Here is a 94,588-nt window from a genome sequence, read left to right on the forward strand (position 1 = left end):
TAAAAGCTCCTGTTAAAAGCAGGGGCTTTTTTTTTATGCTTAAAATAAAAATTACAACTTCATTTAGCTTAAATCTTGCTAATAAATGCCGAAAATTTCATATAAATCAAGCGAGTATATATTTTAATCAAAATTACTATCTTTATATAATATGTTTTTTATTTTCAATATCTTAGCAATAAGAGGCCTATATATCAGAATCGAACAAGTTATTTGTAGAATATTCATTTATTGATATATGATGAGGCCATATTTAGAAACTGTTTCAAAACATAATTCTATTGTTCAGCGTGCAAATTCACGGAAGGAATGATGCTGAAATCAGGCTTCTAAACCCTATATCTGGAAATTATATCCAGCCAAATATTGCATTTCGACCCAATGGTTGGAAATGTCTCGCTCTGATTTAGAGTAGGCGTTTCCTATTTTAGGATATATTTATGAAAAAATTATTTAGCGTACTGTTCAGTGCCTCTGTACTGACACTGACTGCATGTAATAAACAGCCTGCACAAACTGAAAATACAGCAGCAGCCAAAGATAAAACTGAGTCGGTTCGTACAATTAAATTGGTTTCAACAGGTTCTGATACGGATGTATGGAAATACGTGGCAACACTTCCTGAAACTGCTCAAGCGGGTATTAAACTCGAAGTAACCAATTTGACTGACTATGTTGTGCTCAATACGTCTGTAGCAAGTGGCGAACAAGATGTAAATGCGTTCCAGTCATTCAACTATTTGGCAGCTTATAATGCTTCAAATAAAGCTAAAGTTGCTGCTGTTGCGACAACTTACTTGGAACCAATGGGTATTTATGCAAATAAAGTTAAAACCGTTGATGAGTTCCCGCAAGGCGCTACCATTGCAATTCCAAACGATACTGCTAACGAAGCTCGTGCATTAACATTATTGCAGTCTGCTAAATTAATTAAACTTAAACCAGGTTTTGACCCTGTAAAAGGGACAGTGAATGATATTGCTGAAAACCCTAAAAACTTACAATTAAAACCTATTCAAATGACAACCGCGGTTCGTGTTAAAAACGATGTAGATGCGATTGTACTGGGTAATACATTGGCACTTGAGGGTGGCCTCAATGTAATGAAAGACGCAATCTTCCGTGAGCCAATCGATCAGTCTACTAAGCTTTATGTCAATTTATTGGGTGTAGCTGAAGCAAACAAAAATGACCCGATCTATACGAAACTTGGTGAACTTTACCACTTACCTAAAGTACAAAAATTTGTGAGTGAAAAATTTGGTGGCACAAAAGTTGAAGTGAACAAACCTGTTTCTGAATTTGCAGACATTAAATAAATAATTTTTTAATTAGAATTATTTTTCAAAGCTAAGCTTCGGTAATCGGAGCTTAGCTTTTTATTTATAATGTTGTTCTTAAGCTCTCTTATAATAAAATATTTATTAATTTCATTAGAAAATTAAGTAGGGAAGATATTTAAAGTTAGTTGTTGCGTTAGTATTCATAGTCTGAGAAATTAAATTACTCATAGAGTGGTTTTTTTTAAATATATAACTTTTGGAATTGGAAATTGATAATAAGGTAAAAATATGGTGCAAAGCGATATTTTTGATGCAATTAAAAATATTGATGAAGTTCGAAAAATAGATGATCTTTATTTAGTTGTAGATGGAGAGTCCAATTCTGAAGACCCAGTCGAAAGTTTAATATTTGAAATTAATAAAAAGTTTTGGGTTATTACAGTTAATCATAATTTTGATGAAATTGAATTAAAGGTCTTCTCTTCCTTACTAAATAAGGCAATACAACAACGATATTCAGATAATTTATCAAGTCTAAAAGGATTAGAAATTGGAACAATGTTCGCTATCGTCAATGAAAGAGGATATACAGATGGGATTAAGCTCATGCTTTACGACCATTCATTGAAAGAATCTAAGAGGAATCCATTTTTTGCTGTATTAACGATTGTTGCTTTGGCTTCTGGGTTGCAATATGAATTAAGAAAAACAGGAGTTGATACATATCTGATTTAGTTCATACATGTATCTATAAAAATTATTCAATATTAGATATATATGATAAGATATTTAATAAATATATCTGAGAATTAGGACAATCGAAAATTGTTTGAACTAAACTTATGTAAGTACATTTATGAAGAAGAAAAAAAAGAAATTATTGATGAAATTTATTTTGAAAAAATATGCGTTGATAATAATAAAGTTGTAGTAAGTAATTTTAATAATTTGCAACAGGTTGAAAAGTCTTTGGAGATTTTTAATAGTTATCTCGGAAAAAATAATTATTGCTATTGTTATATAATGATTGAATCTCGGCATAAGCTCACTACAGAATTAAAAGAAAATAATATAGCAAATTGTTTAATTCTTTCTGAAAACTTTACTTTTAATGGTGAAGAACTCTCTATTGAATTTGATCCAGATTTTGATCTTATAACAAAAAACAACTTAGAAGATTTTGAAAAATTTAAAAAGAAAGAAGAGCTATTGATTCGTCTTTCAAATGAAACTATAGGTAAAAAGAGATGGCTAAATTTTACAAAGCTAGAAAAAAATTGCTGGTTAGATTTTGCTTATTTTAGAATGAACGAAAGAGGGGAACCTTTATCATTAAATATAACAGTTGATGGTAAATACCTACTGTGTGAAGAAGATGTGTATTGTTATTTTGGAGAGGAGGTTTATGGGGTATTAGGATACTTAGGTTATAACTTTAATGCATTTGCTGATGTACTGCGGGATTTGCCTTTAAAAGTTAAATGGATAAATTTTCAGTACTCTAAAGATAATTTCGAGTCGAAAGAAGATTTTTATCATTTAGATGATTTTATTGAAGTGTTAAAAAAATACTCGTCATTAGAAATTTCATATTAGTAACCCATCAAAATTTAAAAATAAAGCAGAGATAGAGGAAAATATTATATGAGTTCTGAACTTACAGAAGAGTATATTTTTTATATTGAAATAAGTGAATTTAGTGAGTTTGATGATGATGTAACTATTTGGAGCGGATATCTTTCAGAAAATTGTGTAATCACTGATACTCAAGTTGTTTTTCATGGTTTTTTTGGTGAGGGTGAAATAAATAAAGATAAAAAAAGTAAAAAGTATAAGTATGATATCTATGGCATTAATTTATTCTTCTTAAAAGAAAATAACGAATATTTCGGGGTTTTAGGTTCTAGTATTGAATCTTTTGAAGTGAAAGATAATAAATTGATATTAAATTTATGCGAAGAGGAGACTTATTTTGATGAGTTTAAATTTGATTTAATTAAGAAATATCGAAAAAATCAGCTTAGATTACAAGATTGGTGTAATTTAAACGAAGAAGAGAAAAAGAAGTGGATAGAAGTTTCGCATTGGGTTCAACAGTACAAGCCTCTAGACCTAGTAAGTTCAATAGTTATAGATGGTAGAAATATTAAGTCATTTAATGATTTCTTATGCTGTATAGGTGAGGAAGTGAATGGATTGATGGGCTACTTTGGTTCTAGTTTTGGTGGTTTGTCGGATAGTCTCACTGGTGGGATTGGTTGTATAACTGTACCTTTAAACATTACTTGGAAGTACTTTGAAGAAACAAAGTATTCTTTTAATAACTATGATAACCCTGATGATTTTGAATACTTAATTGAACTTTTAAACGAAAAATCTACTTTAAATATTACGTAATGTTAAATAGAGGGTATTGTATATAATATGCATGCTAAAACATTAGTTAATAGTTATTTTAATATTGAAAATATTTCAATAGAAAAGTTAAAAAAGCTTCTTAATGAAAATAACGCTCATGATTTAGATATATTTGAAGATGTTAATTCTCTAGTTTTTAAATTAGATAGTATTAGTCTAGAAACTGATCTATATGAAGTATTGGTCTATGTTTGTAAGATAGATATTTTATCAATGCATAATTTGAAAATAGCCTATTACAAGAATATTTTTGATATGGACTATAATATTATTGACGATTTTTTCGTTACTCTAATGGATTGATCTATAACTATATTCATCAAAATGACATCGATTAGTCATCTAAATGAAACTCTGTTGATTAAAAATAATCCAATTTATTGGGGTAGTTTCCAGGCATGCAGAAAAAATCTTATAAAGTTCTAAGTTTAGTATTTCTTGTTGCGAGCATGATGGCTATTACTGCCTGCAATGATAGCCAAGATCAGCAATCTACAGTAGTTTCCCCAACCCCTACAGTTACCCGTGACCAGCGTTTTCTAACAGCAAAAACAAATGATGTAATTCAAGTTACGATTGCTGATTTGATCCCAACGCAGGGTGCAATTGGTTATGATCAAATTTATTATAAATTAGGGCGTTGGCAAGGTGATTTACAGCGCCCAACTTGGCAAGCAGATCCAGTCAATCAATTAGTTTATTTAAATAAAACCATTGGTAAGAAGTTTAGCGATTATTGTGAAGCGATTGGTGCAAAAGGTCGTGATGATTTTACAAGTCTGCAAGACCTACAAAAGGCCAATTTAAAACAATTGGAGACATTTAACTGTCAAGAACAGCCGGGCACTGAAACGGCTGATTTGAAAACAGTTGTTGTTGGTTATGATGGGCGCCTTTATTTGACCGATGGTCATCATACAATGACCGAATTCCGTGAGCTGCCTGATGGCGGTGGTCAACTTAAAGTATGGGTGAAAGTTGTTGGGAATTATAGCGATAGTAAAACTGCGGATGAGTTTTGGGCGAAAATGCTTGCCAATGGCCAAGCATGGTTAAGAGATGGAAAAAACCAACCGATTTCATATCAACAATTACCTAAAAACTTAGGCCTGAAATCTGCAACTAACCCTGACGGTATGCAAAATAATCCATATCGTTCACTGGTCTATTTCACACGTGATATTGGTTATAGCAAAGTTGCTAATGCAACGGACTATACTGAGTTTTTATGGGAAGATTGGTTTAACAAGCAAATCGCTAATAATCTGGTTCATCCTTTAAGTTTTTATCATACCGATGCGAGTGTGTATGGTGCTGCAGATGTATTGGCAACTACTGAAATAAAAAGTGACTTAACTGTATCGGGCAGTGCAACAGGCTATCAGGCAGCGGTTGCTGATTATTCCTTACTGATGGGAAGTACCAAACCAACTGATATTATTTATGGTACTTCAACTGCCGCAGATTTGGGCGCATTACAGCTTGTGAAAAATGCTGCTAAAGGTTCTGTTACTGCGACTTCAATTTCTAATCTTGCAGATTTGACCCGTGACGAAATTAAGAAAGATAAAACACCTCGTACAGGTGGAAGTATTTGGTATGCGGTAAATTATAAGTTATGTGGAAAACCTGCTACAGGAACGTGTTGGGGTTGGTAATTCACGAATATTTAATAAGAAAGGAGTGAGTAAATTCACTCCTTTTTTGTATGGGTAAATTCTTAGTATTTAGTCACAATAGAATTGTTAATTTAAAAATGAAGAAGCCATATCTTGCTCTTAATTAAGCCCTAAATATTTCGTCTTACAGATGCTATTAAGATTTTCACTATTTTTATAAACCTCAAATTAACAATAACTTGTTGATTATTTAGCCTTACTTTTTTAATGATCTAATTTAAATCAAATGTCATTTTGTGTGCTTGACTACAAGAGGGTGGAATACTATTCTTCGCATGCTGGCCACATTGCCAGTCGGTTTTAGCAGACCGTTCCGAAAAGCATTAAAAGAGCAATCTTTTAGTGACGAACCCTCGTGCCCCCTCTACGGCGGAACGGGAGGGGGACACCTTCGGGTGTGCTGGGTTTTTTCGGCCAGTCTGCTAACCCCCTTTCGTTCTGCCACCATAATTTAAATATTTTGGCAGAACTCCCAATAAAAAGGAGTTGGCTTTGCACATCCACTATTTTTTGGCAGCCTTTGCCAAAAGCTATAACGACACAACTTAACAATTTAAAGCAGCTTGATAGCCTGTAGGGTTTTCATGCTTTAAGTCATTACGGCTCAAAAAACTTGCATTAACTATAAAACTTGAGATGTGCCAAGCACAGTCTTTATGGCTTTGCTGTGCCTTTTTTTTCTCCCAAAAAAGTATCTCATTTAGAAACAACAAGAATTTATAACGGTAAAACTATGCCAAATTTAGAAACCTCTTCCAAAAAATTACACGTTATTCGTACGGCTATAAACTTATTTACCACCTATGGATTTCACACCACGGGTGTAGATCTGATTGTTAAAAAATCTGAAATTCCGAAAGCTACGCTCTATAACTACTTTCACTCAAAAGAAGGTTTAATTGAAATGTGCATCGCCTTTCAAAAAAGCCTGCTGAAAGAAGAAGTGCTCGCGATTATTTACTCAAACCGTTACTGCATGCCAACCGATAAGCTCAAGGAAATTGTGGTTTTACATGTCAACTTGAATAGTCAGTACCACTTATTACTTAAAGCCTTTTTTGAAATTAAAGGGACATATCCTCAGGCTTACCGTATGGCAATCGAGTATAGAAAATGGCTAATTCGAGAACTTTTTGACCTAATTTTTAGTTTGGAAACTCGTGCCTTAAAACCTGATGCCGATATGGTTTTAAATCTAATAGATGGTTTGATGTTTGGGTTTTTAAGTACCAATAGTTTGAGTGAGAGGGACGCGGTGGTGGAGCGGTTTTTTTAAATAACTTGATGAATAGTGCTTTGGAACAAGATGCTTTTAAAAAGGTAGTTCTAAAGCATCTTGCTCACTTAGTTTATATGGATCTGATATTTTAAGATAAACAGGATTATTGGCTCTTATTTTCAGAGTTTAATTTTGACTTATTGAGACTCATCTAAATCACGTTCGCGGCATGATAATTCATAATAATTACCTTTTGGCAGAGAACTAATTTTAAACCCATAGTAAGTGCTATCGGTTTCTATCGGAGCGATATTACATTGATTCTTTTTTGCAAATTTTTCAATTAATTTTAAATTGGTGGTTTGCTTAAATACAGCTCCCCAACCTTCACTCACACAACAGCCCACATATTCAGACATATATTCATCTGAAATAAGTACAACGTTTTGTCCCATAAATTCATAAGGTTTTTTGAGTTTGTATATATCGTTATAGTCTGCTCTTGAAATATTAGGTTTTTTGGCTAGGAAACCTTTTTGTTTAAGAATTTGAAACTTTAAAAAATCTTCAGGACCAGTACCAAGTCCCCGATAAATCGAGCTATTGTCCTCTGCAAAACTATATGAGCTGAAAATGCTAACTAAGCTTAAAAGTAATAATTTTTTCATTTGTAATTTCAGAAGTTGTATTAGGGCATAATTGTTTCATATCTTCTTTAAAGCGTAAAGTAAGTAGCTGATTTTTATATTATAGATAGATTTTTCTATACCACGGAAAACCATAATTAATTTACTAATAATAGGTTTCATATAATTAACTATCTATAGAATAAATTTTTTGCTTCTTTAAAAATTATTTAAACGAATTAAGTAAATTTTTTATTAGAGTCCTAATTTATTCGCTTATTGGATAGTCTTTTTGTATATAATATGTATTCTTTGTATTTATTTATCTTTATAGAGTAAACATGAAAAAAATATTAATCATTACTATGGCGTGTTCTTTCAGTTTAATTGCTTGTTCAACTACTGAAACTTCAAGAACGATACAAAGTCCACAAGTCACTGCTGCTACTGCTACAACAAAATATACCGGAGTAAAAACTCCTATTTCTATTGGTAAGTTTGATAATCGCTCTAGTTATATGAGAGGTGTTTTCTCTGATAATGTCGATCGTTTAGGTGGGCAGGCGAAAACTATTCTTGAAACACATTTACAGCAAACTGGCTATTTTTCAGTTTTAAATCGTGACAATCTATCAGAAATTAAACAAGAAGTAGGTTATAGCAATACTGCTCAATCTATTAAAGGTGCTCGCTACGTTATTACTGGTGATGTCTCTGAATTTGGTCGTAAAGAAGTAGGCGATCAACAGTTATTTGGTATTTTAGGACGCGGTAAACAACAAGTTGCTTATGCCAAAGTTAATTTAAATATTGTTGATGTAAAAACATCAGAAGTTGTGCATTCGGTACAAGGTGCTGGTGAATATGCATTAGGCGCACGTGAAGTTTTAGGCTTTGGTACTACAGCTTCTTACGATTCTACGTTAAATGGTAAAGTACTCGACTTAGCTGTTCGTGAAGCAGTAAATAATCTTGTGACAGATATTCAAAATAACCGTTGGTCAATTCAATAATTTTGGATATGTGTTAGATGAAAAAAATTCTTTTTAGCAGTTTTCTTGCGATGAGTTTGGTGGGTTGTGCCGCTGGCCCTCAACCTTTATACAATTGGGGAACTTATACTCATCAAACCTATTTGATGTATAACGCACCTGAAAAAGCAACGCCAAATACGCAGATCACAAAATTAGAAGCAGAGATTGAAAAAACCAAAGGTAAGGGCCTAGCTGTACCACCGGGGTTATATGCTCATTTAGGATTATTGTATTTACAAGAAAATAATTCTCAAAAAGCAATCGAGTATTTCCAACTTGAACGTCAAGTATATCCAGAATCTACCGTTTTAATGGATCGCTTATTGCAAAAAATGAATGCGAATGGTGGGAATGCAAAATCATGATTAAGAAACTTCTCATTGCCAGCTTGGTCATTTCTAGCCTTGCATTTACAGGATGTGCAGTTACTGCACCACCTAATAAAGATATTACGGCCTATAAAGCCCATATGCCAAAGTCAATTTTGGTATTGCCACCAGTCAATGATTCACCTGATGTAAAAGCGACCTATAGTTATTGGCCTACCGTGGTGGCACCTGTAGCAGAAGCTGGCTATTATGTTTTTCCAATCTCTGTTGTAGACAACATGTTTAAAGAGAATGGCGTTACTAATGGCAACGATGCTCAGTCTATTTCACCTCAGAAATTACAAGAAATTTTTGGCGCAGATGCTGCTCTCTATATTCGAATTAAAGAATATGGCTCTAAATATCAAGTCATTCAAAGTGTTGCTACAGTAAGTGCAGATGCAAAACTTGTTGATTTGAAAACGGGAGATGTGATTTGGACAGGTGAGAAAAAACTTGTTCAAGCGAGTAGTGATGGTAATGCGGGTTTAATAGGGATGGTCGTTGGGGCTTTAGTTGAACAGATTGCTGGCAGCTTTAATGATAGAGCTTATCCATTAGCAAGTATGGTCAATACTCAACTGTTTACCCCGACTAATTATAATCCAGGTATGGGGTTATTATACGGACCACGTTCACCTAAATTTCAACAAGATGGCGTAGCTAAGTAAATTAAACTCAAGCTAGTTTCTTAATTTCTTAAATAAGTTGCTTCATATATTTGCTATGTGGAGCACTTCTATAAAAACTTTGAACTAAGCAGAATAGACAGTTAAGAAACTGATTTTATCTGCTTAATTCAATTGAAATCATATTATTTCTTCTGTTTAAAACGGTATTTACATTTCAAGCAGCGATAGTCCTGAAATATATTTTTATCAATCATTACGCCTGCTTTTTTACCAAAAATATTACCTACCACACCGCCAGTAATGCCTGCACTGATTGCACCGACAAATGTTCCTACAGTTCCACCAACAATTACACCTAATGGTCCGGCAACAGTACCAATCGCTGCCCCTACAGTAGCACCAGTTGCGGCGCCGCCTACAGTACCTGCCGTAGTACCTGCAGCTGTTAATAAAACACCGCCAGTGGTTTTAAGTAATTTGTCATGATCACGTGTTTCAATTTCTGTAGAACCACATTTCGGACATTGCAGTGTTTTTTCCATAAAATTTTCCTGTCTTTCATCATTGAGCGACGCAGTAAATAGAGCGAAATCTATAAGTGGGTAAAGCACTGGGTTAGATGAAGTGTCTTTTTCCTAGAAGGGCATCGCAACAATATACTTTGTCAGCCTCGATTTTAGCTGAACATAAGCACAAATAATTATAGATCATGTAAACACTTGTATTTTAATCATGATCTGTTGAGTACGACCTAATTGCTTGTTTTAGAATGAATAAAGAATACATAAAATATCTCAGAATTAATTATTGTGAATTAAATTAGAAATAGGCATATGGCATGATTGGTTTGTTCTGAAGGCAAATCGTTTGTAAAGGCTAAAATAACAAAGGCTTATTCTGTTTAAATAAGCCTTGTTTGAAGATTAGAGTGATTTTTTCCAACTCAAAATTGTATATAGGCCAAACATAAAAGCAATCCAGATTGGAATGAGAATTACCGACTTTTCAAAGCCTTGAGTCCACATGATATATAAAATCATGCCAATAAAAGTCAAAACGACATAGTTACTCAGAGGTGAAAATAGTGCAGGAAATTTAGCAATTTTATTTTCAAGCTTCATCGAACGTTTAAATTTTAAATGGGTAAAACTAATAATTGCCCAGTTTAAAACCAAAGCTGCTACAGCCATGTACATAAGATAGCTTAAAGCTTCTTCTGGTATGAAATAGTTAAGTAATACACACCCAAAAATCAAAATAGAAGAAAAGATAACCGCGGATGTAGGTACACCTTGTTTGCTTACTTTTGCAAAAACTTTAGGTGCGTTGCCTTGAACTGCTAGCCCGTACAACATACGGCTATTGGCATACATCCCACTGTTATAAACAGAAAGGGCAGCAGTTAAAATAATAAAGTTAAGTAAATGTGCCGCCCAACCAATGCCCAGTTGGCTAAAAATCATGACAAATGGACTCTTATCTAAACCGCCGAGGTCCAGTTGATTCCATGGAATAAGCGACATAATAATTGCCAGCGAAGCCACGTAAAAAATTAAGATTCGAAAAATAACTTGGTTAATGGCTTGTGGAATACTTTTTTCAGGGTTTTCAGCTTCAGCTGCCGTCATTCCAATGAGTTCAATACCACCAAAGGCAAACATTAAAAAAGCGAGCATATAAAATAGGCCCGAGAACTCATGAGGGAAAAATCCGCCATGCTGCCATAGGTTTGAAAAGCTAGCTATAGAGTCATTACCTGCGGTAAGCAGTAAATATAAGCCAAACACAATCATTGAAATGACCGCAGCCACCTTAATAATAGCTAACCAAAATTCAGATTCGCCATAAAATTTAACATTGCCTAAGTTCAAGCAGGTGACCAGCACAAAGAAAAATAAAACTGAAACCCAAGCAGGGATATGAGGCCACCAATAATGTACATATTTAGCCACGGCGGTAAGCTCGGTCATGGCAACCAAAATGTACACTACCCAATAATTCCAGCCCGATAAAAAACCGGGAAATCTTCCCCAGTATTTTTGTGCAAAGTAACTAAAAGAACCGACTACAGGTTCTTCGACAATCATTTCACCCATTTGGCGCATGATTAAAAATGCAACCAAACCGACAATGGCATAACCCAAAATGATTGAAGGACCAGCAGACTGAATGACTTGTGCCGAGCCTAAAAATAGTCCTGTGCCCACAGCACCACCCATAGCGATTAACTGGATGTGACGATTTTTAAGTCCACGTTTTAGTTGGGAAGATGAGTTACTCAAAATACTATGCGCTGAATAAAGAAGCCGGCGTTATTGTAATGGATTGGATAGGGATAACCTAGTTTGAAAAGTAATATTGCGCTTATATAAAAAGATTCGCACAAACCTGTACGAATCCTTTTTTAGAAAAATGACGTTTTTATAAATTAGAAAGATACCATTTTGCCTGGGTTAATCATTGCGCCGATGCCATACATACTTTTAGCCAGTGGAATAACGACAGGGGCAAGGGTACGGCCAAAAATAATATTTTGATGGTCAATTCTAGATAACATTTCAAAGTCATTCGATTGACCAACAAAGTCATTTGCGATGGCTTTACCAATACGTACTGTCTGTGCTACGCCATGACCGCTCCAGCCGTGAACAGCATAAATAGGGAGCTTGTTGCCAAACTTACGGCTATCGACTGCACCATTTACCGTTAAATCAGTAGTTCCACTCCAGACGAAATCCATCTCTAGATTTTTAATTTGCGGGAATACGGTATGAATTCGATGCTCTAGATAATTTAGAGTTTTCTCTGGTCCCCAACATGTTCCAGTACCTTGTCCACCAAACAGTAAACGGTTATTAAAGACAGGGCGGTAGTAATCAATCTGGAACTGAGTGTCATAAACAGGATGTCCAAATGGCAGAAGCTCTTTGGTATCAAGCTCTAAAGGAGCGGTGGTCGCAACATAGGTGTAAAACGGAATAGTGGTATTGTTCTGTTCAGATAAAAGTTTAAATGAAGCATGGTGTACTGCTAAAACCACAGACTTTTTAGCTTTTACGACTGCATTTGCTGTGTGAACATAAATACCATCTGCTTTTTCTTCTATTGAAATAACTTCTGTTTGCTCATACACAGAGCCGCCGTTTTGGCAAAAGCCATAAATTAAGCCACGGTTTAAAGCCAACGGATGGATTTGTCCACCTAACTCATCAATTAAACCACCTGTATAGTAGTCAGACTTAATATAGTCCATGAGTTCGTGTTTACCCACAATACGGGTGTGGTCTTCACCTAAGTATTTTCGGGCATCGGCACCTTGTGTTAAGCCAACCAAATGACCTTCATGAACGGCGGCAGTAATATGGCCGTATTTTCGGTCAAAGTTGAGTTGGTATTTTTCCGAGATATCATCAATTAGTTGCATCGCTTCAGTAGAAGTAAAATGCCATAGCTTTTTGGCATCTTCGTAGCTGAGTCGATCGGCCATTTCTTGAGCTTCCCAACGTGCTAAACCTGGGGTGAGTTGTCCACCATTTCGACCTGAAGCTGCACTACCAATACGATTTTTTTCTAATAAAACCGTATCTACACCTTGTTCAGCTAAATGTAAGGCAGTTGATGAACCTAATAAGCCACCACCAATAACCACTACATCACACTCGATGTCAGCATTTAAACTGTCAAATGTATGCCAATTCGAGAGGGAACTTTCATAGTAGTTTGCTGGGTTATCTACCGAAGTGCCATTAACCGTGGTTGCGTCAAATTTTGTATGTTTTGGATTTAACCAGCTCCATTCTTTACCCACTTGTAAAGACTGACTTGGTTTGTATTCCACATCTTTTAAAAGTTGAGGTTTAGAAATAATTTTCATGACGAAGTTCCTTAAAAAATTAATAAGCATTACTAATTGCAATACTTTGTTTTTTAATCGTTTTATAAATGAATAGGAGAATGCCTAAAGCCAACCAGAAACATCCAAAAGTCAGTGAAGACGAGTCGAGATTGAGCCATAAACAAATAATGCTGATGACCGATAACAGCGGTAAAAATAGGTTTAGAAATTTATTTTTAAAACCTGAACGTTGCTTATCTTTAATATAAAATTTCATAAAAACTGAGAAGTTTACGGCTGTAAACGCAACGAGCGCACCAAAACTGATCAGACTGACAACTTGAGCTAAATCTAAGAAAATAGCCGACATTGAAATAAGCCCGACAAATAAAACCGAGAAAAAGGGTGTGCCTAAAGAGCTATGGATGGTTCCAAAATACTTTTTAGGGAAAATATTGTCGGTACCCATTATATACAGTAAACGCGAAGCACTGGCATGTGAGGCAAGGCCAGAGGCGACAGTGTTCATAATTTGTCCGCATAAGAAGATGGACTGAAACAAAGCACCACCGACATAAAGCACAATTTCTGGTAACGCTTCTGAAGGATGGTGAAAACGGACATTGTTTGGAAAATAAAGCTGAATAAACCAAGCGGCTGTGAAGAAAATAGCTCCGCCAGCAAGTGTGGTTAACATGACTGCACGGGGAATATTTTTGGTGGGTTGTTTGGTTTCATTTGAAAGGGTGGTGACCGCATCAAAACCTAAGAATGAAAAGCATAGAACTGAGGCCCCAGCAACAAGTGGTAACAGTGATTGTTGACCATGCCATAGCGGAGCCAAGGTAAGTACATGTTCGTAACCTTGAGTAGAGCCAATACCCCGGACCACTAAATATACAAAAATAACCATGAGGATAATGGGTGCGAACACAAACACGAGACTTAAGTTGGCAAGTAACCGAATACGGAAACAGTTGACTAAAGTCACAAGGCCCGCCGATACCAGCACCCAAAACCAATAAGGCAAACTTGGAATTAGTGCGGTGAGATAAATTGCTGCCAGTAATACATTGATGAGCGGTAATAACAGATAGTCGAGTAGAGAGCACCAACCGACAAAAAAGCCACTTTTGGGTCCTAAGCTTTCGGCAGTATAACTATAGGCTGAGCCTGATTTTTCCGAATTTTGACTAAACCTTGCGTAGCTCCAAGCGGTAAGCAACATAGCACCTAAAGCAAGTAAATATGCGAGAGGGACATGCCCGTTGGTAATTCCGGAAACAATACCGAAAGTATCAAAAACCGTCATGGGGGTCATATAGGCAATACCAATAATTGTCACTTGCCATAGCGATAATTTTTTTAAGGAAGACGCTTTATTTTCCATGTCTTTTCAACCTCAAATTTCGTTGTTTTTGCTTTTCATCCAGAAAGGCGATGCTATTTTTAGGCCAAAACTTCCCCTAGACCTGAATAAACAAGTCTGTTTGAAGAAAGTTTGAACAACAGCTAGGGCTTAAAGTGCTATATCACCTTGGTGGTACACTAAAGCGGGAATAAAAGGCCAATATTCTTTGCTTTTTAGATGACAACCAACTGGAAAGACTGACAGGGTTGCGAGAAAAACTGTTGATCAGTCTTATCTTTAAATAATGTCCCGGTTCTGATGCTAATGTCATTTGAAGTAATGACTCGAGATGAATCATTCATAATGACCGCCTTTTGCTTAATGTTTTTGAGTTTTGGCATAAGTAGTTTTTCAAGGGCCGAAACTAAAATATCGGTCGCAATGACACCGATAAAATGGTCATGAATCATGACAGGGTGAGCAATGGTAATGGTATAGGCTCCATTGCAAATATAATCCACATAAGGACCATGTATGCATGGACTTTTATTTTTTGCAGGTTTATGGAACCACTCAAATGAGCGGAAATCTAAAAAGCGCTGCGCATTTTGGTAGTTTTCAAGTTTCGCTTGTTGTAATTGATCTTCTTTTTTATACCACCATTCTAGCGTCCAATAGTCTTGCTCATCTTGAGTTGCCGGACTATAACTTGCAAAACCCGTACCTTGACTATAATGGCTCTGAGAGAGTGCTTTTTTAATTTCTTTCTGCAAAGCAGCGCGTTCTGAAGTTGAAAGCTTAATATCTGCATTTTTTTCAGAAGCGTGTTTTGACAGAATTTTACTTGCTTTACTTGCGAGTGTTTCCGTGATAGAGGTTGTTTCGTCAACCACCGTCTTTAACAAATTTTGAAGCTCTTCTACATCTAAATGTTGGGTCATTCCTATAACTCCTAAAATTCCATATTCCTAACTTGTGTATTGATAAGCCATCTTATTTCTTATTTTTATTCACTCGATAACTTATATCGAAGCATTTGGTCAGTGAGCATTGAAACTATTTTTCTGGCTTGAATAACAGCTTCATTTTCATTGTTGTCAATAAAAGACGACAAAAGATGGTGATATTGCTTTACAACTTCACGGTGAAAATCATCATCTTGATAAAGCACGGCAATGAGCGGAGCCCATTCAGCCTGAATCGTGAGTTCCTGATTTGCCAGTCTTGAAGATTGGGCAAATGAGGTGAGTGTGAGTAAACAACGTAAATCAAGCTGTGCACGTGTATCTGCTTCAACGGCTCGTTCAAATTGATCAATTAACTCTTTGATTTTATTAAGTTCATATTCAGTTGTTCTTTGAGCGGCCAGATAGGCACTATGACTTAAAATTGCACTGTGAAACTCGCCTAAATCGGCAAGATACTCATTTGAAGCTTGGCGCAAAGGATGTTGATTTAAAAGTAAATCCGAAGGTAGCTCACAAACAAAACTTCCACCATTTCTTCCGCGACGTGTATCAATTAAACCCTTTACGCGTAAAGTATTTAATGCTTCACGAACAGTAATTGGTGAAACTCCCATTAAGCGTGCTAAGTCTGCTTCATTAGGAAGTTGTTCATTGCTTTTGAGCAAACCAGAGATAATTGCATTTTCCAAGCGTTCTACAACTTGTTCCGAACGAGTTGCTTGAGCAATAGGTGCAAAAATTATCGTATATGCTGACATGGCGAATTCTCTAAAAGCTAAGTCAAAAGACTTAGCTTAATGAAGCGGATAAATAATTATTAAAACACGCCATAACCATGGACAGCCTGTTCATCTTCAGGCACAGCAGGTATTGCATCCCAAAGTTCAACAATTTTGCCATTATCTACACGCCATAGTTCAAAATAGGCATGTCGATTTCCGGCAATACTGCCTTCGGAATGTGTCAATACAAATTGACCATCAGCAATGGAGCGATGCGTTTTTGAGTATACCAAACCTTGTCCTTCATTACGGATATTGTTCAAAAAATCAATCACAGCTTTAACGCCATCACCAATATCTGGACTATGTTGAATGAACTGATCGCCGTCGGTATATTCTTTAAAGGCTTCATAATTTCCATCGATTAATGACTTCTTGAAGAAAGACGTCACAATCTCGCGGTTTTTCTCTGGGTCATGGTGAGTTACGATTTCAGTCGGACCATCTAGTTGAGTTCTACCGCTTACATTCGGTGCAGCTTCTGCCACAAGGCCGTCCCAATGCTCGACAATTTTGCCGTCTTTTACTCGGTAGATATCAAACCCAACCAATGGGTTTTCATCTAAGCCTTGAAAGCGGCCATGAATTGCAACCAAGTCACCATCTGCTAGTACACGTACAGCTTCGTGTTGCATATCGGGACAATCTTCTACCAATTGACGAAGACCTGAAATACCATTTGCAACGAGTGGTGAGTGCTCTATAAAGTCTTCAGAAAAATAACGGTCTAGAGCAGTGGTGTCATGCAAATTAAAGAGTTCGTGATGGGCTTTAGTCACCAAGTCTTTCATTTCTTGCTTATTCATTTTGATCTCCTTTCAAAACGCATTGTTATTATTCGTTTGAACTCATCACATGTTTAACACGGGTATATTCTTCAAAACCGTAACCAGATAAATCTTTACCATATCCTGACTTTTTGAAGCCGCCATGTGGCATTTCCGCGGTTAAAGGAATATGGGTATTAATCCAAACTGTACCGAAATCAAGTTCACGTGATAGGCGTGTTGCACGAGCATGGTCTTTGGTCCAAACACTTGAAGCTAGGCCATATTCAACATCGTTGGCTTTTTCAATGGCATCATTTTCATCGGTAAATTTCTGAACGGTAATCACTGGTCCAAAAATTTCATTTTGAATAGCTTCATCATGTTGTTTTAGGCCACTAATAACAGTCGGTTCAAAATAGAAGCCTGGGCGGTCTGCCTGTTTTCCGCCTGTTTCAACTTTGGCGTGAGCAGGTAAGTTGTCGATAAACGCTTTAACATTCTTTAATTGATTGGCATTGTTAAGTGGACCATAAAGCGCGTCTTGATCATCTGGATCGCCAAAACGGGTATTTTTTGCAGCTTCAATTAACTTGCTTAAAAATTCATCATGAACAGATTCAGCCACAATCACACGCGTTGCCGCAGTACAGTCTTGCCCTGCGTTGAAATAGCCCGTTAAAGCAATCATTTCAACTGCTTTGTCGAGGTCGGCATCTTCAAAAACCAGTACAGGTGCTTTACCGCCAAGTTCAAGATGGGCTTTTGCTAAATTTGCCGCAGCAGAAGCAGCAACTTGTAATCCGGCACGAACTGAACCGGTAATTGAAACAAGAGCAGGGGTTTTGTGTGATACAACTTTTGAACCGACTTGCGCTTGGCCTAACACTACGTTAAATGCACCTTTCGGAAAAAATGGTGCAGCAATTTCTGCAAGTAAAAGGGTACTTTCAGGAGTTGTGTCACTTGGTTTTAATACGACAGTATTACCTGCGGCTAAAGCTGGAGCAATTTTCCAAACCGCCATCATGAGTGGATAGTTCCAAGGCGTAACCTGACCAACCACACCGACTGGTTCACGACGAATAGAAGAAGTTAAACCTTCTAAATATTCGCCAGTTGCTGTGCCATCGAGTAAGCGGGCAGCGCCTGCAAAGAAACGAACTTGATCTGCCGATGCACCTACTTCTTCAGATGCAATTAAATGTTTTAACTGACCTGTATTGCGGCTTTGCGCTTCAATCAAACGGTCGGCATTTGCTTCAATGGCATCTGCCAAGTTAAGTAATGCTTTTTGACGAGTCGAAGGTGTACTACGTCCCCAAATTTTAAATGCTTCTTTTGCAGCAGCATAAGCTGCATCAACTTCTGCCTCGGTCGCATTTGGCGATTGTGCATAGACTTCACCAGTGACTGGGCTTACCAAATCGAAGAAATCATTTCCTTTGCTAGCAACATATTCGCCGTTAATGAAGTGTTGTAGTTGAGTTTTAGCCATTTTTTATACCTTGTCCTTAGGTTTTAACATATAACATATAATACTATATGTATTATGTTTTAAATTTTCTGTCAAATGCTTTGATGAGGGGAGTGAGTGAAAAAGTGGGAATTTAAATCAAATTAGATTTTAAGTTTTTGATTTTGATTATTTAAAAAAATTAAAAATTTATTGAGGATTGTTAGAATAGGTTCATCATGAGGATGGCACTTTTAGATTTAACGAGCGGCCATAGAGAAATTTTTGAATGAAAGGGAATGGATGAGCTCAGCCGTAAGTTGGCTCACCCCATGTTTAATTTAAGTTTGAACGCAGTGATTAGGTCTTATGGCTAGCAAGTAAAATACTAGTTTCACTGTTATAAATACCTGAAATATTTCTAATTCTCTCTAATACTTTATCGAAGTTTTCTAAAGTGTCGGAACGTAGCTCAACCAGAATATCCCATTTACCGTTAGTTTTATGCAGACATTCAACCGCACTTTCTAGGCGTAGTTCTTTAATCACAGACTGCGCTTTGGTGCCTTCGACCATAATGCTCATCCATGCACGAATGACATTTCGTTCCGCATTTGGTTTAAAACGAACCGTATATCCGGTAATAATGCCCGAAGATTCAAGATACTCCATTCTCTTTTTAATCGTTGCTCTTGAGACGTGAACTTTTTCGGCTAATTCGGTTACAGACATCCGTGCGTTATCTTTAAGTAAACCTAAAATAATTTGATCAATATTGTCCATAATGTAATTGTCAATTATCAGATTGGTAAAAAATAATTCATTTTTTACTGAATTACAAATTTTGTGAATCAATTTGATTTTGAATAATAAGGTCATCAGTTAACCCGAATAATTCAATTTAATGGACTAGATAAGATGAATAATTTTGCAGTTTCTCGTGGTGACTTTAACGAGTGGATGGTTCCAGTATTTGCACCGGCAAATTTCATTCCGGTACGTGGTGAAGGTTCACGTATTTGGGATCAAGAAAATAAAGAATATATCGATTTTGCAGGCGGGATTGCAGTAAATGCATTAGGTCATACGCATCCAGTGGCAGTCAATGCGTTAACAGAACAAGCAAAAAAACTTTGGCACGTCGGTAATGGTTATACCAATGAACCAGTACTACGCCTTGCTAAACAACTCACTGAAAATACATTTGCCGATAAAGTATTCTTCTGTAACTCAGGTGCTGAAGCGAATGAAGCAGCATTAAAACTTGCGCGTAAAGTTGGACTCGACAGCGGTGTTGCAGGTAAAAGTGGCATTGTGGCATTTAACAATGCTTTCCACGGCCGTACCTTATTTACCGTTTCAGCAGGTGGCCAACCAAAATATTCACAAGACTTTGCACCACTTCCAAACGGTATTAGCCATGTTGCTTATAATGATTTAGAAGCGGCTAAAGCAGTCATAAATGAACAAACTTGTGCAGTAATTGTAGAGCCTGTACAAGGTGAGGGCGGGGTTATTCCAGCTGATATCGAATTTTTAAAAGGTTTACGTGAACTGTGTGATCAGTTTGGTGCCTTACTTATTTTTGATGAAGTACAAACGGGTGTTGGCCGTACCGGTGCACTTTATGCCTACATGAATTACGGTGTGATTCCGGATGTACTGACTACTGCAAAAGCCTTGGGCGGTGGTTTCCCGGTCGGTGCAATGTTAACAACTGATAAGTTTGCTCCGCATTTTTCTGTAGGTACACATGGTACGACTTATGGTGGTAATCCGTTAGCAAGTGCGGTTGCAGGGGCAGTCTTTGAGTTTATTAATACGCCTGAAGTGCTGAATGGCGTTAAAGAGCGTCACGACTACTATAAAAAAGCTTTAAATCAATTAAATGAAAAATATGAAGTCTTTAAAGCAATTCGTGGCAGTGGTTTATTGCTCGGATGTGTTTTAAAAGACGAGTTTGCTGGTAAAGCAAAAGATATTAATAACCTTGCGGGTGAAGAAGGTTTACTGAGTCTTATAGCTGGTCCAAATGTAGTCCGTTTTACACCTTCTTTAATCGTTCCATTTGCTGATATTGATGAGGGCTTAAAACGCTTTGAACGTGCGCTTGCTCGCTTTGTGGAAATTCAAAAGGATGAACAAGCAGCATGATGATTATTCGCTACATTGAACCTAGGGATGTTAATGACCTTTACCTGTTGGCGCAAAAAGCAGGTTTTGGTTTGACATCTTTGCAGCCAAATATGGAAAAGTTGGCTGCACGTATTGAACGGGCGTGTAAGACAGTCGCAGGCGAACTCCCAAAGGCAGATCAGGTTTACTTATTTGTTTTAGAAGATACTGAACTCAACAAAGTTGTTGGCGTTTGCGGTATTGAAGTCGCTCTTGGTTTAAAAGAGCCTTGGTACAATTTCCATGTAGGAACCCAAGTTCACGCTTCAGAACCCTTAAGTGTTTATAACGCTTTACCTACTTTGTATTTGAGTAATGATCATACTAACTGTAGTGAGCTTTGTACTTTATTTTTAGATCCTGACTATCGCTTAAATAAAAATGGCAAATTTTTATCTAAAGTCCGTTTCTTGTTTCTCTCTGCCTTTCGCCAATATTTTGAAGAAACGATTGTTGCCGAAATGCGTGGATACTCTGATGCAAATGGGCAGTCACCATTTTGGAATGCGGTAGGCCATAAGTTTTTTAATATTGAATTTACCAAAGCCGATTATTTGAGTGGGGTGGGACAAAAGGCTTTTATTGCTGAGTTGATGCCGAGACATCCACTCTATGTTGATATGCTGCCTGATGATGCTAAAGCCGCGATTGGTATTGTTCATCCCAATACTCGACCAGCCTACAATCTCTTGCTTGAAGAAGGACTGCGCTACAAAGGCTATATAGATATTTTTGATGGTGGTGCAACGCTGCAAGCAGATATTGAAAATTTACGAGCAATTAAAGAAAGCCAGATTTTAACTGTACAAGTTGTAGAGTCTATTCCTCTTAGTTCAGGTGATGAACCCTATATTGTGGCCAACGATAACTATGAAAATTATCGAGCAATTCTTGTATTCGGCACACCTTATCAGGAGTCATTGCAAATAACAAAAGCACAAGCAAAACAATTAAATGTTGAAAATGGTGGTTTAGTCCGTGTGTTAAGCGTCCATGTTAAACAGGACTCGAACCCACAGATAGTGAACAAACTTAAAGAAACAGAACATTTGCGAATGGCTGTTAATTAAACAGAAATACTATACATTTCACCAAATTTAAGAAGGAATACTATATTATCGCTAGCGCAAGATGGGTATATGGATAAATACAATCTTGCTCGCTGAGCTGGGATTAATTAGCCTGTTTTATTATATAAAAGATAATTCAATAAAATGTGTAATTAATTTATATATTTTAAGAATTTTTCAAAATTATATTTTTAAATGCAGGCTAATATAATAATGAAGGAAAGGAATGATGAATAATTTTTATTGTTATAGGTGATAGCTTTTAAAAAGGAATTTATAAGGTCTTAAGTGATTTAATAATATTTTTAGAATGGTTTAATGGACTAAATTAATAATCATATAATTTATTTATTATTAAAGCATTTACGACGGTTGCTATAAATTGGAGTAAATATTACATGAGTAAGAATAACGGAAAGCAATTCCTGGAAGGAGATCTTCTTGGTAGTCAACATATGACTGAGCAAGAAGAAGAGAAATTGCAGCGCTCATTGACAAATCGTCATATTCAAATGATCGCAATCGGTGGTGCAATTGGTACTGGATTATTTATGGGTTCCGGGAAAACATTAAGTGTTTCGGGTACTTCAATTGTTTTAACCTATTTAATTATTGGTTTTTTCTTTTTCTTCGTAATGCGGGCAATGGGTGAATTGTTGCTTGCCAACACGAATTTTAAAACCTTCGCCGATTTTGCAACGGCTTATCTCGGTCCGTGGGCGGGGTTCTTCCTTGGTTGGTCCTACTGGTGTAACTGGATTATTACAGCCATTGCCGATGTAATCGTGATCGGGGGGTACATGCAGTTTTGGTATCCAGATTTACCCGTCTGGATTCCGGCATTTACTTCATTGGCGATCTTAACCATACTCAACTTTGTGGCCGTTCGGCTTTTTGGTGAACTTGAGTTTTGGTTCTCACTCATCAAAATTACTGCAATTATTCTGTTTATTCTGGCTGGTATTTATTTAATTGGGATTGGATTTACTTCACCAAATGGTGTTAAGGCCTCAATGAGTCATTTGTTTGAAACAGAATCAATGTTTCCTTATGGTGTAACAGGTTTCTTGGCAGGCTTTCAAATTGCCATCTTTGCATTTGTGGGTATTGAGCTTGTCGGTACGACTGCTGCTGAAACCAAAGACCCGCATACTTCACTTCCGAAAGCAATTAACTCTATTCCTTTACGCATTTTATTATTCTATGTAGGCGCATTGGTTTGTATTATTGCAGTCACATCTTGGGCAAAAGTTTCACCAGAAAAGAGCCCATTTGTAGAAATGTTTACCTTGGTTGGATTACCAATTGCGGCGGGTTTAATCAACTTTGTTGTTGCGACTTCGGCTTTATCTTCTGCAAATAGTGGAATCTTTGCAACCAGTCGTATGCTATATGGTTTGGCTTTAGACAACGATGCACCTAAAAGCTTTAGTAAGCTGTCAAAAAGAAAAGTTCCAATTCGCGGACTCGTATTTTCAATGGCATGCGTAACGGTTGGTACTTCTATTTTATTTATTGTTCCAAACGTTATGACTGCATTTACGATTATTTCAGCGCTCACTTCAATTTTATGTATTTTTACGTTTATGTTGATTGTGCTTTCATATATTTATTATCGTAAGAAAAGCCCTGAACTACACATCCAATCAAAATATAAAATGCCAGGTGGGTTATTTATGGCATGGATGACCATGTTATTTTTAGTGTTTACTATCGTAATTCTGGCTTTAGACCATGATACTTTAATTGCACTTGAGTGTTCACCAATCTGGTTTATAGGTTTATTTATTGCTTATAAATATAAAAAGAAAAAGATGTTGCAGCTTGATATCTTAAAAGCTCAAAAGGTTGATTATATTTAATCGAATATAGTTTTTTTATATTAAAGCTAGGTAAGTGCCTAGCTTTTTTTATTTTTATAAAATATTGAGATATATATTGACGTTGTGTAAAATAGTGTGATTATACGTACAATTCTGTCTACAAAATGTTAACTAGAAATTTTATAACCTCTTCTATTATTCTTTTTGCGGGTTTTCACCAATATGTTTATGCGATTAAAGATGTCTCTTTACCCAGTCAGGTATTGCAAGATCAGCGTTTAAAAGAGCTTAACCAGCAATTACAAGACCAGCTTGCTCAGCAAACTCCTTATCTAAACACCAAGCCATTACAGGACTTTAAGCATCTGGTTGTTGAAGAAAGCCCATGCGTAACGGTTAAAGAAATTAGTCTTATCCCTTTAATTGGTCAGTCGGAATCTGACTTACAGCAATTTAACTTTGTGATTAAGGCCATAAAAAAACACCCACAGAATATTTTGGGTAAATGTATTGGTACCCAAAGTTTGCATAACATTGTGAACTATGCTCAAAACGAACTTTTAAAAAAAGGTTTTATTACCAGTCAGATTGTCGTGAGTCCGCAAGATTTAAATCAGGGGAATTTAAACCTGAGTATACAAATCGGACGCTTAAATAAGATTGTTATACAAGAAGGAAAAATTTCCTCATTACAGCTTAAGACTGGGTTGCCATTTAAAGCTGGCGACATTGTGAACCTAAAAAGGCTCGATCAGGGGCTGGAAAACCTAAAACGTGTCTATGCGGTAGATATGCAAATTACTCCCGCAACTGCTCAAGATAAAGAATTAACGGGCTATAGCGATTTAATACTCAAACTTCAAGCACTACAAAAAGTTAATTTCAATTTAAGTGTAGATGACTCGGGTAATCAGGACACCGGCACCTACATGGGAAATATCGGCTTAGGCATAAATAATCCATTTCATTTAAATGATATTTTATCGTTAAACGTGAGTCACTCATTAGATAACTTTCATGAAGATTTAAACCGAAGTTATTTCATTAGTTATCAGTTGCCTGTTGGTTATTATGATTTAGGTTTTAGCTACAATGACTATCAATATAAGCAAACAGTCTTAGGAGGGAATGGTCCACTGCTTTACCATGGCAACAGTCAGCAAGCCAACCTAAATTTATCTCGTGTGATTAGCCGTAGTGGGCAACATAAAACCAGCGTGTATGGAAAGCTTTATCATAAAGAAAGCCAAAGTTTTATTGACGATATTGAAATTAATGTTTTACACCGAAGAACCTCAGGCTGGAATTTAGGCGTTCAACACCGTCAATATTTAGGAAATGCGGTATTAGACGGCAGCATCGATTACCGTCGTGGGATGGGGGTGGGTGCCCGAACTGCACCAGAAGAAAATATTACCGATGTTTACGGAAACCATCTTCCTGTTGAAGGTTACTCCCGTGCTCCACTGTGGAGTGCAGATCTGCGTTTTACTACACCGTTCCTTTTGCTCGATAAGCCAGCTCAATATCGCTTTAACTGGCGTGGACAATATGCACCGAAAATTTTAGTACCCAATGACCGCTTCTATATTGGTGGACGCTATAGCGTGCGTGGCTTTGATGGTGAACTCATGCTCTCTGGCGATAACGGACAGTATCTACAGCAAGAAATCAGCTTGAATGCACCAATTCCTAATACCCAGTTTTATATGGCAGTCGATCAGGGCTGGGTCAATGGCCGCAATAGCATACCGGGTCAGCGTTATTTACTCGGAAGTGTTTTAGGGCTACGCACTTATCAAAATAGTTTTTATCTGGATGCCTTTACAGGTCGGGGGCTGATTGCACCTGACAGCATAAAAAAAGACTGGGTTACCGGTTTTAGTATCAACCTTTCTTATTAATTTACTTTAGAAAAGACTTTATTCATGAACAAGAATAGTTATCGCATTATTTATAGCAAAGCACGTCAAATGTTTGTGGCTGTGGCTGAAAATGTACGAAGCCAAACCAAGACTTCTGGTCAAAGTGAAGCAAGTACTCGGAACAATATTGATAACAATGAATCTCAGGCATTTCATCAACTTTGGCAAGTGAAAGCACTGGTTGCAAGTATAAGTTTATGGATGCCTTTAGCACCTGTCTATGCGGGTATTGTGGCGGACAGTGCCGCAAATGCTGCGAATAGAGCAGTCATCGGTGCTGGTAAGAACTCGGCAGGTACAGTTGTTCCGGTAGTTAATATTCAAACTCCAAAAAATGGTATATCCCATAATATTTATAAACAGTTTGATGTGTTGGCTGAAGGTACTGTTTTAAATAACAGCCGAACAGGAGCTACCACTAAAACGGTAGGAGCCGTGGGGGCAAACCCGTTTTTAGCGACTGGTGAAGCCCGTGTCATCCTCAACGAAGTAAATTCCAGCGCTGCCTCACGTTTTGAAGGGAACTTGGAAGTTGCCGGGCAAATGGCAGATGTGATTATTGCCAACCCATCCGGTATTAATATTAAAGGTGGTGGTTTTATTAATGCCAATAAGGCAATTTTTACCACAGGTAAACCTCAGTTAAATGCCGATGGCAGCATCAAACAGTTTACGGTTGACCAAGGAAAAATTACGGTTTCAGCAAACCCTAATTCTAAATTTGGACTAGGCGGAAATAATAACGATGCAAATTATGTAGACCTCTATGCGCGTGCATTAGAACTTAGTGCTGAACTACGTGCCAAAAATGATATTCAGGTCATTGCCGGGGCGAATAATGTCAGTGCAGACCTACAGGATGTTACTGCTAAAACTGGTACTGGAACCGCACCGACATTGGCGGTAGATGTTAAAGCGCTGGGTGGGATGTATGCCAATAATATTTACTTGATGGGAACTGAAAAAGGTTTGGGCGTGACTAACGCCGGGACTATTCAAGCAGTAAACAATCTGGTGATTACCAGTGCCGGAAAAATTGAACACAGCGGCACAATCAGTTCGACCAATAAAACCCAAGGTTTAGTGAACATACAAACAACGGGTACTGGTGCAGCGGGTGATATTAATAATAGTGGAACAATCTCTGGTAAGGGGATAGTTAATTTAGATTCAGCTAATGATTTAAACATTACTGCAAAAGAAGTTAAAATTGATGAGGGTAATAATACGGCATTAATTTTAGCTGCAAATGGAAATATTAACTTAAAAAATGAAATACAATTAAAAAATTCAGCGGTAGATGGTGGAATTTACTTAAATGCTAATAATATTAATTTAGAAGGTAATGCAACAGTTGATGGGAAAGCTGATGTTAATATTGTAGGTAAGGAAAGTATTTTAATTAAAAAAACAACAAGATTAAATCAGGGAAGAGTATAAGTATATTAGGTGGTGGTTTAAGTTTAGAAGGAAGTGAATTGACCTCTGGGCAAAATGTTAATCTTCAAAATAGTAGTGTAAATAAGAAGTTGTTAATCAATGATTCTGTAATTAAAGCGGAAGAAGATTATAATTTTTATAGTAATGGAGATCTATCTATTAATAAAATTGATTTTTCACAAAGCAAAGATAACTTGAAAAAACAAAATATTAAAGTAGGATCAGGTGGAATTCTAGACTTAGGTGATAATTTTACTTTTAATTCAAAGGGGGGTGGTGCTTTTGAATCAAGAGGTAATATCAATCTTGGGGAAGGTCTTAAGTTAAATTTGGATGGTGATATTAGTTTTATTTCAACTGGTAGTGATATTAAAGCAAATACGTTAAATTTAACATCAAATGTTGGTGGGGTTTATTTTAAATCTAATGGAGATATTAATATTAATTCAAAAATAACTGAAAAAAAGTTTTAAACTCTAAAGGTGTGGAGACAGGTCAGTTTAATCAGGAGGTTAGTGAAAATTATATTAATGCTTTTAATGATATAAGTATTGATTCGAATATTGGTGTTTATTTAAATGGCGCCAATTTTAAAACAAATTTTGGTGATTTTGTAGTTAAAGGTAAGGATTTAAATATTGATGTTAGTAAATATGGTTATCATACAAGATTTGACTATATGGGTCAGGAGTTATACTCGTATAAAAACTCAAATAATAAAAATAATTTTGAGGCTAATAATATTTTGTTTTTGGTGGATAATTCTTTAAGGGCAGTTTCAGGTAAATATATTGCAAAGAAAAATATAAATTTATTTTCTAATGGTAGTTTTGATTTTTATGTAAATGATCTAAATTCTAATGGCCATACTAATATTCAAGCTAAAAATAAGTTGAATATTAGAGATGGTTTTAATGGTAAGAATTTTTTTGATAACCAATATATATCTGGATCTAATAACTTTAAATCTGATGGATTGATTTCTATTTTAGGTAGTAGAGTTGAAGTTGATGGTTTTCTTAATGCTAAAGGAGGTGCTATTTTAATAAATTCATTAGAAAATTATAGTAATTCTGATAATGGCCTACATTTGTTTTTGACTTCAACTAAAAATGATTTTTTAGAAAATAATTCATTATTAAAAAATCATAATGGGTCTATTGATATTAGATCTACAGGGGGTGTTGATTTTAAGACGAATAAAATTGAAGCATATGGTGATATAAATTTATATTCAAAGGGTGGTGTGACTTTGAATAAGATAATTGATTTTAGTAAAGATGATGTGAAAAATAATAAAGAAATTTCTTCTGAAAATGGTTCTATTAATATTTCTGCAGATTATGTGGATCTTAATGCGGCAAGATTAAAGTCAAAAAATGGAATTTCTATTGTGGCTAATAAAGGAGATATTAGTCTTAATTCTAAAAAAGAAACTTTAAATAGCATAAATGTTATGGGGAAATTTACTGAGAGTTATGGTGATCCCTATAGTGAATTTGAATTGTTTAAAAAAAATAATCCTGAATATAAAAAGAAACTTGATGATTTAAACTATCATATTTATTTGACTAGATATGGGGTTTCAGGTAAGGGAGCTGGGCAAAAGCGTATTGATTATGCCAATAACGAAATAAATAATGCAGAAAAAGAAATTGTTAATCTTAATAATACATATGGTGTGACAAATCTTTACAATAGATATAAACTTTTATTTTCTGAATATGCAGTTATTTTAGGTAAAAAAAGATTTAATTATTATTTTGAAGATTTTAAACAAGTTAATGAGAATATAGATTATTCTGATTTAAATTTTTCAGGATACCTACATAGAGGGGTTGATTTACTATCGGATGGAAATATTAATTTAATTTCAAATAATGGTATAATTTTAAACTCTGCTAATGTAAACACGTTAGGGGATTTTACTGTATATGCTAAAGGTAAATTGGATAAGAAAAAAACAGCTGAGTTAGTGGAAAACCAACTAGATTCTTCAATTGTGTTTGCAAATGTAAAAGATCAGTATGAACTTGGACGAGATAATGAAAATTATTATCAAAAAATAGATATTACCAAGCCAAATAATATTAATGCAAAAAATGTGAATTTAATTGCTAATGATCAAAGTGGGTTAAATTTAATTCTACAAGGGACTGACATTAAAGCAGCTGATACAGTTAATATTGTTGGAAGTGGAAATATAGATTTCCGCCATAATGTGGATAATATCTATACAAAAACACAACAAACTACGACAAAAGAATCTTTATTTGGGTTGAAAAAATCTAGTACAACAGAAACCAGAATATTAGAGGGGGTTATTGGTAAAAGTGATGTACTTAAAGCAAATAAAATAAATATTGAGTCTCTGGGTGGGAGTATATCATTATATGGTACGCAGATTCAGGCACCTAAAGATCAGGTGAAATTAAAAGCAGCTAAAGATATTTATATGGTCACTTTCCAAGATCAAATAAATGAAGTAAATACTATAAAAAAAGATGCTGGTTTTTTAGGGCTCGAATATAGAGATTCAAATTCAGTTGGTTCAAAGATTGTTAATAATCAAATACCTACTGTAATAACAGGACGTTATATTGCTTCTTCATCTGGTGGAAGTACCTATTTAGAAGGTACACAGTTTAACTTTACTGAGGGAGTTTCAATTAAAGTAGGTGATGGTCCTAATCCTTCTGAAGATGCAAAATTGGTTATTAATTCGGCCAAAGGTTTGTATTCAAATAGTCAAGATAATAATAAAAAGAACACTTTCTGGCAAAGTATGGAAAGTAGGGGTACAGTTGAAGAACTTGCTAATTTACCTAAATTTAATGGTCCGGTTAATAATATTAAAATTGATGGTAATTTATCGGTACAAGTTCCTATTAAACAAGGGGAAAATTCAGAAGTTATCGATATTATTAATAACTTATCGAAAGAAAAAGGATATGAGTACTTAAAGACTTTAATTGATAATAAAGATAAAAATGTAAACTGGACTGCCCTTGAGTTAACTAAAAAAAATTGGGACTATAAGCAGCAAGGCTTAACGCCAGCAGGCGCTGCAATATTAACTATTATTGTTACAGCTTTAACAGCTGGTGCAGGGTCTTCTGCCGCAGGAGCACTTGGTTTCTCAACCACTGGAGTGGCTTCCTCAATGGCTCAAGCTGCAATTACATCTCTTTCAACTCAAGCAAGTATTAGTTTAATCAATAATGGAGGTAACGTTGCTGCCACATTAAGAGAATTGGGAAGTGACCAATCAATACGTAATTTAGTTGCTTCTATTGCTACAGCGGGCGCGTTAAAAAGTATATCTGTACAATTTAATTTACCGGAAACTAGTACCGCATTTAATGACCGTTTATATGTAGCATTTGTTAATAGTACTAGCTCATCTATTATTAATTCCGCAATCAATGGTGGTAGCCTGAGTGATAATCTTGAAGCATCACTTTTAGCCGGTCTTAGTAATAGTTTACAGGCTGAATTTGCTCAGAATATTGGCTTAAGTTTAGATATAAAAGATCCTACGGTTATAGATTCTCTATTACATAAGATTGCTCATATTGCATCAGGTTGCGTAACGGGAGCTATTCAAAAACAATGTGAAGCTGGAGCAATTGGTGCTGGTGTTGGTGAGATTGTTGCAGGAATGATAGAGCAACCTAATAAAGATGCTACTGTAGAAGACATAAGTAAATATCAAGAAAAAGTCATTAATACTTCTAAATTAATATCAGGCAGTTTAGCTAGTTTAGCTGGTTATGATGCTGGTTATGCAGCATCATCAGCTTCTTTAGCAGTTAGTAATAATTACTTAACTTCAAAAAATTATAGAGATTTAAAAACAAATTATGATACCTGTATTAAAGGAGGAGGAAGTGTAGGGAAATGTAGTGGTGCAATGATAGCTGCTGCAGAAACTATAAGTAAAACAAATGATACGCGCCTGAGAGCTGATTGTGTGAATGCTACAAGTAATGCATGTATTAATGGTATAAAAGACCTTTTTGAAGGTGAACGAACTCGAAATGAATTAAATAAAGTAAATAAAATTTTTTATAATTCTGAGTATAGTAAATTTAATAGTTGGCCAAAATTTAATAGCCTTTCAAAAGCAGATACTAATATTAGAGATCTGGGTAGTTTATATTCTACTTTTGAAAAAATAGATTTTTGGCAAAAAACAAATTGTAATGGTATTTCAACCGCAGCCTGTCAAACTAAATATAAACAATATTTAGATGCGAATGAGGCTACACGTGTTCAAATAGCGGGAGGCTTGGATAGAGTCAAATCTATGCCAGTGATTGGAAATACAGTGACCGTGGGTGATGCGGTCATTACTTTAATCACAGGCACAAGCTTGAGTACGAATGATCCGAGCCGTTTAGTTGCTCTGGCTGAAATAGCTTCTGTTGGCATTACACGTTATATTCCGCAAGTTGGACCTGTTGTTCATGTTGCACAACCTAAATATGCTGGGCAGCGTTATACTACAGCCAGTTTAACGAGCAACAAAGATGCCACAATCAATCCAGATACTATCCGTGCAGCTTTGGTAAATAATAGAAGTTGGCTAAAAGCGAGTTATGTTCCTGAAAAGGTATCAATTGCTGTAGCAAAAGTTGAAACAAAGTCTGGTACAGACAATATACTTGCTGTGAGTGGACCTGCCTGGAATGGAAATGCTCCAACTGATGTGGTTATTAATGGCGTCAAGTATAAGGTGGTTACCACGGACTCTCATAGTGTTCAGCCAATTACATATACGGTAGATAAAAATGGTAAACCTATAACTAATAATAACCATGCTGAAGCAAAGCTATTTAGTTATATCAAAGATTCTTACTCATCTACTCCATCAAAAGTTACAATGTCAATTCAAAATACGGCAAGTGAGCCTGCTGGCATGTGTAATGGATGTTTATTTAGCAGTGGAAAATATTTTACTAATGAAGTTCCTTTTATGAGGTTATCAATATTTCATGGCACTACAGGTAAAAATTAATATAGGGAGAATGTGATGATCGATTTTGTGAAAGAATTATCTGCCTGCCGTGTTCAGGGAACACAACTTCCTTTTTATCCTGAAAAAGTACAAGGTTATACAGAGCAAGAAGTAGAGCTAATTGCTAAAAATCTTAATCTTGATATACATGGACAATTTAGAGATTTTTTACTTCAAATAGGAAAATGTTCAGGGGGCTTATTATGGAGTGATGAGATCTACATGTATGATTATAGATGTGAAAAAGATTTTTTTATCAACTATCAAAAAAATATTCAAGAAGATGATTATATGTTTGATAATCAGGGAAAATTAGATCCTGTAGGGAAAAAAATATTTTTTCTATCCTGTGAATATGAAACCTATCTATATTATTTATTTACTTCTGAGCAGGATAATTATGTATGGTTCCTTGATAGTGCTGAATCTGCAATTTGGGAAAAAACTAATATGACCTTATTAGATTATCTAAAAAATTATGTTTTTGAAAAAACTAAAAGAAATCGATTTATAGATTTTGATTTAACAGAAGAACAAATTAATAGGTCTATTACAGGTCGTTTACTTTAAATAGTCTTAAGTATGAATAAAATTTAACGTTTAGTAGCAGTCACTATTTTGTAATAGTGACTGTTATTTTTAATTATGCCCAATTTTATTGATTACTGTAATAGGAACAGTATAGCTATTACTCATACTAGGTCTTGGTTCTAAAAAAATCTGAATTGGCCTATAAGTAATAGGATTCGCTCGCCATAACTCTACTCCATCAACTAACTCTGTAACTGCTTTTTTTGTTTCTAAATCAATAATCCAAAATGCGCAGCCTTTTCTATTGTTTGGGTTTAATTCATAGTCGACCTGATAGGCCTTATTAGCTTCAATATTCACTTTTATCAAGTTAGTATAGTTAAAAGCTCCACGACCACACCAAATTTGTAAATCATGCTTGCCAGTTTGAAGCATTAAAGGTTCTTTTAATTTATGGTAGCCATCCGTTACTTTCTTTTTATCTACAGCAAATACAAAAGCGACTGTGTCTGCTACATATTTGCGATCGTATAAATTGCCAATAATTGTAGCTGTATGCATCGAAGTCTCTGGTGGAACATAGTATTCGATTGAAGTGAGATTTGGTGTTGCACTTATACAACCTGTTAATAGTAATGAAAATATACTAATAGAAATAATTTTATTTGAATTAAACAAGTGTTTTCACCTTTATTTATTAAGTATAACAGGAGTGTAGATTGGCTGAGTTTGATTGGTATAAGTATTAAAAGATTCTTTAGATGTAACAATTTCACCTGTATTTATATTTTCTATCCAGAAGACGAGATCATCACCTTTTTTCTTCTCTGCTTGATTATTTTTAATCTGATAAACCTGTTGGTTTTTTGCTTCAAAAGTTAGTATTCCATAAGAAAATACTTTTTGGGCGTCTGAAATAATTTTAACTTTATGAAAACCTGAAGTAATGAGATAATTCTTATCCCAATCGTTTGAGTCATTCAAAGTTGCTTTACCATCGATATATGTTATATAGATACAAGCTTTGATTAATTTTAAAACAGGGCTGTTTTTTTGAAAGCCCTTAATAGTAGCAAGATGAGTGATATCTACTTCTTGGGGAGCTTTGTAGAGTACTTCTTCCGGTATTTGAGCGTAAGAAAGCCTTTCAAATCCAAAGCAATTAATTAGACTTATAAAAATTACTAAACAAATTTTATAGGAGCTTTTCATTTCTAATTTAAATATAATTTTATCTATAAATATATTCTAATCTAAATATAAAATATTAAAACAAAATTATATAAAATTACGTTATATATTATTAATTATATGAAATTAGAGAATAGAAAAAGCCTCATAACGAGGCTTTTTTATCATCCTTATTTAATATTTGGATCGCCGTTTTTCAAGAAAAAGCGAATCGCTAATTTTTGTAGGAATGTTCCATAAGGAGGGTGGAAAAGCTGAGTCGGGAAAAATCGATGACGAATAAATACAGTTTTTGCATGTGAAAGTTCGCGGAAACCTTCCTCACCATGATATGACCCCATGCCTGAGTTGCCGATACCACCGAAAGGAGCATCATGGTTAACTACATGCCAACCCCAATCATTGATGGTCACACCACCCGAATGAGTTTCACGTAAAATCCGGTCGCGTTCTACTGAGCTATGCGTAAAGCAATAAAGTGCTAAAGGCCGTTCGTCCGATTTCACATAGGTAATCGCATCATCTAAAGAATCATAAGCCACCACAGGTAAAATAGGGCCAAAGAGTTCTTCTTTCATAATCCGCATGTCTGGCGTGCAATTCAGCACAATGTGCACAGGCATCCTGCGACCTTGTTGGTCAAAGCTATAAGTATCGCAAGGAATAATAAGGGCACCTTTTTCTTGCGCATCGGTCAAAATATCTTGAATACGTTTTAAATGGCGGTCGTTCACAATGGATGTGTAATTCTCATTATTTTCAATGTTTTGACCAAACATTTTTATAAAGCTTGATTTCGCAGCTTCAACAAATTCATCAATACTTTCTTTGGGAACCAACGCGTAGTCAGGCGCTACACAGATTTGACCACTATTAGTTGCTTTGCCATGGGTAATACGTTTTGCCGCATCGGCAAGTGGGTAATTACGGCTCACAATGGCCGGTGATTTGCCACCTAACTCAAGTGTAACAGGTGTTAGATTTTCAGCAGCAGCTCGCATGACGACTTTGCCAATGGCAGGAGAACCTGTAAATACAATATGGTTAAATGGCAAAGAGGTAAATCTTGCTGGGTCTGTAATTTCTTCACCAAAAACCGCCACTTCATCTTCATTAAAGACTTCAGCAAGCATGCGTCTTAGCATTGCATTGGTATTCGGTGTAATTTCAGGGAGTTTAATCATGACTCGGTTGCCCGCAGCCAAAGCTGCAATGAGCGGGCCAAGTGCTAAATAAACGGGGAAATTCCAAGGAACAATCACACCAACCACGCCTTTAGGTTGGTATTGCACACTTAAACGGTTCGATAAAAATAAAAGCTCGGTACGGCGTTTACTTGGACGCATCCAGCGGCGTAAATGATGAATCGCATGATCAGCTTCCAACACAGAACCAAGCAAATCTAGTAGTTTAGATTCATCGAGTGATCTTGAACTAAAGTCAGCATTAATCGCGGCAGCCAAAGCATCTTGATAACGGATAATTTGTTTTTTAAGTTTATGCAGTTTTGTGCGGCGTGCTTCAAGACTTGGGTAAGGATCTGCCTCAAAATTGGCACGTTGTTTGGAAAAAATAAGTTCCATATGTTCAGTGGCAGAGCCGCTATATTCTTTTAAGGTGGACTGTTCCATTATTATTCCTTCCATACTTTTGCTTATCATACTTTATGCTTGAAGCGTCATATGGTCGATGTTAAATTGAGACAACAAGAGGTAGTTTAGTGCCATTATGCACGTCACTCTAGGGATGGTGTGAATTAAATGCCTAAAAATCTTTATAAAAATGCAAATAGTGTTATTGAAGGAAATTATGATAATACATCCTTAGGAGCCAATACATATTTGCTGGGTTTGACCAGCTTATTTGATGAAATGGGTTCGCAAGGCTATTCAATATCAGACGCTTTATCGGGTACAAATATTTCACCAGATACGATGAATCAATCCTCTTTATATATTTCCCAAGTCCAAAAAATTCAGCTATTTCAAAATATTCAAAAACTATCAAATGATCCACTCATTGGTCTGCGCGCAGGGCAAAAGCAGCGATTGTCAGATTTTGGAGTGTATGGCTATGCGTTATATTCCTCACGTAATTTTAGACAAGCGGTAGAGCTTGGTATTCGACACATTAAGCTTGCAGGACCTATTTTAAAAAAGTCATTCTATGTGCGAGATGATGTTGCCATTTTTGAAGGGCAGGACATTATTGCACTTGGTAAACTTTTGCCTTTAGTGTGCGAGTTTTGGTTTAGCTCTATGCAAACCTTAATTGAACGAGTGCTTGAAGGACCATTTCAAGCGAAGAAGCTTTTATTACCATACCCAGCGCCTGACTATGCAGAAGAATATGGAAAAGTTTTTCATTGTCCCGTTCAGTTTAATACTGGGGTGATGCAATGGCACTTTGATTTAAAGTGGCTCGATGTACCTTGCCCAAATGCCAACCCGATTACTGCGGACATGTGTAAGTCGTTTTGTGAGCGGATGCTAGGCGTTGCTGAACTTGAAGAGCCTGAGTTGGTGAAAACAATCCGTTTAATATTATTGGATGGAACGGGGCTTTTTCCATCGGCTCAAGAAATGGCTGAACGCTTACATATATCAAAGCGGACCTTACACCGGCGCTTGGCAGGTTTTGGTTTAACCTATCAAGAACTGTTAGATGAGACTCGGCGCCGTCTTGCCGATGAATACTTGCGAGAAACAACTTTAACTATAGATGAAATTGCTGAGAGAATTGGCTTTTCAGATACTTCTAACTTTCGAAAAGCCTACCGTCACTGGACAGGCATTTCACCAAATGAGTATCGAATACAGTACCTAAATTAGATTAAGGTTTGTTTGTTATTTAAATCGAGAGAGTAACTTTTTCTGCAAAAATGGATTACAGAGCAAAATCGCAAATAAAATAATAAATATGCCGATAATGCTGAATAGATCCGGTAATTCATGCCAAAAAACAAATCCCCAAATTCCTGCAAAAATAATGGCAATGTAATTCATTGGGCCAATTTGTCCTGCCGGTGCTAAACTGTAGGCATAAGACATAAACAGTTGACTAATATTAGCTAAAAGTCCTGCGGCAATGAGTAGTGCTAGTTCATGCCAAGTGAAAATACGCCAATGCCAGAACATTGGAATAGAGGAAATTAAACTACCAAAAACACAAAAGTAAAAAACAATACGTTCAGGCGGCTCTGTACTGGTTAAAGCTCTTACGGTGACAAAAGCCATTGCTGATAAAAAGCATGCACCCAAGCCAATAAAAGATAGTGTGTTAAATAGACCTTGATCGGGTTTAGCGACAAATAAAACCCCAACGAGCCCAATAACAGCAGCAAAAATCATCGATTTAGTAATTTTTTCTTTTAAGAAAAGCCATGCAATCAGTGGAATAAAGATAGGAGATGAGTAACTAAAAACCATAGCATTCGATAGTTTTAAGTTCGCAATAGCATAGAAAAAACCATACATTGCGGCTAGCCCGACAATACTTCGCCACGTATGCATCCAGAGTTTATCGGTTTTAATAAAGTCTAAACCTTGTTTAAAGAGCATCGGAATAAAAATAAATAAACCCACTGCATTTCTAAAAAACACGACGGTCGCATTGTCCACCGTTTGTGAAGCAAAACGAATGCACACTCCCATAATGGAAAACAATAATGCCGACGTCATAAGACAAAGCAGTGCTTTTCCAAGTTGTGTAGAGGGGAGGTTTGAAGCAGTTTGATTTTGCATAGAGAAATACAGTTCTTAATTTTCGATGTTATTTTAGCAGCGCTGTTAAGTTTTAGTGAAATGTGTCGTAATTAATAGGGGAAATAAGAAAGATGAGGTGATATGCCTCATCTTTTAAACCTTATTAGGTCACTGGTGCAGGGTTAAATACAGCGAGTGAGTTATGAATACCCCAACGGTCCGACCACGTTTGTTTCTCACCGCTAGCCACGTGTAAAATCAGCTCAAAAAGTTCCCAGCCCACTTCTTCAATAGTTTTCTTCCCAATCGCAATATCGCCGGCACTGATATCAATCAGGTCATACCAACGGTTTGCAATATTGTTTCGGCTTGCCATTTTAATGACAGGTACGGCTGCCAGCCCGTAGGGTGTACCGCGACCTGTGGTAAAGACTTGAACGGTAATACCAGATGCCATTTGCTGCGTACCACAGATAAAGTCACTCGAAGGGGTGGCCGCAAAAATTAAACCCTTTTTAGTCGGTCTTTGACCCGGTGCGAGAACTTCTACAATCGGTGAGCGGCCCGATTTTGCAATTGATCCCATTGCTTTTTCTACAATGTTATTCAGTCCACCTTTTTTATTACCTGGTGTGGTATTGGCACTTCGGTCCACTTGGCCTGCTGCTAAGTAATCGTCATACCATTTCATTTCCCGAATTAGATCTTTGGCAACTTGTTCATTTGCTGCACGTGGAGTAAGTAGGTGAATGCCATCGCGGACTTCTGTAACTTCCGAAAACATGACAGTACCGCCACATTGCACAATAAGGTCAGCTGCGAAACCAACTGCAGGGTTAGAGGTAACTCCGGAAAATGCATCACTCCCACCACATTGCATGCCTACAACTAATTCAGAGGCTGGAACTTCTTCTCGAGTACGTTGATTAAGCTTTTCAAGGTGTTGTTCTGCCACGGTTAAAATATGGTTCACCATACTTTCAAAACCGTTGTGGCGTTCATCTTGTAACTGAATAATATCTTCGTTTGCTAGGGGAATATATTTGTTTTCTTTAGGAATATTTAAAAGTCGTTCGGGTTGCATTTTTTCGCAGCCCAGACTCACCACCATAATTTCTCCACCAAAATTAGGGTTGAGTGCAAGGTTATGTATGGTACGAATAGGAACAATTGCAGCGGGTGCATCGATTGCCACACCACAACCATATAAATGGTTTAATCCAACTACACCATCTACATTTGGATATTTTGGAAGTAAATCACGTTCAATAATTTTAACGACATAATCGACAATACCCTCTACACAGTTAACACTGGTCGTAATACCTAAAATATTTTTTGTGCCGACGCTGCCATCCTTATTTTTATAACCTTTAAATGTATATCCGGTCAGTGGAGGAAGCTTAGGATCGGGGCGAGTTGCTAATTCAAGATCATCTAGCTCAGGTGCCTCTGGCATTTGGGTAACGGCTTCATTCACCCAAGAACCTGCGGTTAAATCTTTATTGGCATAGCCAATGATTTCGCCATAACGAACAATTGCTTTACCTTGCTTTAACGGCTCCAATAAAACCTTATGTCCTTGTGGTACTTCATCAACCAAGGTGAGTTGGTATTCTTCAATATATGTAGAGGATGGTAAGCCACCGTCATTGACCACAATGGCTACGTTATCGAGAGGACTGATTCTTATTAGGAGAGGCTTCAGCATGATCGTTCCTTGTATACATTTGAAGAGAGGTCATAACGCTTAATGTGTTTAAGCGTTATGGCGTAAAGGTTTAAGAAGTAGGTTTTAACTCGAAGCGCTGAATTTTGCCGACAATAACGGTATAGCAAATGACAGCTGCGATGGCATGTACACCGACATAAGTTAATGCAAGGTTGAAAGAGCCTGTACTTGCCAAGATATAGCCGATCACAATTGGGGTCACGATTCCTGCCGTATTACCAAATGCATTCATCATTCCACCTGATAAACCAACCATTTCTTTTGGTGCAACATCAGACATCACTGCCCAACCTAAAGAGCCGATTCCTTTACCGAAGAATGATAAGGACATAAAGAATACAATTGCTGCTTGAGAGTCGACGTAATTACATAAAATAATTGAGGTTGAGACCAAGAAGCCGACTACGATAGGGAGCTTTCTCGAAAAGCTTAAGCTGTAATTCATTCGAATTAACTTATCTGAAATTAAGCCACCTAAAATTCCGCCTACAAAGCCACAGAGTGCTGGTGCAACCGCCGCAAAACCCGCTTCTAAAATGCTGAGATGTCTTTCTTTGACAAGGTAAACAGGGAACCAAGTCAAGAAAAAATAGGTCAGTGTATTTACACAATATTGACCAATAAAAATACCGAGCATCATACGTGAAGCAAGCAGTTGTTTAACTTTACTCCAAGTAATTTTCTCTTTTTTTGCGTTTTGGCTGTTTTCGCCCATATCGAGTAAAGCACCTTCTGAAGCAATGTATTTTACTTCTTCAGGATTTACTGTTGGATGATTGGTCGGGCTATAAATGACCTTGAGCCAGATAAAGGAAAGAATGATTCCTAAACCACCCATGACCCAGAAAATAGACTGCCAGTGGACGGTTGCAACAAGCCAGCCCATGAGGGGAGCGAAAAGTACGGTCGAGAAATAAGAGGATGAGTTAAAAATGGCAGCGGCAGTTCCACGTTCTTTGGTTGGAAACCATGCAGCAGCAATTTTACTGTTACCCGGAAAAGCAGGTGACTCAGACAAACCGACTAAAAATCTGAGTATAAAGAGTGAAGTAATGATGGTCGCAGTATCACCTAAAATGTCGGTAAAACCGATTAAAACAGTGAACAAAGACCATAAAAACAGGCTCCAGAAATATACACGGCGAGCACCAAACTTATCGAGTAGCCAGCCACCTGGAATTTGACCAATCACATAGGCCCATGCAAAGGCCGAGAAAATATATCCCATAGTGACTGAGTCAATTCCCAGTTCATGAGACATTGGCGTTGCTGCCATTGAGAGAGTTGCACGATCACCGTAATTAAAAGCCGTGACCAAAAAAATCATCGCAAGAATGTAATAGCGAGTTTTTGTATGCTTGGCTCTTTGCTGAGTCACTACAGCAATATTTGTTTGCAGATTATCCATATACAAACTCTTTTTAATAATCGACCTATTTGCATATCCGTGAAATAGGTGACGTCATGTCAAATTCATCGATAGAATAGATGAGAAAACGGAATGTTGTATCTACTCTATAGTCCTAATTCTAAAACCGCGCCTTTAGATGTATGACATCATATGATTAAAAATATTATTTTGGCAAGTAGGCTCGAAAAATAATTTTTGTGCGAGTTTATATTGACAAGTTGTCTGATGTCTTATAAGTTTTGGTGATGAAAAAATAGTATCAGTATGCCAAGGAGTATTTTAATGGCGACCTCTACACCTATTGTTAAATCCATTCGAGCAATCCCTGTTGCCGGACATGACAGTATGCTGCTCAATTTGAGTGGTGCGCATGGACCTTATTTCACTCGTAATATACTCATTATTGAAGATAATTCTGGAAATATTGGTGTAGGTGAAATTCCAGGCGGAGAGAAAATTTTAGCGACATTAAATGATGCTAAAGCCTTGGTAGAAGGGCAGCCGATTGGTGAATATAAAAACTTGCTCAAAAAAATTCAGCAAACTTTTGCTGATCGTGACAGCGGTGGTCGAGGCAATCAAACCTTTGATTTACGTACCACAATTCATGTTGTAACGGCCTATGAATCGGCATTACTTGATTTGCTTGGTAAGCATTTAAATGTAAATGTTGCAAGTTTACTGGGTGAAGGGCAGCAACGTAGTGAAGTTGAAGTTTTAGGATATTTATTCTTTATCGGTGACCGAAAACAGACTTCATTAGACTATGCAACAACATCTCAGCATAACCATGACTGGTATAAAGTCCGTCATGAAAAAGCGTTAACACCTGAGGCTGTGCAGCGTTTAGCAGAAGCATCTTATGACCGTTATGGGTTTAAAGACTTTAAGTTAAAAGGTGGCGTGTTACAGGGTGAACAAGAAGCCGAAGCTGTTACAGCTATCGCGCGCCGTTTCCCGGATGCACGTGTGACGCTTGATCCAAATGGTGCGTGGTTTTTAGATGAAGCAATTGCTTTAGGTAAACATTTAAAAGGTGTGCTGGCCTATGCAGAAGACCCGTGTGGTGCAGAGCAAGGTTATTCAAGCCGTGAAATTATGGCTGAGTTTAAGCGAGCAACGGGGTTACCGACCGCCACGAATATGGTTGCGACCGACTGGCGGGAAATGTCGCATAGTATTCAATTGCAAGCTGTTGATATTCCTTTAGCTGACCCGCATTTCTGGACATTGGAAGGTTCGGTGCGTGTTTCTCAGTTATGTAAAATGTATAACTTAACGTGGGGATCGCATTCAAATAATCACTTTGATATTTCCCTTGCCATGTTTACCCATGTTGCAGCGGCTGCCGTGGGTAATGTGACTGCAATTGATACGCACTGGATTTGGCAAGAAGGTACAGATCAACTGACTAAAGTACCGCTTGAAATTAAAGACGGTAAAATTCAGGTACCAACAGCACCGGGACTTGGTGTCGAACTTGATTGGGACCGAATTAATCGAGCCCATGAACTTTATAAGTTAAAAGGTTTAGGAGCTCGTAATGATGCGGATGCGATGCAATTTCTGATTCCTAATTGGACTTTTAATAATAAAAAGCCATGTTTGGTTCGTTAATCTGACTCGATTCGTATTTAAATATTGAATTGATAGCTGTCCTTTGGGGCAGCTTTTTTATTGCTATAAAAAAATTAATTTTAAAAAGAAAAAAGATATTGAAAGAAATTAGATTGATGATGTAAGATGTCTGACAACATAGACACGTATGGAAACTTGCAAATGGATGCTCTTGAGTTAAAAAACATTATTTCTGATGGTTTACTGTCTTTCCCGGTAACAGATTTCGATCAAAATGGAGATTTTAATAAGTCTTCTTATGCAAAACGTCTTGAGTGGTTAGCTCCATACGGCGCAAGTGCTTTATTTGCTGCAGGTGGTACAGGTGAGTTTTTCTCATTAACTGGCAATGAATATTCTGAAGTAATTAAAACTGCGGTAGATACATGCAAAGGCAGTGTACCGATTATTGCTGGGGCAGGTGGTCCGACACGTCAGGCGATTGAACAGGCAAAAGAAGCAGAGCGCTTAGGTGCACACGGTATTTTGTTAATGCCGCATTACTTAACTGAAGCAAGCCAAGAGGGTTTAATTGAACACGTTAAGCAAGTATGTAATTCAGTAGACTTTGGCGTAATTTTTTATAACCGTAGCGTATCAAGATTAAATCTCGATTCGATCCAAAAGTTAACTGAGATGTGCCCGAACTTAATCGGTTTTAAAGACAGCTCTGGCCAAATTGATATGATGACGGCAGTGACTCAAACTATTGGAGACCGTTTGTCATATTTAGGTGGCTTGCCGACAGCAGAAGTTTTTGCAGCGCCATATAAAGCCTTAGGTTGCCCAGTTTACTCGTCAGCTGTATTTAACTTTATTCCAAAGACTGCTATGGAGTTTTATAACGCGCTTCGCAGTGATGACTTTGAAACAACCAATCGTTTGATTAAAGATTTCTTCTTGCCACTGATTAAAATTCGCGACCGTAAATCAGGTTATGCGGTAAGCATGATTAAAGCAGGTGCCAAAATTGTTGGGCATGATGCAGGTCCTGTGCGTCCACCATTAAGTGATTTAACTCAAGCAGACTATGAAGATTTGGCTGCTCTCATTGCGACACTTGGTCCGCAATAATTCTAACTGTTTAGGTATTGGAGCTTTAAAATGAGTAAAAATAACGGTCGGCAGTTTATTAATGGTCAACGCGTTGCTGTAAATGCGCCAGCTTTAGAAAGTATAGGTGCAAAAGACTATCAGCCAACAGGTTATGTATTTAGTCAGGCGACCCTTGAAGAAGTGGATCAAGCTGCTCAAGCTGCGCATAACGCTTTTTTAGTTTATAGCCAAACTTCTCAAGAGCAACGTGCCTCTTTTCTTGAGGAAATTGCTCGCCAAATTGAAGCATTAGGTGCGAACCTGCAAGAAGTCGCTTCACTTGAAACAGGCTTACCACTTGCTCGTCTTCAAGGAGAGACAGGCCGTGTTACTGGTCAGCTTCGACTATTTGCTGAACTTTTACGCCGTGGCGATTTTTATGGTGCTCGTATTGATGTGGCATTGCCAGAACGTAAGCCTTTACCGCGTGTTGATTTGCGTCAATATAAAGTTGGGGTAGGACCAGTTGCCGTATTTGGCGCGAGTAATTTCCCACTTGCATTTTCAACTGCAGGCGGTGATACCGTAGCTGCTTTAGCAGCAGGGTGTCCGGTTGTCTTTAAAGCACACTCTGGCCATATGGCGACTGCTGAGCTTGTTGCAGAAGCCATTGAAAAAGCAATTGAAGTTTGCGGTATGCCTAAAGGCACATTCAATATGATTTTTGGCGGCCGTATTGGTGCAAACTTGGTGGAACATCCCCTCATTCAAGCAGCTGGTTTTACAGGTTCACTTGAAGGAGGAATGGCGCTTTATAACCTTGCGCAGAGCCGCCTTCAGCCGATTCCATTTTTTGCTGAAATGTCGAGTGTGAACCCTGTGGTGGTTTTACCTGAAGCACTTCATTCACGTGGTGAACAAATCGCACAAGATACGGTTGCTTCTTTTAATATGGGGTGTGGCCAGTTCTGTACAAAACCCGGTCTAATTTTAGGTGTAAAAGGCCCCGAGTTTGACCGCTTTATTACAGCTTTAGTTGAAAATACGCAGAAAGCTGTGCCTCAGGTTATGTTGAATGAAGGTACTTTAAAAAGCTATCGAACTGGTATTGATGCATTAATAAATGAAGCTGGTTTTGAGATCATTGCATCGGGTCAGGAACCTGGGCTAGTTTCTCAAGCAAAAGCACATCTGTTTAAAGCGGACCAATCTGTTTTATTGTCAGGCAACCCAAAACTACAACATGAAGTTTTCGGGCCAATGTCGATTGTGATTGCGGTCGAAGATGAAGCCACTCTGTTGAAGGGTATTGAAGCTTTAGGTGGACAGCTTACAGCAACCATTATTGGTGATGAAAATGAATTGTCTAAGGCAGGCGAGCTTCTTGATTTGTTAACCCGTAAAGCTGGCCGGATATTGTTTAACGGTTTCCCGACAGGGGTGGAGGTATCGGATGCTATGGTACATGGTGGTCCTTTCCCTGCAACCAGTGATGCCCGTGGCACTTCGGTAGGTACGGGAGCAATTGAGCGCTTCTTACGCCCAGTATGCTTCCAAAATACGCCACAAGTATTATTACCCGATGCATTAAAAGACAGTAATCCACTACAGATTACTCGTATGGTCAATGGGCAGTTAAGTCAGGCCCAAATTTAAAAATGGTGCAGCTTAATCAAGAGTATTGAGCTGCATATTTTTTTAACTTATTCAAAGAATTGTTAAATATTTAAATAAGCACAAATTGCTTACTTTTTAAATATGAGTGGTGGTTTAATAAGTGAGAGAAAATATTTTATTTTTAATAACTTAGGGGTCTAAAAACCGAATATGACTATCGGCTAAGTTTATAGTAAAATGAATTTTATAATTTTTTTCAACATTTCATGAGTTCTTCAGATTATGTCTAGCGCAATTAAACCTAGATCAACAAAAAAACTAAGCCAGATTATTGTAGAACAACTGATCGAAAAAATTCAGTCTGGAGAATTTAAAGTTGGAGAAAAAATCCCGACCGAACTTGAATTAATTGAAACTTTTGAAGTAAGCCGTTCTGTTATTCGTGAAGCAATTACTGAGTTGCGTTCATTAGGATTTGTCGAGACTCGTCACGGAATTGGTACTTTTGTCAAAGAGCAGACGGTTGAGCAAAATTTTCTGTTGTCTAATGCCAGTTTAGAAACCATTAATGACATTATTTCCTTGCTTGAGCTTAGGATTAGTCTTGAATCTGAAGCTGTTTTTTTAGCATCTGAGCGCCGTAAGCAAATCCATATTGATAAAATGAAAGCTGCGCTTGAAGACTTTGAACGACATATTTCTTCAGATGCAAACGATGGTACGGTAAAAGCTGACTACGATTTCCATATTGCCATTGCTGAAGCTTCTGAAAACCAATATTTCGTTGATTTTTTGAAGTATCTGGGTGAAAAAATTATTCCACGTGCACGTGTTAAATCTATTGAGCAAAGTCCTGAAAATCGCGAAGAATATTTAAAAGCGGTTCACCATGATCATGTCAATATTTATAACGCAATTGTCGATCAGGACGGATTATTGGCCCGACAAATGATGCGAGCTCATTTGTCTAAGAGTATTAAAAAGTTTAAGCAGTAAAGCTTGAGCTAAGATCAAGATAAAAAAGAGAGCTTATTTAAGCTCTCTTTTAATTTTTTGGGTGCTATTTACAGCTAAAGTTTTCGGCTTTTTCGCTATCGCCTTGACCATTGTAACGGGCAATCAGTGGGTAAGGACAAAGTGGACGGGTACGGTCTGGTGCCCAGTCTTGTGGAAGTTCAGTATTCACTTGACCACTAGGATTACCTGCGCCGCGTGCTGTCGCAATGATTTTGTCAGGTGCTTGCCCATATTCCACCCAATTAACTAAAGCAGTCAATGCGTCAAATTGGTCGGTCGCAATACCATCACGGGTATGGTTCATACCCGGAACTCTAAAGAAACGCGCAAATTCAGGCGCTGTACCTTTCGCATCATTTTTATAGTGTTGTAGCAGTTGATCGTACCAATTTTGAGTGTCATCTACAGAGAAAACGCCATCTGCTGTGCCTTGTACCACAATCATTTTTCCACCGTGATTACGGAGTTTATCCAGATTGAGTTCATCGGGTGGCATCATGAAAGACATCGAACTTTCAGTATAAACATCATTGGTTGCCGAGAGTTTTAGATAGTCGGTATCGAAGTTAAAATTAAAGGCAAATTGTCTAGAGTTTTGAGTCACAGTTGGGTCTGGTGGAACCTGAAAAAGAATTCCGACTGCAACGGGGTCACGCGCTGTTCCCACCGAAGATTCAAATTTCCAGCTTGCCCAGTTACTGCCGACTAAACCTGGGTCGAAAGGTTGGGTTGCATAGAGTGCTTGTCCAGCCGAATTTACAGGACCACGGTAAATGTTGGCTAATACATCAATTTGTTCGGTGCTTAAACAAGTACCATCTCTTGTGCTTGAGCAAACGGGTACATGCTTATGAATATCAAAAGCCGTACGGCAAGCCTCGACATCTTGAACCAAGCCATCTGCAATACCGTCTAAGGCATCGCATCGATCTAAAATCGCTTTTGCTAATACTTTACGCTCTGAAAGAGTAAGTGCGGTACTTAGGTCATTTTCATCTGTTGCGACACGACGGAGCTGCTGTGCTGTATAGAGTTGAGCCGCAGCTGCACGAGGTAAGTGAAAACCTGGTGTACTTGCTAAAATTCCATCATATTGGTCGCCCAAACGAGTTGCAGCAATCATGGCATGACGCCCACCGTTAGATGTACCGCCTGCATAGGAGCGGTCTGGCAATTTACCATATGCGGCTTTAATTAGGTTTTTTGCCATAGGCGTGAGTTTGGTAATCGCACCGTAGCCGTAGTTAATTCTAGCTTGAGGGTCTAAACCAAACATCGGATTTTGTGAAGCATTATGTCCGGCGTCGGAGGAAATAACAGCAAAACCATCATGCAGGGCATTGGTCAGCGGACCACCGCTACCAACCTGACCTGTTGCAGGAACTAAATTACCATCGGTTCCGCCATTGCCTTGATAGAGGAAACGGCCGTTCCAGTCTATTGGTAAGCGCATTTCAAAACCAATTTGATAAGTTTGTCCATCGACAGGGCTTACCCGTTGATCCATATAACCTTTGACCAAACAATGTGCGCCAATCGGTTTGTTGGCGACAGTCAATGTACCTGCTTCTTGAAGGGTAGCTGAGCTAATAACGGTATTGTTGTACTGAAAATCGAGTAAGTCTGAACAGCTTCCTGTCATTTTTACGCCAACAGCAGGAGATAACTGCGGTGGTTTGGTTGTTGACGGAACCGTTGTGTCATCATTATCACTTCCACAGCCTGCCAAAGAACCAAGTATGGCAAGCACCAAAGCGGAGCAGGTCAAAATTCGTTTATTGTTGGTGTAATTCATTTATTCATATCCTTATTGAATGAATGGTCGCAATTAATCTAAAACCAAAAAATTAGCTGTGCTTCGTGCAATCATTTTGTTGTTTTGCCAAGCTTCACTTTCGAGATTTAGTACAGTTTTGCCTTGTTTAATGAATCGGCATTTTGTAATGACTTCGCCCACAGCACAGGGCCTTAAAAAATCCATCGTTAAGTTAATGGTAGTAGCGGGTTTATGGTCATTGGCGAGATATGCAAAAAGTCCCATCACATCGTCAAGCATGGCGCAGATCATGCCGCCTTCAACGGTGCCGCGTGGATTGGTAAAGCTTTCTAGCGCCGTGTAGTGGATGGTGAGTTCAGTGTTTTGATCATTCCAATGAATATTATGTCCGCCCAAATGGTGATGGATGGGCGGTAAGTGTTCTAAAGTTTTTTGATCCATAATGAAGGCTCTATCCTTTTTGTAGGTGTTATAAAAATTATTATTTCAGGGTATAGGCATCATAAATAACTGCTTTACCCAAGCGCATTGCACTGCCTACCGCAACGGTCTGATTGAGCCATAAATATTTTGGTGAGCTGGTTTCAAACTGCATGGTAATTTTGAAATAGTAGTTTTTCGGGTCCACATCTTTGCCTTGGGCAAGCTGTTTTAGCGTCTCTGCCGAGCCATGGCGGTAACCTTTGGTTTGAAGGTAAATAAGCGCACCATCATCGGTTTCTAACAAATATCGCGTATCAATAATGGCTAATCCTTTACTGTCGACAATTTGCCAATCTGCGCCATTATTTAAAATGCGGCCTTTAAGTGATTTTCCTTCAAATGTCCCGCCCGTAATGGGAATAATTCGGCGTTTACCTGCATCACTGGTTGTGCCTAATTCCCAAACAGGCGCATTTAGATCAACACTAAATTTTGCTAAAGGCTCAAGCTGAATAGGTGGTGGGTTATATTGAGTTGCGGCATGAGTTAGGCCAATGAGACAAATTCCGCAGAGTAGCGTTACAACTTTCTTCATGATGAATTTCCCGAAATAAAAAGAGGTTCTATGTGTGACAGAACCTCTGGTTTTGAATTATTTAAATTTCCATGTGTAGTCGATGTTGATACGGGTTTCGTTTACAGGTTTGATATTGGCTGTAGAGAGCATGTTGTTGTCATAAATGGCGTAGCGCGCGCGTAACCCTAGATTTTTTAACCAGCCACTTTGAATGGTGTAGCCTAAATCAAAGTCTGTTTCGCGTTCTTTTAGATTGGTTCCGCCTAAATTGGGTGCATAAATATTGTGACCTGTGGTGTAACGGGTCATAAAACGTAAACCCGGAACATAATCTTTAAAGTCATATTCATAACGGAAGCTATAGGCTTTTTCTTTTGGATTTAAAAACTCGCCCGGCCATGTATCAATGAGTAGACCCGTTTCACCTCCCGTTAAATACGGAAACGCGGTGTCGCCATGATGTTGGAAAGTCCCAAAAATAAATTTATGGTTTTGATGTTTTAGTTCGAAATGCGCGTGATAAAGATCATTATCGACTAAGCCTGCTTTTGCTTGTCCGTCATCTCGGCTGCGGTAGTAACGTAATTGAGAGCTAAAATTAGTGGTGTCATTAATTTTGTGTTGGTGTAAAGCGCCGACCATGGTTTGGTTATAAAGATCATCAACATCCATGTAAAAAGCGGTGAGTTTGAGTGCAGGATTAAACTGATAGTTTCCACCTAAATAATAAAGTCCATCAGTTTCGGCGCCTTTAAATCGTCCATTTACGCCTGAAATTTTAATTTTTTCATAGTTAGTCGAATCACGATGATTCACTTTATCAAGGTAGGCCGCTTGTAAGTCGAAGTCTTTAATATCTTTACTGGTCAGTGAAATTCCTCGATAGGTTTGAGGAAGCAAACGAGCAGGTGAAGCCACTAAAACAGGATTCATCGGTATGAGCGTACCAATGCGTAGCTCGGTCTGGCTCATTTTCGCTTTTGCTGTGACCCCAATTTCGCCATAAGAGTCAGCAGGCTCATTGGTGCGCGTGTCTCTAGGTAAGTTTCCTGTACCGCCATGCTCGGCATCAGCATCGAGTTTAAAGCCTGCCGTTGCAAGTATATCCAGCCCAAAACCGACAGTCCCTTCGGTATAGCCTGAATTGGCTTTAAGAATAAACCCTTGTGTCCAGTCCTTGGCAGCAGGGTAAGTGGATTGCTCTTGGTAGTCGCGGTCAAAATAGAAATTTCGCGTGGTGAGTTCTACTGAACTGTTATCAATAAAACTGCCAGCCCACACTGAACTTGAGAGCATAAGGGTAGAGTACATCCATAATTTCGACATAGCATTTCTTCCTGAAATATCATTTTTTGTTTTCAACAAGGCATAATTGTTGTGTCTGCCTTGTTCGGTTTTTAAATCGAATTATTTTCCGAGCAGTTCTCGGGCGACGATTTCTTTCATAATTTCATTGGTTCCCCCATAAATTTTTTGTACCCGCGCATCCACAAAAAAGCGTGAAATCGGGTATTCCTGCATGTAACCGTAGCCACCAAAAAGCTGAAGTAATTGATCAATCACTTCACATTGGACATCGGTAATAAAGCATTTCAGTGCGGCAACTTGACTCACGCTTAACTGGTGTTGTTGATACAGCGCTGCACATTGGTCTACAAAAGCTTGAGCGGCTTTTGCTTTAATTTGCGCGTTTGCGAGTACAAATCGTGTGTTTTGCATTTGGCTTAAAGGTTGTCCGAAAGCTTTACGCTCTAATACATAGTCTTTGGTCAGTTCGATGGCGCCTAAAATTGACCCCAAAGCCATCATAGAAATACTCAAACGTTCGCGAGGTAACTCTTGCATTAAATAGGCAAAGCCTTGTCCTTCTTCACCCAAACGCTGAGTTGCAGGTACACAGACATCATCAAAAAATAGTTCGGCTGTATCTTGGGCATGGAGTCCGATTTTTTGTAAAGAGTGACCTTTTTTAACGCCGTCTAAAGCAGCATCCACTAAAAAAATAGAAATACCTTTTGCTTTGGCTTGCGGATCGGTTTTTGCTACCAGAACGATCAGGTCGGCATGTAATCCATTTGAAATAAACGTTTTTGAACCATTCACACGATAGTGGTCATTTTCTAAAATGGCTTGAGTGCGTATAGCCTGTAAGTCTGAACCCGCATTGGCCTCTGTCATGGCAATTGCAGTGACGACTTCCCCTGTCACCATTTTCGGTAACCAATAACGTTTTTGCTCTTCGGTTCCGATATTTTGCAGGTAAGGAGAAACCAATTCATTTTGCCCACCAATGGCAACAGCTAAAGATGCAAAGCCAGCTTGAGCAGTTTCTTGAACCAGCATGAGTGAGTAGTGCACAGGAGCGCCATAGCCGCCATATTCCTCAGGCACATCAACACACAAAAAACCATTTTCCCCAAGACGAAGCCATAGATCACGTGGGATAAGGCCATCGTGTTCCCATTGTTCGTAGTATGGAGCAACCTGTTCTTTTAAGAACCTGCGATAGCTGTCCCGAAATAGTTCAAATTCTGTATCGTGTGGCATGTTGAACCTTTTTTAGGCAAAAGTGAGGCTAAGGCCCAAACCGAAATTTGAGCTTCCTTTTTTATTTCAATTGCTTATTGCTTTAAGGTGGGCACCCGAATAATCAGTGGGTTATCAGTCTGCTTTTGATAAAGCTCATCAATTAAAGCGGCACGACGTTTCGTAATACTGCTTTGATTAAGGTTGCCTTTATCGGTCACTTCACCGGCATCTAACTGAGGTGGTTCGGTCATTAAATAAAGCATTGAGACTGTATTTGAACTGCCAGTCGCATCTTTATTAAAGGTCGTTAAAAATTGGCGGAACCATTGCTGGACTTTAGGATGCTGTAATATCTCTGTTGCAGAATGATCACCAAGCTTAAGACCTGCATATTGAGCACATGCTTCTAATTTTGGAAAAATCAGAAAGCCAACCGCATTTAGGTTTGAACCAGTAATACAAACATCTTGAATCAGTAAGTTACCTTGAATAAGCACTTTGTTGCGTAGTGTGCCCACATTCACAAAAGTACCAGTATTGAGTTTAAAGTCTTCAGCAATTCGTCCGTCGTACATTAGGCCTTTAGTCGGATCATTGATGTCGACTAAACGAACGGCATCGCCTGTATGGAAAAAGCCTTCATCATCAAACACAGTACTTTGCTGGTCTGCTTTTAAGCGCCAATAGCCTTTCATGACGTGTTTGCCACGAACACAGAATTCAAGTTTGTCACCACATGGAACTAGCTTAATTTCGCATCCCGGAGCAGGGTAACCAATAAAACCAGCCATTACGCGTGGGCCAGTTGTAAAAGCACAAGAGGGAGCAGTTTCGGTCATGCCCAGTCCGCTCATTATGCGAATTTTTTCTCCGCAATGTTGCTGAGCAATTTTGTCGAGCCTGTTCCAGCCCGCTTCTGAAAGTGCAGCACCGGCAAAGAATAAAATTTTAACTTTGGCAAAAAAGCGGTCTCTTAATTCTTCATCTTTTTCTAACGCTTCGGTGAGTTCTTCCCAACCTTTTGGCACATTTAAATAAACAGTTGGAGAAATTTCTTTGAGATTACGAATAGTTTCGTCAAATTTTCCTGCAACGGGTTTGCCATCATCAATGTAAATCGTACCGCCGTTATAGAGTGCGATGCCGACATTGTGACTGCCGCCAAATGTGTGGTGCCAAGACAGCCAGTCGAGTAGGACAGGCGGTGTTTCTTCAAACTCAGGGAAAGTCTGCAATAACATTTGCTGATTAACACACAACATTAAATGTGTGGTCGGTACAGCCTTAGGTAATTTAGTTGAACCTGATGTAAACAGAAATTTGGCAATCTGGTTTTCATCAAGGGTTTGATAAAACTCTTGAACATTTGAAACTGGTGTATCTAACAGCGATTGAAAAGACGTGCAGATCTGATCGCCCACTATTCCTTTATTGGTTACCACTTCAATATCGGATGTAATGCATGCCTGAATGGCTTTGGCAAAAGCTTGTCCATCGCTGGCATAAACCATACCAGGTGTGAGCACTTCAAACACATGTTTGAGTTTGCCGAAGTCTTGAGAAATCAGAGAGTAGGCAGGGGAAATAGCAGAGAAAGGCACACCCGCCAGCATGGCACCCATAGAGAGTGTTAAATGTTCGAGATCATTACCACTTAAAATAACGAGTGGTCGTTCTTGGCTTAAATTACGGTCATGCAAAGCCTGAGCAATGTGCCATGCGCGTTGTAGAACTTCTGCATAACTCAGTTTGACCCATTCGCCTTGAGCATTGCGTTTTGCTGCAAAAATATGGTCGGGTTTGGTTTGTGCAAAATGAATTAACCGATCTGTCAGTTTTTGTGGATACGGTTTTAATTGCTCTTTTGGGCTGATATAGAGCGTTTGATCTTTATAGTGATAATGAATATCGTGTTGCCCTAATTTTACGAACCGTTCGCGGTCTTGTGATTGAGTGGCATTCATTTGCATTTCTTTCACTCCATGGAAAGCGCATCACTGCGCTTTATTTTTTGCATCATGCAATTTTTATTTAATATGTCGGTATTCGCATTAGCCTGACTAAATCGGGTAATGACGTGATTGGGTTTGAATGGTAATCCAGCGTAGTTCGGTAAATTCGGCAACAGAGACTTTACTACCAAAACGTCCGTAACCACTCGATTTTGTTCCGCCAAATGGCATTTGCGCTTCGTCATGTACGGTTGCGCCGTTAATATGACAAATACCCGAATCAATCTGTTTAGCGACTTCTAATGCCTGTGAAATGTTTTGGCTAAATACTGCAGAAGACAGACCAAACTCGCTGTCATTTGCCAGTGCTATGCCTTCTTCAATGCTTGAAAAACGTTGAACTGTGCATACAGGTCCAAATGATTCTTCGCGGTAAAGCAGCATGTCAGGTTTAATATTGAGCACCAGTGTCGGTTGCATCGTGGTGTCTTCAATATGAATGCCTAAAGGTAAGTCAGCCCCTTTGTTTTGGGCATCTTCTAGCAAATGCTGAATACGGTTTGCAGCGCGGCGACTTTCTAAAACACCCAATACATTGCCTTTTGAGGTTGGATTACCTGCCTGAATAGAACGGGTTTTCTCAATCAACTTTTCAATAAACTGGTCGGCAATTTTATCTTGAACCAAAACACGTTCGGTCGACATACAAATTTGACCCTGATTAAAGAATGCTCCAAAAGCGACTGCATTTACGGCTTCATTAATGTCAGCTTCATTTAAAACCACAACAGGGGCTTTACCACCGAGTTCGAGTAAAACAGGTTTTAAATATTTAGCAGCAGTCTCGGCAATAATTTTGCCGACTTTGGTTGAACCGGTAAAATTAATGCGCTTCACGGCTGGATGAGAGACTAAACGCTCTACGATTTGTGGTGCATCTTCGGCGGCATGCGTAATCACATTCACGACACCTTCACCTAGACCTGCTTCATGTAACACTTCACCAATGAGACGATGTGTTGCTGGGCAGGCTTCCGATGCTTTTAATACAACCGTGTTACCACAAGCCAAAGGCATAGCAAGCGCACGTGTTGCCAAAATGACAGGGGCGTTCCAAGGTGCAATGCCAACAATGACACCGCAAGGAACCCGTACACCCATTGCAAGATTGCCCGGCACATCTGACGGAATCAGGCTTCCGTCAATTTGTGTGGTCATTGCTGCTGCTTCACGTAACATGTTGGCAGCAAGGTGAACGTTAAACCCATACCATGTTGCAGTTGAACCTGTTTCTTGCATTCCAGTTTGAATGAATTGCTCGGTTTTTTGGTCCATTAAATCGGCTGCTTTTAATAAGCGTAAACGGCGCTCGGTAGGCGAGAGCTTCGACCAAACTTTAAAAGCTTGCTGTGCCGAATCAATGGCACGATCAACATCTTCGAGTGTTGCAGCAGCAGCTTTAGTTGCTACCGTTCCATCAATTGGACTAATACGCTCAAAAGTTGCCTGATTTGATGCATCAACAGATTGACCGTGAATAAGTAACTGTACATTTTGCATGGGTTGCGTCCTTACATTGCCATTAAAGAATCAAAAGTTAACCAGTACGTTTATAACTCTGTAAACCTGGTTTAATTGATTTTTCATCTAAGAATTGTTTCAAACCTTCTTGGCGACCATTTTCAGTATCTCGGTGGATACATTGATCGAGTTTGGCATATAAGTAGTCTTCGTTTTGGTCCCATGTCAGTTCACGACAACGTTTAAAGCCATTTTTAGCGGTACGAAGAACCACAGGGTTTTTCTCGAGTAAGCAATTTGCAAGTTCAGTCACTTCTGCTTTTAATTGGGCAAGCGGTACGCTTTTGTTCACAAGTCCCATGGTTTCAGCTTCTTTACCACTAAAGGTTTTACCCGTCATGATGTAATACAAAGATGCACGATGACCTACGGTATCTGCCATTGCTTTGCTTACAAGGTTGCCCGGTGGGATACCCCAGTTAATTTCAGATAAACCGAAAGTTGCTTCATCTGCTGCAATTGCTAGGTCACATGCCACTAAAGGTGAGAAACCGCCTCCGAAACACCAGCCGTTGACCATAGCAATGGTTGGTTTTGAATACATACGAAGAAGTTGCCACTGCCAGCGACATGAGTCACGACGAATACGCTCTTGGAAAATCTCTGGTTGAGTGTCGACTTCACGGAAATATTCCTTCAAATCCATACCCGCTGTCCAAGAGTCGCCTGCACCAGTCAGAACCAAAACTTTAGCATTTTGATCAAGCTCAAGGGTTTCAAGCACATCAATCATTTCACGATTGAGGGTTGGGCTCATGGCATTTTTCTTTTCAGGGCGGTTTAAAGTGACCCATGCAATTCCATCTTCAACTTTAACATCTACTGTTTCCCAGCGGTTTTCATAACTCATCTTCATACTCCTTGAATGATTTCTTGCTGTTCTGGGATTTAATCTAATATCAGTTAAACTTACATTCAAGTCTTTTTTGGAAAATTTTATAAATGTTTTATAGTTTGTTGTATTTTAAACATTAATTATTCTAAAAATTAATTTTAAATAAAAATATGTTGATTTTTTAATAAGTTTAACTGATATTTTTGGTGTGTTTAAAAATAATACACAAAGGGCTAAATGGAACGACTAGTCAATAAAGGACAACACAATGGAAAAAATATCAGGACAGCCTTCAAGGGCAAAAATCACGTTGCTACTGTGCTTTGCCATAGCGATTTTTGAAGGCTTTGATCTTCAATCAATGGGGGTAGCCGCTCCACGAATGCGGGCTGAGTTTATGTTAGATAATGCCCAGATGGCGTGGGCATTTAGTGCTGCAATTTTGGGAACACTCCCAGGCGCAATATTAGGTGGTCGGTTTGCCGATATTGTCGGGCGTAAGAAAATTCTGATTTTTAGTATCTTACTTTTTGGAATTATGTCTTTGCTAACCGCCTATGCGGCCAATTTTAGTCTGTTGCTACTCATTCGTTTTTGTACGGGTTTGGGAATGGGTGGGGCGTTACCCATGATGATTACACTTGCTTCTGAAGCTGTACCTGACCAGCACAAAGGTACTGCGGTTAGTGTGATGTATAGTGGCATTCCTTTTGGTGGCTTACTCACTTCCGTTGTTGTTATGTCATTGGCAGGCGATGCAGAGTGGCGTCATATTTTCTATATCGGGGGGATTGCGCCTATTTTACTAATCCCACTGATTATGCGCTTTTTACCCGAGTCAAATGACTACCTGCAACGCAAAGTTCAAGCACAGCAAACCACGCCATTCTTTGAGGTTTTATTTGCCAAAGAGCGTCGTATGTCAACCATTCAACTTTGGATAAGTTTTTTCTGCACATTGGTGGTGTTGTACTTTTTGTTGAACTGGTTGCCGTTACTCATGGGTGCGCAAGGCCTATCAAAACTACAGGCAAACTATGTACAGATGGGCTATAACGTTGGCGGAATTTTAGGTTCGGTTCTGATGGGCGTATTGCTTGATAAATTACGCATGAGTTTTGTGATTAAGCTAATTTATCTCGGTATTTTATTTTCGCTATGTTGTTTGGCAATTTCTCCGACCGTGGCTTTACTTGCACTTTCGGCAGTGGGTTGTGGCTTATTCATTGTGGGTGGGCAATCGGCGTTGTATGGTTTGGCGGCAATGTATTATCCAACCGAAATGCGTGGAACCGGAGTTGGCGCTGGGGTTGCAATCGGGCGTATTGGTTCGTTTGCTGGACCTTTAATGGCTGGTTTTTTACTCTCGCTTGGGCAAAGCTCGACCATCGTAATTGGTTCAAGTATTCCAGTGATCTTAATTGCAGCGATCTCTGCATTACTTCTTGTCAAAAAACCTAAACAGCCTGTACATTTAGTACAAAGCTCAGGTGCTCGCTAAGTTTTAACGAAAGTATGGGGTTAGAACCTCATACTTTCACTACAGATTTTCTTATGATGATTGAAAGGTTATGGTACGTTCGAATTTAGTTCAAAAAAAAGTAGAAGATGAGCCTAAGTTAAGTTACATGATTGCTCGTGTTGACCGAATTATTAGTAAACATTTAACAGAACATTTAAAAGAGCTTGAAATTACCTTACCGCAATTTACCGCACTTTCTGTTTTAGCTTCAAAAAGTAATTTATCCAATGCCAAGCTTGCTGAGCGTTCTTTCATAAAGCCCCAATCTGCCAATAAAATCTTGCAAGATTTACTGGTGAATGGCTGGATTGAGAAAAAACCGGACCCGACACATGGCCGCCGTATTTTAATTACCCTGACCGAAAGCGGGATTGAAAAGTTAAACAAATGCAATGAAGTGGTTTTAAAAGTCGAAGAAAAAATGCTTGAAGGCATTGATATTAACTTGGCTTATTTAATTCGTAATAATCTCGATATTATGGTGAATAATCTTAAAAATTTTAAATAAGTGTGTTTGTTTAGGTTGAGTTAAATTGCTAAGTACTGATTCACACAGAAAATTGATTTCATTTTGCAAATGAACTTGCTAGCATCGAAGTGACGTTTTTGATGATGTGTGGCAACGAATGTCTTCAGGACAACAAGTTTTACTAAAACTAAGAAAAATGATTATTTCAGGGGAACTTGAAGGCGGTGCCAGAATTGCCGAGATTCCTACTGCCGAGTTACTTGGCGTTTCACGCCAGCCTGTTCGTATAGCCTTTCGGTTGCTCGAACAAGAAGGTCTCCTCATTAAAAACCCAACTCGTGGTTACACGGTTCGTGAAATTTCCGGAAAACTGGTGCATGATGCACTTGAAGTGCGCGGTGTGCTTGAAGGGTTGGCTGCAAAAACTTTGGCAGAGCAAGGCTTAAGCGAAGAGCAAAAAAAGACGCTGCAACATTGCATTCAAGAAACGGAACAACTATTTAATGAAACAGACGAGTTTGGCGATGCTGAACTGGAACGTTATCACCATTTTAATGTCATTTTTCATGACACCATTATTGAGGGAGCGCAAAACGTTGCGCTCATCCAAGCGTTGGCTAAAAACAACCAATTGCCAATGGCTTCTGCCCAAGCCATTACCTATGACCAGAACCAAGCTTTGTCGGAATATCGCCGTTTGCACTATGCGCATTTACAGCATTGTTCGATTTTCGATGCATTGGTACATCGTCAGGCAGGGCGTGCTGAAACATTAATGCGTGAACACAGCAGTGTGGTGATTTTGGGTGAAACGCTAAGAAATGTTCTCAGCGCTTAAAGTAAAATAAGTTCCTTTATTTCTGAATAAAGGAACTCTCGAGTTAAAGCTCAATTACAAGATGTTTAGTTTTTGCACGAGAACAACAAGGCGTAAATTGGTCATTTAGTGCATGCTCCTCATCGGTCATAAATAAATCGCGATGATCAGGTATACCTTCTACAACGCGGGTAATACATGTGCCGCAAATGCCTTGTTCACATGAAACAGGAATGTCAAAACCATTTGCAATTAATGCTTCAGTAGCAGTCTGCTCTGGTAATACTTCAATTCGACGGCCTGTACCTTTTACTTCGATGGTAAAAGCTTCATCGTTAGATGTATCTACTTTTTGCGCGACAAAATGCTCTTGATGTAACTGTTCGCTATGCCAACCTGCTTGTTCGGCTGAGTTCATGACAAACTGCATAAATCCTGTAGGTCCACACACATATAAGTGTTTATCAGGTGAAGCTTGGCCCAAAACCTCTGTCATATTACATTCGGTGTCTGGTTGGTCTTGAATGTGAAAATAAACTTGGTCACCAAAGTGTTCGGTTAAGTTACCATAGAAGGCAATCATTTCATGACTACGAACGAAGTAGTGCAATTCAAAAGGAATATTGGCTGACTTAAGCCGATACGCCATCGACAAAATAGGGGTAATCCCAATACCGCCTGCAAATAAAACCGCCTGCTTTGTGTGAGGGTGAATTTCAAATAAATTACGCGGCTCACCAATTTTTAAGAGGTCGCCTTCACGATATTCAGTATGGATACAACGTGAACCACCGCGTGAATTGGCATCATGTAAAACACCAATGACATAACGATGTTTTTCAGTGCAGCAGTTTGAAAGTGAATACTGACGAGTGAGGCCATTTTTCAGATGCACATCAATGTGTGCACCTGCTTCAAAACTCGGCAGCTCTGTACCATTTGCTGCAACCAATTCAAATGCACGAATGGTCGGGGTGAGCTGGTGAATTTTTTGAATGATAACGTCCATGTTCATGCTCCTTTAAATAATCCGAATGTTTGGAAACTTCTGTGTGGACGTTTCAGGAGGTGTTTTATTTTCTTCGGCAAGTAGTCGGTCAATGACCTTACGAGACTGGACACCGCCTGCGTCGATGTTGAGCATCAGTAACTTGCGATGTGGATTGTTTAAAATATTTTGCTGCTGTTGCTCCAGCATTTCTAAATCTTCAGTAAAGATTTTGCCTTGGCCTTCACGAATTTGATCGGTGAGTTCAGCATTATCTGGCTGGAAGTTACGTGCCATTCCCCAGAAATACCAATGTGATGTTTCAGTTTCCGGCGTAATAAAATCGACCACGATTGAGGAAACTTTTTTGTCTTTCGGTGCGTGATAACCACCATGTCCAGCATGCGCTACACCTACTTCAATGTGGACATTACTTGGCGCAAAGAAGTGGCAACGTTGCCAACGGTCGACAGATACATCATCTGCTAAATGATTGCCGCGAAGGGCCATTTGCCAAAATGGAGGTGCGATCACATTTTCCATATAGCGTTCGGTAATGACATGGTCACCCTCAACTTTAGTCACTGGCAGAGCTTCATCAATTTCTTTTTGCCCAATACTGCTTGAGTGAACATAGGTCTCATGGGTTAAATCCATTAGGTTGTCGATCATTAGGCGATAGTCGCACTGAATGTGAAACAAGCCTCCGCCATAGCTCCATTCAGGATGATCTGCCCATTCTAAAGTTGGCAGTTTTGCTTCATCTGCTAAAGCCTTTTCACCTGGCCATACCCAAATAAAGCCGAACTTTTCAACAACTGCATATGCTTTGTTGCAAGGGAAACCATTTACACGTTGGGCTGGCATTGAAACGGTCTTTCCGTCACAACCCATGACTAAGCCATGATAACCACAGACAAGATTGCCATCTTCGACATAGCCAAGTGAGAGTGGGGCACCTCGATGCGGACAAAAATCTTCAACGGCTGCAACTTGGTTTTCTTTACCACGATAAAAAACGATTTTTTCACCACAGATGGTGCGACCTAATGGTTTATCTTGGATTTCTTCTGGACGGCAAGCGACATACCAAGCATTTTTAATAAACATTTGTGACGACTCCTTATCACTTATTGGATCCAATTTATAATAAATAAAAATATTGGTCAATTGATAAGCAGTATATTTATTCAAAAATATTGTTCTTTAAAGTTGGTTGATTTGTCTGTTTTTTAACTGTTGTTAAGGACTTCTACGTTTCTTTGGAATTTTGTGGTGAAATTTTTTATTGGTTTATTTGGATCCATAATGGCTATGGTTAAGCCATTATGGGAGTGTAGAGATTTAGAAATTAACCGTATAGTGAAGCATCATGCGCTGTTCATCCAGACTTTTGCCATGTTTGGTGTCGTAGTTAATATTTAAGAAAAGAAACTTAAGATTTTTAACCCAAGCATTTAGGTCGTACTGAATCAACACATCACTTTCTTGCTCAAAATCATTTTGATTCATGGTCTGAAATGAATCGCCATAAATATATTTATAGGTCACTTTTAGGCCCTTGATGTAGTCTTTAAAGTCATACGAGGCAACGAAATGATAAGACTTTTCATCTGCTTTGGTAAACGCACCTAAGGTCCAGTTCACCATATGCGGGATGGGTATATTGTCGAGTTTTGGAATACCATCTTTGCCAAAGTTTTCTTGATAGCCAATTCCGGTTGTAAAGTTGCCATGTTTGATGAAATGCATAGCGCCTATGGATGTATTGTCATATTCACCAAGCTTTGATTTACCGACATCGTCGTGGCGAAACACACGTAATTTTGTGGTGTGCTGCTTTGTCCATTGATAATCAAAAGCAAGGTAACTTTGATTGATGAGATCTGTTAAGTAACCATTATAAAATTTCCAGTGGTACCGTGGTGTTTTGCCATCCCATTGAAAGAAATAGAGTCCGTCAGATTCATATTTTGATATGGCGAGTTTGTGGTAGTCCTCCTCATTTTTAGGTGAATAACGGTTAATCAAACCCAGCTCGAAATTTTGTTGTGGTGTCTTATATTTTAATTCCAAGCCTTTGTAGTTCACTCGTAATTGATGTGTGTCGACTTGTGGGGTAAGTGGTGAGTCAGGAATAATTTCACCTATATTCATGCGAAAGTTTTGATATTCAACTCCAGCTCCTAAGCCATATTTAACGTAGTCTTGTGCTTGTTTTTTTGTGTTAGGGTCAAAGGGTATGACCATATCATTGGTATGTTGGTCGCTACTTAGGCGATAAGCATATTGAATGCTTGGATTGAGGTGTAGATGAACCTCATTAAGCTTGGTTGACCAGTCGCCACGATAAATCAGACCTTGGCTCAAGCTATGAGTATCGGGGCTGGTCCCATTTTCATATTGTCTGTCGAAGTTGAATGTTTTTAGTGTGAGTGTATTTTGAAAATTGACATCGACTGCACTATGAGCTAAACAGCAGGCAAGGGTCGTCCCTGAGAAGAAAATCCCATAAATAAAAATATGCTTCATTTTTAAATCCGTTTAAAAGCGTTTTACTGTTCTAAATCCGACATGGCTGGTGGCAAGGTCGAGTTCTTGTGGATGCCTCGCGGCAGCACGATAACGCGCGCAATAGTTGGTTGCGCATAAATAAGACCCACCTTTAATCGTGTATTGCAAAATCTGTTCGTGACTTTGCCGATATTTCGATGGTTCTCCCATATGATGATCTCTTGGACCTGTATAGGGTGTTTGCGTCCATTCCCATACATTGCCAATCAAGTCGTATAAGCCAAATGGGTTTTTGCTAAAACAACCAACAGGAGCTACATCCTTAAAACCATCTTCCTGAACATTTTTGTATGGAAATTCCCCTTGCCAGAAATTGGCTACAATATGGCCTTCGTGGGTAGGGCCAATATCGGAATTTTGCTGAAAACCTTTGGCGGCATATTCCCACTCAAGCTCAGTCGGTAAGTCATGACCTAGCCAGTTTGCATAAGCGTAGGCATCATTCCATGTCACCATGCGAACAGGCTCATGAGGTGCTGGTTGTTTAGGGTTGTTTGGGCCCCATGGATGTTTCCAATTGGCACCTTTTTCAAATCGCCACCATTGTAGTTCTTCAACAGGATGATCTGGTTGTACAAACATAGCTGCACCACCTTGCTTTTCTGCATCGGTGACATAACCCGTTTGTTTAACAAACTCTTGAAATTGAGCATTGGTGACTTCAGTTGCATCAATTAAAAAAGCGGGAACGGAAGTTGCCTGTAAGTTTAATGGGCGTTCATCTTCATAACCTTGTGTGGTGCCTAAAACAATTTTTCCTTGCGGAAGCTTGACCATGCCGGCTTCTTTGTTTTTAGGCCAACCCGAAGGAAGGCCCGAATAAGAATTACATTTAGCTTTGCTGCCTAAGTCGGGCAAGGTGGTCTGTTCTAGTTGAGGCGTGGTTTTTTGGCATGCACCAAGTAAGAGAAACGATGAAAGCATCATGATTTGTTTCATCTGGTTTTCTCTACTTTTTGTTGTATTGCTCAAAATCCACAACACCATTTTCAACGGCATATCTTAAATATTTATCATTTAAGACTTTGACGATCTCAGGATGTTCTGCATAAACATTATGTTGCTCATTAAAATCTGTTTTTAAATTGTAGAGTTCCCAACCGTGGCTTTTAAATTTAGAAGGTGAGTTTTCAACAAGTTTCCATTCGTCAGTTTTGGCGTAGCGGCTGCCATGCAATTCTTTAAAGTCATAATAATTAACAGGGCGAATACGGGCAGTATTATCCTTAAAAGCAGGAATTAGGCTAAAACCAGACGGTTTAATTTTAGTGCTTGAAGCTGGATAGATTTGATTATTTTGAATACCCGCTAGTTCCATAACGGTTGGGAATATGTCTCTTACTGTCGCAAAGTTAATGTTGATTCCACGTTGTTTAGAAATTTGTACAGGCGATTTAACAATAAATGGAACACGTACTCCACCTTCCGAAGCAGCTGATTTCCAATAGGTGAATGGTGTACTGCTGACTTCGGCCCATCGTGGTCCCATATAAACATATGAGCTGGCGTTGCCTATATTTTCATAGCGATTGTCGGCATCACCCATTGGGAAATTATGATCACCACCTTCAGCACCGTTATCTGACATAAATACTATCAAAGTGTTGTCATATAAATGATGCTTTTTAAGATATTGAATGACATCGCCTACGCGGTCGTCTAACTGGGTGACCATGCCCGCATAAACTTCCATTTTACGTGCTTCATATTTGCGCTCTTGTGGGGTGAGTTCATTCCAGCTTTTAGTGCCTAAAGCCTGATTACCACTTTCAGTTGGGTATTCTGCGTTTGTAGGAATTAATCCTAATTTCTTTTGACGTTCAAAGCGTTGTTTGCGAATCGCATCATAGCCTTGATTGTATTTACCTTTGTATAAATCTCTATAGTGAGCAGGTGCCTGTATTGGCCAGTGTGGAGCGGTATAGGCGAGGTAGGCAAAAAATGGTTTCTGCGCTTTATTTTTGTCTAAGTACTCAAACGCTTTTTGTGTAAAAAAATCGGTTGAATAGTAGTTGTCAGGCAGTGTGACCTTTTGACCATTTTCTGTGTATTGAGTGTTGCGCGGATAGTTCTTAGGTTGGTCTTTAAAGTGTAAATCAAAGCCATCGAGCAGGGCAAAAGATTGGTCAAAACCACGGGCTTTAGGATTTTGGTCGGGAGCATAGCCTAAATGCCATTTACCGACCATGAAGGTGTAATAATCTTTAGTCTTTAAAATCTCTGCGAGTGTATACGCATTTTGCGTTAAATGGCCTGAATATCCATCAATTTTAAGGAGTGCACGTGGGCTATCGGCCCCAACCAATTTTTCTTGTCGTTTAGAAGTTTCATACATGGCACCTAAACCCACCAAGTGGTTATCTGCACCTGTCATAAGCTGTGCACGAGTAGGTGAACACATTGATGAAGCATGAAAATTGAAAAGCATTTTTCCTTGCTTTAACAGGCTGTCAATATGAGGTGTTTTAATCTCACTGCCATAGGCACTAATGTCTGAAAATCCAAGATCATCGGCCAAAATAATCATGATATTCGGTGGTTGTTGATTTTTTGGAGATGCTGCTTGCGCTGTGTAAAACAATTGACTGGCAAAAAAAAGTCCCAATGTAAGCTGGCTTACTCTTTTGAGTTTCATAACAACAATCCTTTGAAGTTTTATAAATGCATCTTGCATTCCATGGAAATGAACAGAGCTTTTTTGGCTAAAAAATGCTCTGGAATCGATCATAATAGATTTTTTATTGTGGATCCATAAAAATATTCAAACAATCTAATTTTATGTTTTTAATAATTTTATACTTATATAATTTATATGTTTATAGATGTTTTAATAATCAATTTATAATTTTAGTTGATTTTTTGGATCCAAATATTCAGTATAGAAAAAGAGCAGGATGCTCAAAAAACAAATATTCCTCTAGGTCATGATGGATACGGATATGCATAACCACCCAATCGCTCATATTAGCAATGTCGTGTGTATCTCTTATCCACATTGGGAGATGCACAAATGGAAAGAGATGTTCTAAGTGAGATTAATCACAATAAAATGAGCCGTTATCAATGGTTCATCATTTTGATTTGTATTTGTCTCAATATTATTGATGGCTTTGACGTGATGGTAATGGCTTTTACCGCGCCATCCGTGTCAGCAGAATGGTCACTTTCAGGCGCACAAATTGGCTTATTGCTGAGTTCAGGTCTTTTTGGGATGGCTGCCGGTTCAATTTTTCTCGCACCTTTAGCCGATAAAATCGGTCGTCGTTTACTCATCTTGGTTTGTCTTGTGATTGCAGGTCTTAGCATGTTGGGCTGTGCTTTAGTACAAAGTCATGGCATGTTGGCCGCACTTCGGTTTATTACCGGAATTGGGGTAGGTGGGATTCTTGCGAGTAGTAATGTCTTGGCAAGTGAATATGCCAATGCACGCTGGCGCAGTCTCGCAGTGAGTTTAATGTCTACAGGTTATGGCATTGGTGCGACACTGGGCGGAGTACTCTCACTAGCATTGATTGAGCATTTAGGTTGGCGTTCAATCTTTTTGGCAGGGGGCATCACAACCATAGTGATGTTACTGATTAGTGCATGGTTATTACCTGAATCTTTAGATTATTTGTTGGCGAAAAGACCAAAACAGGCACTAGAACGTATTAACGCAACAGTAAATCGTATGGGTTTAACTGCTTTAAAAGCCTTACCTTATTACGGCAAGAATAATCAAAAAAATACAGGTGATATTGGTAAATTATTTTCAGGGCAGCAGGGGTTCCAGACACTTTGCCTTTGGTTTGCATTCTTTTTAGTGATGTTTGGCTTTTACTTTGTCATGAGCTGGACACCAAAAATTCTGATTTCAATGGGAATGTCGCCTGAACAAGGCGTAAGTACCGGTATTTTAATTAGTATTGGTGGTATTTTCGGAGCAGCCATTATTGGTTTACTTGCTTCACGTATGAAAATTTTCTATGCCTTAAGTTTGTTTTTAGGGCTAACCTCGGCATGTGTTTTCCTATTTGTCGCAGTCTCCGCTCAAGTCAGCATTGCACTCATGGTGGGGTTATTGCTTGGCACACTCATTAATGGCTGTGTGGCAGGTTTATATTCGATTTCTCCAACAATTTATGATGCTGAAATCCGTAGTCGCGGCGTGGGCTATGCAATTGGTTTTGGACGAATTGGAGCAATTTTATCGCCAACGGTCGCAGGCATTTTTCTGGATAAAGGGATAGCACCCGCAACGCTATATGCTTATTACGGCGTGGTGTTTATTTTGGCTATTTTCCTGATTTTAAGTTTGGGTAGTGCTTTTTACCGCAGTCAAAAAGAGCAAAACTTCTCACTTAAAACAGCACCTTAATCCATTAAAAATTAAATAGTTGAGATAAAAAATGAAAAAGACACCATTGTGGGTGGGGGTATGCTTGTGCCCATTATTTAGTCAAGTTGTGCATGCCGAGCTTATTGCAGACAGTAAAGCTGAGCTGACACTACGTAATTTTTACTTTGACCGAGACTATAAAAAAGATCCCTATCCTTATACAGCAGCCAGAGATTGGGCGCAGGGTTTAATTTTTAAAGGACAGTCTGGTTATACTGAAGGTACGGTTGGGTTTGGTGTTGATGTACTGGCAATGGCAGGTTTTAACCTGATGGGAAACCGTGCTGATGACTATGCGCGTAGTGGCTTATTACCAGTGAATACCGATAACTCGCGTGATGATTATTATGGAAAAATTGGCATTACGGGGAAGGCTAAATTTAGAAAAAATGAGCTTTTTGTGGGCGATTTAGTTCCTCAATTACCGACCATATTTTCATCGCCAGCGCGTTTGTTCCCTCAGACTTATCGTGGTATCCGCTTTGTTTCAAATGAAATTCCAAATCTTCAACTCGAAGGTTTTTATGTCGACGAAGTACGTCAGCGGGACTCAATTCATTATACCGATGTTGGAACAGACAATATCAATCATCGATTTAACAAAGCTGCCACCACTGACTCGTTTTATACTTTAGGTGGAAGTTATCAGTTAAAAGATTACCGTTTACGTGCTTATCATGCTGAACTCAAAGACATTTACCAGCAACAATTTTTGGGCTTTAACGGCAAACAACCTTTGAATGACCAGCTTAACTTTTTAAGTGATGTGCGGTTTTTTAATAGTGAAGAAACTGGAAGTAAAAAAATAGGAGAGGTCGATAACCGACATATTAGTGGCTTATTTGGTTTGAACTATCAAAATCATACGGTTTCTTTTGGCTACATGCAGTCGTTTGGCTCGACTGGTCTGCCATTTTTGTCGGGAACTGAAAGTCCGGTTGTGCTTGATTTTATGAGTTCGGACTACTCAAATAAAGACGAAAAAGTCTACTCGATTCGTTATGAATATGACTTTAAAAATACGTGGATAGGGGATGTTTCATTAAACGGACTACGTTTTATGACCCGTTATGCTAAAGGTGAAGATATTGATTTACTGCAATATGGCGATCAGCGTTTTAAAGAAGATTCGCTGGAGTTTGATTTGAGTTATAAAATTCCAGAAGGCAAGTTAAAAGGCTTAGGAATGCGAGCTCGCTTTTCTCACTACCGTAATGACATGCCAACGAATATGACTTTCCACTCGGCAAATGAAACACGTTTGAATGTCGATTACACCTTTAAATTTTAAATATTAAAAAAGCAGGTTAAAACCTTTTATTTGAGGTTTTAACCTGCTTTTGGATGTGGTTAAGCAGATACTTTTGTTGCTTCTAAAACTTCACCCTGAGTTTGAGTATAAGCTTGTTCTTCTAAAGTATGTTTAGCCGGAATATAAGACATTGCACGTTCTGCTAGAGCTGTAATGGTGAGACTTGGGTTAACCCCCAAATTTGCACCTAGCATTGAACCATCTACAACATATAAGTTTTTATAGTTAAACACCCGATTTTGTCCATCTACCACCCCACGCTCTGGACTTGAAGCAATTGCACAACCACCCATACAGTGAGCTGTAAAAGGTACGTTAAACAAAATTTCGGTAATGGTCGTCATGGGGTGGCCATTAAACATTTTGGCAACTTTTTCGGTAAATGCATTGGCCTGCGGAATATAAACAGGTAGCTTTTTACCCTCGCTCGATAACACCTTACCAAAAGGCCAGAACCAGTTACGTTTCAAGCGCATGTTAATGGACGCATCTGCAGTTTGCATGACAAGGAAAATTAAGGTTTGACGTGCAAAACTGACAGGATTACTCATGCGAAGGAAAATAAATGGATGGCAAATGAGTGCCCATAACCAAAAGAAAATACGCGTCCAACCCGGTTTGCCTTTAGCCATGTAAGTACACATAAGGCCCATGGCATCTGAGCCACTTTGGTAGCGAGTCGCTTCAATGTGAGTGTCATGGTCAATGTAAATACTTGAACCAATAGCAACACCTTTACTCATGTCGACATCTTTACCAAAAAAGCGAACACCTAAAATCGACTCGGCATTGGTACGAACCCGATTACCCAAATCATCAGATATATTTGGCAAAGAACCAGACTGTTTTAAACGGAACAACATCTCTTGTGTGCCTAAAGAAGATGCCGAGAAAATCACATTACGAACTCGCCACGTACGACGTTGTTTGTTAAACCATGAGCTTGAACATTCAGTCGTGACTTCATAACCATCGCTGCCATCGGCTTTACCAGTGAGTGGTTTAACATCAACTACTTTGGTTTCTTCATAAACCTTGGCGCCATTTTTTTCGGCAAAGTACAAATAGTTTTTATCTAATGTATTTTTTGCGTTGTGTTTACAACCCGTCATACAACCGCCACATGCGGTACAAGTGCCACGGTCTGGACCTTCGCCGTTAAAATAAGGGTCGGGGTAGGTCTTGCCACCTTCTTCACCTTCGGGTGGAAAAAACGTTGCAACACGAGTGGGTTTAAATGTATGGCCAACACCGACTGCTTCACCCATTTTCTTTAGCATGTGGTCGGCAGGGCCGAAAATTTTATTATCAGTCACGCCAAGCATACGTTCTGCTTCAGCATAGTGCTGAGGCATTTCATTTTTCCAGTCCGCGGCATCTGCCCATGTGCCTTCATCCCAAATATGTTCAGGTGGAACCAGTAGGGTATTGGCATAGGTAATTGAACCGCCACCTACGGCATTACCGCAAATAATGGTGACATGGCGAAAAAAACGCATGTTGAAATAACCGAAAAGTTTCATGCCCGGACGCCAAATCCAGCGGCGGGTATTCCAGTTGTTTTTAGCAAAATCTTCAGCTTTCCAGCGTCGCCCCATTTCCATTACGGCAACCGAGTAGCCTTTTTCAGTTAAACGGCAAGCAGAAACACTACCACCAAAGCCTGAACCAATAATCAGGTAATCATAGTCATAATTGTTTATTGTCATGATGAAGGCTCCTGTCTAATGATATTTTTTATATTGACTCTGTATGTTTATCAATGAATTGCCCAATGCGCTCAATGGAGTCATTAGATTCCTTTAGTATACCTGCATGAAATTGAAAAACATGTCCGACTTGGTCATAAAGCTTTAAGTTCGTCGGAATGCCGTATTTTTCAGTCTGTTCAGCAAGGCGTTTTGCATCGTCTAATAAAACTTCTTCGGTACCGACATGGATCAGAACCGGCGGTAATCCGGTTAAGTCAGCATAAAGTGGGGAACACGTTGGATCGGTTGCCGATTTTTGGCCGCAATAGTTTTTTGCACACCAAGCTAACCAGCCTTCGGAGAGCATTGCATCTTGAGCAGCATGAGTTTTTATTGTGTTTCCTGAAAGACTTAAGTCAACCCATGGCGAAAGTAAAACTAACGCCGCTGGTAAAGGTAAACCTGTGTCTCGTAAGGCAATTACGGTGCTTAAGCTCAGTCCGCCGCCAGCGGAGTCACCCGCAATTACAAGTTTTTTAGGGTCTTGTCCGTAAGCAAGTAAAGTTTTATAGACTGCAATGCTATCTTCAATAGCAGCAGGGCTTGGGTGTTCTGGGGCCAGACGATATTCAGGTAACCAGACTTGTGCTTGAGCTACATGTCCGATCTGAGCGGCAAGTTTAGCGTGGCTTTTGCTACTGCCCACGACATAGCCACCACCATGTAAATACAAAATACCGAGACCTGACTTAATGGTCTTAGGCAGAATATGAAGTGTAGGAACTTGAGCAATTATTTGCTTTTTTGTTTGATAACCACGAGGCCCAAGCACAATAGCACTGGCTGCATCACTACAAAAACGTTGTAGCTTTAGTGGTGTTTTAGGGGATAAAGCTGGACGTAGTGTGGTACGGATGGTCCATGCAAGAAGTTGCTTCATAATAAGGACTCATACTAAGCATGTGAGATTAGTCAGCATCTCCTAAAATTAAGAGCATGCTGACCACTATTTTTATTTTGCTGATTTGTTGAGTAGGCGAGTTTGCCAAGCAGTCGCGGCTGCAAAGATCTTTTGGTAGCCTTGCGGCAGAATACGCTGAATTACATCAACGGCTTTTGCATCGGCGCCAATAAGTAAACGACGACGGTCCTTACGAACAGCTTCCAAAATTTGTTGAGCTGCATCATCAGCAGGGGTGCGAAGTAATTTATCGAAAGCATCTTGGCTTTTTAGCGGGTCCATTCCTAAAGACTGGACGCTATTATTCATACGTGCAGCTTTGGCAATATTGGTGCGAATACCACCCGGATGCACACAAGTCGCGCTCACACCAGCATTTTGCATATCAAGTTCTTGGCGTAATGATTCAGTAAAACCACGAACGGCAAATTTACTGGCGTTATAAGCACTTTGGGTCGGTTGAGCTGTTAAACCAAACATACTGGAAATATTAATAATATGCCCATCACCACTTTGCTTTAAATAAGGTAAAAATTCTTTGGTGCCATAAACCACGCCCCAAAAATTAATACCAATGAGCCATTCAAGATCTTCGTAGCTCACACCTTCAGCCGTGCTACCTATTGCGACACCAGCATTATTAAAAATCAGGTTAACTTGGCCATGCTCATCTACTACTGCCTTTGCCCAAGTTGCAACTTCATCACGTTTAGCCACATCAACTTTTTGAGTGGTGACTTTGACAGAATAGGGCGCTAATAGCTCGACTGTTTTGGCTAACCCGGTTTCACTAATATCAGAAAGTGCCAGATGACAGCCTTGTTTGGCGAGGGCGATTGCAATTGCTTGACCAATACCTGAACCCGCACCTGTCACAGCTGCGACTTTATTTTTAAAAGACTTCATAAAATTCTCCGTTTATTTTTCTCATTTCCTATGGCGAAGCGTATTTAAGAAATAGCCGACACCTGAGTGTAGTTTTCAATGTCAAAGCGACGAGTGCGTTGGCGATATTCAAGGGTAAAACCTGGCCAGTTATTGGTATTTTTGCCATCAGCAGTTTGATACCAACTGGTACAGCCTTGCGCCCACACCGTTTTTTTCATTTTTTCCTGAATATTTTGATTAAACTCGTGTTGAATTTCGGCACGAATGTTGGTGAACAGCAGGTTATTTTTCAAAGTAGTGCGCAGTGCATCTAAAATATAATTCACCTGACTTTCAATCATATAGACGATTGAGTTATGCCCGAGGTTGGTATTTGGTCCATACAACATAAAGAAGTTAGGGAATCCGTTTACTGTTAGGCCTAAATAAGCCTCAGCACCATCTTTCCATGTGTCTTTTAATGTACGCCCATCAAGTCCAGTAATTTGCATTGGCGCCATAAATTCAGTCGCCGTAAAACCTGTACCGTAAATAATGGCATCAACTTCACGCAGCTTTCCTTCCGTGTCTAAAATGCCATGTTCAGTAATTTCTTGAATACCTGTATCAATCACATCAACATGAGGTTGGGTCAGCGTTTCATACCAGTGGTTAGAGATTAAAATACGTTTACAACCAATTGGATAGTCCGGCATTAAACGATGGCGTAACTTCCCATCTTTAACAACTTTTCGAATGTGGCGCTGGAATAGTATTCCACCAAAGGCATTTCATTAAGTGAAGTTGTAAAAGCAAGTAGGCGAATTTCATGATGACCATATTGCAAGGCACGGTCTAGACTTTGCAAGATCGGCAGTTTACGGAAAGCTTTTTTCTCTAAAGGTTGGTAAACCCGATCCGGTTTTGGAATAACATAAGGCGCTGAGCGTTGATAAACGTCTAGGTGAGCCACTTGTTTTGCAATTTCAGGTACAAACTGAATCGCGCTTGCGCCTGTGCCAATGACTGCAACACGTTTACCAGTTAAGTCATAGTCATGGTCCCAACGCGCTGAGTGAAATGCCTTACCCTTAAAGTTTTCAATGCCTTTAAGTTTTGGATAGGCTGGGCGGTTAAGTTGGCCTACAGCACCAACCAGAAATTCAGCTTCAAACTGTTCACCAGTTGTACTTTGGATGTGCCATACACCTTGCAGTGCATCAAATTCGGCGCTGGCTATTTCAGTATTAAATTTGGTGTGCGGGCGAAGATCATATTTATCGGCACAGTGACGTAAATATTGATAAATCTCTTGAGATGTCCCGTAGCGATTTTTCCAACCAAGTTCCTGTTCAAAAGAAAAAGAATAAAGATGTGACGGCACATCACATGCAGCGCCCGGATAAGTGTTGTCACGCCAGACACCACCTACATCGGCAGCTTTTTCAAATAGAGTAAATTGTTCAAAACCTGCTTGTTTGAGACGAATGGCAAGTCCTAGACCACCAAAGCCAGTGCCAATAATGGCGATGCGTACATTTTTATTTGAATTAGACGACGAATTAAACATAGGCTGCTCTAAAATCCTTAAAAACAGTGAGCGAAAAAATCGCAATTTCCTGTATGCAGAATAGACGTTTATTAACTTGATTTAGAGGATGGATGAGGACAAAATATTGTGATTCGAGGACATTCTGAGCAATACAGTGAAGTATGCATGGGCATTTGAACGCAGTGTACATAGTGTTCGGTTAATGGCTGATTTCGCGCTGGAATCAGGCATCTCTTATCAGACAATTTTGCAAGGGACTGGGCTTAGCCAACAACAATTACTTGACCCTAATATGGTGGTGACAGGCCATCAGGAATTACAGTTGATTCATAACTTGGTTGAGCAATTAGGAGACAGACCGACATTAGGCTTAGAGGTGGGCACACGCTATCATTTCACCACATTTGGGCCATTAGGCATGGCTCTGATGAGTAGTGCGAGCATTCGTGAAGCACTTGATCTGGCTTTAACCTATTTTACTTTAACCTTTGCTTTTACCCGCTTTGATGTGTCGGATACACCACAAGGAATCCGTATCGAAATTGATGAGCAAGATATTCCATCTTCAGTGCGTCAATTCATTATTGAACGCGATGCCGCTGCACTCATTACGGTACAGCGAGATTTGGTACAGGATAATTTTTGCCAATATTTGGCTTTTTCTTTCCAACCCAAAGGTGATGCCGAGCCTTATCGGAATTTATTTGGGGTCATGCCAGAATTTGGTGCAGCTAAAAGTTTTGTGATTCTTGATCCGCAAAAAGTAGATCAAAAGCTACTTATGGCGAATGAGTTGGTTCTGCACACTGCAGAAGAACAATGTCGTCAAATATTAGAAAAGCGCCAATCACAAAATAAATTTACAACCTTAGTGCAACAGCAGCTGATGAGTATGCGTGGGGAAATGCCATCTATGGATATAGTGGCTGATCGACTGCATTTAAATATAAGAACCCTGCGCCGTCACTTGGCATCGGAAGGAATGACTTTTATCCAGATTCGTGAAGAGGTTAGACAGGTCTTAGCAGAGCAATATTTGGCATTACCAAAAGCTTCTGTTGAGCAAATTGCCGAATGGTTAGGTTATGCCGAACCTGCCAGTTTTATTCATGCTTATAAAAGATGGCATGGGAAAACACCTCATGCCATGCGGTTAAATAGCCAATAGTCAAAGTATCTTTATTTCTTTAAACGCAAATGTAGCAAACGTGTTGCCGATGTATGGCGTATATTGTCGGCACGGTTATAAAAATAACGTTCAGTAATAGCTTCACCAGACAAGTCTTCGACTACTTCAAAACCCATTTTTTCAACCGCCTGATGTAAATCTGAAGGTTTAAATTGACCTAGTAAAGGTTCTTTCAGCAAATGGGTAAACTGTGCAACGCCCATACTCCCGAGTCGCTCAATACCTTTTAATTCCTGAAAATCGGTCGAATAGTCGAGTACCACTTCGCTGCCGTTTGCAGCAAATTCAGCAATACTTTTTAAAGTTTGCAGCGTAGTTTCCGGCTTTAAATAATGAGTGGTGCCCAGCCAAGAAAAGAAAGCCGGAGCTTTTCGTATATAGCGACTTCGGGCAAGCGCCTCAGAGATAGATTCTTTCTCAAAGTTAATAGAAACAAATTCAACAGTAGAAGGGAGTTCGCCTAATTTTTTGAGTTTAGATTGTTTGGCAGTCTGAGTATCAGGATGGTCAACCTCAAAAATTTTTAAAGTTGGATAATACTGTGATTTTCGGAGCACAAAAGAGTCTAAACCCGCTCCAACCAAAACATATTGCTCAATATTGTGTTGAACAGCTTGATTAAGTAAGTCCTCGGCATAACGTGATCGACCGACAACCTGCCCACTCAATAAACCTAAGGTACGGTTTAAAATGGGTGAATTCATTAATTTAACAATGAGTGGTATAGATAAAAGCTTTTTCCAACCTTTACTGGTCATTTCAAAAGCATAGGGATCTGAAAATACAGGGTTTGTCGTATTTTTAAAGTGATTCGCACGTAAAGCAGCAGCGGCTTCGGCAGTACGACTTGATTGACCTTCTTTCATCTTTAACCTGTTCTTTTATTTCTTGAAGATTGAATGAAGAAGGCAGTGTATTTCATGAAAATCTAAAATACACTGCCCATTCCTTACAACTGATTTGGTCAAATTTACAAATTAATGTGTCTTTGACATTTGATATGTAACTTCATAATCCTTCAAATCTAGTTTTTTCAAACGTTGTTTAAGCTTTTTCAATGACCACGGCCATGCTGCAAAGTTGCGACCGTTAGCGTCAAGGTAATAACTCTTACAGCCACCACTATTGAATACAGTTGTTTGTAAGTGTTTTTGCACTAAGTCATTGTGCTTTTTAATCACATCAGCCTTAACATTTAACTTGCTAATTCCTTTGTTTTTAATTTTTAGCAAGCCATCTACGATATAGTCGAGCTGTGCTTCTGCCAAACCAATAAATGAGTCATAAACCAGTACGTTTGGTCCCAATACTAAGAATGCATTTGGTACATTTTCAATGTTGGTTCCTAAGTAAGCTTCCGGTGAACTATTTTTCCACAAATCATTTAAACGTTGGCCTTTTTCATTAAACACACGTTTGCCGATTGGTGGGTGAGATACTTCAAAACCTGTGCCCCAAATAATCACATCAACTTCATGGCGTTCGCCATTAGCTGCAATCACCGTATTGCCTTCGACTTTAACCAGGCCATGTGGAATAAGCGTGGTATTTGGTGCTTGTAGTGCAGGGTAGTAATTGTTAGCAAACAAAATACGTTTACAGCCAATATCAAAATTAGGCGTTACGTTTTTACGTAACTCAGGGTCTGCAATTTGAAGTTTAAGTAATTGCTTGCCGAGTACATTTACTGGTTTTAGTGCAAGTGGGTTACGTAAACCAAAATTAATCGCATTGAGGGTTAGCGCTACACTTTTACGCCAACTTGCCTGAATCGCTGGATATTTGGCAATAATTGATTTACTAAACTCACCCAAATCCGTATCCGGTTTTGGCAGTACCCAAGGAGCCGTACGTTGGAACACAAATAGCTCTTTGGCTTTAGGTTGAATTTGGGGCACAAACTGGATGGCAGATGCACCTGTACCAATTACAGCAATGCGTTTTCCAGTTAAGTCATAATCATGGTTCCATTTCGCTGAATGGAACATTTCACCTGTAAAGGTATCCAAACCTTCAAGACGTGGAATCTGGGCTTCGGTAATTGGGCCTGTTGCAAAAATAACAGTTCGCGATAGATATTGACCAGTAGTTGTATCAAGTACCCACAAATGGCGTGATTCATCCCAAGCAGCATTGAGTAGTTCGTTGTTAAACTCAATTTTAGACGTGATATTAAACTCGTTACTTACATCTTCTAAGTAACTTAAGATTTCCGGCTGACGTGCAAATAAGTGACTCCATTTTGCACTAGGCGCAAACGAATAAGAATACAAAGCCGACGGTACATCGCAGCCACAGCCCGGATAGGTGTTTTCACGCCAAGTGCCACCCACACGTCCTGCTTTTTCAATAATTTTATAGTTGGTATAGCCAACTTGGTCGAGACGAATCGCTGCGGCGATACCGGAAATTCCAGCCCCGACAATAAAGGTATCGTAAATATGGTTAGGTGAATTGACAGCTTTTTTTGCTGATGCATTTGTTTTCATTTGAGCAGTCATATGGGTACTACCTATAAAATTTCTTATTTAAATAATTTGTAAGAGGTACCAAGAAACTTGGTATACAAACTTGGTGATGCACGTTTCATCAGCCAGAACAACTTCGCATCGATTTGAGGAATGGTATAAAGCTCATCCTGATCAAGACGGTTAAGTGTGAGTTCGGCTACATCATCACTTGTGGTGAGTGCGTAGTTCATGAGCGCATGGTCTGCAAGTTTTGAATAACGGCCCGGAATACGACCATTTTTAATGATATTGGTAGGCACCAAAGTCGGGCAGAGCACATTGACTTTAATGTTGAATTTGCGAAGTTCAGCCGAAAGTGTTTCAGACAACGCACGGACTCCAGCTTTCGTTACGTTATAGGCAGTCATTTCTGGTGCTGCGGTATAAGACGCCGCAGAAGCTACATTAATAATTGCGCCGTAACCTAGTTTTTTGAACTTTGGCACAAATGCATGACAACCATGAATAACACCCCATAGGTTAATATTCATGACCCAGTTCCAGTCTTCTAGGCTGAGTTCGTCAAACTTACCGCCCAAACCTACACCCGCATTATTAATGACAAGGGTGACCGGATGACTAAGTAAAATTTCAGCAGTTTCAGCCAAATTTGTGACATGTTCAGGGTTGCCTACGTCACAATGCATTGCAAATGCTTTTGCACCCTGTTGTTCAAGCAATGTTACAGTTTCTTCAGCAGCTTCTAAATTAATATCTGCGCAGACTACGCTGCCACCACGTTTTGCCAGTTCAATTGCAAAACTTCGTCCAATTCCGCTGCCCGCACCCGTCACGACGGCATAAGCTTTTTGGCTTGGTTTAACTTTCTTTTTGCCAAATAAAATCATGATTCATCCCGAAATAGATTTAAGGAAAACCAGCCATTAAGTAATGGCTGGTTGCAAGCCAGTTATGACAAGCGTACAGGTGGGGTAAATTCCTTCACAAAGTAAGGTGCAATCGCGCCGCCTTCTTTGAGTAATTTGTCTTTGTAGTACTCCAGATATTCGGTCGTGTCATGGTCATTTGGATGGAAGTCAGGACGTAAATAATCGAAAATCTGGCCAATGGTGCTACCGAATACACCATCTTTTGGACCAAAAATAAGTCCTACACCACGGCGCGCGTCTTTCCAGAATTTTCTAGTCAACATTTCCTGCGGTTTTCTTAAAACCGGAATAAACAAGGTAGTTGCTGGGATTAAACCTAAAATAGTAAAGAAAGCTAAGAAGAAGCCAGAAGCTCGTAGTGGGTAGCTACCATTGAGTAATTGATATACATCATAAGCAATATCTTTATGCTCAGATTCTTCAAGCATATGCCACATCCATAAAGCACGGCTTTTTGCATCATCTGAATAGTAGAAATTCTTTTCGTGCTTCATCATGTATTCGGCAAGTACCGCAGTAAAATGCTCAATACCAGCCATCATCGATAATTTAAGCGGTTGCGGAAATTTCAAAAACACATATTTAAAGAAGTTTTCGCCCAAGAAACGGTATAAATCGACAGGGTATTCAACATCTTTAAGTGCATCGTTATATTCATTGTGCAACTTAGAGTGAATTGCCTCTTGTCCAATCAATGAAGTAACACGCTGTTTTAAAACTGGGTCTTGAATAAATTCACGGTGATGACGAGCTGTTTCAATCACCAGATCTTCACCATAAGTCAGAAATACTGAAAGCGTAGCAAAAAACATCGTGGCAAATTGATTGTTCATATAGAATTCAACATCAATCTCTTTACCTTCAAATCCGATATTTAAATGACGGATTGGGATGGATTTTTTACTGGCAAAATCCGGTAACTCGATTTCACGGTAAAATTTAATTTTGTTTAGTGATTTTTTAACTGTGGTCGAGATCATGGTGACACCTTCAGATCAATCAGTGATAGTGCGGCTACGTCGAAAACCAAAAGCTTTGATTTGCAACAGGACACTGTAAATTCCATTTTCAAAAAGCAGTTTTCTCTGCTTACTGACTACGGTGATGTTGCTCCGTTATTTGTGTGATTATTTGACTGAATAACGGGAAAAAGAGGAAAGTTCAGTAAAACGGCTCAACCTCTTTTTAGATTTTTTCATGTTAATCTGAGTTTATGTTCGGATTCAATTCGGGTAACTTTTCAAGTTTCTAAACCTAAAGTTTCATGTTTTTATAAAATAAAAAATTAGTTTTAAAGTTTATTAATATATTGATTTTTATTTAAATATTTTAATGTGATTAAAAAGAAATACTCAAACATAAAAGAACTTATAACTGTGTTTCATTGTAGTTTTAAAAGAAATATTTCATGAAAGTTGACAACTATTCGGATTTTGTTTTTTTTATTAGGGTAGGGCTAAATTACATGCTAATCTGAGTTTATGTTCGGATTATTTATAAGAAAATATGTCTACGCGAAAGCCCCGTCAGGCACGAGCCAAAGTCACTGTCGATACCATTATTGAAGCAGGTTTTATTGCTGTAGCATTGCATGGACCAAGTGGTACCACTACACGTCATATTGCAGAAATTGCAGGGGTGAGTGTGGGGTCACTCTATGAGTATTTTAAAAACAAAGAAGAAATTTATGATGCGATGAATCACTACTTTGTGAGTGAAATTCTCGACATGATTAAAGAGCTAACTCCTACAATTTTAGAGTTGGAGTTAGAACCTGTTATTGAAATGATTTTTTATACGTTCAGTGATTTATTAAAGAAAAATAATGACCGTTACTTAACCGTTTTACGTTATGCAGGTGAGTTGCAATACGATAAATATATTCCAAAAATTGAACAGGCTTTAATGGAAGTCATCATGAAGTATATGATGCATAATCCTAAATATTTAAAAATTAATAACTTACCTGTAATTACCTATATTTGTATTAATAGCGGTATTTTTAATGTTGCAAGACATCTTATTTTACCCAACCCATTTATTAGTTTTGATGAAATGGTGCAGGGGCTAACCACTATGATTATGAGTTATATCAATACTGAAATGGCACGCTCAGAAGATCAATCATAATTTTTAGTTTTTCAAATGTGATAAAAAACACCTGCGTATACTTCTACGCAGGTGTTTTTACTATTTATGGCATGGTTGGAATTTCTTCCGGACGCATATCAAAAATCAGAATTTCAGCATTGTCACCATTGGTAAATGATAACTTGCCTCCATCACGAATACGCGCAGCATCACCTGTATTAAAGGTTTTACCGTTTACATCAATACGGCCTTTTGCCACATGTAGGTAAACATAACGACCTTCAGGAATTGCAAACTCTGCTGTTTCTTCACCATCAAAAAGACCTGAATAAATATTAATATCTTGTTTGATGGATAAAGTTTTTTCGCCACCTTTTGGTGAAATCATCAAGTGCAATTTGCCGCGTTTGTCTTCCTCGGAAATATGCAATTGTTGATAGCCCGGTGTTGTGTTCACTTCATTTGGAACTACCCAAATTTGCAAGAAGTGCACGTTTTCTTGAGCAGAGTGATTAAATTCACTATGTGCAACCCCACGGCCTGCGCTCATTAACTGAATATCACCAGGCACAATAACCGAACCTGTACCCATTGAATCTTTATGTTCTAACGCACCTTCAAGCACATAAGAAATAATTTCCATGTTACGGTGAGGGTGAGTACCAAAGCCTTTTGATGGAGCAACTGTATCGTCATTAATTACAAGTAAATCTGAAAAACCAACTTGTTTCGGGTCCCAATAATTTGCAAATGAAAACGTGTGTTTTGACTGTAACCAGCCATGATGTGCTGCACCACGCTCATGAGATAAACGCATATCAAACATGATTTATTATCCTCATTCAATTTTTTTCTCTGAATGCAGTTTATCGTTTTCATTTGTGCAATAAAGCTCTGAAAATAGAAAGCTTAGTGTGATTTTTGGAACGCTGAAATATTGAAATAAGATTTCTATCGAAGTAGGCATAATATTTCATTTTTTATCTTTTAAAGCCATATTTTTATCATTTTAGGACAAATGTATTTTATTTAAATTATTATGAATAATAGTTAGTTATATAAGTTCTTTGAAATTATCAAAAATATTTAAGTTGGCAAAAAGTTTCAATGTGGGTTGGCTTTTTTTGTCCTTGTTCGAGAGTTATATCAAGCGCACTATTTAATCTGATTTGGTGAACTTAACAATATTTAAGTTCATAAAACATGGCAAGGCAGATGTATTCGAGCAAATTTTTGTTCTAGAGCAGTTAAAGATTGCAAGAAATAATCCAAAGACAACTTTAACTGTTTGATTCGACGCTGCCTTGTATTTAACAAATTTTATAGGGTGTCGAAAATGGTCGCTCAAGCTATCCGAAATATTATTTCTCCTAAATCAGTTATAGCTCAGTATCAAAAGATAGATTTCTCAAATAAAGGAACTATCCCAATTCGCCATTTAAATATCGGGTTTGATGGTAAAGAAATTGATATCGAGTTTTACGTCAACAACCAGTTTGCAACTTTGTTTTTTGCAACGCTTTCGGTTTTTTTGACCTATGGTGAAGATCTGGTGATTGAAACAGCTCGTCACCACCGTGAATTTATTCAAGATCCGATTTTAAAACAGCGTGTTACATCGCTGATTGGTCAAGAAGCTATCCATTCAAAATTGCATAATGAGTTCAATGATGCAATTAAAGAGCTGGAATATCCGGTCGATTTTTATCGTTTCTTGGGTGAGAACTTCTTTAAATATGTGTTCTTAAAATTCCCGCAGCCATTAAAGCTTTCACTCATGGCGGGTATTGAACATTTTACGGCGGTACTTGCCGAATACATGATGAAGCATGAAAAGAATTTCTATTATACCGACGATGCCAAAAGTCGTGCCTTATGGATGTGGCATATGCTTGAAGAATCTGAGCATAAAGATATTGCTTATGACGTCTATCAGGTTTTAAACGGTAATTATCCGTTACGGGCAACGGGCTTTTTAATGGCTTTCATTACCATTTTAGGGCTTATTCCAACAGCAACTTTATTTGTACCTCTACTGCGTAAGCCAAAAGAACTGTTGACCAGAAAATTTTGGAAAGATGCACGTCGTGGCGTCAACTTAATTTTTAGTCCAAAAGATGGCGTATTTGGTAGCACCATTGGTCAGATTTTTGATTACTTACGTCCAGACTTCCATCCAAATGACCATGATACGACTGAATATCTGGAGTACTACAAAAAGAAATTACTTAACGAGGGCGGTGCAATTGCGCCTTACTTTGTGAAGGAATTTACACCACCAGTTCGTGCAGTTTCATAAGCCTATTGGTCATGGCAGTAATATGACAATTACTGCCGTCTCCCTAAAATTTTTTAGGATTTACTATGATTTTATTTGGTAAGAAAGACCAGCCGAGCCGAAACGCATATGCGGTCGTAACTGGGGCAGGCAGTGGGATTGGACGAAGCTTTGCAGTTGAACTGGCAAAACGTGGTGGCAGCGTAGTCTGCGCAGATATTAATTTAGAAGCTGCTGAAGAAACCGTAAAGTTAATTGAACAGTTGGGACAAAAAGCATTTGCTGTACAGTGCGATGTTGGGCAAGCAGAACAAGTACAGACTTTGGCTGATCAAGCAGAGCAGTTACTTGATCATCCGGTAACACTCATCATTAATAATGCTGGCGTAGGTCTAGGTGGCAAATTTGATGAAATGAGTTTGGAAGACTGGAAATGGTGTATGCATGTAAATCTGTGGGGTGTTATTCATGGTTGTCATGCATTTGTGCCAAAGTTCAAAAAACTAGGTTACGGTGCAATCATTAATGTGGCTTCTGCCGCGTCGTATACCGCAGCACCAGAAATGAGTGTCTACAATGTAACGAAAGCGGGTGTTTTAGCATTATCCGAAACCCTTTCAGCCGAGCTTCGCAAATTCAATATTAAAGTCAATGTACTTTGCCCGACTTTGGTGCCAACCAATATCATTAAAAATGGTCGTATTCCGGGGCGTTATTCCAAGCTTGCAAACCATGCACTCATGAACTATGCCATGACGACCAGCGATGCAGTTGCAACTTTAACATTGAATCGATTAGATCGTGGGCAGCTCTACACCACGCCACAGATCGACGCCAAATTATTCTGGCTTATGAAAAGGACATCTCCAACGCTATATGCAAAGTTCCTTGGGCTTTCGTATCAGTTATTTAAATAAAATTTTGTATAGGCAGAAAAATTATGGTCACTAAACCTAGAACAAATACACGCACCCGTAAAACCCAAGAAGTTGCACATATTTATGACACTTTTATTGTCGGTGCGGGTATTTCTGGTCTTGCTGCTGCAATTAAGCTAAATGAAGCAGGCCTAACTAATTTTAAAATTATTGAAAAAGCAAGCCGCGTTGGTGGTACTTGGCGTGAAAATACCTATCCGGGCTGTGGTTGTGATGTACCTTCGGCTCTATACTCTTACTCGTTTGCTCCAAGTGCAAAATGGAGCCATTTATTTGCACGTCAGCCGGAAATTTTAAGTTATTTAGAAGATGTTAGTCGTGAGTTTGATATAGAGTCCTTAATTGAATTCAATACCGAACTATTAAAAGCGGAATGGGACAATGTAAAAAATGTCTGGAAACTAGAGACAAGCTCTGGTTTATATATTACTAAAACAGTTCTATTTGCTACAGGCCCAATTACTGAGGCGCAGATTCCACGCCTTGAAGGTTTAGATACCTTTACTGGTGAAATGTTCCATTCGGCGAAATGGAACCATGATTATGACTTAACTGGAAAACGTATTGCTGTGATTGGTACTGGTGCATCTGCCATCCAGTTTGTGCCCCAAATTCAACCTAAAGCCAAAGAACTGTTTGTATTCCAACGTACAGCCCCTTGGGTGCTGCCAAAACCGGATACGGATTTGGGTGAGTTGAGTAAATCAATTATTGCCAAATATCCAGCGATTCAGGCAAGTTGGCGCCAGACTGTAGCAGGCGCCTTAAATGTCATCAATTTTGGCTTACGCAACCCAAAAGCATTAAAACCTGTCAATTTTGCTGCGAAACAACTGTTAAAGTTACAAATTAAAGATCCGGTTTTACGTAAAAACGTAACACCTAATTTTGATATTGGCTGTAAACGTATTTTATTTGCCAATAACTACTATCCAGCATTACAAGCACCGAATACCACACTTATTCCACATGGCCTGGTTAAAGTCGAAGGCAATACGGTGATTGCAGCTAATGGCGAACGCCACGAAGTAGATGTGATTATTTGGGGCACTGGATTTGAAGTGTCTCATCCACCCATTGGTAAACGGGTACATAACGAAAAAGGGGAATGTCTGGCAGAACTCTGGAAAGACTCCTCACCGGAAGCTTACTTAGGAACCAATATTGAAAATGTACCGAACGCATTTCTTATGCTAGGGCCAAATGTCTTGGTCTATGACTCATTCATTGGTCTTGCTGAAGCCCAACTGCAATATATTGTAGATGGTTTATTGCAAATGAAAGCGAAAGGTATTGCTAAACTTTCTGTAAAATCAGAAATAATTAAAAAGCATAATGAGCTTGTACAAAAGCATTTACAAACCACAGTATTCAATAGTGGTGGTTGTAAGAGTTATTACCTTGATGCAAATGGTCGTAACTTTGCAGCATGGCCATGGTCATTGAAAAAGCTTAAACAGCGTTTACATCATTTAAATTTAGAAGAATACGATGTCATCTATGAAGCTGATCTTGTAAAAGTAAAACCTAAAGTTGAAGAAGTCGCAGGTTAATTAATTTATAAAAGCCCACTTTATTGATGAAGGTGGGCTTTTTACTATTAAATAATGAAAGAAATATATGAAAATTCAATAAATAATATAATGAAGTTAAAGTAAACGATAAATTTAAATATACTTAAAAATAAAAATGGGCCAAGCAGTCTATATAATTTTCATTTAAAATAATATAGCTATTTTTAAAAATGAATTTTTAAGTGAAAAGTTTTCTTTTTAATCAATTTTTTAAATTGTATATTGGAAAACATTTTTATATCAATAACTTGTGTAGTTGATAATTATTGTAAATAAATGTGAAAGTATTCACAACCTTATTTTTTTTTGTTAAGATCATTAACATTAAAAACATAGAGATAATAATAATGATCAATAAAGTATTAATAGTGTTATGCGTGAGTATTGTATTTGTATTAGGGTATTGGGCATATTTAGATACCCAAAATAAAAGACATCAAGAGCTCATGAGGATCATTCAAGAAGCTGAAAAAAATTTGCAGACCATCGAACGTAATCCTAACCGTGTTAGTCATAGCAATTTAGCTTCATATAATTTGCAAAAATATATCAGTGATAAAAAAGTTTTTTTCTAAGCACAGTGGCGATTGTGATTTGCTTTAAAAAGTGTGCCATTGATCATATCTTTTCATAAATTTTGATCATGTTGCTGTTGAATCTGTTAAACTTATTGAACGTATAGTAAAAAAGCTGCATAGGGGTTATGCAGCTTTTTTGTGTTTCAAGAGGGGCTGTGGCTATTTTCTGTGTATGACAGCAGAAATCAAATGAGTGGCATATTTGTTGCTTCGTCTATTTAAGATTTTTGTCTAGAGATCTGAACAGAAAAACAAGATTGCTCAGATACCTACATAGAAGTACATATTCCACAGCTCAGATTTTGCATAGAGGCTACTTATGGCGGCGCCCAATTCTTCGGCAGGGTGGTTAGAGCGTTTATTTAAGTTAAGCGACAATAAAACCACGTTTCGAACAGAAGTTCTTGCTGGTGTAACTACATTTTTAACAATGTGCTACATCATCATTGTCAATCCACTCATTTTATCTGAAACCGGCATGGATCATGGCGCCGTATTCGTTGCGACCTGTTTGGCAGCAGCAATCGGTTGCTTAGTGATGGGTATTATTGCTAATTATCCAATCGCCTTGGCACCCGGTATGGGGCTTAATGCTTATTTTACCTATTCGGTTTGTATGGGTATGGGAGTGCCATGGCAGACAGCTTTAGCTGCTGTTTTTGTTTCAGGTGTGGTATTCCTTGCGATTAGTTTCTTTAAAATTCGTGAGGCGATTGTCAATGCAATCCCGATGTCGCTTAAATTTGCGATAGGTGGCGGTATTGGTTTATTCCTTGCGCTCATTGCGTTAAAAAATGCCGGAATTATTGTCGCGAACCAAGCAACATTGGTCGGTTTGGGCGATATTAAACAACCTACTGTATTATTAGCTTTATTTGGCTTTTTACTTATCGTAATTTTGCATCAGCTTAAAGTCCGCGGTGCGATTATTATTAGTATTTTAGTCGTTACAGCAATTGCCACAGCTTTAGGTCTAAATGAATTTAAGGGTGTGGTTGGTGAAATTCCTTCAATTGCGCCAACATTCATGCAAATGGACTTTGAAGGGTTGTTTACCGCAAGTATGGTTGGTGTCATCTTTGTATTCTTTATTGTTGACTTGTTTGACAGTACGGGTACTTTGGTTGGCGTTTCACACCGTGCGGGCCTTTTACAAGACGGTAAATTGCCACGTTTGAAAAAAGCGCTATTTGCTGACTCTACTGCAATCGTTGCTGGTGCTGCATTAGGTACCTCATCAACTACGCCATATATTGAATCGGCTTCAGGTGTAGCAGCAGGTGGACGTACAGGTTTAACCGCGGTAGTTGTCGCTTTCTTATTTATTTGCTGTTTATTCTTGGCACCTCTTGCTCAATCTGTGCCGGGTTTTGCAACAGCACCCGCTTTATTGTTCATTGGTGTATTGATGATCCAAGGGATCACTCACATCGATTGGGATGATATTACAGAAGCTGTACCAGCCTTTTTAACGATTGTATTTATGCCATTTGCTTACTCAATTGCAGATGGTATTGCAATGGGCTTTATCAGCTATGCATTAGTTAAATTATTTACGGGTAAGGCAAAAACTGTTCCATACATGGTGTGGATTATTGCTGCCCTTTGGGTATTTAAATTCATCGCCTTTGGCGGTTAATACGATTGTTTATAATTTCCTTCTAGAACTATTTTAGTGATAGGGATATAAGAAGGAAATTATAGAAGGGTGTGCTTACCACACCCTTTTTTCTTTAGATGTGGAGTTAATATGAATCAAGTAGAGCTGATTCAGGCCTTACCAAAAGCCGAGTTGCATGTGCATATTGAAGGGACCTTTGAACCTGAATTAATGTTTGCCATTGCACAGCGTAATCAGATTCAGATTCCTTACAAATCTGTTGAAGAAGTAAAGCAAGCTTATAACTTTCATAATCTTCAATCATTTTTAGATATTTACTATGCTGGCGCAAATGTTCTTGTTCATGAGCAAGATTTCTACGACTTAGCATGGGCATATTTTGAAAAGTGTGCAGAAGATCGTGTCGTTCATACAGAAATGTTCTTCGATCCGCAAACTCATACTGACCGTGGTATTGCTTTTGCAACGGTGATCAATGGGCTTAAACGTGCATGTGCTGACGCAAAAGCCAAATTTGGTATCAGTTCTCAGCTGATCATGTGTTTCTTACGTCATTTAAGCGAAGAAGCTGCATTTGAAACGCTTGAGCAAGCTTTACCGTTTAAACAAGATATTATCGCTGTAGGACTTGATTCAAGTGAAGTAGGCCATCCACCAGCTAAATTTGAACGTGTTTTTGCTAAAGCGCGTGAAGAAGGCTTCTTAATCGTGGCTCACGCAGGTGAGGAAGGTCCACCTGAATATGTGTGGGAGGCTTTAGACCTGCTCAAAGTAAACCGTATTGACCACGGCGTGCGTTCTGAAGAAGACGAACAATTAATGGCTCGTTTAATTAATGAAAAAATGCCATTAACGGTTTGTCCTTTAAGTAACTTAAAGCTATGTGTTGTTAAGGATATGAGAGATCACAATATCCGCCGTCTTTTACAAAAAGGCGTACACGTGACTGTTAACTCAGATGATCCTTCATATTTCGGTGGTTATATGAATGATAATTTCTTTGCCATTCAACAGGCATTAGATTTAACCAATGATGAGTTGAAGCAACTCGCAATTAACTCTTTTGAAGCCTCTTTCATTTCAGATGAAGAGAAACAAAAGTGGATTTCAGAAATCCAGAAAATCTAAATAAAAAAAACCGCCTGTGATAGGCGGTTTTTTTAACATTGAATTTATTTAGGTTGTTTGGTCATACTGTTTAAAACATTGTCTTTATCTACAAAGTGATGTTTTAAAGCTGCAAGTACATGTCCAACAATAAGTAAACCAGCAAACCATGAAATATAAATATGTAATGGTTTAACAATGGCTAATAACTCAGGATTATCTTGCACCAGGCGTGGAATTTCAAATAAATATAAAACCGGAGCAGGGTGACCAGCACTCCAGCTAAATAAACAGCCAGTGACTGGTAAAGCGACTAAAATCACATACAGTAATAAATGTCCGATGTGAGCTAAAGTTTTCATTGTTGGTGACATCGTGTCAGGCAATTGTGGGGCAGGATGGGTGTAACGCCAAAACAGACGAATGACCACGAGGAAGATAATGGTTGTGGCGATATTCTTATGTAGTGTAATGACATCGCCTTTAAAGCTGCCATCAACGTCATAACTTAGAAAATTTCCACTATAGAAACCAATCACCCAAGCAGTGATAAAAATGATGGCCATGACCCAATGCAGAATCTGTGCAGTACGGGTGTAGTATTGAGAGGTTGAGGCAGGCATAAAAGACCCTTTTTTTTGTCATTCTAGCGCTAGATTTTATGGGAAACTGTTAAATTTGAGAAATGTTGTTCCCGTAACAGAGCGTGCTATAAACAGAACGCTTCAATTTAAAAAAACACGGTTAAGTTGAGCTAGAGATTAAGGGACTTAATTTGCATAAATGCATCAATTTATTTGTTTCTTCTAAGCACAAGTTTAGGCAAAATACGCGCTGCTTACGTTCGATCAAAGGAAAAAAATGATGAAAAAATTGATGCTCGCTGTAGCACCAGTTGTTTTAGCTTTAACTGCATGTGCAACCACTACAGGTACCGGTACTGGCGGTGCTTCTGCACAAACGACAACTCAACAGTTAGGCGTAGCTGCATTAAAAGTTGCTGTTAATGCGAAATGTATTACAGAAATTAATAATGTTGCTGCATGGAAGACAGCAACAAAATATATGACTGCTGAACAGCGTGATAGCATCCAAACGAATGTTTGCGGCTGTGTAAGTGAAAAAGCACCAAATAGTGTGACTGCAGTAGAATTAGCTGCTGCTGCGCTTGACGTGAATGCTCGTGCTACAATCGTAAACCAAGTGGTTTCTAAAACTGTAAATGCTTGTGTGGCAGAAGCTTTACAAAAATAATTGATGTTTTAAGCATTAAAGAAGGCCGATTCTTATAAATCGGCCTCTTTTTCATTGGAGTATACATGTTTGTTGCAGGCGTAGATGAGGCAGGACGAGGCCCATTAGTGGGTTCTGTTGTTGCTGCAGCTGTTATTTTAGATCCGAATAATCCAATTTTAGGTTTAAACGACTCTAAAAAATTAACTGAAAAGAAACGTGAAAAGTTGTTTATTGAAATTCAAGAAAAAGCTTTAGCATGGTCAATAGCAGAAGCTACACATGCAGAAATTGATGAGCTGAATATCTTGCAGGCAACTTTTTTGGCTATGCAACGTGCAGTGGATGGTCTGAAAACACAACCTCAAAAGGTAATTGTAGACGGCAATCAAATTCCCAAAGGAATCATTATTCCTTGCGAGGCGATTGTAGGGGGAGACGCAAGCCATGCTGAGATTAGTGCGGCGAGTATCTTGGCTAAAGTTACGCGTGATCGTCAAATGGCAGAATTAGATCAACAATATCCATTATTTGGTTTTGCCAAACATAAGGGGTATCCAACCAAAGCACACTTTGAAGCCATTGCAGCTCATGGCGTGATTGATCAACACCGTCGTAGTTATGCACCTGTAAAACGCGCATTAGGTCTATAAATTTATATATTCCCAAAAAATTTAAAGCGACTATAAAGTCGCTTTAATTAGGGAGAGAACAACTTCATACTAACGATTGAAGTTTTTCTGTGCATAATTATCATCTTCATATGAAACTTGATAATCTTGATCAAGATGTTGAAGGTGTTCATGCATTGCACGTTCATGTTGAATACGTTGATAAATTTCTTCGCGATGAACAGAAACCTCTTTTGGTGCATTTACACCAATTCGAACTTGGTTTCCTTTGACGCCAAGCACAGTAACACTGACTTGATCCCCAATCATTAATGTTTCCCCGACACGGCGGGTCAGAATCAGCATGTTTATCTCCTTGCTAAACGCTTAAAACTGCAATATTGGTACCCAAATAAAAAGCTCAACCTCAGTTTTCAGTCAGATTCTAACAGAAATATGAGAACAAAGTCATATTTTGATAATCACTGCCAAAAAACTTTCCGTTTAATATAACAGAGCCGCTATAAAAAAAACTATAGCGGCTCTGTGTTTTCTTTGATTATTGTCGGACAAGTAAACATTTTTTAATGAATTCTTGACCGTTCGGTAAAATTAAGCGCGTGCGCTGCTTTCACCATGTTCACGATCTAAACCAAAAGCGGTATGTAAGCAACGAACTGCAAGCTCAAGGTATTTTTCATCAATAATGACAGAAACCTTAATTTCAGATGTTGAAATCATAAGGATGTTAATACCTTCGTCAGCAAGGGCAGTAAACATTTTGCTTGCTACACCCGCATGCGAGCGCATACCTACACCCACGATAGATACTTTAACGATGTCATCGCGTGTTGAAACTTCACGTGCACCAATATTTTTGGCAGTTTCATTTAAGATTTTTTCAGCTTTTGCTAAATCAACACGGTTTACAGTAAACGTGAAATCTGTTGTGCCATCTTCTTCAACATTTTGGACTATCATATCCACTTCAATGTTGGCATCACTTACTGGTGATAAAATTTTAGAAGCAATACCCGGTTCATCAGGTACACCTAAAATTGTTAATTTTGCTTCGTCACGGTTAAAAGCGATACCTGCAATGATTGGCTGTTCCATAGTGTCTTCTGCCTCAGTAGTAATGAGTGTACCTACATTTTCTTTAAATTCGTCGTCAAATGCGCCGTCGTCATCATTATCAAAACTTGATAATACGCGTAAAGGAACTTGATATTTTCCGGCAAATTCTACTGAGCGAATCTGTAAAACTTTAGAACCTAATGATGCCATTTCTAGCATTTCTTCAAAAGAAATACGATCGATTTTCTTCGCTTTAGGGGCAACACGAGGGTCTGTAGTATAAACCCCATCAACGTCAGTATAAATTTGGCATTCATCTGCTTTTAGGGCAGCTGCAATGGCAACACCAGAAGTATCTGAACCGCCACGTCCTAGAGTTGTAGTATTTCCGTTGGCATCGAAGCCTTGGAAGCCTGCAACTACAATAACACGGCCTGCATCTAGGTCATTGGTCATGACATCTGTGTCAATCGACTCAATACGCGCCTTAGTAAATGCACTGTCAGTTTTAATACCGACTTGACGTCCGGTATAGGATTTAGCTTCCACACCAATCGAATTAAGTGCCATAGCTAACATGGAAATCGTCACCTGTTCACCGGTTGAAACCATTTGGTCTAACTCGCGTGGGTCAGGTGTTTCGGTAATGGCTTTAGCGAGGGCAAGTAAGCGGTTTGTTTCACCACTCATTGCAGATACGACCACAACAACCTTGTGACCGTGATCATGCCAACGCTTCACACGACGAGCAACATTTAAAATGCGCTCGGGGGTACCCATAGAAGTACCGCCATATTTTTGAACGATTAATGCCATATCGCCTAAACCCTTATTATTAAACGGGAAAAGTATATTCTTGCTTCCTTGGTTTCATAATATGTACACCATTATGTACATAAATGAAATTGCTGAGTTTATCTAGCAAGCCGTGATTCGGCGGACAGTATATAGTAACGTAAATATGCTAACAATCATTGATCTGGACTAATTTCATCAAGTTTGCTGATTGTTAGCTTCGGTACAACTTATATAGCTTTTTTTAGTTGCTTCTTTTGCTGGCATTCTTCCTCCCACTTCATTACATCAGTAGCGAGGTATCTTTTCATTGTTCCGCCCTCAGAACTTAATGCCGGGGCTGGGAATGGAATCCCCCAAGGTGTGTTAATTTCCCACCGATTAAGTGTGCGTTTAGTAATATGAAACATCTCACACACATTGTTAGATGTCAGATATTTATCCACATTAGCCCTCCTTACTTTCCGCTTTAACTTCTATCTTGATGCCTTCATATGTGCCATCACCACCACAATACAGACAGTGTGTATATATGCCTAAACCATCCCCATCAGGACTAAAGTTTTCAGGTAATGAAACATTTATAAATTCAGTACCGCCAATTGGCTTCGTATGAATATGAGGGGCAAGACCGTAATAAGGGAAAATGCATTCACCGTTCCCGTCATCACAAAAATCACATGTTTTAACTTTTAATCCACTCATCCTTTAGTTCCTCAACTCATTACGTTCTTTCTTCAATTGACGCAAAAGGTTGTGAAGAGTAACGGTTACAGATTTATCTAGACTTTTGGTTGAATGAAACTCTGCTAGTTGAGAAAGCGCTAAACCAAAAATGTGGTATGCAAAAACCTTTGCAGCCTCAGGATTATTTTTGAGAAGCTCCTCGGTACTTGGACAAATGATTTTTTCAAAAATATGAACAGCTACCTGATCGGGAGTGCCTTCAATTCTGCTAGGGTTCAAATTAACTTCTCCAATAACTTTGCTCATCCTTCAGCTCCTGATTCGCTAACACCCAACTTAATGCAACCTTCCTCAGGTAAATCAGCATACCAACAGTAGTATCCTTCACCGTCATAACCATCTTGGAGCCATTTGATGGTCATTTCAGTTTCCATCTGGAATTGATCTTTTTCCCCATCTGGCGCACCAAAATCAAAGGCTTCTTTTAGTTCAGCGCAAGTTAGAGTGACACTAGGGGCGGGAGTATCTGGCACCGTCTCGGCTTTGGCTTTATTCCATAACTGCCAAGCATCATTAGTTACAATATTGAAATAGCCATTCATTGTTTCACTGAATGCTAGGATGTCATTTTTACGAATAGCACTTTCACGTTTAAAAATTTCTGTAGTTTTGAATTGTGATTCAAAAGGGATACGTTCATTACCTGTCATTTAAGCCACCATCTCTGCATATTCTTCTTTAGTCCACTCAACAAACTCTCTATAAAGCTGCTGGGCAGGTTTGTTTAATCGGTTGTGATAGTCGATCGTTATGCGGCGCCAAGCGACTGGTACCGCATAATGCTTGGTTAGAAACATTGCTTGATCCATGCCTTGCCGGACTATTACATAGCCCAGCAATTGCAAGTAGTACATAAAACCAAGCATGTGTTTTTGGCTCACTTTCTTGTACTGATCTTTCATGTTAGAAATCGTCCACTAATAAATAATCAGGGGTAGATTCTTGTTGAGTAGGTGTAGGATTCTCTAATTCATAGCGGCGTTTTCTCACATACCCCATTAGCTTCGGTTGAATCTGCGGATCTCGTGCAGCCACGTCTATTTCCAAAGCATCTAGCGTTGTAAGGTCTGGTGCAGTTTGGATTTGAACCATTAGTGAAGGTGGTTCAGTTGCTTGCGCCTTAGATTTTTCTAGCTCTTCAAGACGTTTGTGAGTGGCGAGAAGGATAGGCTTCATTTGTTCGTCATCCCATGTGCGGGTATAACGATAAACTGCATTTACCTCTTCAGGTGTTTTTGATTCTTTTACACGCTGAAGAAGGGCATCTAATGCCTTCTGATATTCAGGATCTACTTTCGGCTCGTTAGTTTCTGGAATTAATAGATCCTCAGATGTGGTGACATTTGTTTGTTCGGTAATAACAATTGTTGGTTGAGTTTCTGCAGAAATAACTTCAATAGGCTTTTCTGCTTTTGATTTTTTGCCTCTCTGTTTTTTAGGTTCCTCACCAAGACGAATAACACTTAAATCATTGTTGATTTCAATACCGAGTGCTTTTGAAAAAGCTTTTAATTGAAGCTTGGCATTTTCAGCATCACGCTGAACAAAACCACTATTAATTGCTTCAATGAGTGCAGGAGTTTTAAATCCAACGTTATAAATGGAAGGTAAATATGTGTTGATTACAAAAACATTTTGACCTTCTTCATACTCATCAATAGTTAATGGCTTTGTGAATGTAATGCCAGCCAGCTCAATAGTTTCGATTTTGATGCAGAATTCAAAACCCGGTTTACCAAAAATAGAAGCGGGGAATTGATCTAAGTCAGAAAAGTCCAACATGTCTCCAATAGGACGACATAGAACAGTTTTACCTTTTTGAAGAGCTGCAAATGCTTCAGCTGCAGTTAGTAAATTAGTCATGAATAGCTCTCCTTTTAGTGATGTAACGACTGTTGTTGCTGAACTTGCTGAGGATTATTTTTAGGCGCCCAACCCATCTGATCGGCACGTGCTTGGCATGCTCTATTGATACCAGCCTCGTAAGTAGTGCCTTTAAACTTTTTAATCGCAGCATTTAAGATGTTTGTGTCAGGTGCATCTTTAATTGCTTTCAGAGCATCTTGATAAAGTTGGTCTTGAGTACGAGGTGGCTTCTGGTTGCCACCATGAGCGGTTGCCAGATTATTCTGATTTGTATTTTGACCTGCTGGGGTAGAGGCATTTTGCTCTAGATAGGCATAGTCATAGTTGTATAGGTATTTACTTCCATCAAAATTACCGAGGTAAACATCAGCTGCCACACCAACAGCTTTAAACGCTACACCTAGAGCATCGGTTACGGCTTTTTTATAACCCTCATCAATCGCTACTAGTTTGCCTTTGTGAATTTCAGCAATTGCTGAACCACCGTTGCCGAAAAATTCCTCACCCCAAACACCATCAATCTTGGTTTTTACTGCTACTTCAGCAAAAGCCATCATGGTTCCATCTGGTGCAGTTTCAGACCATAAACGCACGTGTCTATAAGTCCAGCCATGACCAACAGGACCAAAGGCCTGAGTCATAGCCATTAAACGCCATTGAGGGTTAATATCTGATTTACCTTTTAAATAACCAATCTCAATCTTTTTAAGAAAATTGGTAGGCGTCTGCTTAACTGCATTCCAGATATGTAAGTTGTCTTTTGAGTTTTCAGTTGTCATTTTTCTTATCCTTATCTTGAGCCAGTGAAGCCACGAGAACGCTTATAGTTTTTGCGGTCATAAGTAGGGATATTTGTTTCACGCAGTTTTATAGCGAGCTGCTTTCTGCGTTGAAAATCGATTTCTTGTGTGAGTTCATTCCAAACTTTTGGATAAGAAGTTTGGAACCTGAA

General features: G+C 38.6%; 82 protein-coding genes and 2 pseudogenes. 36 read left to right on the plus strand and 48 right to left on the minus strand.

Annotated elements, in window-relative coordinates; translation table 11 throughout:
* Positions 1-440: 440 nt before the first annotated feature.
* From R5R67_RS08555 to R5R67_RS08585, 7 genes are all read left to right on the plus strand, one after another.
* Positions 441-1,319, plus strand: coding sequence for a MetQ/NlpA family ABC transporter substrate-binding protein (locus R5R67_RS08555; RefSeq protein ID WP_000732871.1), 879 nt, complete (start codon positions 441-443; stop codon positions 1,317-1,319).
* Positions 1,320-1,571: 252 nt separating this feature from the next.
* Positions 1,572-2,018 (plus strand): DUF6334 family protein, encoded by a 447-nt coding sequence (locus R5R67_RS08560; RefSeq protein WP_000250737.1) that lies wholly within the window; start codon positions 1,572-1,574, stop codon positions 2,016-2,018.
* 90 nt (positions 2,019-2,108) lie between these two features.
* Positions 2,109-2,879 (plus strand): hypothetical protein, encoded by a 771-nt coding sequence (locus R5R67_RS08565; protein WP_000462448.1) that lies wholly within the window; start codon positions 2,109-2,111, stop codon positions 2,877-2,879.
* A 48-nt stretch (positions 2,880-2,927) separates the two neighbouring features.
* Entirely contained in the window at positions 2,928-3,680 is a 753-nt protein-coding gene (locus R5R67_RS08570; RefSeq protein WP_000093650.1) for a barstar family protein, read from the plus strand.
* A 27-nt stretch (positions 3,681-3,707) separates the two neighbouring features.
* A complete protein-coding gene (locus R5R67_RS08575; RefSeq protein ID WP_000543064.1) occupies positions 3,708-4,004 on the plus strand; it encodes a hypothetical protein in 297 nt (98 codons plus the stop codon).
* A 95-nt stretch (positions 4,005-4,099) separates the two neighbouring features.
* The gene (locus tag R5R67_RS08580; protein WP_001170206.1) at positions 4,100-5,359 is read left to right on the plus strand and encodes a ParB/Srx family N-terminal domain-containing protein; all 1,260 of its coding nucleotides are present in this window, start codon (positions 4,100-4,102) and stop codon (positions 5,357-5,359) included.
* 754 nt (positions 5,360-6,113) lie between these two features.
* On the plus strand, positions 6,114-6,656 hold the full coding sequence (locus R5R67_RS08585) for a TetR/AcrR family transcriptional regulator (protein WP_002061309.1): 543 nt from the start codon (positions 6,114-6,116) through the stop codon (positions 6,654-6,656).
* Positions 6,657-6,796: 140 nt separating this feature from the next.
* Here the strand turns inward: R5R67_RS08585 and R5R67_RS08590 are convergent, their stop codons facing one another.
* On the minus strand, positions 6,797-7,267 hold the full coding sequence (locus R5R67_RS08590) for a hypothetical protein (protein WP_000735016.1): 471 nt from the start codon (positions 7,265-7,267) through the stop codon (positions 6,797-6,799).
* Between the two features lie 299 nt (positions 7,268-7,566).
* Here R5R67_RS08590 and R5R67_RS08595 point away from each other — a divergent pair, with 299 nt between their 5' ends.
* Genes R5R67_RS08595 through R5R67_RS08605 form a run of 3 tightly spaced genes read left to right on the plus strand, consistent with a single transcriptional unit; the run spans position 7,567 to position 9,298 of the window.
* Positions 7,567-8,238: a CsgG/HfaB family protein gene (locus R5R67_RS08595; RefSeq protein WP_000721904.1), complete on the plus strand. Its 672-nt coding sequence runs from the start codon at positions 7,567-7,569 to the stop codon at positions 8,236-8,238.
* A gap of 17 nt (positions 8,239-8,255) precedes the next feature.
* Positions 8,256-8,624, plus strand: a complete 369-nt coding sequence (locus R5R67_RS08600; RefSeq protein WP_000721818.1) for a DUF4810 domain-containing protein — start codon at positions 8,256-8,258, stop codon at positions 8,622-8,624.
* Positions 8,621-9,298: a DUF799 domain-containing protein gene (locus tag R5R67_RS08605; RefSeq protein ID WP_000592254.1), complete on the plus strand. Its 678-nt coding sequence runs from the start codon at positions 8,621-8,623 to the stop codon at positions 9,296-9,298. Before R5R67_RS08600 ends, R5R67_RS08605 begins: the two co-directional genes overlap by 4 nt.
* A 143-nt stretch (positions 9,299-9,441) precedes the next feature.
* Here the strand turns inward: R5R67_RS08605 and R5R67_RS08610 are convergent, their stop codons facing one another.
* The 9 genes from R5R67_RS08610 to R5R67_RS08650 all read right to left on the minus strand — a co-directional run bounded on the left by R5R67_RS08610 (position 9,442) and on the right by R5R67_RS08650 (position 19,201).
* Positions 9,442-9,801 (minus strand): hypothetical protein, encoded by a 360-nt coding sequence (locus R5R67_RS08610; RefSeq protein ID WP_000416092.1) that lies wholly within the window; start codon positions 9,799-9,801, stop codon positions 9,442-9,444.
* 381 nt (positions 9,802-10,182) lie between these two features.
* Positions 10,183-11,541, minus strand: a complete 1,359-nt coding sequence (locus R5R67_RS08615; protein ID WP_072688624.1) for an amino acid permease — start codon at positions 11,539-11,541, stop codon at positions 10,183-10,185.
* Between the two features lie 146 nt (positions 11,542-11,687).
* The gene (locus R5R67_RS08620) at positions 11,688-13,133 is read right to left on the minus strand and encodes an NAD(P)/FAD-dependent oxidoreductase (protein ID WP_000691969.1); all 1,446 of its coding nucleotides are present in this window, start codon (positions 13,131-13,133) and stop codon (positions 11,688-11,690) included.
* Positions 13,134-13,152: 19 nt separating this feature from the next.
* Positions 13,153-14,484: an APC family permease gene (locus R5R67_RS08625; RefSeq protein WP_000428073.1), complete on the minus strand. Its 1,332-nt coding sequence runs from the start codon at positions 14,482-14,484 to the stop codon at positions 13,153-13,155.
* A 194-nt stretch (positions 14,485-14,678) separates the two neighbouring features.
* The gene (locus tag R5R67_RS08630) at positions 14,679-15,386 is read right to left on the minus strand and encodes a cache domain-containing protein (RefSeq protein ID WP_000191919.1); all 708 of its coding nucleotides are present in this window, start codon (positions 15,384-15,386) and stop codon (positions 14,679-14,681) included.
* A gap of 65 nt (positions 15,387-15,451) precedes the next feature.
* A complete protein-coding gene (locus R5R67_RS08635; RefSeq protein WP_001277435.1) occupies positions 15,452-16,171 on the minus strand; it encodes a FadR/GntR family transcriptional regulator in 720 nt (239 codons plus the stop codon).
* Between the two features lie 59 nt (positions 16,172-16,230).
* Positions 16,231-17,001 (minus strand): nuclear transport factor 2 family protein, encoded by a 771-nt coding sequence (locus tag R5R67_RS08640; RefSeq protein ID WP_001041177.1) that lies wholly within the window; start codon positions 16,999-17,001, stop codon positions 16,231-16,233.
* A 28-nt stretch (positions 17,002-17,029) separates the two neighbouring features.
* Positions 17,030-18,460: a gamma-aminobutyraldehyde dehydrogenase gene (locus tag R5R67_RS08645; RefSeq protein WP_001140777.1), complete on the minus strand. Its 1,431-nt coding sequence runs from the start codon at positions 18,458-18,460 to the stop codon at positions 17,030-17,032.
* Positions 18,461-18,778: 318 nt separating this feature from the next.
* A complete protein-coding gene (locus R5R67_RS08650) occupies positions 18,779-19,201 on the minus strand; it encodes an Lrp/AsnC family transcriptional regulator (RefSeq protein ID WP_002001056.1) in 423 nt (140 codons plus the stop codon).
* 135 nt (positions 19,202-19,336) lie between these two features.
* On the opposite strand from R5R67_RS08650, the gene R5R67_RS08655 reads away from it, so the two are divergent.
* The 6 genes and pseudogenes from R5R67_RS08655 (at position 19,337) to R5R67_RS08680 (ending at position 32,441) form a co-directional block, all read left to right on the plus strand.
* Positions 19,337-20,572, plus strand: coding sequence for an aspartate aminotransferase family protein (locus R5R67_RS08655; protein ID WP_001058625.1), 1,236 nt, complete (start codon positions 19,337-19,339; stop codon positions 20,570-20,572).
* The gene (astA, locus tag R5R67_RS08660) at positions 20,569-21,663 is read left to right on the plus strand and encodes an arginine N-succinyltransferase (RefSeq protein ID WP_000972690.1); all 1,095 of its coding nucleotides are present in this window, start codon (positions 20,569-20,571) and stop codon (positions 21,661-21,663) included. Before R5R67_RS08655 ends, astA begins: the two co-directional genes overlap by 4 nt.
* Before the next feature lie 398 nt (positions 21,664-22,061).
* A complete protein-coding gene (locus R5R67_RS08665) occupies positions 22,062-23,525 on the plus strand; it encodes an amino acid permease (RefSeq protein ID WP_000042086.1) in 1,464 nt (487 codons plus the stop codon).
* Between the two features lie 125 nt (positions 23,526-23,650).
* Positions 23,651-25,390 carry a ShlB/FhaC/HecB family hemolysin secretion/activation protein gene (locus R5R67_RS08670; RefSeq protein ID WP_000957974.1) on the plus strand — a complete coding sequence of 580 codons (1,740 nt, stop codon included), beginning with the start codon at positions 23,651-23,653 and terminating at the stop codon, positions 25,388-25,390.
* A 24-nt stretch (positions 25,391-25,414) separates the two neighbouring features.
* Positions 25,415-31,871, plus strand: a pseudogene (locus tag R5R67_RS08675) (DUF637 domain-containing protein).
* A gap of 15 nt (positions 31,872-31,886) precedes the next feature.
* Positions 31,887-32,441 (plus strand): SMI1/KNR4 family protein, encoded by a 555-nt coding sequence (locus R5R67_RS08680; RefSeq protein ID WP_000564985.1) that lies wholly within the window; start codon positions 31,887-31,889, stop codon positions 32,439-32,441.
* Positions 32,442-32,510: 69 nt separating this feature from the next.
* On the opposite strand, the gene R5R67_RS08685 is transcribed toward R5R67_RS08680, so the two are convergent.
* The 3 genes from R5R67_RS08685 to R5R67_RS08695 form a co-directional block, all read right to left on the minus strand.
* Entirely contained in the window at positions 32,511-33,080 is a 570-nt protein-coding gene (locus tag R5R67_RS08685) for a hypothetical protein (RefSeq protein WP_009516808.1), read from the minus strand.
* Positions 33,081-33,092: 12 nt separating this feature from the next.
* Positions 33,093-33,614 carry a hypothetical protein gene (locus R5R67_RS08690; RefSeq protein ID WP_000842845.1) on the minus strand — a complete coding sequence of 174 codons (522 nt, stop codon included), beginning with the start codon at positions 33,612-33,614 and terminating at the stop codon, positions 33,093-33,095.
* Positions 33,615-33,763: 149 nt separating this feature from the next.
* Positions 33,764-35,224: a coniferyl aldehyde dehydrogenase gene (locus R5R67_RS08695; RefSeq protein WP_000438220.1), complete on the minus strand. Its 1,461-nt coding sequence runs from the start codon at positions 35,222-35,224 to the stop codon at positions 33,764-33,766.
* 129 nt (positions 35,225-35,353) lie between these two features.
* Here R5R67_RS08695 and R5R67_RS08700 point away from each other — a divergent pair, with 129 nt between their 5' ends.
* Positions 35,354-36,424 (plus strand): AraC family transcriptional regulator, encoded by a 1,071-nt coding sequence (locus tag R5R67_RS08700; protein WP_001125650.1) that lies wholly within the window; start codon positions 35,354-35,356, stop codon positions 36,422-36,424.
* Between the two features lie 15 nt (positions 36,425-36,439).
* On the opposite strand, the gene R5R67_RS08705 is transcribed toward R5R67_RS08700, so the two are convergent.
* From R5R67_RS08705 to R5R67_RS08715, 3 genes are all read right to left on the minus strand, one after another.
* Positions 36,440-37,336, minus strand: coding sequence for a DMT family transporter (locus R5R67_RS08705; protein WP_001181022.1), 897 nt, complete (start codon positions 37,334-37,336; stop codon positions 36,440-36,442).
* Between the two features lie 124 nt (positions 37,337-37,460).
* Positions 37,461-39,008, minus strand: coding sequence for a galactarate dehydratase (gene garD / locus R5R67_RS08710; protein ID WP_000917365.1), 1,548 nt, complete (start codon positions 39,006-39,008; stop codon positions 37,461-37,463).
* Positions 39,009-39,078: 70 nt separating this feature from the next.
* Positions 39,079-40,437, minus strand: a complete 1,359-nt coding sequence (locus tag R5R67_RS08715; RefSeq protein WP_000369462.1) for an MFS transporter — start codon at positions 40,435-40,437, stop codon at positions 39,079-39,081.
* A 285-nt stretch (positions 40,438-40,722) separates the two neighbouring features.
* On the opposite strand from R5R67_RS08715, the gene gudD reads away from it, so the two are divergent.
* The 4 genes from gudD to R5R67_RS08735 all read left to right on the plus strand — a co-directional run bounded on the left by gudD (position 40,723) and on the right by R5R67_RS08735 (position 45,705).
* Positions 40,723-42,057 carry a glucarate dehydratase gene (gene gudD, locus R5R67_RS08720; RefSeq protein ID WP_000235932.1) on the plus strand — a complete coding sequence of 445 codons (1,335 nt, stop codon included), beginning with the start codon at positions 40,723-40,725 and terminating at the stop codon, positions 42,055-42,057.
* Positions 42,058-42,219: 162 nt separating this feature from the next.
* Complete coding sequence (kdgD, locus tag R5R67_RS08725) at positions 42,220-43,131, plus strand: 5-dehydro-4-deoxyglucarate dehydratase (protein WP_000339250.1); 912 nt, start codon at positions 42,220-42,222, stop codon at positions 43,129-43,131.
* A gap of 30 nt (positions 43,132-43,161) precedes the next feature.
* On the plus strand, positions 43,162-44,748 hold the full coding sequence (locus tag R5R67_RS08730; protein ID WP_318754807.1) for an aldehyde dehydrogenase (NADP(+)): 1,587 nt from the start codon (positions 43,162-43,164) through the stop codon (positions 44,746-44,748).
* Positions 44,749-44,991: 243 nt separating this feature from the next.
* Entirely contained in the window at positions 44,992-45,705 is a 714-nt protein-coding gene (locus tag R5R67_RS08735) for a FadR/GntR family transcriptional regulator (protein ID WP_000092890.1), read from the plus strand.
* A gap of 64 nt (positions 45,706-45,769) precedes the next feature.
* Here R5R67_RS08735 and R5R67_RS08740 read toward each other — a convergent pair whose 3' ends face one another.
* The 8 genes from R5R67_RS08740 to R5R67_RS08775 all read right to left on the minus strand — a co-directional run bounded on the left by R5R67_RS08740 (position 45,770) and on the right by R5R67_RS08775 (position 55,421).
* Positions 45,770-47,521, minus strand: coding sequence for a tannase/feruloyl esterase family alpha/beta hydrolase (locus tag R5R67_RS08740; RefSeq protein WP_001110009.1), 1,752 nt, complete (start codon positions 47,519-47,521; stop codon positions 45,770-45,772).
* A gap of 33 nt (positions 47,522-47,554) precedes the next feature.
* The gene (locus R5R67_RS08745; RefSeq protein ID WP_000372410.1) at positions 47,555-47,944 is read right to left on the minus strand and encodes a PaaI family thioesterase; all 390 of its coding nucleotides are present in this window, start codon (positions 47,942-47,944) and stop codon (positions 47,555-47,557) included.
* A gap of 40 nt (positions 47,945-47,984) precedes the next feature.
* On the minus strand, positions 47,985-48,521 hold the full coding sequence (locus tag R5R67_RS08750; RefSeq protein ID WP_000758284.1) for a DUF3237 domain-containing protein: 537 nt from the start codon (positions 48,519-48,521) through the stop codon (positions 47,985-47,987).
* 57 nt (positions 48,522-48,578) lie between these two features.
* Positions 48,579-49,829 (minus strand): OprD family porin, encoded by a 1,251-nt coding sequence (locus tag R5R67_RS08755; RefSeq protein WP_000041314.1) that lies wholly within the window; start codon positions 49,827-49,829, stop codon positions 48,579-48,581.
* A gap of 81 nt (positions 49,830-49,910) precedes the next feature.
* Positions 49,911-51,050, minus strand: coding sequence for an acyl-CoA dehydrogenase family protein (locus R5R67_RS08760; protein WP_001119795.1), 1,140 nt, complete (start codon positions 51,048-51,050; stop codon positions 49,911-49,913).
* A gap of 74 nt (positions 51,051-51,124) precedes the next feature.
* The gene (locus R5R67_RS08765) at positions 51,125-53,011 is read right to left on the minus strand and encodes a feruloyl-CoA synthase (RefSeq protein ID WP_171061244.1); all 1,887 of its coding nucleotides are present in this window, start codon (positions 53,009-53,011) and stop codon (positions 51,125-51,127) included.
* An 81-nt stretch (positions 53,012-53,092) separates the two neighbouring features.
* Positions 53,093-54,544 carry an aldehyde dehydrogenase gene (locus R5R67_RS08770; RefSeq protein ID WP_001181813.1) on the minus strand — a complete coding sequence of 484 codons (1,452 nt, stop codon included), beginning with the start codon at positions 54,542-54,544 and terminating at the stop codon, positions 53,093-53,095.
* Positions 54,545-54,581: 37 nt separating this feature from the next.
* Complete coding sequence (locus tag R5R67_RS08775; RefSeq protein ID WP_002040868.1) at positions 54,582-55,421, minus strand: p-hydroxycinnamoyl CoA hydratase/lyase; 840 nt, start codon at positions 55,419-55,421, stop codon at positions 54,582-54,584.
* 247 nt (positions 55,422-55,668) lie between these two features.
* Between R5R67_RS08775 and mhpT the strand changes: the two genes are divergently transcribed.
* The 3 genes from mhpT (at position 55,669) to R5R67_RS08790 (ending at position 58,229) form a co-directional block, all read left to right on the plus strand.
* On the plus strand, positions 55,669-56,901 hold the full coding sequence (gene mhpT / locus R5R67_RS08780) for a 3-(3-hydroxy-phenyl)propionate transporter MhpT (protein ID WP_000411719.1): 1,233 nt from the start codon (positions 55,669-55,671) through the stop codon (positions 56,899-56,901).
* A 70-nt stretch (positions 56,902-56,971) separates the two neighbouring features.
* Complete coding sequence (locus R5R67_RS08785) at positions 56,972-57,430, plus strand: MarR family winged helix-turn-helix transcriptional regulator (RefSeq protein ID WP_000252463.1); 459 nt, start codon at positions 56,972-56,974, stop codon at positions 57,428-57,430.
* 106 nt (positions 57,431-57,536) lie between these two features.
* A complete protein-coding gene (locus R5R67_RS08790; RefSeq protein WP_082188459.1) occupies positions 57,537-58,229 on the plus strand; it encodes a GntR family transcriptional regulator in 693 nt (230 codons plus the stop codon).
* A gap of 43 nt (positions 58,230-58,272) precedes the next feature.
* On the opposite strand, the gene R5R67_RS08795 is transcribed toward R5R67_RS08790, so the two are convergent.
* From R5R67_RS08795 to R5R67_RS08815, 5 genes are all read right to left on the minus strand, one after another.
* A complete protein-coding gene (locus R5R67_RS08795; protein WP_000382546.1) occupies positions 58,273-59,217 on the minus strand; it encodes a PDR/VanB family oxidoreductase in 945 nt (314 codons plus the stop codon).
* Positions 59,218-59,229: 12 nt separating this feature from the next.
* Positions 59,230-60,306 carry an aromatic ring-hydroxylating oxygenase subunit alpha gene (locus tag R5R67_RS08800; RefSeq protein WP_000470075.1) on the minus strand — a complete coding sequence of 359 codons (1,077 nt, stop codon included), beginning with the start codon at positions 60,304-60,306 and terminating at the stop codon, positions 59,230-59,232.
* Between the two features lie 234 nt (positions 60,307-60,540).
* Complete coding sequence (locus R5R67_RS08805; RefSeq protein WP_000680436.1) at positions 60,541-61,728, minus strand: OprD family outer membrane porin; 1,188 nt, start codon at positions 61,726-61,728, stop codon at positions 60,541-60,543.
* Between the two features lie 12 nt (positions 61,729-61,740).
* Positions 61,741-62,694: a formylglycine-generating enzyme family protein gene (locus R5R67_RS08810; protein WP_080746777.1), complete on the minus strand. Its 954-nt coding sequence runs from the start codon at positions 62,692-62,694 to the stop codon at positions 61,741-61,743.
* Between the two features lie 25 nt (positions 62,695-62,719).
* A complete protein-coding gene (locus tag R5R67_RS08815; RefSeq protein WP_000769545.1) occupies positions 62,720-64,405 on the minus strand; it encodes an arylsulfatase in 1,686 nt (561 codons plus the stop codon).
* Between the two features lie 375 nt (positions 64,406-64,780).
* Between R5R67_RS08815 and R5R67_RS08820 the strand changes: the two genes are divergently transcribed.
* Entirely contained in the window at positions 64,781-66,127 is a 1,347-nt protein-coding gene (locus tag R5R67_RS08820) for an MFS transporter (RefSeq protein WP_000439032.1), read from the plus strand.
* A gap of 31 nt (positions 66,128-66,158) precedes the next feature.
* The gene (locus tag R5R67_RS08825; protein WP_000753546.1) at positions 66,159-67,439 is read left to right on the plus strand and encodes an OprD family outer membrane porin; all 1,281 of its coding nucleotides are present in this window, start codon (positions 66,159-66,161) and stop codon (positions 67,437-67,439) included.
* Between the two features lie 59 nt (positions 67,440-67,498).
* Here the strand turns inward: R5R67_RS08825 and R5R67_RS08830 are convergent, their stop codons facing one another.
* The 4 genes and pseudogenes from R5R67_RS08830 to R5R67_RS08845 all read right to left on the minus strand — a co-directional run bounded on the left by R5R67_RS08830 (position 67,499) and on the right by R5R67_RS08845 (position 72,549).
* The gene (locus R5R67_RS08830; RefSeq protein ID WP_000154600.1) at positions 67,499-69,169 is read right to left on the minus strand and encodes a GMC family oxidoreductase; all 1,671 of its coding nucleotides are present in this window, start codon (positions 69,167-69,169) and stop codon (positions 67,499-67,501) included.
* 28 nt (positions 69,170-69,197) lie between these two features.
* Positions 69,198-70,091, minus strand: a complete 894-nt coding sequence (locus tag R5R67_RS08835; protein ID WP_000811569.1) for an alpha/beta hydrolase — start codon at positions 70,089-70,091, stop codon at positions 69,198-69,200.
* Between the two features lie 72 nt (positions 70,092-70,163).
* Entirely contained in the window at positions 70,164-71,018 is an 855-nt protein-coding gene (locus R5R67_RS08840) for an SDR family NAD(P)-dependent oxidoreductase (protein ID WP_000834594.1), read from the minus strand.
* Positions 71,019-71,062: 44 nt separating this feature from the next.
* Positions 71,063-72,549: pseudogene (locus tag R5R67_RS08845) on the minus strand (flavin-containing monooxygenase).
* Positions 72,550-72,685: 136 nt separating this feature from the next.
* On the opposite strand from R5R67_RS08845, the gene R5R67_RS08850 reads away from it, so the two are divergent.
* A complete protein-coding gene (locus R5R67_RS08850) occupies positions 72,686-73,699 on the plus strand; it encodes an AraC family transcriptional regulator (RefSeq protein WP_001984934.1) in 1,014 nt (337 codons plus the stop codon).
* A gap of 11 nt (positions 73,700-73,710) precedes the next feature.
* Here R5R67_RS08850 and R5R67_RS08855 read toward each other — a convergent pair whose 3' ends face one another.
* The 4 genes from R5R67_RS08855 to R5R67_RS08870 form a co-directional block, all read right to left on the minus strand.
* The gene (locus R5R67_RS08855) at positions 73,711-74,586 is read right to left on the minus strand and encodes a class I SAM-dependent methyltransferase (RefSeq protein ID WP_000658002.1); all 876 of its coding nucleotides are present in this window, start codon (positions 74,584-74,586) and stop codon (positions 73,711-73,713) included.
* Between the two features lie 111 nt (positions 74,587-74,697).
* Positions 74,698-76,221, minus strand: a complete 1,524-nt coding sequence (locus R5R67_RS08860; protein ID WP_000126747.1) for a flavin-containing monooxygenase — start codon at positions 76,219-76,221, stop codon at positions 74,698-74,700.
* A 23-nt stretch (positions 76,222-76,244) separates the two neighbouring features.
* Complete coding sequence (locus R5R67_RS08865; protein WP_000600021.1) at positions 76,245-77,078, minus strand: SDR family NAD(P)-dependent oxidoreductase; 834 nt, start codon at positions 77,076-77,078, stop codon at positions 76,245-76,247.
* A gap of 62 nt (positions 77,079-77,140) precedes the next feature.
* Positions 77,141-78,100, minus strand: coding sequence for a metal-dependent hydrolase (locus tag R5R67_RS08870; RefSeq protein WP_000626177.1), 960 nt, complete (start codon positions 78,098-78,100; stop codon positions 77,141-77,143).
* A 526-nt stretch (positions 78,101-78,626) separates the two neighbouring features.
* Here R5R67_RS08870 and R5R67_RS08875 point away from each other — a divergent pair.
* Positions 78,627-79,250 carry a TetR/AcrR family transcriptional regulator gene (locus R5R67_RS08875; RefSeq protein ID WP_000107496.1) on the plus strand — a complete coding sequence of 208 codons (624 nt, stop codon included), beginning with the start codon at positions 78,627-78,629 and terminating at the stop codon, positions 79,248-79,250.
* A gap of 64 nt (positions 79,251-79,314) precedes the next feature.
* Here R5R67_RS08875 and R5R67_RS08880 read toward each other — a convergent pair whose 3' ends face one another.
* Positions 79,315-80,037 (minus strand): pirin family protein, encoded by a 723-nt coding sequence (locus tag R5R67_RS08880; protein WP_000459994.1) that lies wholly within the window; start codon positions 80,035-80,037, stop codon positions 79,315-79,317.
* Positions 80,038-80,547: 510 nt separating this feature from the next.
* Here R5R67_RS08880 and R5R67_RS08885 point away from each other — a divergent pair.
* From R5R67_RS08885 to R5R67_RS08910, 6 genes are all read left to right on the plus strand, one after another.
* Positions 80,548-81,510 carry a metal-dependent hydrolase gene (locus tag R5R67_RS08885; protein WP_000226456.1) on the plus strand — a complete coding sequence of 321 codons (963 nt, stop codon included), beginning with the start codon at positions 80,548-80,550 and terminating at the stop codon, positions 81,508-81,510.
* A 65-nt stretch (positions 81,511-81,575) separates the two neighbouring features.
* Positions 81,576-82,406 carry an SDR family NAD(P)-dependent oxidoreductase gene (locus R5R67_RS08890; protein WP_000599997.1) on the plus strand — a complete coding sequence of 277 codons (831 nt, stop codon included), beginning with the start codon at positions 81,576-81,578 and terminating at the stop codon, positions 82,404-82,406.
* A 23-nt stretch (positions 82,407-82,429) separates the two neighbouring features.
* Positions 82,430-83,980: a flavin-containing monooxygenase gene (locus R5R67_RS08895; protein ID WP_000256762.1), complete on the plus strand. Its 1,551-nt coding sequence runs from the start codon at positions 82,430-82,432 to the stop codon at positions 83,978-83,980.
* Between the two features lie 368 nt (positions 83,981-84,348).
* Positions 84,349-84,576: a hypothetical protein gene (locus tag R5R67_RS08900; RefSeq protein ID WP_000608974.1), complete on the plus strand. Its 228-nt coding sequence runs from the start codon at positions 84,349-84,351 to the stop codon at positions 84,574-84,576.
* A 322-nt stretch (positions 84,577-84,898) separates the two neighbouring features.
* The gene (locus R5R67_RS08905) at positions 84,899-86,218 is read left to right on the plus strand and encodes an NCS2 family permease (protein ID WP_000729980.1); all 1,320 of its coding nucleotides are present in this window, start codon (positions 84,899-84,901) and stop codon (positions 86,216-86,218) included.
* Positions 86,219-86,329: 111 nt separating this feature from the next.
* On the plus strand, positions 86,330-87,328 hold the full coding sequence (locus tag R5R67_RS08910; protein ID WP_001077407.1) for an adenosine deaminase: 999 nt from the start codon (positions 86,330-86,332) through the stop codon (positions 87,326-87,328).
* A gap of 44 nt (positions 87,329-87,372) precedes the next feature.
* Here the strand turns inward: R5R67_RS08910 and R5R67_RS08915 are convergent, their stop codons facing one another.
* On the minus strand, positions 87,373-87,930 hold the full coding sequence (locus R5R67_RS08915; protein WP_001111768.1) for a cytochrome b: 558 nt from the start codon (positions 87,928-87,930) through the stop codon (positions 87,373-87,375).
* 241 nt (positions 87,931-88,171) lie between these two features.
* Here R5R67_RS08915 and R5R67_RS08920 point away from each other — a divergent pair, with 241 nt between their 5' ends.
* Both R5R67_RS08920 and rnhB read left to right on the plus strand, forming a co-directional pair.
* Positions 88,172-88,561, plus strand: a complete 390-nt coding sequence (locus R5R67_RS08920) for a hypothetical protein (RefSeq protein ID WP_000735756.1) — start codon at positions 88,172-88,174, stop codon at positions 88,559-88,561.
* Positions 88,562-88,626: 65 nt separating this feature from the next.
* Complete coding sequence (gene rnhB / locus R5R67_RS08925; RefSeq protein ID WP_000495832.1) at positions 88,627-89,193, plus strand: ribonuclease HII; 567 nt, start codon at positions 88,627-88,629, stop codon at positions 89,191-89,193.
* Positions 89,194-89,262: 69 nt separating this feature from the next.
* On the opposite strand, the gene csrA is transcribed toward rnhB, so the two are convergent.
* The 9 genes from csrA to R5R67_RS08970 form a co-directional block, all read right to left on the minus strand.
* Positions 89,263-89,517: a carbon storage regulator CsrA gene (gene csrA, locus R5R67_RS08930; RefSeq protein WP_000906487.1), complete on the minus strand. Its 255-nt coding sequence runs from the start codon at positions 89,515-89,517 to the stop codon at positions 89,263-89,265.
* Between the two features lie 246 nt (positions 89,518-89,763).
* Positions 89,764-91,044 carry an aspartate kinase gene (locus R5R67_RS08935; protein ID WP_001185176.1) on the minus strand — a complete coding sequence of 427 codons (1,281 nt, stop codon included), beginning with the start codon at positions 91,042-91,044 and terminating at the stop codon, positions 89,764-89,766.
* A 209-nt stretch (positions 91,045-91,253) separates the two neighbouring features.
* Positions 91,254-91,469, minus strand: coding sequence for a hypothetical protein (locus tag R5R67_RS08940; protein WP_000362184.1), 216 nt, complete (start codon positions 91,467-91,469; stop codon positions 91,254-91,256).
* 1 nt (position 91,470) lies between these two features.
* Entirely contained in the window at positions 91,471-91,728 is a 258-nt protein-coding gene (locus R5R67_RS08945) for a hypothetical protein (RefSeq protein WP_058222084.1), read from the minus strand.
* A gap of 3 nt (positions 91,729-91,731) precedes the next feature.
* Complete coding sequence (locus R5R67_RS08950) at positions 91,732-92,016, minus strand: hypothetical protein (protein WP_058222083.1); 285 nt, start codon at positions 92,014-92,016, stop codon at positions 91,732-91,734.
* On the minus strand, positions 92,013-92,420 hold the full coding sequence (locus tag R5R67_RS08955; protein ID WP_058222082.1) for a hypothetical protein: 408 nt from the start codon (positions 92,418-92,420) through the stop codon (positions 92,013-92,015). The genes R5R67_RS08950 and R5R67_RS08955 overlap by 4 nt, the downstream gene beginning before the upstream one ends.
* Positions 92,421-92,672, minus strand: coding sequence for a hypothetical protein (locus tag R5R67_RS08960; protein ID WP_000654848.1), 252 nt, complete (start codon positions 92,670-92,672; stop codon positions 92,421-92,423).
* Position 92,673: 1 nt separating this feature from the next.
* A complete protein-coding gene (locus tag R5R67_RS08965) occupies positions 92,674-93,633 on the minus strand; it encodes a hypothetical protein (RefSeq protein WP_058222081.1) in 960 nt (319 codons plus the stop codon).
* Between the two features lie 14 nt (positions 93,634-93,647).
* The gene (locus R5R67_RS08970; RefSeq protein ID WP_002085557.1) at positions 93,648-94,415 is read right to left on the minus strand and encodes a hypothetical protein; all 768 of its coding nucleotides are present in this window, start codon (positions 94,413-94,415) and stop codon (positions 93,648-93,650) included.
* Positions 94,416-94,588: the final 173 nt, after the last annotated feature.

Origin of the sequence: Acinetobacter sp. OYA S30 (assembly GCF_033599315.1) — a bacterium.
In the GTDB taxonomy this organism is placed as follows: Bacteria; Pseudomonadota; Gammaproteobacteria; order Pseudomonadales; family Moraxellaceae; genus Acinetobacter; species Acinetobacter baumannii.

What these genes read in the sequence shown, in the direction of transcription:
- R5R67_RS08555 (WP_000732871.1), top strand. Translation starts at nt 441, where the DNA reads ATGAAAAAATTATTTAGCGTACTGTTCAGTGCCTCTGTACTGACACTG.
- R5R67_RS08560 (WP_000250737.1), top strand. Translation starts at nt 1,572, where the DNA reads ATGGTGCAAAGCGATATTTTTGATGCAATTAAAAATATTGATGAAGTT.
- R5R67_RS08570 (WP_000093650.1), top strand. Translation starts at nt 2,928, where the DNA reads ATGAGTTCTGAACTTACAGAAGAGTATATTTTTTATATTGAAATAAGT.
- R5R67_RS08575 (WP_000543064.1), top strand. Translation starts at nt 3,708, where the DNA reads ATGCATGCTAAAACATTAGTTAATAGTTATTTTAATATTGAAAATATT.
- R5R67_RS08580 (WP_001170206.1), top strand. Translation starts at nt 4,100, where the DNA reads ATGCAGAAAAAATCTTATAAAGTTCTAAGTTTAGTATTTCTTGTTGCG.
- R5R67_RS08585 (WP_002061309.1), top strand. Translation starts at nt 6,114, where the DNA reads ATGCCAAATTTAGAAACCTCTTCCAAAAAATTACACGTTATTCGTACG.
- R5R67_RS08590 (WP_000735016.1), bottom strand. Translation starts at nt 7,267, where the DNA reads ATGAAAAAATTATTACTTTTAAGCTTAGTTAGCATTTTCAGCTCATAT.
- R5R67_RS08595 (WP_000721904.1), top strand. Translation starts at nt 7,567, where the DNA reads ATGAAAAAAATATTAATCATTACTATGGCGTGTTCTTTCAGTTTAATT.
- R5R67_RS08600 (WP_000721818.1), top strand. Translation starts at nt 8,256, where the DNA reads ATGAAAAAAATTCTTTTTAGCAGTTTTCTTGCGATGAGTTTGGTGGGT.
- R5R67_RS08605 (WP_000592254.1), top strand. Translation starts at nt 8,621, where the DNA reads ATGATTAAGAAACTTCTCATTGCCAGCTTGGTCATTTCTAGCCTTGCA.
- R5R67_RS08610 (WP_000416092.1), bottom strand. Translation starts at nt 9,801, where the DNA reads ATGGAAAAAACACTGCAATGTCCGAAATGTGGTTCTACAGAAATTGAA.
- R5R67_RS08620 (WP_000691969.1), bottom strand. Translation starts at nt 13,133, where the DNA reads ATGAAAATTATTTCTAAACCTCAACTTTTAAAAGATGTGGAATACAAA.
- R5R67_RS08625 (WP_000428073.1), bottom strand. Translation starts at nt 14,484, where the DNA reads ATGGAAAATAAAGCGTCTTCCTTAAAAAAATTATCGCTATGGCAAGTG.
- R5R67_RS08630 (WP_000191919.1), bottom strand. Translation starts at nt 15,386, where the DNA reads ATGACCCAACATTTAGATGTAGAAGAGCTTCAAAATTTGTTAAAGACG.
- R5R67_RS08635 (WP_001277435.1), bottom strand. Translation starts at nt 16,171, where the DNA reads ATGTCAGCATATACGATAATTTTTGCACCTATTGCTCAAGCAACTCGT.
- R5R67_RS08640 (WP_001041177.1), bottom strand. Translation starts at nt 17,001, where the DNA reads ATGAATAAGCAAGAAATGAAAGACTTGGTGACTAAAGCCCATCACGAA.
- R5R67_RS08645 (WP_001140777.1), bottom strand. Translation starts at nt 18,460, where the DNA reads ATGGCTAAAACTCAACTACAACACTTCATTAACGGCGAATATGTTGCT.
- R5R67_RS08650 (WP_002001056.1), bottom strand. Translation starts at nt 19,201, where the DNA reads ATGGACAATATTGATCAAATTATTTTAGGTTTACTTAAAGATAACGCA.
- R5R67_RS08655 (WP_001058625.1), top strand. Translation starts at nt 19,337, where the DNA reads ATGAATAATTTTGCAGTTTCTCGTGGTGACTTTAACGAGTGGATGGTT.
- astA (WP_000972690.1), top strand. Translation starts at nt 20,569, where the DNA reads ATGATGATTATTCGCTACATTGAACCTAGGGATGTTAATGACCTTTAC.
- R5R67_RS08665 (WP_000042086.1), top strand. Translation starts at nt 22,062, where the DNA reads ATGAGTAAGAATAACGGAAAGCAATTCCTGGAAGGAGATCTTCTTGGT.
- R5R67_RS08670 (WP_000957974.1), top strand. Translation starts at nt 23,651, where the DNA reads ATGTTAACTAGAAATTTTATAACCTCTTCTATTATTCTTTTTGCGGGT.
- R5R67_RS08680 (WP_000564985.1), top strand. Translation starts at nt 31,887, where the DNA reads ATGATCGATTTTGTGAAAGAATTATCTGCCTGCCGTGTTCAGGGAACA.
- R5R67_RS08690 (WP_000842845.1), bottom strand. Translation starts at nt 33,614, where the DNA reads ATGAAAAGCTCCTATAAAATTTGTTTAGTAATTTTTATAAGTCTAATT.
- R5R67_RS08695 (WP_000438220.1), bottom strand. Translation starts at nt 35,224, where the DNA reads ATGGAACAGTCCACCTTAAAAGAATATAGCGGCTCTGCCACTGAACAT.
- R5R67_RS08700 (WP_001125650.1), top strand. Translation starts at nt 35,354, where the DNA reads ATGCCTAAAAATCTTTATAAAAATGCAAATAGTGTTATTGAAGGAAAT.
- R5R67_RS08705 (WP_001181022.1), bottom strand. Translation starts at nt 37,336, where the DNA reads ATGCAAAATCAAACTGCTTCAAACCTCCCCTCTACACAACTTGGAAAA.
- garD (WP_000917365.1), bottom strand. Translation starts at nt 39,008, where the DNA reads ATGCTGAAGCCTCTCCTAATAAGAATCAGTCCTCTCGATAACGTAGCC.
- R5R67_RS08715 (WP_000369462.1), bottom strand. Translation starts at nt 40,437, where the DNA reads ATGGATAATCTGCAAACAAATATTGCTGTAGTGACTCAGCAAAGAGCC.
- gudD (WP_000235932.1), top strand. Translation starts at nt 40,723, where the DNA reads ATGGCGACCTCTACACCTATTGTTAAATCCATTCGAGCAATCCCTGTT.
- kdgD (WP_000339250.1), top strand. Translation starts at nt 42,220, where the DNA reads ATGGATGCTCTTGAGTTAAAAAACATTATTTCTGATGGTTTACTGTCT.
- R5R67_RS08730 (WP_318754807.1), top strand. Translation starts at nt 43,162, where the DNA reads ATGAGTAAAAATAACGGTCGGCAGTTTATTAATGGTCAACGCGTTGCT.
- R5R67_RS08735 (WP_000092890.1), top strand. Translation starts at nt 44,992, where the DNA reads ATGTCTAGCGCAATTAAACCTAGATCAACAAAAAAACTAAGCCAGATT.
- R5R67_RS08740 (WP_001110009.1), bottom strand. Translation starts at nt 47,521, where the DNA reads ATGAATTACACCAACAATAAACGAATTTTGACCTGCTCCGCTTTGGTG.
- R5R67_RS08745 (WP_000372410.1), bottom strand. Translation starts at nt 47,944, where the DNA reads ATGGATCAAAAAACTTTAGAACACTTACCGCCCATCCATCACCATTTG.
- R5R67_RS08750 (WP_000758284.1), bottom strand. Translation starts at nt 48,521, where the DNA reads ATGAAGAAAGTTGTAACGCTACTCTGCGGAATTTGTCTCATTGGCCTA.
- R5R67_RS08755 (WP_000041314.1), bottom strand. Translation starts at nt 49,829, where the DNA reads ATGTCGAAATTATGGATGTACTCTACCCTTATGCTCTCAAGTTCAGTG.
- R5R67_RS08760 (WP_001119795.1), bottom strand. Translation starts at nt 51,050, where the DNA reads ATGCCACACGATACAGAATTTGAACTATTTCGGGACAGCTATCGCAGG.
- R5R67_RS08770 (WP_001181813.1), bottom strand. Translation starts at nt 54,544, where the DNA reads ATGCAAAATGTACAGTTACTTATTCACGGTCAATCTGTTGATGCATCA.
- R5R67_RS08775 (WP_002040868.1), bottom strand. Translation starts at nt 55,421, where the DNA reads ATGAAGATGAGTTATGAAAACCGCTGGGAAACAGTAGATGTTAAAGTT.
- mhpT (WP_000411719.1), top strand. Translation starts at nt 55,669, where the DNA reads ATGGAAAAAATATCAGGACAGCCTTCAAGGGCAAAAATCACGTTGCTA.
- R5R67_RS08785 (WP_000252463.1), top strand. Translation starts at nt 56,972, where the DNA reads ATGGTACGTTCGAATTTAGTTCAAAAAAAAGTAGAAGATGAGCCTAAG.
- R5R67_RS08795 (WP_000382546.1), bottom strand. Translation starts at nt 59,217, where the DNA reads ATGGACGTTATCATTCAAAAAATTCACCAGCTCACCCCGACCATTCGT.
- R5R67_RS08800 (WP_000470075.1), bottom strand. Translation starts at nt 60,306, where the DNA reads ATGTTTATTAAAAATGCTTGGTATGTCGCTTGCCGTCCAGAAGAAATC.
- R5R67_RS08805 (WP_000680436.1), bottom strand. Translation starts at nt 61,728, where the DNA reads ATGAAGCATATTTTTATTTATGGGATTTTCTTCTCAGGGACGACCCTT.
- R5R67_RS08810 (WP_080746777.1), bottom strand. Translation starts at nt 62,694, where the DNA reads ATGCTTTCATCGTTTCTCTTACTTGGTGCATGCCAAAAAACCACGCCT.
- R5R67_RS08815 (WP_000769545.1), bottom strand. Translation starts at nt 64,405, where the DNA reads ATGAAACTCAAAAGAGTAAGCCAGCTTACATTGGGACTTTTTTTTGCC.
- R5R67_RS08820 (WP_000439032.1), top strand. Translation starts at nt 64,781, where the DNA reads ATGGAAAGAGATGTTCTAAGTGAGATTAATCACAATAAAATGAGCCGT.
- R5R67_RS08825 (WP_000753546.1), top strand. Translation starts at nt 66,159, where the DNA reads ATGAAAAAGACACCATTGTGGGTGGGGGTATGCTTGTGCCCATTATTT.
- R5R67_RS08830 (WP_000154600.1), bottom strand. Translation starts at nt 69,169, where the DNA reads ATGACAATAAACAATTATGACTATGATTACCTGATTATTGGTTCAGGC.
- R5R67_RS08835 (WP_000811569.1), bottom strand. Translation starts at nt 70,091, where the DNA reads ATGAAGCAACTTCTTGCATGGACCATCCGTACCACACTACGTCCAGCT.
- R5R67_RS08840 (WP_000834594.1), bottom strand. Translation starts at nt 71,018, where the DNA reads ATGAAGTCTTTTAAAAATAAAGTCGCAGCTGTGACAGGTGCGGGTTCA.
- R5R67_RS08855 (WP_000658002.1), bottom strand. Translation starts at nt 74,586, where the DNA reads ATGAAAGAAGGTCAATCAAGTCGTACTGCCGAAGCCGCTGCTGCTTTA.
- R5R67_RS08860 (WP_000126747.1), bottom strand. Translation starts at nt 76,221, where the DNA reads ATGACTGCTCAAATGAAAACAAATGCATCAGCAAAAAAAGCTGTCAAT.
- R5R67_RS08865 (WP_000600021.1), bottom strand. Translation starts at nt 77,078, where the DNA reads ATGATTTTATTTGGCAAAAAGAAAGTTAAACCAAGCCAAAAAGCTTAT.
- R5R67_RS08870 (WP_000626177.1), bottom strand. Translation starts at nt 78,100, where the DNA reads ATGATCTCGACCACAGTTAAAAAATCACTAAACAAAATTAAATTTTAC.
- R5R67_RS08875 (WP_000107496.1), top strand. Translation starts at nt 78,627, where the DNA reads ATGTCTACGCGAAAGCCCCGTCAGGCACGAGCCAAAGTCACTGTCGAT.
- R5R67_RS08880 (WP_000459994.1), bottom strand. Translation starts at nt 80,037, where the DNA reads ATGTTTGATATGCGTTTATCTCATGAGCGTGGTGCAGCACATCATGGC.
- R5R67_RS08885 (WP_000226456.1), top strand. Translation starts at nt 80,548, where the DNA reads ATGGTCGCTCAAGCTATCCGAAATATTATTTCTCCTAAATCAGTTATA.
- R5R67_RS08890 (WP_000599997.1), top strand. Translation starts at nt 81,576, where the DNA reads ATGATTTTATTTGGTAAGAAAGACCAGCCGAGCCGAAACGCATATGCG.
- R5R67_RS08895 (WP_000256762.1), top strand. Translation starts at nt 82,430, where the DNA reads ATGGTCACTAAACCTAGAACAAATACACGCACCCGTAAAACCCAAGAA.
- R5R67_RS08900 (WP_000608974.1), top strand. Translation starts at nt 84,349, where the DNA reads ATGATCAATAAAGTATTAATAGTGTTATGCGTGAGTATTGTATTTGTA.
- R5R67_RS08905 (WP_000729980.1), top strand. Translation starts at nt 84,899, where the DNA reads ATGGCGGCGCCCAATTCTTCGGCAGGGTGGTTAGAGCGTTTATTTAAG.
- R5R67_RS08910 (WP_001077407.1), top strand. Translation starts at nt 86,330, where the DNA reads ATGAATCAAGTAGAGCTGATTCAGGCCTTACCAAAAGCCGAGTTGCAT.
- R5R67_RS08915 (WP_001111768.1), bottom strand. Translation starts at nt 87,930, where the DNA reads ATGCCTGCCTCAACCTCTCAATACTACACCCGTACTGCACAGATTCTG.
- R5R67_RS08920 (WP_000735756.1), top strand. Translation starts at nt 88,172, where the DNA reads ATGAAAAAATTGATGCTCGCTGTAGCACCAGTTGTTTTAGCTTTAACT.
- rnhB (WP_000495832.1), top strand. Translation starts at nt 88,627, where the DNA reads ATGTTTGTTGCAGGCGTAGATGAGGCAGGACGAGGCCCATTAGTGGGT.
- csrA (WP_000906487.1), bottom strand. Translation starts at nt 89,517, where the DNA reads ATGCTGATTCTGACCCGCCGTGTCGGGGAAACATTAATGATTGGGGAT.
- R5R67_RS08935 (WP_001185176.1), bottom strand. Translation starts at nt 91,044, where the DNA reads ATGGCATTAATCGTTCAAAAATATGGCGGTACTTCTATGGGTACCCCC.
- R5R67_RS08945 (WP_058222084.1), bottom strand. Translation starts at nt 91,728, where the DNA reads ATGAGTGGATTAAAAGTTAAAACATGTGATTTTTGTGATGACGGGAAC.
- R5R67_RS08950 (WP_058222083.1), bottom strand. Translation starts at nt 92,016, where the DNA reads ATGAGCAAAGTTATTGGAGAAGTTAATTTGAACCCTAGCAGAATTGAA.
- R5R67_RS08955 (WP_058222082.1), bottom strand. Translation starts at nt 92,420, where the DNA reads ATGACAGGTAATGAACGTATCCCTTTTGAATCACAATTCAAAACTACA.
- R5R67_RS08960 (WP_000654848.1), bottom strand. Translation starts at nt 92,672, where the DNA reads ATGAAAGATCAGTACAAGAAAGTGAGCCAAAAACACATGCTTGGTTTT.
- R5R67_RS08965 (WP_058222081.1), bottom strand. Translation starts at nt 93,633, where the DNA reads ATGACTAATTTACTAACTGCAGCTGAAGCATTTGCAGCTCTTCAAAAA.
- R5R67_RS08970 (WP_002085557.1), bottom strand. Translation starts at nt 94,415, where the DNA reads ATGACAACTGAAAACTCAAAAGACAACTTACATATCTGGAATGCAGTT.